The organism is Aeromonas sp. 602396, assembly GCF_049173735.1.
Lineage (GTDB): Bacteria > Pseudomonadota > Gammaproteobacteria > Enterobacterales > Aeromonadaceae > Aeromonas > Aeromonas veronii_A.
The window spans coordinates 1-115,343 of sequence record NZ_JAAKSD010000004.1 but is presented as its reverse complement, the minus strand read 5'-3'; the positions used below and the strand labels follow the sequence as shown (position 1 = coordinate 115,343).

The window sequence follows — 115,343 nt, the reverse complement described above, 5'->3', positions numbered from 1 at the left end:
CGCTCTTTCCGGATGTGGTGCAAGGGCATCATGGCAACAACAATAACGTTTGCCATCAGATTAGCGGCTACCAGCTTAGCCAACTCAACAACGCCAAGATCAACGGTTCCGGCGGTTTGCCTCTCAACTTCTGCTCCATCCAGCCGGATCAGAACAATACGCCGCGCTGCGATGATGGTACTGGCGGCTACATGGTTTGTAGCGTTACTGGCAAAGATATCCGCGGGCTGTCCCTGAGCGGGAATAATGCTTTTCCCGCCATCACCTCCAATTCGACCCAGCTCTGTTCGTTCGGTGCGCAAACGGCTTCCAGTACCTCTTATGGTGCGATGACGGTAGAAAACTGCACTATGACGTTCCCCAGCCGCAGCACCTACCTGATCAAGACGCTGACAGTGCGCAACAACGCGATCCTGGTGCTGGGGGAGGGGGATTACTTCATCGACAAGCTGATTCTGGACAGCGGTACCATCCGTCTCTCAGGCAGTGGCACCACCCGGATTTTCGTCAATCAGGATGTCAAGCTGGTCAATACGGTCAATATCAATGCCAATAATCAGGGCAGTCTCATCTGGGTTAACTATAACGACATGGTGATCGACAACCGCACCACGTTTTATGGTTATCTCTATGCCGATGGGAAGCTCACCATGAACAATAATGCCACCGTCTATGGCAGGGTGACGGCCCGCTATCTGGCCATGGATGCCCAGTCCAGCATCAATGAAGTGGTACTTCCGCCGATGCTGACCTGTTTTGTCGACGGTTTCGAAAGCAGCCAGATCAACCCCGACAGTTGGGTCGTGGCTCAGCGCAACAACAGCACATTGCCATCGGTGCAGAATGGTCGCCTGCGTCTCACCCAGAACGTCACCAACCAGGCCACGTCGGCCACTTTCCAGCGCCTCTTCCCCGGGGCTGGTAACCTGGTGACGGTCGAGTTCGATCAATACGCCTACAAGACTTCCGGCACAAGCGGGGCGGATGGCATGGCGGTGGTGCTCTCGGATGCCACCCTGACGCCACAACCAGGTGCGTTTGGTGGCCCCCTGGGATACGGTTTCAAGACCGGGATCAGTGGTTTTGCGGGCGGCTGGCTTGGTGTCGGGATCGACGAATACGGCAACTACGCCAATGAGGGGGGGTCTTATAATATCGGCTCCCGACCGCAGGCCGTATCTATTCGCGGATCCGGCTCCGGTACCTCCGGTTACCGCTACCTGGCCGGAACCGCCAGCAATCTCAACCCGACCGTCGACAGCGGTACCAACAGCAATCGCCCCCACCGCTATCGCATTACGGTCGACTCTCGCACGGCGGGCAACTCGGTGGCCACCGTCGAACGGGATAGCGGTGACGGGTTTCGTACGCTCGTTGGTCCAATCAACATGACGAGCCAGACCGGCCAAGCGACAGTACCGGGCAACTTCCTGCTGTCATTGACTGGGTCCACCGGGTCGGTGACCAACTTCCACGAGATCGATAACGTGCGGATCTGTGCGCTGCGTTCCAGTCCAGTGGGCACCCAGATCGATCATTTCGAATTCGATCACAGCGGCAATGCGCTGACCTGCAACCCTGAAACCCTGACCATTCGGGCCTGTGCCAATGCCGACTGCAGCCTGTTGGTGACCGAACCCGTGACTGCCACCCTGCAACCCGCAACGAGTAGCAGCGGTGGTTGGGTGGGAGGCAATCAAGTGAGCTTCAGCGGAGGAACCACCACGCTGGCGCTGCGACAGAATACCGCCGGTACGGTGACCGTCGGGGTCAGCGGCTCGACGCCCTCGACCAAACCGTTGAGTACCACCCTGTGCCGGGTTGGCGGTGGCGCCAAGAGTGCGGCTGCCTGTACGCTCACCTTTGCCGACAGCGGATTTATCTTCGACGTGCCCGACACTTACTCGAACCAGCCGCAGACGGTGACCATCAAGGCGGTCAAGAAGAGCGACGTGACCAGGCAGTGCGTGCCGGGGTTTGCCAACCAGAGCAAGAGCGTCAAGTTCTGGGGTAGCTATATCACCCCCACCAGTAACCCCTATAACAGCCAGATGAGCGTCAACAGCAGTACGATTGGTGCCAGTCAGGGCGCTGCAACGCCGCTCTCCCTCGCATTCGATGCTCAGGGGCAGTCGACCATAACGGTTAAGTACCCGGACGCGGGCAAGGTGCAACTGGATGCCCGTTATGATGGTACCGGCAGTGAAGCCGGTCTGGTGATGCTCGGCGCAGATCAGTTTGTAGCGCGTCCGGTGGGCTTGTGCATTACCCCTCCGCAAGGGGCCTGCGCGGCAGGTGACAGCAGTTGCCCGGTATTCAAAAAAGCGGGGGAGACGTTTCAGGTAGATATCAAGGCGATGGCCTGGGAGTCGGCTAATGATGGGGATATCTGCGCAGGAAATCAGACTACGCCCAACTTTGTGCTGAGTGGCATTGGCTTGGGTAGCACCTTGGTGGCACCAAGCCCGGGCTCCAATGCCGTATTGGGTACTTCTACTTACAACCATGTGGCAGCGACCAACAGTGTCAATAGCCTTAGCCAGACTGTGAGCGAGGTGGGAGTGTTCCGGATGACGGTGACGCCGCCAGTCAATGGCTACTTCAATTACACCATCCCATCAGCCCAGAGCCAGCCGGTGGGGCGTTTTATTCCTGCCGACTTCAATCTGGTGAGCGGCGACATAGTGCCGGCTTGCAATGCGTTCTCCTATATGGGGCAACCCTTTGGTGTCATGCTGGATGTGCTAGCTCGTAATACGACGGGTGTACAGACCCGAAACTATACAGGGCCCTTTGCCAAGGGCGAAGCCTATCTCTCGGTTGCCAATGATAAGGATGGGAAATCCCTGTCGAGCCGCTTGCGCAGTCTGCAGCCGCTACCATGGCTCAATGGCCGTGCGGCCTTGACTACTGGTAGCAGCGAGTTTGTGCGCCTCTCTGGCACGCAACCGGATGGTCCCTACAACTCTTTGTTGTTTGGTCTGTATATGAGGGATAACGATGGTGACAGAACGCTGATTGCCAGCCCGAATTTCAATGATGCCGTGGTAGGTAACTGCAGTGGCAGCGGCTGTAATGCCCGTCAGATAGACAGTGTGCCTATGAAAGCCTATTTTGGCCGCCTGCAGGCTGGCACGGCGGCGGGCTTGGCCTCGGCGCCGCTGGCCATTCCACTGCAGACGCAATATTACGAAGCGGGCAACTGGCTGCAAAACAAGGAAGATCAATGTACCCAGCTCTCTTTGGCCAATCAGGGGTTCACTTTCCTCAACCCGAGTCACACCTTTGATGGGGCCAGCCGTGACCTGGAGCTGGGGGCGGGTCGCAAGATAAAGCTGGGGTTGGGCAGTTCGGCACCGGGTGGGGAGGCTGCACTGGCGAAAGACGGGGAGATCCTGTTCCACTTTGCCAAGCCGGACATCTCGGTGCGCATCCCCTACAAGGTCGAATTGGCAAAACAGCCGTCGCAGCCCCTCTGGTTGTCTGACCCAACGAGTGCCAATGACGGCAACCTGCAAGGTGAGGCCATTTTCGGCTCCAGCCGGGGTAATGACAGAATTATTTATCGGCGCGAAGTATTGCACTGAATGATGTGAAAGGAGGAATGGCTCAACAGCATCCCCCTAAATCCTTGTTTATTAGTGTTTGCAAGCGTGTGCGAGTGAGTGATGACTCGCATTTTTGTCGCGCCTGATTGATTGGCGACAGTTTGAGCGCTTGCCCATTGGGGTGGGCATTGGTAAAGTTAGCCGGTTTTCTGCACCTCCAAATTCTTAGGATTTCCCGTAGCCATGTTCAAAAAGCTCAGAGGCGTCTTTTCCAACGATCTGTCGATCGATTTGGGAACTGCCAACACCCTGATCTATGTAAAAGATCAAGGGATCGTCCTTAACGAACCCTCAGTTGTCGCCATTCGCCAAGAGCGCGGGAACGCCAAATCGGTCGCTGCTGTCGGTCATGCCGCTAAGCAGATGCTGGGCCGAACCCCGGGCAACATTTCCGCAATCCGCCCGATGAAAGATGGCGTGATCGCCGATTTCTACGTGACCGAGAAGATGCTGCAGCACTTCATCAAGCAGGTTCACGACAACAACTATTTCCGCCCCAGCCCGCGCGTGCTGGTGTGTGTACCGTGCGGTTCAACCCAGGTTGAGCGTCGCGCCATCAAGGAATCCGCACTGGGTGCCGGTGCCCGTGAGGTCTACCTGATCGACGAGCCTATGGCCGCTGCCATCGGTGCCGGCCTGCCGGTCTCCGAAGCGACCGGTTCCATGGTCGTGGATATCGGTGGTGGTACCACTGAAGTGGCCATCATCTCCCTGAACGGTGTGGTCTACTCCCAGTCTGTCCGTATCGGTGGCGACAAGTTTGACGAAGCGATCATCAGCTACGTCCGTCGCAACTACGGCAGCCTGATCGGTGAAGCTACTGCCGAGCGCATCAAGCACGAGATCGGCTCCGCCTACCCGGGCGAAGAGGTGCGCGAGATTGAAGTACGTGGTCGCAACCTGGCTGAAGGTGTGCCGCGCAGCTTTACCCTCAACTCCAACGAGATCCTGGAAGCGCTGCAAGAGCCGCTGTCCGGTATCGTGGCTGCCGTGATGGTTGCGCTGGAACAGTCTCCGCCGGAACTGGCATCCGACATCTCCGAGCGCGGCATGGTGCTAACCGGTGGTGGTGCGCTGCTGAAAGATATCGACCGTCTGCTGATGGAAGAGACCGGCATTCCTGTCGTCGTGGCCGAAGATCCCCTCACCTGTGTGGCCCGTGGCGGCGGCAAGGCGCTGGAGCTGATCGATATGCACGGTGGCGATCTGTTCCACTACGAATAAGACCCAAAGCCGGCCAGCGTGCCGGCTCTTTTTTGACGACCCATGAAACCCATTTTTGGTAGAGGCCCTTCGCTTCAGTTACGGTTGTTTCTCGCCGTCATCATCTCCATCGCTGCCATCGTCGCGGATTCCCGCTTCGGTGTGTTTACCCATGTCCGCGTCTACCTCAGTTCGTTAGTCAGTCCCCTGCAATACATGGCCAATGCGCCCGGTACCCTGCTCGACACCATGTCGACCCAGGTGCAGACCCGTGCCGATCTCATCGAGCAGACCAAGCAGCAGGAGCAACAGCTGTTTACCCTGCGCTCTCGCCTGCTCAAGATGGATCATCTGGAGCACGAGAACCAGCGTCTGCGCGAGCTGCTGGGTTCACCGGTGCACAAAGAGTCCCGCAAGATGGTGGCTGAGCTGCTGTCGGTGGATTCCGACCCCTTCAGCCATCAGGTGCTGATCAACAAGGGGGCGCTGGATGGCGTCTATAACGGTCAGGCGGTGATCAACGATCAGGGGGTGATTGGTCAGGTGCTCCACGTGGGCTCCACCACCAGTCGCGTGCTGCTGATCACCGACTCCAGCCACGGTATTCCGGTGCGGGTGCTGCGCAACGACTTGCGCGCCATCGCCTCCGGCAGTGGCGAGCTCGACAAGCTGGAGCTGCGCAACCTGCCGCGCAACACCGATATTCAGGTGGGGGATCTGCTCGTCACCTCGGGTCTGGGTGGCCGTTTCCCGGAAGGTTATCCGGTGGCGACCGTGACCCGATCCGAATATGTGGAGGGCAAGCCCTTCGCCCAGGTCGAGGCCAAGCCGCTGGTAGAGCTGGATCGGCTGCGTTATCTGCTGCTGCTGTGGACCGACAAGAAACCCGAAGTACATGATGATGAGAATGGCGAACGGGTGGCAACGGCTGCCTCCGCCGCTGGAGCCACTCGCTGATGCTAGAACCCGCCAGCGGCAGGATCTGGATCTGGATCTCGATCCTGCTGGCCTTGAGCCTGTCGATCCTGCCGCTTCCTTTCGAATTTGACCCCTTCCGTCCGGACTGGCTGGCCATGGTGCTCATTTACTGGGCACTGGCCTTGCCGCACCGGGCCAATGTCGGCACCGCCTGGGTGGCCGGCCTGCTGCTGGATGTGCTGCTTGGCAGCACCCTCGGCGTGCGGGCGATGGCGATGGCCATCACTACCTATCTGGCCGCCTTCCAGTTCCAGAAGATCCGCAACTTTTCCCTCTGGCAACAGGCCCTGATCATCGGTGGGCTGTCGCTGGTGGGCAAGCTGACGGTGTTCTGGGCCGAGCACCTGTTCAGCCGGGCCAGCCTCAACTTCGCCTACTTTTGGTCGATGTTGACGACGATGCTAATATGGCCCTGGGTATTTCTGGTGCTGCGCAAGGTGCGGCGCCGCTTCAATATCAGGTAAATATGAGCAAAAACAACGAACTGCAACTCTATCTCGCCTCGGGTTCTCCCCGTCGTCGCGAACTGCTGACCCAGCTTGGCTATCGTTTTGATGTGCTGAAACTGGATGTACCGGAGCAACGGGAAGAGGGGGAGAAGCCGCAAGATTATGTCTGTCGTCTCGCTCGCGACAAGGCGATGGCGGGTGTGGCGTGTGCGCCGACAGCGTTGCCGGTGCTGGGGGCCGACACCATAGTGGTGCTGGGGGATAGGGTGCTGGAAAAACCGTCCGATCTGCTCGATGCCAAGGATATGCTGGAGGTGCTCTCCGGCAAGGTGCATCAGGTGATGACCGCGGTGGCGCTGGCCAGCCCCGAGCGTTGTGACGTGCGACTGGTCACCACCAACGTGGCGTTTCGCAAGCTGGACGAGGCCGAGATCGAGGCTTACTGGCAAACCGGCGAGCCCTGTGACAAGGCCGGGGCCTACGGCATTCAGGGTATTGCCGGCAAGTTTGTCAGCCGTATCGAAGGGAGCTACAGCGCCGTGGTCGGCCTGCCGCTGCTGGAGACGGATCTATTGATCAAGCAGCATCTGGAACAACACAAGTAATTTTCCGTCAGCTGTGCTCTGCTGCGTTCTTCCTTGCGCGCGTTGTACCGGATTGGCTGTATAAGAATTCAAAACTGGAACAGGCAAGGTTAGTTATGTCGGTAGAACTGCTGGTTAACGTTACCCCCTCCGAAACCCGGGTCGCTCTGGTCGAAAACGGTCTGCTGCAGGAAGTGCATGTAGAGCGTCAGGCCAAACGCGGCATTGTCGGCAACATCTACAAAGGCAAGATAAGCCGGGTGCTCCCTGGCATGCAGGCAGCCTTCGTCGATATCGGCATGGACAAGGCGGCCTTTTTGCACGCCTCCGATATTGTGCCCCATACCGAGTGTGTGGCGGTGAAGGAGAAGGAGCAGTTCCAGGTCGGCAATATCGCCGAGCTGGTGCGTCAGGGGCAGGACATCATGGTGCAGGTGGTGAAAGACCCGCTGGGTACCAAGGGTGCCCGTCTCACTACCGATATCACCTTGCCTTCCCGCTATCTGGTCTTTATGCCGGGCAGCGCTCACGTCGGCGTTTCCCAGCGAATCGAGTCCGAAGCGGAGCGGGAGCGCCTCAAGCGCACCGTAGCTGGCTATGTGGATGAGCTGGGTGGCTACATCATCCGTACCGCCGCTGAAGGGGTGGGGGAGCAGGAGCTGGAGCAGGATGCCGCCTTCCTCAAGCGGCTGTGGCGCAAGATCCTCGAGCGCAAGCAGAAGTATCCCCCCTGCAAGATCCTCTACGAGGATCCCAGTCTGGCCTTTCGGGTGGTGCGCGATTTCGTCGGTGCAGAACTCGACAAGATCCGCGTCGACTCGCGCCAGAGCTTCGATCAGCTCAAGCGCTTCACCGAAGAGTACGTGCCTGAGCTGGCCAGCAAGCTGGAGTACTATCCCGGCGAGTCGCCCATCTTCGATCTCTATGACGTGGAGAACGAGATCCAGCGGGCGCTGGAGCGCAAGGTGGAGCTGAAATCCGGCGGCTACCTCATCATCGACCAGACCGAAGCCATGACCACGGTGGATATCAACACCGGCGCCTTTGTCGGCCACCGCAATCTGGAAGAGACCATCTTCAATACCAACGTCGAGGCGACGGCGGCCATCGCCCGTCATCTGCGCCTGCGCAATCTCGGCGGCATCATCATCATCGACTTCATCGACATGCAGTCGGAAGATCACCGCCGCCGGGTGCTGCACAGTCTGGAGCAGGCGCTGTCCAAGGACCGCGCCAAGACCAACGTCAACGGCTTCTCCCAGCTGGGTCTGGTAGAGATGACCCGCAAGCGCACCCGCGAGAGTCTGGAGCATGTGCTCTGCTCCGAGTGCCCCGAGTGCAAAGGGCGCGGCCGGGTCAAGACGGTGGAGTCGGTCTGCTTCGAGATCCTGCGGGAGATCATCCGGGTCAATCGTGCCTACGATGCGGATCAGTTCACCGTCTACGCAGCCCCTGCCGTGGCCGACTACCTCCATGGCGAGGAGTCCCACAGTCTGGCGGAGCTGGAAGTGTTTATCGGCAAACAGGTGCGGGTAGTGAGCGAACCCCTCTGTGGTCAGGAGCAGTTCGACGTGGTGATGATGTAATTGGTCTATCGCTGGCTGAGTCGGGGCTGGTTGGCCCTGGGGGTTCTGTTCGTACTGCTGGCCATGCTGGTCACCCTGGTACGGGTCGGAGGCCCTTTGCTGAATCAGTACCGGGAGAGCCTTATCAACTCTCTGCTCGGCGATTCGCAAATCAAGGTCAGCGTCGATCAGATTGGGCTGAGCTGGACACAGTCTGGCCCGGCCCTCGAGCTGCAACAGCTCGCCGTCGCCCCCGACTCCAAGCGCTATACCATCAAGCTCGGCAAGGCCTGGGTGCATCTAGACTTCTGGCGCACCCTCAACCAGCTCAAGCCGGTCTTTGGCGAGCTGATCCTGAGCGATGGCGATATCACTCTCGACTTCAGCCAACCGGCTGACGACAGCCCCTCCGGCGATCCCCAGCAGGGTGCCCTGCTGCGCTTTCTGCTGACCCAGCTCTCCACCTTCGATGTGCACGATACACGCCTCAGTGTCACTACTGCGCTCGGTGACATGCGGGCGCTCGATATCGCCCATCTGCGCTGGCAGAACAGGGGCAAGCGCCATCAGGGGGTCGGCAAGGCCTATCTCATCAACGGGGTGGGCGAGAGCACCCTCGATCTGATACTCGATGTAGATACGCCGCAAGATCGACTCGATCGCCTCAAGGGGCAGCTCTATCTGGGGGCCCGCCAGCTCGATATCACCCCGACCCTGGCCAGGATCCATGCTGGTGAACCCAGGGTTACCGGTCAGCTCGACTTCCAGCTCTGGAGCGAGTTTGACAGCGGCAAGCTGGGCAATACCCTGCTGGCGTTTGGCAACAACTACCTGATCTGGAAGGATCCCAAGAAAGGGGAGATGCACCGCTTCGGCCTCGATGGCGGCAAGATCCAGCTGCGCCGTGAGGGCACCGACTGGCAACTGGCCAGCCATAACGTCACCTTCAAGCTGGACGGCAAACCCTGGTTGCAGAGCCGCTTGCAGCTGGAGCGGGTCGGGGATCGGGTGCAGGGCTATCTGCCCAGCATAGAGTTCGACAAGATCACCCAGATCAGTCAGCTGGTCTCGGCGCTCTACCCCACACTCTGCGAGACCCTGCGCCAGACCAATCCGCAGGGGGCGGTGCAGGATCTGACGCTGCTGACCAATGCCGACTGGCAGGATCTCTCCTTCAGTGGCCGCTTCAGCAAGGTGCGCCTCAAGGCCTGGCAAGATATACCCGGAATGCAGGATCTCAACGGCGAGTTCTGGCTTACCCCGACCGGTGGTAGCGCCAGACTGGCGCTGGCGAACGACAAGGTGGATCCCGCCCGTCACTTCAAGATGCCGATCCCGGTCGACAACTTCTCGGCCCGCCTCGACTGGTGGCGCGAGGAACAGGGCTGGGTGCTCTACGGTCAGGATATCGCGCTGGATAACCCGGATCTGACCCTGGCCAGCCGTTTCCGCCTCGATCTGTTCGAGCACCCTTTCCTCGCCCTGACCGGTCGCATCGATGTGAAGAATGCGGGCCATGCGGATCGCTACTTCCCGCTGCAGGCGATGGACAAGGGGCTGGTGGATTACCTGAGCGGCGCCATCAAGGGGGGCAAGGCCAAGGGGGCCGACCTGCTCTGGTATGGGGAGTTTCGGGATTTCCCCTACGACAACGGCAAGGGCATCTTCCAGGTGGCGGTGCCGCTGGAGCAGGCCACCTACGAGTTCTTCCCCGGTTGGCAACCGCTTACCGACCTGCAGATCGATCTCTTGTTCCAGAATGCCGGTCTCGATATGCGCAGCCGATCCACCAAACTCGGCAAGGCGAGCTCCGACTCGGTGCATGCCTGGATCCCGGATCTCTCCCCCGGCGCCCACCTCTATGTGGATGCCAAGGTGCAGGGGGAGGGCAAGGCCATCAGCGACTACCTGCAGGACTCCCCGCTGGGCAGTTCGGTAGGTCAGGCGCTGCGAGAGATCGAGATCCGCGGCCCGATGGCCGGTTCGGTCAAGCTCGATATTCCTCTCGATGGCGAGAGCGAGGTGAAGGCGAGCGGTGATGCCACCTTCAGCAACAACAAGGTGCGGGTCGCCAGTCTGGACCTGCCGCTGGAGAAGGTGCAGGGGCGCCTCGAATATGACAACGAACAGACCCGCTTCAGCAACCTCAAGGCGAGCCTGTGGAACCAGCCGCTGACCCTCGACTATCAGGGGCGCCAGCATCCGGATCACTATCAGGTCGACCTCGATTTCAAGGGGCAGTGGGATAGCCGCCGCCAGCCCGCCGCCATCTCTTCATTCGGCATTCTCAACGGCCGCAGTAACTGGGGTGGCAAGCTCGGGCTGACCTTGCCCGAGAGCAAGCCATTCAGCTTCCAGCTGGCGCTCGACTCCAACCTGCAGGGGATGGGGCTGGATCTGCCGCTGCCGCTGGCCAAGAGCAGTGCCAGCCGGCTGCCGCTCAAGGTGATCGCCCGTGGCCGGGATGGCAGCGCCGACATTCGTGCCGTACTGGGGGCTGATGTGGATATGCAGACCCGACTGGTCTACGGCGAAGGGGTACCTTATCTCAGCCGGGTGCGAGTTGATGTGGGCCAGCCGGGCGCCCGGGTAATGCGCGATGCCCCCATGCTGCTCGCCATCAACCAGCAGGAGGCCGATGTGGGCGGCTGGCTGGCGCGACTCAAGCAGTGGTTGCCAGCGCAGAACCAGACCGGCAATGCGGTGGTCGGCCCCGCCTTCCTGCCGCAGGAGTGGTGGGTGGATGGACAGCTGGCTCGCGCCTATATCGGCAGTGCCACCCTCAAGGCGGCGCGTTTCACCGTGGGGCCGACCAATCAGGCGACCGAAGTGATGATCGACAGCCCCGACGTGATGGGGGTGATCCGCCTGCCTGCAGTAGCCAATCGCCCGGTGGATGCCAAGTTTGCCCGCATCTACTGGTCCGGCAAGAGTTCGGATCTCAGTCCGGACCCCGATGCCAGGCAGGATAACGCCATCATGGCCTCCATCCCCTGGCTGACATTCAGCTGCGTCGATTGCCGCTTTGGCGCATTGCCGCTCGGCGAAGTGAAAGGGGAGCTGGTGCCCGGCGCCAACAAGGTGACCCTCAAGGGACTGGATATGCGGCTGGCAGGTAGTCAGCTCACCGGCAGCGTCGACTGGTTGGCCGATGGCAACCAGATGGAGACCCGCGCCCGTGGCAAGCTGACCAGCAACAACAGCGAGCTGCTGCTCAAGCGGCTCGGCTACACCTCGCCCATCGGCGATGCCCCCGGCTCCCTCGCTTTTGATCTGAACTGGCAGGATGTGCCCTATCGCCCGAGCCTGCCGACTCTGGGGGGCAGTGCCAACTATCAGCTGGAGGGCGGCACCCTGCGGGAGGTCAACGACAAGGGGGCGCGACTGCTCTCCCTGCTCAGCCTCGATTCCCTGCTGCGCAAACTGCGCCTCGATTTTCGCGATGTGTTCGACAAGGGCTTCTACTTCGAATCCATGTCCGCCTCTGCCACCATCAAGCAGGGGCAGGTCAGCAACGATGATTTCTATATGAAGGGGGCGGCAGGCAACCTGCGCGGCGAGGGGATCGCCGATCTGGTGCGCTGGCGGCTCGACTACGAGCTGAGTTTCTCCCCCAATCTGGGGGGCACCCTGCCGGTGGTGGCGGCTTTCTCCATCACGCCGGTCACGGGTCTCTATGTGCTGGCCCTCTCCAAACTGCTGGAGCCGGTGGTGGATGTGGTGACCCGCATCGATTTTCGCATCTCGGGCCCGCTCGACGCACCCAAGCTGATCGAGGCGGGGCGCGATCGCGCGCGCATCAAGCTCAACCAGCAGCAGAAAGAGGCGGTTGACGCCGTTGCCCCCAGCCTGCCGACCCAAGAGGTGACCCCTTTCCTGCTGAGCCCCAAACACGCGGGGCCCGCTCAGCGCTGAACGAGCGGCCCGGCACCATCACAAGGAGTGAGCCATGATCCGACATATCCTGCTGATCGCCTTCAAACCGGGCACCCAGTTTGCCCAGATAGATGCGGTGCGTAACGCTTTTCTCGCCATTCCCCATCAGGTCAGCGGCGTGATCGCTGTGGAGTGGGGTCGGGATGACAGCCCGGAGGGGCGAGCCGAGGGGTTTACCCACAGCGTGCTGATGACCTTCGCCGACGAAGCGGCCCGCCAGCGCTATCTGCCCCATCCGGATCACGATGCCCTCAAGGCCATCTTCCGCCCGGTGCTGGAGCGCATCATAGTGCTGGATTACACCCTGCAGGCGGGGGATGCTGTCACCGTCTGATGGCTCAAGCGACAAGGAGAACGTCATGTGGTTAGCCGCAATACAGCTGGTATCTGGCCGTCACTGGCAGGATAACCGGGAGCAGATCGCCGCCGAACTGGCGGCCTTGCCCAAAGAGCGGCCGCTGCTGGTGCTGCTGCCGGAAAACTTTGCCCTGTTTGGCGAACGGCAGGGTTATCTGGATGGGGCCGAGGCCATAGGTGAGGGCCCGATCCAGCAGCAACTGGCTGAATGGGCCCGCGATTATGGCATCTGGCTGGTGGCCGGGGCTATGCCGACAAGAATGCCGACCACCATCGCCGATTCCGACCATATCCACACCAGCTCGCTGGTGTTTGACCCCAGCGGTGAGCTCAGGGGCCACTACCACAAGATCCACCTGTTCGACGTGGATGTGGCGGACAATCACGGTCGCTACCGTGAGTCGGAGACATTCAGCCCCGGCGAGTGGCCTGTGGTGGTGGACTCTCCCTTTGGTCCCCTCGGCCTCTCGATCTGTTATGATCTGCGCTTTCCCGAGCTCTACCGCCAGTTGGCCCGTGCCGGTGCCCGCGTGCTGCTGGTGCCTGCCGCCTTTACCGCCGTGACCGGCGAGGCGCACTGGGAGCCGCTGCTGCGGGCCCGCGCCATCGAAAACCAGTGCTACGTAGTCGCTGCCAATCAGGGCGGCACTCACGATACGGGGCGCCAGACCTGGGGCCACAGCATGGTGATCGACCCCTGGGGTCGAGTGCTGGCGAGCAAAGAGTCCGGGGGCGGCACAGTGCTGGCGAAGATGGAGCCCGGGCTTATCGACGAATTGAAACGCACCATGCCAGTGCTGCAACACGCCCGTTTGCTCTGATGGTGTGGTGAAAAATTGAAACGCAGCCGTTTGCCCGTGCTGGAGCATGCCCGTTTGTTGTGATGGTGTGGCTTGTTGCCAACCCGTCGGCAAGACGATTTAAAACAGCTCGTTACGAGAGTGGAGAAGAAGATTGAGTCTATTGAGCCAGGTTAGTGCCTCCCTGTTGGCCCCGAACGACCTCGACGAAGGGCGCCTGCAGCAGTTGCTCGGCAGCCTGATGAGCCATCAGGTCGAGTTCGGCGATCTCTATTTCCAGCGCAGCTGGCACGAGTCCTGGATGCTGGAAGATGGCATCGTCAAGGATGGCAGCTACAACATCGATCAGGGTGTCGGGGTGCGCGCCGTCAGCGGCGAGAAGACCGGCTTCGCCTACTCGGACGAGCTGAGCCTGCTGGCGCTGCAACAGTCGGTGACTGCTGCTCGTGGCATCGCCGCTGCCGGTGCTCACGGCAAGGTGAAGGCGTGGGCCAGAACCTCCGCAAACCTGCTCTATCCGGCCATGGATCCGCTGCAGACCCTCGACAAGCACCAGAAGATTGCCCTGCTGGAGCAGATGGACAAGTTCGCCAGAAGTCTGGATCCCGCCATCAATCAGGTGATGGCCTCCATCAGCGGCGTTTACGAAGAGGTGCTGGTGGCCGCCACCGATGGCACCCTGGCCGCGGATGTGCGCCCGCTGGTGCGTCTGTCGGTGACCGTGATCGCCGAGAAGGGTGAGCGCCGCGAGCGTGGCAGTGCCGGTGGCGGCGGGCGCTTTGGTTACGACTGGTTCCTCGAACTGGACGGGCTGGAGAGCCGCGCCTTTGGTTATGTGCGTGAAGCGGTGCGTCAGGCACTGGTCAATCTGGAGGCCATCGACGCGCCAGCCGGTACCATGCCAGTGGTGTTGGGCTCCGGCTGGCCTGGCGTGCTGCTGCACGAGGCGGTGGGTCATGGTCTGGAGGGGGATTTCAACCGCAAGGGATCTTCCGCGTTTGCCGGCCGCATCGGCGAGCAGGTGGCTTCCAAACACTGTACCATCGTCGATGACGGCACCCTGCCGGGTCGACGCGGCTCCGTCTCCATCGATGACGAGGGGACACCGGGTGGCTACAACGTGCTGATCGAGAATGGCATTCTCAAGGGTTACCTGCAGGACAAGCAGAATGCCCGTTTGATGGGCGTGCCGCTCACCGGCAACGGGCGCCGCGAATCCTACGCCGCCATGCCGATGCCGCGCATGACCAACACCTATATGCTGGCGGGTCAGTATGATCCGGCCGAGATCATCGCCTCGGTGAAGAAGGGGATCTATGCCCCCAACTTCGGCGGCGGTCAGGTGGACATCACCTCCGGCAAGTTTGTCTTCTCCGCCTCCGAGGCTTATCTCATCGAGGATGGCAAGATCACTGCCCCCATCAAGGGCGCGACCCTGATCGGCAACGGCCCCGAGGCGATGAGCCAGGTCTCCATGGTGGGTAGCGACCTTGCGCTGGATCGCGGGGTTGGCATCTGCGGCAAGGAGGGGCAGAGCGTGCCAGTCGGTGTCGGCCAGCCCACCCTCAAGCTGGATCAGCTCACCGTGGGTGGCACCCAGTAAGCCTCGACGCAGAACAAGAACAGAGAGAAACCATGCTTACCCTGTCGAAAATATCCAATATCCGGAGCCAGCTCTCTCCCAGCGAGCTCAAGATTGCCGATTACATCCTCTCCTGCCCGGAGCAGGTGACTCGCTTCTCCTCCCAGGAGCTGGCCCAGCAGGCGGAGGTGAGCCAGTCGAGCATAGTGAAGTTCACCCAGAAGATCGGGTTCAAGGGCTTCACCGCCTTCAAGCTGGCGGTTAGCGAGGATCTGGGGCGCAAGCATGCCATCAAGACCGACAATGTCGGTGATCTCTACAATGGCATCGGGCGGGACGATGATCTGGAGACCATGGCCAAGAAGCTGGCGCAGGAGAAGATCAACTCCATCGTCGAGACCACTCAGGCCCTCGACAGTGCTCTGCTGAAGCAGGTACTCGATACCATAGATGGCGCCGGGCGGGTACAGCTGGTGGGGATTGGCGGTTCGGCACTGACTGCCAAGGATCTCTGGTACAAGTTGCTCAAGATCGGCGTAACTACCCTGTTTGCCCAGGATAGCCATGTGCAGATCTCCATCGCCCAGACCCTGGGGCCGGGTGATGTACAGCTGGTCATCTCCTATTCTGGCGCCAGCCGTGATGTGCTGGCGGCGGCCGAGCTGGCCAAGCGCAATGGTGCCACCCTGATTGCCGTGACTTCGTTCCGGCAAACCCAGTTGCGCCAGATGGCCGACATGGTGCTGGATACGGTGGCGGAGGAGAACGAGTTGCGTATCTCTTCCATCTCCTCACGTACCGCCCAGAACACCATTACCGACATCCTGTTCCTCGGCCTGGTGCAGCGCAGAGACGAGCGAGCCTGGGCACTGATTGACGGTACCCGGGATGCCATCGACCGACTCAACAAGGAGTGAGGTCGGCTCTGCCTCTGCATCATCCGTACAACAAAAAACCACCTGAACAGGTGGTTTTTTGTTGTCTGCTAGAGGTCAAGGGCCCAGCGGATAAAGGCTTTACGCCGCTTGGCATCGGCCGCCAGATAGAGTTCCCGCAGGGTGGCATCCGCCTGCTCCGGCGTAAGTGCAGAAGCTGTATGAGCGGCAGTTGCGGCTTGTGTTGCGAAAATGGGGGCCGAGCTCACTGTTGGCGTATGGCTCGCCAGCAGGGCCTGGTAATCGGTGCCCAGTCCATCCCGGCTGCGTGGCAGGGCTTGTAGTGTCAGCGGCTGTGAGGTGCCCTTGTCGTCACTCAGCCGCAGGGCCGGGCTGGCGGCAAACCGGCGGATAACCGAGGGGCTGGTCAGCACCGGGGTGGTCAATTGCAGCGTCCCTTGTGCTGGTGCTGTAGGGTGACCAGCAGAGGAGCAGAGGTCACGCGTCCCGGGCTCTCGTTGGTGGATCGAGGGTCACTTGGGCTGTCAAAGCGGACCAGCAGTCGGGACTCTCCCGCCGGGAGCTCAATGGTCCGGGTGAAGGCCGAGGGTTTGCCCTGTGGCGAGGCGAGCAGGGTGAGGGTATCGGCCAGCTCCAGTCGGGCGGCCGTGGCCGGTACGCTGAGCAGCAGGGCAAACAGGGGGGATAGTAGTAGGGGAGAGAGCAGGGAGGATCGTGCCATCATAAGACTCCATGAAGGAGCCGGCCCGCAGGCCGGCAACCAGATCAGAATTCGTAGCGCAGGCCGAGGTGGTAGAAGCTCTCGCTGTTGCTGCTGCCACCAAAGCTGGTGATGGTGCTACCAGCCAGACCATCTTCACCATTGCGGATCACATAGGCGCTGTAGAGGGAAGATCGCGGGGTGAGCTTGTATTGCAGCTCCAGCGTAGTATCGCGCAGTGCCATCTGATCGCCACCCTCGTTGACGAGGTGACGATAGCCTGCGCGGGCCGCCCACTTCTGGTTGATGTCATACACAGCGGTCAGTTCCCACACCTTGTCTTCACTGTCAGCACGGCCGTCGCGATAGGTCACCTGATCCTTGCTATAGAGGGCACCCAACATCAGAGGGCCGAGATAGTAGCGGGTACCAATCCCGGCGAAGCGATACTCATCGGCATTGGGATCGACCTTGCTGCCACTGCTCTGGGCGGCTTTGGTCTGCTGATACGCCACGACCGGAGCCAGTTTACCGGCATTGCCCAGATCGAAGATGTAGCGCAGGGCGCCGTTGTAGCCGTAATCAAGATCCGAGGTGCCGTTACCAAGGATGTAGGCGAGCGAGAGATCCAGATTGCCGAGGGTGTTCTGGTACTGCAGGGTGCCATCCTGACGGAACACCTGCACGGCGGTGGAGTCCACCTTGCTGGCCTGACGAGCCATGGAGACATCAGAGGCCGCAAACACATCGCCAATATCAGTGAACATGATGAGGCCGGAAGAGACGCGCCCGCCGGTCACCTTGCCCCACTGGCCACCGTCGATCCCGGCCCAGACGTAACGGGCAGTGAGGTCGCTGCTGTTCTTCTGCACGTTGTTGGCGTATTCGGCTGCATTGACCTGATATTGCGCCATGCCGATCACTGCGACATCGTCATTGATGGTCTGACGGGCGGTAAAGCCGATACGGCCATCGAAGTCACCCTGATCATTGCCGCTCTTCTTGTCGGAAATATTGAAGCCAAGACGACCGTAGAGGTCGACGTTGGAGCCATCGTCAGCCTGATAGATGACGGCCGCATGAGCGGAACCTGTGCCGAGCAGCGCGGGAAGAATCAGAGCAAGCATGGATTTTTTCATTTTTTATCGTTCCTGTACGGGCTCTGTGCCAGAGCCGGGATGAGTTTGGCCATGACCCCGATTGCTCGGGGCCAGACCTTGGCTAGAAATCCGGAGGAGGGATTAACTCAGATCGACGTTCTTGCAGCCGAACATCAGGGTGAAGAGGTAGCCGCCGAGGTAGGCGACGGCGAGGCCGACCGCATAGACCATCATGCCGGGGAAGATCCCCTGGGCGGAGGTCATCAGCGGCAGGGCGACGATACCGGATGGGCCAAAGACGGTGTTGAGGCCGACCGGCAGACCCATCCAGGAGATCAGGCCAACCACGAATCCCCCCAGCGAACCACCGCAACAGGCGGTGATGAAGGGTTTGACCCGCGGCAGGGTGACGCCGTAGATGAGCGGCTCACCGACCCCCAGAATGCCTGGAATGATGGTGCCCTTCACCTGAGTGCGCAGTAGGGAATCCTTGCCTGCCCGGCTGTAGAGCGCCAGCGCAGCGCCTACCTGTCCGGCACCGGCCAGCGCTAGGATAGGAAACAGGGAGTTGAAGCCCTGGGCATCCATCAGCGCAAAGTAGACGGGAACGAACCCCTGGTGGATGCCAAACATCACCGAGATGAGGAACAGGCCAGCCAGAATAGCGGTACCGAACGGGTTGCCATTGAGGTTGATGAAGAGCCAGGACATGCCGTTATAGAGCTGCACGCCGAGGGGCATGATCAGGATAAAGGTGACGGCTCCCATGATCAGCAGGGTGATGCAGGAAGTGAGGATCATATCCAGACTGTCCGGCATGTAGCGGCGAACCTGGCGCTCAACCGAAGCGCCTATGATGCAGGCGATCAGCACGCCGATGATGTTGCCGCGGGGATCGATCTGATGGCCGAAGAAGTCGGTGATACCGGAGTAGATGCCGCTGCTGGCCTGAGGGTCATAACCCATGACAAACAGAGAGGCGATGATGGCACCGTTGACGCCGGAGCCACCAAACGCCTTCTGGGCGTTGTAGCCGATCAGGATGCTGAGGAAGCTGAACAATCCCTTGCTGAAGAGCTTCATGTAGCCGACGAATTCGGCCAGCATGCCCCCTGTCTGCTGTCCTTCCAGCAACAGGGTCTGTTCGATAAGGGTGGCACAGCCGAGCAGCAGACCCGCAGCGATAAAACCGGGGATCAGCGGAGTGAAAATGGTGGCAAACTTGGCCAGGAAGCGGTGTGCCGCACTGCTCTGTTTCTGCTTCAGCGCCTGTTTGTTGGCGGCGGCGATGTCGCCAAGATCCGATGATTGCGGGCGGGGGGCGGTCAGTGTTCCCGCGTCTGCATTCAGCATGCCATTCATCATCTCGCAGGCAGTCTGGGCCTTGCCGGGGCCAAGCACTATCTGGAACTGATTGTCGCTTTCAATCACCCCCATCACCCCGGCAATCCGTTTGATAGTATCGCGGTCGGCATGCAGGCTGTCCGCCAGGCTCAGCCGCAAGCGGGTCATGCAGTGGCCACAGTTGGTGATGTTATCCCGGCCGCCGATGGCCTGGATGATCTGGCCAATCATGGTGTCAGTTATTTTTGCCATAAAGAACCCGGTCAGTCTGATGTGAGGGGGCGGATGCCCCGCTTATGTTGTTATCCTGTCGCCATTGCTGGCGCGGCCAATGTGCGGTCGGCCGATTCATCTGTGCATTTGCTGATAAAGCCGCCGCTGCTTTTCAGCCGCTCTCGTGCTTCGCTGGCGGAGATATTGGCCAGGATCATTACGATGGCGGTCTTGCAATGGTTATCTGCGGCGGCAAGAGCCTGCTCGGCCGTGCCACGGTCACATTCGGTTGCTTCCATGACGATGCGCTTCTGGCGCTCCACCAGTTTGGCGTTGGTCGCCTCCACATCCACCATCAGATTGCCGTAGACCTTGCCGGTGCGGATCATGGCGCCGGTCGAGAGCATATTGAGGATCAGCTTCTGGGCGGTGCCCGCTTTCATGCGGGAGGAGCCGGTCACAATCTCGGGGCCGACCACGGCGACCATGCTGATGTCGGCCGCTTTCGCGAGCGGACTGCCCGGGTTGCAGCTGATGCTGCACACTGTGGCACCCAGGCTCCTGGCATATTGCATGGCGCCCAGCACATAGGGGGTTCGACCGCTGGCTGCGATACCCACCAGCACGTCATTGGCACTGAAGTGGATGCTTTTAAGATCGTTGGCACCGAGTTCTGCATCGTCTTCGGCATTCTCCACTGCCTGCAAGATGGCCTTGTGGCCCCCCGCAATCAGACCGATGACCAGTTCTGCAGAGACCCCGTAGGTGGGGGGACATTCGCTGGCGTCCAGAATGCCGAGGCGCCCGGAGGTGCCAGCCCCGATGTAGATCAGGCGGCCGCCTTTGCCAAATGCGGCTGCAATAGCATCGACCGCCTTGGCGATCTCGGGCAGCAGTTGGCCTACAGCCACTGCAACGTGTTGATCTTCTTGATTGATGATCCGCAGCATATCCAGCGTCGGGAGCTGATCGATCTCGATGCTGGCTGGATTGCGGGTTTCAGTAATCATGCTTGATAGGTCAATGGTCATCGTTTCCTCTACTTCAGGTCGTCGCCATTCCCGGCGTAAATCATTCTTTTCGATGCGGGTCATCATGCTCGATTTTTGATTTTCATTATGAGACCAGTGTCGCATAATTAATTATTCTAATTATTTTCTTTTTAAAGGAGGTAAAATTCCATCAGAGGAGCATAGAGAGAAGAGGGGGTGACAGGGGGATTGACTAGCCTGCTTGATGGACATGCAACAAAAAGCCCCGGTCAGTAGGCCGGGGCTTGCAGAATCATCGGTGTTAATTGACCGAGATGGCGCGGGCGTTGATGAAGTAACGGGCTTTACCCTGTTTGTCGATCTGGATTTTGGCGAGCAGCCTCTCTTGCTGCCTGTGTTCCCACAGTTGTTCTATGTTGGCAAGAGCTGGATTGGCTATGCCGAGCACATTCAGGTATTCGTGAAACAGGCTATGACTGCCGATTTCGGTCAGCATCTTGGTCATATGGGCACTCTTCTGGAACAAGGGGGGCAGATACAAGATAGCCATGTCGAGCTGAATGAGTGCTGTACAAAAAACAAGCAGAGCTTCTGGCAACAGCAGAGATAATGCGGGTCAGCGAGTGCGGGATCGCAGACAACAAAAAGCCCCGTTCGGTGGAGCGGGGCTGGCTGGTTATTCGGTATCAGTTGATGGATATTGCGCGAGCATCGATGAAGTAACGGGCATTGCCCTGTTTGTCGATCTGGATTTTGGCGACCAGCTGCTCCCGCTTTTTATATTCCCAGTGTTGCTCAATCTTGGCGAGGGATGGGCTCGCAATCCCAACCACGTTCAGGTACTCGTGAAACAGGCTATGGCTCCCTATTTCGGTCAGTATCTTCTCCATCTGCATACTCTCCTGAAGTTGAGTGGGTATTCATCAACAAACCTATCAGCGTCCGTCTGAATAAAGTCTGTATAAAAAACAAACTAACCCATTTTTGTGTCAATAACATGATCAGGAACAAGATCAGTGCAGATCGTCAGGGACTTTTTGATACCGTTTTCAATCAGAGCTGGCGGGCTTTTGCGGCAACTGATCAAACGTGCCGGAAGCCTGCGGTAGCGCCGGTGCGGTTTGCACGGCCTGGCCGCCGTGGAAGACCGGATCCTGTGCCACTTCCTTGATGCCGTTGATGCAAAACTGCATACCCATGCAGACCAGCAGGAAGCCCATGATGCGTGTCATGGCATCGATGCCGGTGGCGCCAAGGATCTTGCAGACCGGATCCGCCAGCTTCAATACTCCCCAGCTGATCAGGCTCATCAGGGCAAACGCAGTGACCATGGCGCCATAGATGGTGAGGCGGTTGTACTCGTCAGGCAGCTCGGCAATCTGGGCTGCCCCGCTTATCACCAGCGCCATGGTGCCCGGCCCGCACATGCTGGGCATGGTGAGTGGTACGAAGGCAATGCTCTGGTTGATATCGACCCCGCTCTGCTGGCTGGGGGCGGGGAACAGCATGCGAAAGCCGATAAAGCCGATGATGAGCCCCCCGGCCAGGCGCAAACCCGGAATGGAGATACCGAACAGATCCAGAATCGAGGATCCGATAAAGAAAGTGATGCAGAGGGTGCAGAACAGATAGATGGCCGCCATATTGACCTGACGTCGCACATGTTCGCGCGACATCCCCTTGCTCAGCCCCAGCAGCAGGGTGGCCGTGGTAGGCGGATTGACCATGGGCAGCAACGCCAGCAAAGCGAGAAATACGACCTGAAAGAACATGTTGAGCCTCGGATAGCAGGGATGAATGGGAATACCTTGATCCAGGTGGTCACCTGACTCAAGAGGGAGGCTATCTTATGCTGGCGAAACTGAACATAAGCAGTACAAAAAAGCCCCGGCAGATACCGGGGCTTGATGTTCGGTTCAGGCCGCTTGCGGCGCTTGCTGTTGCCGGATGGCCCGTTGCTGGAACCAGAGCCAGAGGCCGATGGCGAAACCCAGCACCGACAGGCTTACCACATAGTGGGAGGGGGCCAGCATGTCGCTCTTCATCCAGAGGGTCACCGCCATCGGGGTGAGGCCGCCGAAGATGGCGTAGGCCACGTTGTAGGAGAACGACAGACCTGAGAAGCGCACCACCGGCGGGAAGGCGTTGACCATCACGTAAGGCACGGCGCCGACAATCCCGACCGCAAAGCCTGCCAGCATGTAGAGCGGCACCAGCTGGCTCGTACCGGCCGCCAGACCGTGATAGAAGGCGTAGCTGGAGCCTGCCAGCAGCAGGGAGCCGAACATGAAGGTGAGACCGCTGCCCAGCAGGTCGATCAGTCGGCCATAGACGATGCAGCCGAGGGTCAGGGCAATGATCGCCAGCGAGTTGGCGGTCAGGGCGTCAGCCGGGCTGATGCCATAGACCTTCTGCAGATAGGTGGGGGTCATCAGGATCACCACCACGATACCGGCGGAGAGCAGCCAGGTGAGCAGCATGGAGACCACCACGCTGCTCTTGTGGTTGCGCAGTACCGACTTGAGGGGGAGTTCGTCAGCCAGGGTCTTGTTGGCCTTCATCTCGGCGAAGACCGGGGTCTCGTGCAACCAGCGACGCAGGTACATGGCGACGATGCCGAAGATACCGCCCAGCAGGAAGGGCACTCGCCAGCCCCAGTCACTCACTTCGGCCGGGGTCAGGCTCTTGTTGACCGCAGTGGCGATGAGGGAGCCGAGCAGGATGCCGGCCGTCAATCCCGCCGTGAGCGTGCCGCAGGCGACCCCGACCCGACGGGCAGGAACGTGCTCGGCGACAAACACCCAGGCGCCCGGCACTTCACCGCCGATGGCGGCGCCTTGCAGGATCCGCAGTCCCAGCAGGGCGATGGGGGCGCCGATGCCGAGCACTGCATAGGTGGGTAGCAGACCGATCAACAGGGTCGGCAGCGCCATCATGATGATGCTGAGGGTGAACATCCGCTTGCGACCGATGAGATCGCCAAAGTGGGCCATAATGATGCCGCCGAGCGGGCGGGCCAGATAACCGGCGGCGAAGATGCCGAAGGTCTGGAACTGGCGCAACCACTCGGGAATATCTGCCGGGAAGAACAGCTCGCCGATGACCACGGCGAAAAAGACGAAGATGATGAAGTCGTAAAACTCCAGCGCACCGCCGAGGGCAGCCAGACTCAGGGTTTTGTAATCCTGTCGATTGAGGGGGCGGGCGTGATCGTGTTGTTGTGTGGTCGTGGTCATATCCGTATGTTTCCCATCGGTTTTTTTAGTTATTGTCACCCCGTGCAAGGGGCATATACAGGTGATCGAGAGTATGCTGCCTGCCTCTTGTGTGTAAATCGCGCAATTCGCAACACTGTCTTGCATCTTTTTGGGGCAATCCGAATGCCCCGCTGGCGGAGGAATGATGGAAAAGAAACGGGTACTGCTCTCCTGGAGCAGCGGCAAGGATTGCGCATGGGCTCTGCATCAGTTGCGGCAGGATCCCGCCATCGAGGTGGTGGGGCTGTTTACCACCCTCAATCAGGCATTCGAGCGGGTGGCGATGCACGGGGTGCGCAAGCAGCTGTTGACCGAACAGGCCGCCTGCGTCGGGCTGCCCCTCATCACCATCGATCTGCCCTGGCCCTGCAGCAACGAGGATTACGCCCGCATCATGACCGGCTTTATCGCCGATGTGGTGGCACAGGGGATCCGCCATATGGCCTTTGGCGACTTGTTCCTTGAGGATGTGCGCGCCTACCGTGAAAAGCTGCTGGCAGGCACCGGCATCGAACCACTGTTCCCGCTGTGGGGCAGCAATACCCGTGAACTGGCGTCGCAGATGGTGGCCGCTGGGTTGAAGGCGCGGATCAGTGCTCTCGACCCGAACAAGTTGGATGCCAGCCTGGGTGGCCACGATTTTGACGAGGCACTGCTGGCGGCGCAGCCGGCGGGGGTCGATCCGTGCGGCGAGAACGGCGAGTTTCACACTCTGGCCTATGATGGCCCCATGTTTCTGCGCCCGCTGGCGATCTGCACGGGGAAGACGGTGGAGCGCGATGGTTTCATCTTCACTGACTTGTTGCCTGCTGATTCCAGCACCTAGTCGAGTTTGGCCTCCTGATCGCTCTTGTCGTCGTTGTAGCGCAGCGCGATCTCGTGAAATTGCACGTGGATGTGAGCGAAGGCATCCGTGATGTCGGGATCAAAATGGTTGCCCCTTCCCGCCAAAATGATGGGCACCACCTCTGCATGGGTCATGGCTGCCTTGTAACACCGCTTGCTGATCAAGGCATCGTACACATCTGCTAGCGCCATCAGTCGGGCCGAGAGGGGAATCTCATCTCCTATCAGACCGTAGGGGTAGCCGGTGCCATCCCACTTCTCGTGGTGGTAGCAGGCGATCTCCTTGGCCAGTCTCAGAAATTCCACCTCTACCCCCAGTGCCTCCTCGGCGTGGACTATGGCCTCCTTGCCAAGGGTGGAGTGGTGTTTCATCTGGGCGAACTCATCTTCATCGAGTTTGCCAGGTTTGAGCAGGATCCGGTCCGGTACGCCGACTTTGCCGATATCGTGCAGGGGGGCCGACTTGAACAGCAGCTCTATTGTCTTGGGGGTCAGCTCGGCACGAAAGCGAGGGTGCTCGCAGAGAGTTTCCGCCAATAGCTTCACATAATGCTGGGTGCGCAGAATGTGGTTGCCGGTCTCGTTGTCCCGGGTTTCGGCCAGAGAGGCGAGGGAGTGGATGGTGATGTTCTGGATCAGCTCGTTTTCTCGGGTGCGTCGTTCCACCTCCTGCTCCAGATAGGCATTTTGGTCATGTAGCAGATCCCGTGCCGCCTTCAGCTCAAGGTGGTTTCTGACGCGGGCCAGCACGATGGCGGGGGAGATCGGCTTGTGAATATAGTCCACGGCGCCGAGAGCCAGTCCATGTGCCTCGGCGCTCTCCTCTACCTTGGCAGTCAGAAAAATCACCGGAATATGCCGTGCCTGCGGCATCTCCTGCAGTGCCTGCATCACCTGATAACCATCCATCCCGGGCATCACGACATCAAGCAGGATCAAATCTACCCGGGAGTCTGATGACAGTATCTCCAGTGCCCGCTGGCCACTGATGGCGACCTTGACCCGGTATTGTGGGCTGAGCAAGGCGCTGAGCAATGAGAGGTTTTCAGGGGTGTCATCGACCACCAGCAGGGTGGGCTTGGTATCGGGATCCAGCAGGTTGAGCATGGTGGTGCCCTCACTCTTGGTTGAACAGATCGGGCCTGAGGGCCCGGACTCGTTGCAGATGTGCAAGTGCATCCGTAAAACGGAAGCCGGTAATGGCGTCAGCTATCCTGGATGCCGTCTCTCCCAGCACTCTCGTCAGCTGCTGCTGATGCTGCTGGAACAGGGTCAGAGCTCCGGCATCATCTTCCGCCAGCAGCCGGATCAGCTGCGCCAGCAGGGGCGCCAGGTCGACTTGTTCTTGCTCCGGCAGGTCGGCTGTGGTCTGGGTGGGTAGCAGGGCCTGTAGGCCATCGCTCAGTTGCTGCTGCATCTGCAGCCCCTGTTCCGCCAGTGGAAGCAGGCTGGTGGTGTCATCCCCCCGGGAGAGTGCACTCTCCAGCCTGGCCGAGATACCCCGCAGTGGTTCGGCGCCCAGAGTGGCGGTAATCCCCTTGAGGGTATGGGCCTGACGATGGGCCTCCTCCCGGTCGTTCTTCTGCAGGGCGGCGATCAGGCTCTGCATGGGCCGGGTGCCCTGTTGGGCAAATCGTTGCAGCAGATCCTGATACCACCCCCAGTTGTACATCAGCCGTTGCAGGGCGGCTTCGGCATTGAGTCCGAGCGCTCTTAACTGAGGCTGCAATGGCTGGTGCTGTGGTGAAGGTGCGCTCTTGGGTATTGCATCGGTTTCAACGCTGAAGGCAGGGGCCCAGCACTGCAGTGCGGCATAAAGCTTGTCGGGGTCGATGGGCTTGGCGATGTGGTCATCCATACCGGCCGCCAGACAGCGTTCCCGGTCACCGGCCATGACATTGGCCGTCATGGCGAGGATCGGAGTGTGGTGCCCTTCGCTCTCTTGCTGGCGCAACTGACGGGTGGCAGTCAGTCCATCCATCACCGGCATCTGCATGTCCATCAGGATCAGGTCGTATGGTTGTTGCGCAGCCATTTCCAGAGCAATGGCACCATTGGCAGCAATGCTGACGTCGATGCCCGCCGCTCGCAGCAGTTCCATGGCCACCTGCTGATTCAGCTCGTTGTCTTCTGCCAGCAGTATACGGAGTCCCTCGAAGCGATAGTTGTGGGTAGGCTGGGTGGGCTTCAAGGCAGTCGCCGTGGTTTGCTGGCCGAACAGCCCAATGATGGTATCAAACAACACAGAGGCACAGACTGGTTTGACCAGCACCCTATCAAAGCCGGCGGCCTCTGCTTCGCGAAAAATCTCTTCCCGCCCATAACCTGTCACCATGACCCGATAAAGCCGCTTGCCAAGGCCGCGGGCGATGAGGCGGCGCCCCGTCTCTATGCCATCCAGCCCGGGCATGTGCCAATCCAGCAGCACCACCTCGTAGGCGTTACCTTCCTGCTCGGCACAGGCGATCATCTGCAGCCCTTGCTGACCCGATTCGGCGGTGTCGACCACGAAACTCATGCTGCGCAGCAGGGCAGCCAGTATGGTGCGGGCGCTGGCACTGTCGTCGACCACCAGTATGCGGCGGCCACGCAGATCCAGACTTGGCAGATAGCGTGAGCGGTATCTGCCGCGGCCGAGTCGGGCAGTAAACCAGAAAGTGCTTCCCTTGCCCGGTTCGCTCTGCACGCCGACCTCCCCTCCCATCAGTGCCGCCAGTTCGCGGGAGATGGCGAGCCCGAGGCCGGTGCCGCCGTATTTGCGGGTGGTGGAGCTGTCCGCCTGCTGGAAAGACTGGAACAGCCGTTGCTGCTGCTCCTGGCTCATGCCGATCCCCGTGTCCTGCACCGAGCAGTGCAACAGCACCTCTTGCGGTCGTTTCTCCAGACAAGTGACCTTGACCAGTATCTCCCCCTGCTCGGTGAATTTGACTGCGTTGTTGGCGTAGTTGATCAGGATCTGGCCGAGCCGCAGGGGATCGCCATAGAGCAGGGTGTCTAGCTGGTGATCGACCTCGAACAGCAGTTCTATGCCTTTGGCTTCGGCCTTCTCGCCCACCAGGGTTGCCAGATTTTCCAGCACATGGTCGAGATCGAACTCGATCTGCTCCAGATCCAGCTTGCCCGCCTCGATCTTGGAGAAGTCGAGGATATCGTTGATGATGCCGAGCAGGTGATGGGCCGAGCGCTGGATCTTGCCCAGATAATCAGCCTGCTGCGAGTCGAGGCGTGTTTGCAGGGCGAGGTGGGCCATACCCAGAATGGCGTTCATCGGGGTGCGGATTTCATGGCTCATGTTGGCGAGAAAATCGCTTTTGGCCCGGGTTGCGCTTTCTGCCAGCTCATAGGCCTGCTCCAGCTCCTGATTCTTGGTCTGCATCACGGCGAACAGCTCATCCCGGGTCGGTTCAGCGAACTGCTGCTGCATCTGCAACAGCAGAGCGTCATCGGGCCAGTGTGGCAGGTGGCATACCAGAGCGATGGCGGTGTCAGCATGAGGAACCAGCCGGATGCTGCCATGGGTTGCACCGGGTGCGTTGTGCTGCAGTGGCTCGTCGGCCGAGAGGGAGACCCACAGCTCCCGCGTATTGCTCTCCAGCCAAAGCTGGAGTTGCAGCGAGTCGATGGTTGCCGTCAGCTGGCGCACCAGCTCCGAGGTGGTACCCGCCAGCGGCGCCACGAAGGTGGGGCTCTTGTCGATGCAGGTGAGCACCCGGATCACCTTGCGTCTGGCGGTGAGGGCTGCCGTCGGGCCAGAGAGCCTGATATCACCGATCAGCTGCCGCATCTAGCGCTCCTTCTCTGGTTGTACCCGCAGCACAATACAGCTCGCATCGTCGGTGCTGCGCCCACTATGGTCTATGACTTGACGGGCCAGAATGACGGGATCAGCCCCCAGATCCAGTGCGCCGTCACGCAGGTTGAGTGACTCGCTGATGCCATCCGAATAGAGCATCAGCACATCCCCCGGCTTGATGGGCTGCCGTTGCAGCAAGGGGGTGGGGAAGCGCTCCCCCAGCACCCCATCACGGGAGATACCGCGCCAGAGGTCATGGCCGCGCAGACAGATGCGGGTGTTGCCGATGCCGGCGTAGCTCAGTTCACCCCGTTCACTGTTGACCAGGGCTATGCCAGCGGCCGCTCCCCGGGTACCGATGCAGTGTTGGTGCAACAGCTGCAGCAGAGGTGCCGGCTCCTGTTCAGGGGTGTTTTGCAGCGCCTCTTGCAGTATCAGTGCCAGCTTGTTGGCCGAGGAGCCGTGGCCGCTGACATCGATCAGTACCAGCAAGACGCCGTCGGATGTGGGCCGGATAAAGACCAGATCGCCGGAGACCTTTTCCGGATAACAGGGTCTGTTTTCGCTAGCCCAGACCAGTGTCAGACCTGCCTGCCCCCATTGTTGGGTGGGCGTGATGAGACGTGGGACCGAGGGTACAGAACCCAGCCATTTGCGCGCCTGCACCAGGGTGCCCCCTTCCGGCGGTGTGCTGATGGTGAGCTCTGACATCATGCGCCGCACGCCGGGCAGTCCCAGTCCCAGGGTGCCGGAAGTGCTGTAGTGATCCTGCAGGGCCTGATAGACATCCGATATGCCGGGCCCTTTGTCACGGGCGATGATGTCGATGCAGGATCTCCCCTTCGGGTGATGGAGCATCAGGGTGATCTCCCCCTGCCCGGCGTATTTCAGGATATTGCTGCCAAGTTCGGAGACCACGGTGGAGAGTATGGCGCGATCCACGTCGGATAGGTTGGCGATAAATGGGAGCCGACGAACCGACATCACAGCCAGGTGCAGATCGATATCGTGGCGTAGCGGATAGCTGGCCTCCCGGGTCGCATGCTCTTGTATCATGGCGGTTTATTCCTCGCCCTGGAGGCGGCTGACATGGGCAAAAGCGTCGTCCATGTCGATGAAGCAGCGCAGTGGCCCGGGCTGTGCCTCGGCTAGCGCCAGAAATGCGGCGATCCCGGCATTGAGCCCTACCAGCAGGCAGGTGGCACCCAACAGACGGCACACCTCGGCAAGTTTGCAAACCTGTCTGAATTCATGGTGATCCAGTAGCATGACGCCGGAGAAGTCGAGCAAGACTGCATGGTGACGCCCGTGTACCAGTCGCTGGGAGAGGGCCTGCATCAGCATCTGCATGCCGTCGTCTCCGAGATCGGGGCGCATGCTGACTACTATGCAGTCGGCCATATCGGCGATGCCAAGATCGTTGTTGAGCTGCATGGTCATTGCCGCGACCTAGAGGGCTGAGCCAACCCGTTTGAGCGCTATTTCGAAGGCGTCTCTCAGGGTCGCTGTGGTACGGACGTCACCGACCGACACCCCCAGCTCCACCATGGTACGGGCAATGGCGGGGGAGACTCCCGAGATGATGGCTTCACAGCCCATAAACTGGGTCGCCTTGGTGATCTTGATCAGCCGGTTGGCGACGCCAGTGTCCACGGTGGCGACTCCGGCAATATCCAGCACAAAGACCCGGGCGCGGGTTTCGGCAATCTTGGTGAGCGACTTGTTCATCACGTCGGCAGTGCGCATGGAGTCGATGATCCCAACCAGTGGCAGCAGCAGGATCCCGTCCCAGATAGGGGTGACAGGGGTCGACATCTCTTGCAGAGACTTGTGCAGCTCCTCGCGCACTCTGGCGGCCTCTTCCGCTTCCACCATCGCCTGTTTGAGCTGGCGGTGCTGCTCCACCTGCGCCGTGATGTCGGTGGCAAACTTGACGATTTTACTGGGCTTGCCGTTCAGATCCAGCACGGGGTTGTAGGAGCCCTGGATCCATACCTCCTGTCCCTGCTTGTTCAGGCGGCAGAATTCGCCAGCCAGAAACTCGCCCCGGCGCAGCGTGTCCCAGAAGGCGAGGTAATCCGCCGACTGGGCGTAGTCTGGGTCAACCAGCAGCCTGTGGTGTTGCCCTTTCAGCTCTTCCAGCTGGTAACCCACTATGTCGAGAAAGCGTGGATTGGCATCCAGTATGGTGCCCTCCAGCGAAAACTCGACCTTGCCCATGACCCGGCTCAGCGCATTGAGCTGGCCCTCGAAGCTGGCCGTGAGCTGCTTCTGCCCGGTCAGATCCATGGCGTACAGAGTCATACGAGATAGTTGTCCATTGTCATCCAGAACCGGGCTGCAGGCTCCACGGATCCAGACATCCCGTCCCGGCTTGTCCAGCAGGTGAAGCTCGTCCTCCTGCGAGGAGCCGCTGCGCAGTGCGGCCTGAAAGGTGTCATGTGTGGCGGATTGCACCTGGTCCGGGGAGAGCAGCATGCCGTAGTGCTTGCCGGAGAGCTCATCTAGCGTGTAGCCCATGAGGCTCAGAAATCGCGGGTTGGCATCAAGGATCTGCCCCTCTGGCGAGAGTTCGAGCCGTACCAGCACCTGATCGAGGGTGTCTATCCCGGCATGATGAGTGGAAGGGGCCGAACCTGTGGTATTGGAAGAGGAAGTGTGCGCGTCCATGGCATCTCCAGAGAGAGTCGTTGATTTTGATATCAATAGCGGGTGTTAAGCAGTTATAGCCCACTCTGGCTCTTCCAGCCGATATCTAGGGTCAAAAGAGGCTTGTCATATCCTGGTTGGTGGAGGCTTATCCCAGGCGGATAAAATGGGGGGCTAGCCACCAAGACCAAGACCGAGACCGTGAGCCAGATCCTGCAGCAGACCATGAATATTCCGGCCGACCAGCTCAATCCGGTGATCTTCGCCGGTGGCCAGCGGGGCAGAACACCAAGGTGCAGTGGCTCAAGGATAAGCAGATGACGCTCTTCTACGGTGATATCAAGGCGGCGCAGGAGGTCGGCATTCGCGGCATTCGGCTGCTGCGGGCCGCCAACTCCAGCTATCGACCACTGCCGTTGGCAGGGGCGCTGGGGGAAGAGGTGGTCATCAACTCCCAGTTCTGATCCGGAGCGGATCCATACAACAAGGGCGGGGCCATTGGCGCCCGCCCTTCTGTTTTTAAGGAGTCATGCAAAGGCGTAGCGCCTTGGTCAGCTCCGGTTATCAGTCAGCCCACGGCATCTCGGGCAGGCTGTCGAGGAATTCGCCGTAGCGGGTCAGATTGAAGGGGCCCTGATCGGCCTCCATCGCCATCAGCTCGGCCCCTAGGGCGCAGGCGATATATTGCAACGCCTCTTCCCGCGGGGTGCCCTTCATCACCAGCCGCATCAGGGTCGCCTTCACATGGGGAGGGTGACCATCGTTGAGCTGGTTCTCCACCATCTCCAGCAGCGTCTCTTCGTCAAAAAATTCCTGAGTGTCGTTCATGGGATATCCGCAACAGTGAATGTGGCGGCCAGTATAGCCTGAATGTGACTAACACCTTGAATGGCCAGCGAATAAACAATCCGATGAGGAGGCCATTTGTTACCCATAATTAGGAAGAGTTTGCCAAGGCAAACAGGTTGGAACACAGATAACATGGATGGACACGCCTATGCCCACGATAGATTCCCTGCTGGCTGAGCCCAAGCTACTGCCCCAGATCCCGGAAGTGATGCGCGATTTGATCCAGACCTTCAATGAAAAGGATCCGGATCTGCTGAAGATCAGCAAGTTGATCAACAAGGACCCTGTCATCTCCGCCAAGTTGCTGCGGCTGGCCAACTCGGCCAAATTCGGCAGCAGTCGTCAGATCGGCACCGTCAATGAAGCCGCGGTGCGGCTTGGACTGGCGATGGTGCGCAACATGGTGCTGGCCTGCGGGCTCACCGAATCGGTCAAGGCCGTGCCCGGCATTGATCTCAAACATTTCTGGGGCTGCGTCTTCAACGTGGCTGAACTGGCCCGCCGTCTGGCGGTGAAGAAAGGGATGAAGGGAGATGAGGTTTTTACCTGCGCTCTGCTGCACGATCTTGGCCGGCTGGTGATGCACGTGGGGCTGCCTGAAAACACTGTCCACCACATTCACGATCTGGAGCTGCACAAGGGGCGGGCCAAGGCAGAAGAGCTGGTGGTTGGCTTCAACTATGCCCAGGTCGGGGCGGCCATGGCTCGTTACTGGAAGTTTCCCGATACCATCAGCAATGCGGTGGAGTATCACTACAATCCCATGCTGGCCAAGGTATTTTCCGCCGAGGCCGGGTTGATCCATCTGGCCATTGTGCTGGCGGCCCAGTCCGATGTGGGGGAAGAGGCGCCCCCTGAGTGGCCCCACAAGGTGGCAGATGCGTTGGGGCTGAGCTGGGCCGATTGCGCTGCCCAGTTCACTGCGTTGCGCGAGCAGGGCAACGGCTATGCCGGACTGCTGGCCGCCTGAGCCCGTTTCTCCCATCTCGTCAGGGGTCGCACTGCGACCCCTTTTGTATGAGTGATGGTGCCACAGGCTTGCCAGTCCGGGAGTGACGGGGCACTCTTTGCCCTTCACTTTCCGTTTGAGAGCCCTTGCCATGATTGCCTCCTCCCGCCTGATCCTGCGCGAAATGATTGCCACCGACGCCCCCTTCATCCTTGAGCTGCTCAATGACGGTGACTTCTATCGCTACATCGGTGATCGGGGCATTCGCACCCTCGAACAGGCGCAGGAGTATATCCAGCAGGGGCCGGCAGTCAGCTATGCCCGCTATGGTCACGGGCTCTATCTGGTGGAGCGCAAGGATGACGGTGCCAGCCTCGGTATCTGCGGTCTGATCAAGCGCGATACCCTGGAGCAGGTCGATATCGGTTACGCCTTCCTGCCGCAATATCGTGGCCAGGGCTACGCCATTGAAGCGGCGCAGGCCGCCCTTGCCGATGGCAAAAGCCGGTTGGGGATCGGGCAGGTAGTTGCCATCGTCACTCCGGGCAACGAGCGATCCATCGGCCTGCTGGCCAAGCTGGGGCTGGTGCACAGTCGACTGGTCAAATTGAGCGAAGATGCCGATGAGTGCCTGCTGCTCGAATCCGGGGTAACGGAGTAACGTTCCGGCTGTCTGCGAGCCGGTCGATGCCAGGAGAAGGGAGTCCCACTTTCGGGAACAAGTGTCCCGTTTCCTAAGATCTTGTCAGCCAGCCCATCAAAAATGAGTTTTTGGGAGTCTCTGTTCCGTAAGCGAGACGCACCTGACGGGACCAGCCCTGCATAGTAGGCACACTGGTTTCACCGTCATTGGAGCAATGGACATGAGAACTCCCAATATCACCTTTATCGGCGCAGGCTCTACCATCTTTGTGAAGAACATCCTGGGCGATGTGTTTCACAAACCGGCCCTGAAAAATGCCAACATCTCCCTGATGGACATAGATCCACAGCGGCTTGAAGAGTCCCAGATTGTGGTGCGCAAGCTGATGGATTCCAGCGGTGCCAAGGGGCTGCTCAGTTGCCATACCGAGCTGAAACCTGCGCTGGCAGGGGCCAACTTTGTCATCGTTGCTTTCCAGATCGGCGGTTACGAGCCCTGTACCGTGACCGATTTCGAGGTGTGCAAACGCCACGGTCTCGAACAGACCATTGCCGATACGCTTGGGCCCGGCGGCATCATGCGGGCACTGCGCACCATCCCTAATCTTTGGCGGGTGTGCGAGGTAATGAGCGAGGTGTGCCCCGACGCCACCATGCTCAACTACGTCAACCCGATGGCGATGAACACCTGGGCCATGTATCAACAGTTCCCTCATATCAAGCAGGTGGGACTGTGCCACTCGGTGCAGGGAACGGCGCACGAGTTGGCCCGTGATCTCGGCATCGATCCGGCGACCTTGCGTTATCGCTGTGCCGGTATCAACCACATGGCCTTCTATTTGACCCTTGAGCATCAGCTGGAGAGCGGCGAATTCGTCAATCTCTATCCCGAGCTGCTGGCTGCCTATGAAGCGGGGACTGCCCCCAAACCCGGCCTGCACCACAACCAGCGTTGCCAGAATCTGGTGCGCTACGAGCTGTTCAAGAAGTTTGGCTACTTTGTTACCGAATCTTCCGAGCACTTTGCCGAGTACACCCCCTACTTCATCAAGCCGGGACGCCCCGATCTCATCGAGCGCTACAAGGTGCCGCTCGACGAGTATCCCAAGCGCTGCGTCGAGCAGATTGCCCGCTGGCAGGATGACCTCACTGCCTATCGTCAGGCCGAACGGGTCGAGGTGCCCGAATCGAACGAGTATGCGAGCGTCATCATCAACTCCCTCTGGAGCGGTGAGCCCAGCGTCATTTATGGCAACGTCAGAAACGACGGCCTCATTACCAACCTGCCGGATGGCTGCTGCGTGGAGGTGCCCTGTCTGGTGGATGCCAACGGCATTCAGCCCACCGCCATCGGTCGGCTGCCAACCCATCTGGCCGCCCTGATGAGCACCAACATCAACGTGCAGGCGCTAGTCACCGAAGCGATCACCGAGCGCAAGCGGGAAAGCATCTACCATGCAGCCCTGCTCGACCCCCACACCGCAGCAGTGCTTGGCATGGACGAGATCTACGCCCTGATCGACGAACTGATTGAAGCCCACCGCGGCTGGTTGCCGGAGTGGATTCACGGCTGAGCAAGAGCCCCCTGCGGGGGGGCTTAACCCCCAAGGAGATAAACCATGAGCGTCTCGCTGAAAACCAAGTTGAGCTATGGCTTCGGGGCCTTCGGCAAGGATTTTGCCATCGGCATCGTCTACATGTACCTGATGTTCTACTACACGGATGTGGTGGGGGTGTCGGCTGCCTTCGTCGGCACCATCTTTCTGATTGCCAGGATTTGGGATGCGGTCAATGACCCCATCATGGGGTGGATTGTCGACAATACCCGTAGCCGTTGGGGCAAGTTCAAACCCTGGATACTGATCGGTACAGTGGTCAACTCCATCGCCCTGGTGATGGTGTTCAGTGCCCACTATTTCGAAGGGACGGCCCTGCTCGTCTATGTGGCCATCACCTACATCCTGTGGGGCATGACCTATACCCTGATGGATATACCCTTCTGGTCGCTGGTGCCAACGTTGACCATCGACAAGCACGAGCGCGAGGCACTGGTTCCCTATCCCCGCTTCTTTGCCAGTCTCTCCTGGCTTATTACCGGTGCCATCGGCCTCAAGGTAGTGGACTATTTTGGCCAGGGGGACAAGGCCCACGGTTTTCTGATGTTCACCTTCATCCTGGTCGCCTTCTTTCTTGTCTCGACCCTGGTCACCCTGCGCAATGTTAAGGAGCGCTACAGCTCGGCCGCGACCCCCACTGTCAGTCAGCAGCGCACCACCATCATGGATTCGGTCAAGCTTATTTTCCGCAACGATCAGCTCACCAGCGTGCTGTTTATGGCGCTCTGCTACAACGTGGCGAACAACACCATCACCGCCTTCGCCATCTACTACTTTACCTATGTGATTGGTCAGGAGTCCCTCTTTCCCAGCTTCATGATGTACGGGGGCATCGCCAACCTGATCACCCTGATGATCTTCCCGCGGCTGGCCCGCTTCATCTCGCGGCGGGTGCTCTGGGCGTTGGCCTCACTCTGCCCCATAACGAGCTGCCTGATGCTGATGTATATCGGTTTCATTGCTCCCCAGAATGTCGCGCTGATCATCCTCTCCGGCATCCTGCTCCACATAGGTACCGCCCTGTTCTGGGTGCTACAGGTGATCATGGTCGCCGACACGGTCGACTATGGCGAGTACAAGCTTGGCACCCGCAACGAGAGCATCGCTTACTCGGTGCAGACCATGGTGGTCAAGGCTGGCTCGGCCTTCGCCGGCTTCTTCATCGGTGTCATGTTGACTCTGGTCGGTTATGTCCCCAATGCGGTGCAGAGTGCCGAAACCCTCTTCGGCATGCAGGCCATCATGGTGGTGCTGCCGGCCATCTTCTTTGCCCTGACCCTGTTTGTTTACTTCCGCTTCTACAAGCTCAACGGCCACTACCAGAGCAAGGTGGTAGATCATCTGATGTGCAAATATGAATCCGAAAGTATCGAGGCCAAGCAGGCGCAGGCGGCGGCCAGCTGATCTCTTTCACCTATAACGCCGACCTTGGGGTCGGCGTTCATCATCAAAGGAGTTGAACATGGGATATCCAATGAGTCGCCGGGCTCGTCTCTCATGCGCCATGATGGCGGCAGGCATCGCTACCCTCTGTGCGCAGCCGGCGGTCGCCGCCGGAGTGGAGGCAGCATCGCAACCGGCCGTGCATCTCAGCTCTTCCAGCACCGAACTGGCGGAAGGATTCAACTGGGCGGCCGCCAAAACGGCGCAGTTCATCATGACCGGCCAGCGTGGCGTCACCAACAAGGACGAGTACCACCCGGAGGGGGATGGCACCGGCCTGCATGACTACATCCCCTCATACTGGGCCGGCTATTACGATCGCACGGCCTTTTACGGACGCGACTTTGCCCATCAGGTTGCCGGTGCCGAGATTGCTGGCTGGCGCGCCGAGAACTTTTCGATGTTCAAGGTGTTTGCTCGCAATGCCACCGACGCGCGCAAGTGGTATACCCTCTGGGCCTTCAACTTTGATGGCTCTCCCCACACCATCGACTACAAGGACGACAGCTGGTTCGTGCGCGAGGTGCCCGCCCAGTTCGAGTTGGTGGAGAAGGCTTACCACGCCTACCTCTGGAGCGGCGATCGCCGCTATATCGAGGATCCCGAGCTGTGGTCCTTTTACGGCAAGGTGCTGACCGACTTCATCGCGCTGCATGATGAGCAGCACCCCAACGGGATCGCCGAGGGCAAGGGAGGTATTTTCCAGGGATCCTGCACCTACAACGAGCGGGCTGAGCACCCGATAGAGGCAGCCGATGCCATCGGCTCCCAGTATCAGGCGACGCTGGCTTATGCCGCTATGCTGCAGGCTCGCGGTGAAAAGCGGGCGGCGCAAGTCTGGCAGCGCAAGGCGGTGCTGCTGAAGCGCTACTTCAACGAGGAGTGGAGCCGGGTTGCCGGGGATGAGCAGGGCCACTATGCCCGCATCCTCGACAGCAATCTCAGCAAGCGCAACGATTTTGGCAAGGAGAACAGCTGGTTTATTCCGATGAAGCGGCTATCAGAGCCGGGGCCGCGCAATGACCGCTATCTCGACTTTATCAGCGAGATGGTGGGCGAGGGGATCGGCTCGACACCACAGGCACCCGCCAACATCGAGGCCTACACCTATCTGCCGGATACCTATTTCCCCTATCAGCGCAACGAGGAGGCGTGGCGCTGGATGCGCTACATTCTGGCCAAGCGAAATCTCCCCCATGAGCGGCCTAGTCAGGGCACCAATGGCGACTATCCGGAGATCTCCTTTACGCTGGTGTCGCAGACCGTGGAGGGGATGATGGGGGTTGAGCCGGATGCGGCCGCGCACCGGGTGGCAACCCTGCCCCGATTGCCCGCTTTCATCGACTGGGTAGCCATCGAGCAACTGCCGGTCGGGGCCCACCGGTTGTCACTGCGCCATGAGGGCGTTACCGCCAGCAAGTTGGGCAACACGGGGCCGCGCGCGCTGTTCTGGGAGGCCCGCTTCCCGGGCAACCACGGATTCCTGCTGGTGGATGGCAAGCTGCGCAAGGCGCGTATGCAGCGCCTCAACGGAGTCACTGTGAGTGCGGTCGAGGTGACTGTGCCGCCGGGTGGACGAGTGAATGTATCGGTACCGTCCCGCTAAGCGGGGAGAGATTGAGTCAGGGGGGCGTGAGCCCCTTTTTTATTTGGGAATTTACTGCGAAGAGTTGGCCCGTTCCCGACTCAGTTGGCGGTAGCGACTCGGTGTCAGCCCCAGATAACGCTGGAAGGTCTCATAGAAGCGGCTGCTGGAGTTGAAACCTGCCGTCAGTGCGACATCGAGGATGGTGCGGTCGGTATCGCTGAGCAGGGCTCTGGCATGGTTGATCCGCATCGCGGTGACGTACTGCTTGATGCTCATCTGCATCACCTTCTGAAACAGCCCCATGGCGTAGTTGGGGTGCAACCCAACATGATCGGCCAGCTCCCTGGTGGTGAGCGGGGCATCATGGTGGGCGGCAATGTATTCGAGCATCTGCTGCACATGGAACTGGGAGTGTTTCGAGGCACCCGTCGTCGTCCCCTGATTGCTGTGGTTGGCGAGCAGGCGGCTCCAGCCATCCAGCCCTAGGCGCCGCAACATCAGGCAGATCTCGTCGGCAACCAGTTGCTGACGGCCAGGGTCATCCATCCGGCTCTCCGTGACCCAGCGGGTCAGTTCAAACTCGCTCACCAGCATGGCTGATCGCGACTGCAGTACGCCGCCATGGGTGACCTGATTCAGCAGCTCCCGATTGATGGGCCAGGAGAGAAACAGATGGATCGGTATATTGATGAGGCCCATTTGCGAGCAGTGGCCGATACGGGTCAGCTGATGGGGAATGGCCGCCCAGAACAACCCTGCATGCCCTGCCGCCAGGGTAAAGGATTGGCCATTCATGGTGTACTCCACATCGCCATCGAACGGGATGTTGACTTCCACCTGGCCATGCCAGTGGTAACCGGCCATCTCGTGGGGAGCCCGCAGTTCCACATCGATCGCCTCATAAACGGAGTAGAGCGAGAGGGGGCTGCTTAGCCCCTCATCGGTCTCGTGCACGCTGGAAAAGTAGGGGCGTTCAAGCTTCGTCATCATGCAGGCATCGTTATCAGGTGGATTGAAGAGACCCTGTTTGTATCACCATTCCGAGTCTCTGCCTGTGGCGGTCGTTCCGTTATTGCATCTTGTGGTGCACCAGAGCGGGAAACTGCCGGTGAACTCACAGTTGGGGTATGCAGGAGACAGCGGGGTTGCATGCTCTACCCCTGTTGTCCCCTGCTCTGCGATGTCATCTGGACACCAGCCGCTCCAGTCCGGTGAGTGCTTGTTCCAGATAGCTGCGCGGGCAGCCCAGATTGAGGCGAATAAAGCCCTGCCCCCCTTTGCCAAAGCCGATCCCCATCGACGGGACAACTCTCGCCTCTTCGATAAGCCGCTGTTTCAGCTCATCGTCATCCAGCTCCAGCTGGCGGCAATCGATCCAGGCCAGATAGGTGGCATCGGCCTCCATCAGTTGCAGACGGGGCAACCGGGTTGCCAGCTGCTCGGCAAACCAGTGGCGATTGTCTGTCAGATAGGCGAGCAGCCCGTTTAGCCATGCCTCGCCGTGCTGATAGGCCGCAGTGGCAGCCTCCATGGAGAGCGCATTGAATACATCCAGACCATGGGCATCGAGACGCTGTTTGAAGCGCTGGCGCAGCGCAGGATCCGGGATGATGAAGTTGGAGATGCGCAGCGAGGAGAGACCGAAGCTCTTGCTGGCAGAGGTCGCTACCACCATGTTGGGCAGCAAATGGGGCGGCAGGGAGAGCACCGAGGTATGCCGATGGCCAGCCAGTTGCAGATCGGCCCAGATCTCGTCTGATACCAGCGTCACGCCGTGCTGCTGGCACAGGGTCGCCAGTTCATAGAGCTCGGTGAACGTCCAGCTCCTGCCGGTCGGGTTGTGGGGATTGCAGAGGATCATCATGGCGGGGCGCTCCACCATGAAGAGACGTGCCAGCTGCGGCAGATCCATCTCGTAGCGATTCCCTTTTCGCAGCAACGGGTTATCTAGCAGTCGTCGCTCGTTCAGCGCGATGATCTTGGCAAAGGAACCATAACAGGGGCCCTGGACAACAATCCCTTCTCCGGGTTGTGTCAGCATTTGCAGTAGCAGCGAGATGCCGGGGATCACCCCCTCGACGGAGTGGATCCACTCCCGTTCTATGGTGATCTGATGGCGCCGGGCAAACCACTGTTGTATGGCGCTGAAGTAGTCATCCCGTCGCTCGCTGTATCCGAATACGCCGTGGGCGACCCGCCGTTGCAGTGCCTGCTGCACGGTTGGTGGACAGGCAAAGTCGAAATCGGATACCCACATGGGTAGCAGATCGCTGCCGTCGATGCCAAGGTACTGGGGCATACAGTCCCACTTGATGGAGTTGGTATTGTGGCGATCAATCACTTGGTCAAAGTTGTGCTCCGGCATCTTATCGCTCCTCCGCCACTGTCATGGTCCGCGGCTCCCCTGTCACCTCTTTCCGGTCTGCATGGGCGATGCCAATACCGGTAAAGCCGTAGCCCAGGGCAAAGAAAAGGGCGGCATAGCACTGGATGGCCCAGGGGAGGTAATCGAGCGTCGGGATGCCAAGGGTGCCCGCCATATAGACACCAGCAGCCGTCCAGGGGATCAGGGGCTCAATCACGGTGCCCGCATCCTCTATGGTGCGGGAGAGGTTCTTGGTATCCAGCCCCATGCGACGGTAGGCGTCCTGAAACAGCTCGCCCGGGATGAGCAGGGCCAGCTTGCCGTCACTGGTGGCACCGGTGACCAGCAGGGTGGTGGCAATGGTCGAGGCGATCAATTGGCCAGTGGAGTGAATAAGGGTCAGCAGGCGATTGATGATGAGGTCGAGCGCCCCCGTCAGGGTCAGTACACCGGCAAAGGAGAAGGCGCAGAAGACCAGTAGAATGGTGCTCATCATCGAGAACATGCCACCGCGATTGAGTAGGCGGGGGATATCGGGGAGCAGCTGGCTGACGTCATGACCCAGCGGGGTGAACATGGTGAGGTTGAAGCCGTCGATCAGGGCATTGAAACCGGACTGTAGCGGCAATCCCTGCAACGTAATCCCGAGGATAATGGCGATGGCGCTGGCCAGCAGCATCAAGGGAATAGTGGGCTTCTTGGCGATCGCCCCCCACAGCACAATCAGCGGGGGCAGCAGCAGGAGAGGATTGAAGTGGTAGAGCTGCTCCAGTGTGGACAGGATGGTGATGACCTTCTCCGGTGTGGCCACCTCTTCACCGATGACTGAAAAACCGGCGACGAAGAAGACGCCGGCAGCCAGCAGGAAGCTGGGCAGCGTGGTCCAGAGCAGGTGCTGGATATGGGCGTAGAGGGTGGTATCGGCCACAATGGCGGCGAAGTTGGTCGAATCGGAGAGAGGGGAGATCTTGTCGCCGAAATAGGCGCCTGACACCACCGCCCCGGCTGCCGCTGCCAGCGAAACATCCAGACCGTGCGCAACCCCCATCAGGGCTACCCCGACGGTGCCCGCTGATCCCCAGGAGGTACCGGTACAGACCGAGACCAGACTGGTGATGAAGAAGGCCGCAATGAGAATGTATTGCGGGCTGATCAGCTTGAGCCCCCAATAGACCATGTAAGGGATGGTGCCGCTGAACATCCAGCTGCCAATCAATCCACCCACACAGACCAGGATCAGAATGACCGGCATCGCCTTGGCCAGCTTCTGGGCGATGGACTGGATGATCTCGTCCCAGCTATATCCCTGCCAGCAGGCGAGCAGTGCTGTGAAGATGGCGGACAGCAGGAGCAGTGGCTCAATGCGCAATCCCATCAGAACATAGCCAACGATCAGGAGCCCCAGCATCACCAGAATGGGTAATGTGGCAAGCCCCAGGGTCAGGGTCTTTCTCTCTTGTTTCATCACAGTTGATCCATCGCTTCAGAACATGGCGCCATTGTGGGGCGAGCAGCCTGGTGGAAATGTGAGCCTTGCACGCCAGCCATGTAACCGGTTACATGGTGTTCTGGAACGTGATCATGGTCGCAGAAGGGGAGGTTGCGTCAGGGGCATAACCGACTCGCGAATGACCAGTGCAGGGGTGAACTCATGGATCTCCGGGCCCGGGTCCTGCTGTTGCAGTCGGGTGATGGCCAGCTCGGCAGCCCGTTTGGCCATGGTCTCAATGGGGTAGTGCAGAGTGGTCAGTGTCGGGTAGAGGTAGCGGGCCAGCATGATGTCATCGAACCCGATAATCGACAGGTCTTCAGGGATCCGTCGCCCGCATTTTCTCAGGTGCGACATCATGCCTGCCGCCATCACATCGTTGAAAGTGAGCACGGCGGTTACCTCGGGGCACTCAGCAAGCAAGCGCGCCGCCGCCTGTTCGCCCCCCTCCTCGGTAAAGGGCTGGCTGATAACCCACTGTGGTTTGAGTGCCAGATGATAGTGAGCCATTCCTTGCTCATATCCCTCCAGGCGGAGCTGCCGATCGGCGATGGGCAAATCACAGGTGATGAAGCCGATCCGGCGATGACCTTGAGCCACCAGATGGTCGACGGCGGCTCGGGTGCCTGCCCGGTTGTCCAGCCAGACACTGCGGTGAGCCAGCTCGGGCAGATAGCGATTGATGGGAATGAGTGCTGGCATGTGTGAGGCGTAACGGAGCAGCAGTTCGTCAGAGAGGCGAGTGGTATGGGCAACGATGGCTTCGCAGCCCTGATTGATCAGAAACTCGAGCCCATACTGCTCCTGCTCGCTTTGATGGGACCCGCTACAGACCATCAACCGAAAGCCGTGCTGCCGGCTGATGGCTTCTACTCCGCGGGCCAGTCTGGCAAAGAAGGGATCGGCCAGATTGCCGGTCAACAGGCCGAGCATATTGCCGCTGCGTTTTGCCAGAGCCACTGCCGCCATGTCGCGTCGATAGTCGAGCGCACGCATTGCTTTCTCTACCCGTTCCCTGGTCGCCGGTTCAACATGGGCAGAGTTATTGATCACTCTTGAGACGGTTGCCGTCGAGACCTTGGCGAGGGTTGCGACCTGTCTGATGGTGGCCATCTGATTGCCTTGTTCATACTCCGGAGATAAGGGGCTCTCTTATAACGACAACTCGGTATGTCAGCTACCTCTTGCGGTTCGCTTTACTGCGATTTGTGATCGGAGTGGCACATTGGTGGTTTGCAAGGCGAATGAGATAAAGAGGCTAAGGGAAGGAGCAGAGACGATGCGGGGTGTACTATCACCAGATGATGGCGGAGGGGGATAAGCAAAGAGGCCGCCGTGAGTTGCGGCCTGTCTGCATCGGGCGCTGCCGGAGGGCAGGCAGGATCAGTTGAGGTCTTCGATGGAAGACTCGCCGCATTCATATAAGTGTTTGATTATTATATTTTTAATTGTTTTGGTTAAGTGTTTTTTATTTTTTTACCCCACACTAAACCCCGCTCAGTCAAAATTCTCTCTGCTGGTGGCCGGCATAGAGCGTTTGGCCAGTGAGCCGTTTCCTCTCCTCTGGTGGTGATAACTCAGCCAGCGGAATGGGCTGTGTTGTCGTTTTCACTGCGTCATGGACGTGAGGTGGCAGGGATTATTTCATCTATCAGTTCGGTTGGGTCGAGATCCCGTTAGCCGCTGCAGCAGGTTGTCTGTCAAGGTTGCTCTGGCAGCCTTCCAATCAGCGATGTTGCGAGGCCTCATCTCGCATAGGTGGAAAAAGCGTGCCTCATGACGATCTGTGCGGCTCCCTTATGCTCATTGAGCTATTGGCTGCCAATGATGTAGAGCGCTACGCCAGGAGTCATTACATATGCTCATGTACACCAACCTGAAACCTGTGGTCTGTGATAAACCTTGCTCACCCAATATCTGGCAAATGTACGAATGGTATTGGCCGAAATTATTTATAATTATTTGTAATTTAAAAATATAAGCAGTTGGTGATCACAATAATGAATATGTCTCGATTTTTTTATTTTTCATGAAATCTATTTTCGGTAGGGTTTTATAGCAATCAACAAACCGAGAGACGTAAATAATGAAAAACACGACCTTGGCAATTGCCATTTCAATGGCGCTGTCTGTCCCCGCCATTGCCGGCACAGTGTCAGAACATGAAGCCGATAATCGCAATGGATATATCCAGTTGCAGCCTTCCGAAAATAATGAACAACTCCTGACAGATGCAGTCAATGCAGAGATTATCAATTTTCCTGACAAGAATATGGAAGCCGCGGTCAAATCTGCGTTGGGTATTGCTGAGGCAGATCCTGTGACGACTCAGGATATGCTGGCGCTGGATAGTCTCAATGCTGTCGGTAAACATATCGAGAACCTGACCGGGTTACAGTTTGCCACCAATCTTGTTTCACTGGATGTGACGGACAACGATATCAGTGATATTTCCGCAATCAGTGAACTGCCGCTCTCCACGCTGAAAATAGCGGCCAACCGTCTCGCTGATATCCATCAACTTGGCAGAATATCTACGCTGACCATGCTGGATATCTCGGGAAATGGGATTGATTCACTGAGCCCGATTGCGGATCTGATGAATCTGACCACCTTGTCCGTCAGCGATAACCCGATAGATGACCTATCCCCGCTGGGAAAGATGAGCAAGCTCAAGCAGCTTGAGGTGGCATCAGCCAAGATCTCCACCCTGGAGTTTATGCCTGCGACCCTGGTTGGTCTGAATATTTCGAATAACAAGATGGCGGATTGGTCCGGCATGGCCAACCTGTCTGCTTTGCAGAAGCTGGATGTGTCGGGGTGTCGCCTGGATGACCTCGAGAAGATAGTGCATGGGCCGCGCTATCTGGCGAAGCTGACTGCCGATGACAACTACATCAGCAACACTCGGCCGCTGGCCTATCTGCACGACAACACCAGTGTGTCATTGAAGAATCAACATGTGGTGATGGCGGATACGGTGCAGGGGAAATGGCTCAAGATCGTTTTGCGCACTCCGCAAGACGAGGTACCAGAGATTGTCTGGGCGACGCCCGGCAGCTATGACGAGACGAACAACCTGCTGGTATGGGAAGGGGCAGGCCAGAATTCACTGACATGGTCCTACGAGAGCAGCAACAAGAAGGTGATTGCCAGCGGTAGCGTTGTGCAGCAGGTATTCCAGCCTTAATATGCGGCTGGCTTTTATGGCACTACCTCCATGACTCCCGGCAGGTAGTGCCATTTTTTTTAACTAAATGAGGAAGAGAGAGACCATCCCGGACAGGGTATGGAAAACAAAATTGACGTGAATCAAGCAGATATGATTCATCTTTAATGTTCATTCAGATTTGCATCTTGATCAGATAAAATCACGGTCGCGAGCCCCCCTCTGGATGGGGGCTTTGTTGTTATGGATGCTCTTATCTCTATGTTTTTAAGGGTATTTTTATGAAATTAATCGTAATTTAACCGCGTGAGCTTTCAGTGCTAACATTTTCGCTCCATTTAATTGCCAAAAGGTAGCGAAATGTTTCGTAAAAGGGCTGATGTGGATGTTCTTTTCCCTAAGCCAACTGAATCATCGGGATGGAAGCCGAAGAAAAACTATGAGCTGGACTACATAAATATACCTATAAAGTACATAAAAACGCTGGTGTATATACTGGTAGTCATAGTTGCTGTATTGGACATATATTTTGCTTTTGAGATCTATTTCGAATATAGCGGTTGGCTGGTATGTAAAGGGGTGGCTAATGAATCCTGCTTTTTGGGGTGGTAGTCACATTCAAGTTTGCTGATTGATGAGCATCATGCTGGAAATAAATTATCACATTGGTGATGACATCACCTTTATTCCATCGCGTTATTGTCTGGTCAAAGAAAGGGGAGATGCTACCCGCGAAGTACATTTAAGCCAGAAAGAGTGCCAACTGCTGGAGTTTTTCTGTGAACACCCCCAGCAGGTGATGTCCAGAGAGGAGTTTATCTCTGCATTGTGGAACAACAGTGAAAGCAGCGACGCGGGTCTGAATAAAAATATCCTGATGATCCGGCGCAAGCTGGAGTCCCTGGGGGTGATGGACTCTATCCGTACCGTGCCCAGAGTGGGTTACATGATGGATCTGACCATCCTGAAAGAGGAGCTGATCATTGACGACGCCCCCGACACTGTCACCCATGATGCGCTGGTCGGAGAGCTGGTTGATGAAACGGACACAGGCCGCGATCTGTTTGACGAGCCCCCCTTGCTGCAACCCGCATGGCACCGCAGCAGGGTTATCCGCAAGCGTGGCATCATGGTCTCGTTGCTGCTTGGTCTGCTTGTTCTGGCTGGCTGGTTTCTGCTGGCGGAAGAAGAGAGCCTGCCCTATCTGACCAAAAAGATAACCACCCGGCACGGCATCATCTATCGCGTGGATGGGGCCAATCCGCCGATTTCCAGCGCCACTCTGGAGATGATTGACAAGGCTTCTGCGCAGTCGGCGGAGAGCGAATACCGGATGATGATTGCCGACCACCTGATATCGCTGGTCTCTTATGAAGGCGATCGGCCCCTGTGGGAGAAGGTCTATTTCGTTCAGCATGATGCGTCGCTGGAGCCTCAGCTAAGGTGCATCGCACAGCATCTCTCTGTGCCCCCCTTCCGTGATTTTCCGGCACCCATGGGGGAGGGGTATTACAACAACGTCAATTTCTATGCGCCTTGTGATGGGACAGAACATCCCGTATTGGCGATGCAGGTCAGACACAAGGGGTATGGTGCGCCGATCCACGAATTCGTGCAGGAGGTCTCGTTGGTGACGCCAGCCGGTGAGGAGATGGCAGAGCTGACGCTCCTCAAAACCCGTGATGGCAGGCTGACGGAGATCAACGGCCGCTATCCCGATTACGTCATGAAAGCCCATCTGCAGAGTGTGCACGTCAAGGCGCTGGAGTCGGAGCTGCTGACCCCCTATCGGGCGGCTGTCATGAGCATTATGACCAGCGAAGAGGAGCACTTGCGTTACACCCTGGAGGCGCAAAAAGTGCTGCATGCCTCCACCGTGCATGGCGGTTTTCTGATGCTGTCGCGCAGGGCGCCAGAATAAGCGCTCTGCCCGGATGCCCCTGCGGGCTCTCGGCAAGGGATCCGCCGTCACTTATCCCACCAAGGCTGGCTTGTGCCAGCCTTTTCTTTATTCTGCCCTTGCCGCGCCACCAGCTTTTGCCTTGATGCCCCCTCTCCTCGCCACCGCCCTGAACCCCTTGGTTAAGTGAAGTGCCGGCCGGCTCGCTGGTTGCTGGACTCTATGCTGCAACACAATGGCCCTGAGGCCGGTCGTGGCCTGGCGGTAGGGAGGGGAGCAGGAGCGGGATAAAGGGTCAAACAGGGATGGGCCTCAGGCTCTGGGGATGATGCGGGAGCAAGTGTGCCCGGATCGTGCCGTGCAGATTGTCTCAGCTCGGCGGCGCGAAAGGGGAATTCACTCGGCCGTGAGGAGCTGCGCACCGCCGCCGCTGAAGATACCGGACGCCCCCGGATAGGGGGGGGCTGACGCCGAGCGTGAATGGATGGACCCCTTCGGCGGAGCGCACCTCGGTCGGCAGAGGCCGGCCATCCGGGTGGTGGTATGGTGACGGTTCCCGACCCGATGTCGCGGGTGTGCGCATACCGGGCCAGGGTGGCGACGGGGCCTATGCGTGTGGCACGGGATAGCGGGTAATGGCAGAGGGGAACAGGCGAACGGCGCCGGCAGAACAGGGAGGGGTAGCCACAGCCATCGGTTGGAGTTGGAGGGCGTTCCGGGTCAGAGCCCAGCGGATAAGGCCCAATGGCAAGGCAATTCCGTTTGCCTTGGTTGCGGAGTCAGGTTATCTGCGGAGGATTACTGGTAGGTCATGATAAAGTCGGCGGAGGCATCGAATTCACCCGGCACCGCCTTGCCACCTTGAGCCACGGTACTGATCACCTTGGCACCAAACTTCAGGTGGTTGTCGCCATTGACCAGGCTGGCCACCTTGGTCGGAGTGCCGAGCACGATCTCTTCCCCATTTTGCTTGTTGACCAGGGAGATGGCGCCGCCGGAGCCGCCGCCGTTAAGGGCCAGGCTCTTCTTGGCGGTGTCGGCCGGGATGCCGTTGAAGGTGACGGTGGCGTCGCTGGCGGTGGCGAAGTCACAGGCTTCCAGGTGGATCTCGAACGGGCGCAGCGGAGTGGAGCCCTGCTTGTTCAGCAGTGAATTGGCGATCTCCCCCATCTGGATGGTCTGGTCCACGCTCTCCGGGGCGATGGAGCAGGGGGCGTCGATAATGGCGCCGATAAACTTGATGGTGCCGTGACCCTGATCCACGGGCGGTGTTTCGGTTGGTGGGGTCTCTTCGGCAAAGGCGGCACCTGTGCTCAGGGCGAGGGAGAGGGCGAGCGCCGACAGTCCCCAGCGGGCGGAATTTATGGGTTTCATATTGTTTACCTTGTTTCGTTTCGTTGAGAGTATGCATAACGACAGCGAGCCGGTTGAGTCAGGAGAAAGGGAGCCCTATGTTGGCGCAAACCGACTCACCTGGTGCTGTCGACCAAGGCATGCTACCCCCTGTCGTCGCCCGCTCCCAGTTATGAAAAATTTCTTTGAAATCCTTTTTATTTCAATGCGTTGTTCTCTTTTTGGGTTGTGGCGAGGGCGGCGCAGCCTGTTGCGCCCGGTCAGCCTGGAGGGGTGCACAACGGGGGAATCCGATCTAGCACTACTGGCAGAGGGCACTAGCCACGGCCCACATGCCGTTTGGTCTGGTCGCCACCTGTGCGGGTCGCCCCTTCGGTGCTCGAGGGTGGTGAGTTCCGGGCACCAGGCACCGTAAACTGAGTTGGTACCGGTCAGCTAGTTGTACGGTAGTAGATAGGGCGAGTCAGCGTACATCCCGCGGGAGGCGGGGTTTCAGCGATTGTATGGTCCCGGTCGAGCGTACCCTACGTGGGTAGCGCAGCAGCGAGGAGACGGAAGGGGAGGGAGGTTGAGACAGCTAGGAGGGAGGTTGAGACAGCTAGCGGGCGGGGGGCGGTTGGGTCGCCGATCTCGACCGCCACCGTTTGCCCCCGGCGGCCATTGCCATTGGCAGGACGCCTTTGCGAGCAGCGTTGGTTTTGCGTTCCAACTTCGCAAGCGGTCTCGTTTGCTTAAAGCGAGTGGCCCGAGCCACGGTCACTGCGAAACTTATGGGACGGTGGACCCAGGAGGGGTCTCACGATCCATTAACCATGTATAGCCTCACCACCCGGGTGGGTGAGGCTACCCTGCCCCCAGTAGTAACCCCTAACACTGTGTTGCCCGGCAGGCCAGGCTGGCAGCACGGTAAGCCCATGCGCGTGGACCCACCGCGCCCCCATCGCCCCGGGCCTAGGGGTCTCGGTGCTATTCAGGAGCGAGTTCCAGCACACCCGTCGCCCTAAAATCCCCCGTTGCGCCCTGTGCTAACTTCGGGCGCAGGTCCAAAGTTAGGGTGCGGGCGCCGGGACTGGTATCTCGGACTCTGGCGGGCAGGTCATCCCCCCCGATCTTGATCCCCACGGACACACCCGCGCGGGCGTCCTCCACGCTCGACCCACCGCCTTGGAGACTCACTTGATAGGTCGGGGGTAAGCCTTGGCATGAATACAGTAGCTGGGCTGCAGTTGGGTCCGCTCCGGGCTTCACAACCCCCAGGTCTATGGACACCGCCGGCTGAACAAACCAGCACGAACCGCTCGCCTGTGGGATCCTAAAGCACCCCCCAAGGGAAGGGGGCTTTCCTGCGGCTGGGTCCCATTTGTTTGTAGGCTGGTCATTGCCTAGCAGTAGGCCTATACATTCGAACCCATGGTCGGCGGTCGCGCAGGCCCCGGTGTGTGTCTGCAGGAGGGTGACCGACTGCCCGGACGCAGGTGTTTCCGTCCCGAAAATGTATTGGTTGACGGCCGCTACTCGCTGTGCAAATGAGGTTTTATCGATGTCCTTATTGGCAACGTACGAGAAGGTGTGGTCGTTATTGTCGTGCAGATGGGAGTAGAGGATGTATTTGTACTGTTCCAATACGCCCGCCTCTGCGTCGGAGTACGAGTCTGCTATGAACCTGACGTTGGCCACCCAGTGGGAGCAGGTATTGTCTGTGATAGTGGTGCCAGCCGGCCTTGGTAGGATCCAGTCGGCGGTGGCTCGGGGAGTGAATGCTGCAGATATGCACGCCACTAGCGGAGGGAGTAGGAAGCGGAGGCAGGAATGCGTTCGATTTTTCATTGGTTGTCCCCTCGGGGTTTGGTGTCGGGCGAAAGGGGCGGGGTAGCCCCCCGCAGCGGGGGGGGGCATCGGCCGGGCGCACTGCCCACAGCCCCCGCCACCTCATAAAATACCCCCGCACCCTGCGCTGGCACTCGGCTTCCGGGTTGCCGGCACGCAGGGTCTGCTCATAAAGCCGCAGGGACTTGGTTCGATAACGTTGCAGGGCGTTGGGGGCGATGCCGACCCGTCCCTGCGTGGTATACCAGCCCCCCAGCCAGTCGATGCCGCGATCCAGGCGGCCAATCCAGGTCTTGGCGGGGTGCTGGCTAAAGCCGTCGGCGGCCAGATAGCCATTGAGACGGCGCACGGCATCGCGCAGGCGCCAGCGGGTGCGGGCCAGCACGATAAAGTCGTCCATATAGCGGGCGTAATAGAGGTATTGGCGCATCAGCTCGCGGCAGACGGGGCAGGGCAGCGGTGCCACCAGCCGGCTGAGCACCCGAGCCCGGTCGATATGCTGGTAGTAGCCGCGAATATCGGTGCGCAGCACAAAAGGGTGGCTGCCCCCGGCCCCTTGCAAAAAGTCGTGCAGCCGGCGACGGGAGGCCACTACCCCCATGCCGCGACCATGTTCGCAGGCAGGGTGCCAGGGGAGCCGTGGGGCGACCCGCAGCGCCACCCATTTCAGCACCAGCGCATCTTCTGCCGACCAGATGGCGTGGCCCCCCAGCAGCTGCATGGGGCTGAGCCGATAGTGTCCCGCCATCACCCGGGCAAACAGGGTGGCCGAGCGCGCTGGCCAGTGAAAGCGCAGGTGCCAGATATCGGCGTTGGCCGGGTAGTGGCGCCGCCGCTGGCAGAGCCACTGATAGGCCAGTTGCCAGGCCTGTGCCGGTGCGAGTTCGGGATAGCGGTTATTCATAGGTCAGCTTGAGGGTCGACTGGGCGCTGAAGGTGCCGGGGGTGAGCTTTTTCTCCCCCGATTTCAGCAGCGCGACGTAGACCCCGAAATCGAGCTGGTTCTTGCCGGTTTGCAGGGTCTGCTTGCTGCTGGCCTGACCCAGCGGCAGATCTTTGGGGCTATCCTTGCCCTGGACTATGCCGAGGGCGATGCCGGCGGCGGCGCTGCCCTTGGCCAGGCTCAGCAGGTTCTTGTCCTCGCTGGAGGCGGTGCCGCTGAAGGTGACCTTGACCCCCTTGGCCACCGAGGGATCGCACTCTTCCAGGTGCAGCACAAACCCCTTGGGTTTGGAGCGTTTGTCCCGCAGCAGATCCTTGTTGACCACGGTACCCAGATCCAGGCTGATGTTCGCATCCGCCGGGGGGATGGTGCAGGGCACCGAGACCAGGGTGCCGGTGATGGTCAGCTGCACCGAGTCGTAGCCGTCAGCCCAGGCGCGGGCCGGCAGCAGCCCCAGCCAGGCGAGGCAGAGCAGGGCCGGCAGGCCGCGGGCCTTGTGGATCATGGGGTTCATCGTTACCTCCTTCAGGCCGCTTTGTCGGCGCTGGTCAGGCTGCAGTGCTGATCGGTGCAGCGAAAGTGGAGCGGGCGGCGCCCGCCGAAGTCATCGACATAGGTGAGGGTCGGCGTGTTGCCGAGCCGGGCGACCCCGAGATTGAGCTCACCCTGGCCGAACGGGGCCAGCATCAGGGGGGTAAAGTCGGCCTGCCCTTCGTCATCGGCCTTGCTGGCGGCATCGACCAGGGTAATGAAGTAGGGGGTGGGGTTCTCTACCTGGTAGTGCCCCTGGGCCGGGGTCAGCTTGAGCTGCTGCTGCCAGGGGGCGACATGGGCTTCCGGCTCTACCACCAGCGACTGCGGCCGGTAGAAGAACTTGATGCGGGTCTGCAGCGCCAGCTGCAGGGAGTTGGGTTTGTCGCTGCGCGGCGGGATCTCCCGCAGGTTGAAGTAGAACAGGCTCTCCCGATCCTGGGGCAGCAGGTGGCTCGCCTGGGTGGCCTGCACCTTCAGCATGCTGTCGGCGCCCGGCTCCAGCCGCTGCACCGGGGGCAGCACCACGAAGGGGCTTGAAATCTTGCGGCCCATGGCATCTTCCACCCAGGCCTGGGCCAGATAGGGCAGCTCCTTGTTGTGGTTGCGGATGTTGAGGCTCTGGGACTTGCTATCGCCGGTGTAGATCACCCGGGTGCGATCCAGGGCCACGGCGGCCTGAGTGGGCAGGGCGGCCACCAGGGCGAAGGCCAGCAGGGCGTGTTGCATCAGTTTCATCGTCGGATCTCGTGTTGGTCAGTAAAACGGGTCTCAGTGACAGCTCAGGGTGGGCAGCTCGTCCTCTGCCGGCAGCGGGTTTGGCAGCACTGCCTGGCAGTGGGCATGATCGCCCCAGCGGATGAAGATCGGCTCGCCGGCGTGCAGCCCCGCCAGATAGGCCATGCCGTCGTCGCTCAGCATCCCCAGTCGCAACTGCTGTCGGTTCTCCACCACCGCGGCGAAGGGGGGCGTCTTGCCGCTCTGGAGCCGGAAGGCGAGCAGCCGCTTGCCCCCCGCCAGCACATCGAAGTGCTGGTAGCCGATGGCCCCTTCGGTGAGGGTGCGGCTGGCCACGGGGGAGCCGATGGGTTCGACCTCGTCGCCGAGCCGATCCACATCTATGCTGGTGCGCTGCCGGTAGTAGCTGGTGAGATCGGCCACCACCGCCTTGCCGTGGCGATCCGTGGTGGTGACGGGGCCGCCGGCATGGATCGGCACCCCTTCGGCGCCATCGGCATCCACCAGCAGGCGACTGCCCCCCATCATGCCGACCCGGTGCAGGGCGGTGCCCTGCGCGGTGGCGGTGATGCCCCCCTGCACGGAGAGGCCCGCACTCAGGTTTTTGCCGCCGTTCTGCTCGCTGGCATTGACCGACAGCTGCGCCTTGTCGGCGGTATGGGAGTAGAAGCCGCTCAGGCTCTCCCCACGGGGCGAGGTGCTGGCCGAGAGGGAGTAGTTGTTGCGCTCGTCCAGGGTGTTGTAGTAGTTGGCGCTGTGAGTCAGGGTGTCGTTTTGCGACGAGAGGCTGTAACCGAGGTGACTGCCCCCGCCGAGCGGCACCGAGAGGGAGAGGTACATACCGGTATCGGCGTTCTCCCACTGGGTTTGGCGGTAGGCGTTCACCGTCAGCCCCAGGCCGCGCCAATCCTTCACATCGAACTGGTGGGAGAGGGCCAGGCTGATGCGTTCACTGTCCGGCTTCAGCCAGTAGGACTGGTGGGTGTAGTCGAAGTAGGCGCCGATATTCTGGTTGCGAAACTGCTTGCTCAGAATGACCGAGTACATCTCTTTCGAGCCCCCCTGGTAGTAGGCCTGGCTCTCGTCTTTGGCGCTCAGGTAGTCGCTCATGGTCATGAAGTCGCGCTCCGAGAAGCGGTAACCGGCAAACGCCACCTGGCTGTCGTATTTGTCGAAGCTCTTGGAGTAGTTGACCCGATAGGAGCCACCGTGCTTGATGCCCTTCTCGGGCAATTCGGCCCGCGACTCCGTCATGTCGAACGAGATGGCACCAAATTGCAGCAGGTCCCGGCCCGTACCCACAGTTAGCGCGGCATAGCCGTCGCTCACCAGGGCGCCGCCGAAGAGGGACCAGCCATTGTTGACCCCCCAGGAGGCTTCACCGCTGACAAACAGCGGCCCTTCCAGGCTGTGGTCGAGGTTGGAGGGCTTGCCGCTGGCAAATTTGTAGCGTACCGAGCCCGGGCGCGACAGATAGGGGATGGCAGCGGTATTGACCTTGAAGGTTTGCAAGGAGCCATCCTGTTCCTCTACCCGCACGTCCAGCTCGCCGCTGGTGGCCGAGTTGAGATCCTGGATTCGGAAGGGGCCGGCAGCGACCTGGGTCTCGTAGAGAACGCGTCCCCCCTGGCTGATGACCACCTTGGCGTTGGTTTTGGCGATACCGACCACTTCGGGGGCATAGCCACGCAGGTTGGGGGGGAGCATGTTGTCATCCGAGGCTAGCGTGAGCCCGGTGAAGCGGAACGAGTCGAAGATGGAGTTGCCAAGATCCAGCTCTCCCACCATCAGCTTCTCCTCGCGGGACGGGAGCGGGCGATAGGCGTAGACCCGGGTCACGTCGGCAGAGTGTTGCTGGTGGGTCTCTTTCACCTGTTTCGGATGGGTGGGATCCTGCGGTTCATCCTGATCCTGCTGGTCCTCATCCTGAGGTGGTTTCTGGGTATGCCAGCCACGATTGCTCTGATATTGCGCCTGCCAGTCGGCCCGCACGCGCCAGGCACCATAGTTGGCCCCCAGCACGCCGTAGGCACTGGCGTTGGTATTATTCTCCCACTGCTCGGAACTGGTTGCATGTTGCAGGTTGATGCCGTAATCGAGCATAAAACCGTTGATGCCGTTATCCCAGCGGCTGATGGGTTCCCAGTTGTCGTCGATATATTCCAGGTTGGTTTGCGGAATTGAGATGGTGAGGGTGTAACTGCTGATATCCGGACGCAGCGTGCTCCCTTCCAGCACATCGAGATTGATGCACTGCATGTCGGTATTGGCCTGCAATACTTTTTGCAGGGCGCTCTCCTTGAGGCCGAACTCTTCCAGCAGTGTTTTCGGAATACAACTTATCGACGCGCCATCAGCATCACTTTTCACCGTGATTTCGCGCTCGCCCAGTGAACGATCGTTGATATTTACCTGCATGCTATATTGGCCGGGAACGATATAGCCGACGTGAGTGAATTGTTCGAAGTCGATATTTTCGCGATCGGCTACATCCAGCAAATCGGTATTGAAATCGATGCCGCCGGCAGGGGCGGCCTGAATGGCAAAGGCACCAAGCAAGTTGATTATCAATATTGCAATGCGTTGTTTCATATCAATATCGTCACTGTCTGTAAGGGGCCTGGGCTGAACTGCCTGCCACATGGTTGTGATGATCGACAACCTGTCTAAAAAAAACTGCGCTGACGCCGGGTCAGGCGCGATTTTTTATATTCAGAGGGATGAAATGAGAAACTGGCACCACCTGGTTTCCTGGCCGCAAATATCGCCCGGCACAATGATTCCCCCGATTGGCCAGCACATGGTATCGAGCTGGAACCCTCTTTGACCAGTTACAGATAATTCCGGTTTTATCCGTTAATAATCAATGTTTTGAGCTTTACTTTCATCAGGTCTTGGGTCGCCTGAAATCGGGTCTGGCAGGCCATTGCTGGTGGTTTTTAGAACAGTCAGGCAAAGCGTGACGCAGATAATGGGTGGGGAGCCCAGGTTGATATCGCCGGAAAAAGGGCGGAGGGATTATTGGGAGTGAGCAGATCGCGCTGATAGACCATGAGTGATTAACGATAAGCGACACTGAAATATCATGGGGAGATATAGCAGGGCTGATATTGGAAATAGGTGGGCATCCCTGCCCGATATAGCTTCCTTGATATCATCACGCTTGTACTGACTTGATCCCGGTCAGTCGTACTTCTACCCGACGGTCCGGTGCCAGGCATTGAATGCGTTTTGCTTTGGATTTGATGCCATCGCACTGAGTGCCGGTGAGCGAGTCATCTGCGCCACGTCCCTCAACCCGGATTTTGCTGGCCGGCAGCCCCTGGGAGACCAGGAAATCAGCCACAGCCCGGGCGCGGGCCTCGGAGAGGCGCTGGTTCACCTTGGCCGAGCCGATGCGGTCGGTATAGCCGATCACGATGGCTTCACCTTCTTTGGGGCGGGCGTTGGCCAGGTCCTGGTATAGCTTGTCCAGGGTCTGCAAGCCCTCTTCCTTCAGGTCTGCCTTGCCAAAGGCAAACAGCACGTCAGAGCTCAGTTCGAAGGTCTTGTCGACCATGACGGGTTCCGGCGCCGGAATGGGGCGCTCTACCGCGACCGGCTCGACATAGCTGGAGCGGAAGGGGTGGTAGACCAGCTCCAGCGTGGTCATGTTCTGGTTGGGTTTGGTGCTGGTGTGGTAGTCACTGCTGTGCAGGTCTGCCACATCAGTGATGTAACGCCAGCGGGCCTGCAGATCCAGCGCATCGGTCAGTTGATAGGTCAGGCCGGCGCCAAACAGGGAGGAGACCTTGGTATCCTTGGTGCCCAGCCCGTCGGTGTGGGCCCAGTAACCACCTGCCTCACCGAACAGACTAAGGTCACCAGCCAGGGGAACACGGCCGATCAGGGAGAGGGTTCCCCCCTGATTTTCGAAGCGGTTGCCATCGGTGTTGCCACGCCCGGCGTAGATGTAGCCCAGTTCGGCCCCCAGATAGTCGTTAAGGTTGTAACCCGCAAAGGCGTTGGTAGCGGCGGCATCTTCGGTGCCGTTTTCGACACCGCCAATCTTGTTCAGACCCTGAAAGTGGGTGAAGCCGGCACCGGCACCGAAATAGAGATCAGCCGAGTCACCGTTTTCGGTGGCATTGGCAGAACCGGTACCAAGACCCAGCATCAGACAGCTCACGACAAGGGCAAGCTTCTTTTGTCCAAATAACATAGATGACATCCTCATATTTTAATTTCTCGTTTTATTGCTATTGCTTTGTTGCAAGCAAATGCCGACGATCAACGCATCGCTCATAATTCACATTGAATCAGAACGGTGCAGATTTGATAATCGCGGGGTGAAACAGTAGCCTGTGAGGTGGAGGAGTCAAATTATTTAAAATTAATATTTGTTATTTCTAAATAACGACAGGGTGATGGCCGTTCCGGTTCGATAAATCATGGTTAATGGCTGAGTTTAAAGGTAATTTTTCATAATTGGAGAGTGTCTTTCATTCTTTATATGATCAACGCTCGATCATTGGACAAATAGAGGTTGATTGTATGAAAAAAATATCAGGCTTGCGTTTGGTCACTGCCTTGACTGTGGCAATGGTATCTGGAGGGTATGCTGCACTTGCCTGTGCAGACGATGATGGCGGTTGGAGTGATTTGGGTCCATCCAGTCCAGCTGCGTCTTCTCCTCAGGATCAGGGTCATGGCACCATCAAGTTTGTGGGTGCCATTATCGATGCCCCCTGCTCCATTGCGCCCGAGAGTGTGGATCAGACAGTACAGATGGGGGAGATCGCCAACTCGCTGCTGAAAAAGCAGGGTTCAACTCCGCTGCGGCCGTTCGAAATCCACCTGGAAGCCTGTGATTTTGCCACCGCAGCCAGTGCGACAGTGACCTTCTCCGGGATTCCATCCGACGATACCAAGCATGCGCTGGCATTGAACGGTGGGGGGTCTGGTGGTGCGATTGCTCTGGTCAACAAGCAGTCAGGGGAAGAGATTGTGTTGGGTACGCCAACCAAGGTGTCCAGTCTGGTCAATGGTGATAACCACCTCAAATTTGGCGCCAAGGTCGTGAGCACGGTGGCTGCAGATGGTAGCAACCCACCCGTCCCGGGTGAGTTCGATGCCGCGGCAGACTTTGTCATGAGCTATCAGTAAGTCATGATCCTGAGCGGGCTGCCCAATTGGGCAGCCCGCTCACCCCTCCCAGGGGCCATACCAGGCATCGCTCAGTGGTGCTAGCCGATGGCCAGTCACCCATGGCTGTACGGTCAACCAGTTGGCAATTGCTTCCCGATCTTGAGAGGTCAATGAGTCGTTAGCTGCTTGGCACAGGTAACCGCTGAGCTCAGTGTCGGCTCCCCCCCGCCAAAGCAGCAACCCCGCCAAAGCTCCAACCTTGTAGTTCGATATAGTCCAGCCATCGATCCAGTGCCTCTTCGAAGTCGACTTGCGCTCGATCTATGGTAAAGGTCAGGTGTAAACCCAACTCCTGAAATTCATCGAGATGCAGTTTTTTGCGCAAGCGGCGGGAGCGTTTTTTATTCAGTTCTGAGGGTTGAAATGTCATGTTGAACCTCTGAATCGTGTTGGTGACCCATCAGTTGGGGTGAGACCTCCGAGGTGGTGCCAGCATAGGCCGTCGAAGCACACATTCGGTCCAGGTCGCGTCTTGCCACCATGCCCAGGATTTAGGCCGTTGAAGGGATAAGGTCTGATAGTTCGTGGAATTAAGAGGGATTGCAGGACTCATGCTCACAAACTAGTGCAGCTCGATCCACCATGCCAAGCAACAGAAAGGTCAAGCGCCTCTCTTGACTCTCCCAAATATATCGACTCAGTCACCAGCGCACAACGCACAGGCCTCCGTGTACCTGATGTCTGTGTCGCTGCCTGCAATGGCTGCAGCGATGATTGTAAACGCCAAGCGAGCCCTGTCAGTACCCAGCCACCAGCAAGTCTAAGGTTTACGCACTGATGACGGAGGATCACTTTACCTCTGGTCTGCATGTTCAGTAAGTTGCGATGATCACTTTCAATATTAGTATATTACTGATTTTATTTAAGTTTATTGTTTTTGGTAATTTTTTACATGTGTATTTAGACTTTGCGTTTCTGGTAAACGATCCCTGCCATTGATGGGCATCCTAGGGGGGGGACCAAATACCTATGGTGCTTTTTATCTATTAGATGTGATGGCTTTTCGTATGTAACGCCGTGCTGTCGAGGGATTCAGATTGTTTTCCCTCGCATACTGGGCAATGGTGATATCTCGATGTTTCGACTGCAGAGCGTAGCGTCTACAGTGGGTCTCCCACTTTTCACTCATGGACCGTCGCTTCAGTTCCAGTCTTGCTGTCTTATGATGCAGCTTATGCGTTTTTATATAGGCCTCTACCGACAGGCCGTTTTCAGCCTGCTCAGATTGGTATTGTTGACGATGACGTTCCCAGAAGCGTCGCCTTAGCTCCGCACTGCCCAGATCCCGAAACTTTACATAGACGAGTCTCAAATCAAGTTTGTATAGCTCTGCGTAGAACTTGATGCTGATACCTTGAAGCAGCACCAGATTGGCAAAGTTCTCCTGATGATTACGCCAGAACACCTTGCGTTCATAGAACCCCATTTCGCTCGGTTTCCTAATGCGGGTTGGGATTCTCGGAGCATAAATTCGGCTTTTCATCGTTCATTGCTTCCTGATACTGCGACTGATTTGGTAGTCCTTGACCGCTGGTGGCCGCTTTCCCTTGTCTTTGGTTTTGGCCAAATAGCTTAAGCGGTAGACAAGCAATCTATGTTCATCCAGGCGATCACGGTGGACGAAGTAAAAGGGATTCATCGGTAGGGCTAGGTAGCCATATGTCCATTCTGCTTTGGCTAACCGGTAGACATTGTCAGAGTGCTTGACCTTTTGTCCGTCCAAAAACAGGGCCAAGTGGTAGTGTTGGGCTGCGGATTTGGCTTTCTCTCTGACCCAGATGTAACCGTGATAACAGGGGCCGTAGTGCTGGATCAGTGTTGATTTGAACTGTCTGCAGAAACGACTGATGGGTTGATTGTTGTCTGTGCCCTGTTGCATTTTAAGCTCCAGGCGGATGGCAAGTAACTTGCTGGTCTTGCTAAAGAATCTTTCCAGTAATCGGAAGATGCCATCCATGATGTCCCGCCTGATACGTATGTTGTTCATGACCGCCCAAGCATGGTCTTGATACTCATAGTTCAGGGGAAGAGTCAAAGAAGAATCGTGATGAATACCGGGCATATATTATCAATATCCTGAAGCAGTGATGGCGGCTGGGTGCAGTTAACCCCCCGCCGATCGTGGACGGGGTGCTTTGCAAGCAGAGACTAGGCCTTGGAGAAAATCGGGGATGATGTGCCAGTTTGTTACATTCGGTGCCAAATAAAGGAGGCTGCAGCCTCCATTTATTCTTTAATCCACAGTTAACAGCGCTTCAATTTGCTGCCTTGTCCACCCCATGATCCGTCCGTTGCTATGTTTGAGTGGCGCCGGGAGCTTGGCCAAAGCGAGCCACCGGTAGATCGTCGTCCTGGAGCACCCCAGCACTCGCTGCAGATCTTTGTGTTTGAGAATGGGTTGTAGCGTTCCGCTATCTGCCGCCGCCAACGAACGATAGCTGAAGGGTGATTTGGCCATCATTTGTTCTCCATCAATTCTGCGAGCCATTGTTGGTATACCGACTCTGGCCAGCCGACTGTTTTGCCATGGATCTTGATGGGTTCGGGAAAAACCCCGTCACGAACCCATGCCCACAGAGTGCGGCGATTGCGTCCGACAAGGTCACAAACTGTTGTAATGGAAAGTATTTTTTGAGAATTCATGGTTCACCTCGTCTCATTGGATTTGATTAGTGCATCTTCCCGGAATTATTTTGAGATGTGAGGTGAGTAAAGGCTAAATCACGGTGAGTTAGGTTAACTCACCGTGATGGTCGTTAATTTAACCAATCTCGGATGGTGTTTTTGTCGACATTGGCCAACTGGCTCTGTATTTGATCTCGTGGCCTTGAGCACATCAGCGTTTGAATCGCTTCTGCAATCGCGGTATTCGACCACTCTTCAAACGGCCTGTTAGCCAGAAAGAGAAAGCCTGCCGAGGTGTGCGCACACCGTTTGATAAGCTGCTTGACCAACTCCTTATCAGGACACTGTAGAGCGTGACGCAGCTCGATGACCAGTTGGTGATAGTGAGAGGATGTGAAGGTATCCCGATCAACGGCGATGGTTGCCAGCACGTCATCATGCTCCACCAGCAATTCCGTCAGGAAGATGAGCATTGCATGTTTTTTGGGGGAATATCTGGGGTGTTTGTTGAGGGCTGTAATCCCCGAACGAGATGAATGCCGGGCCGTGTTGCTGAATAGTTGCTTCACGCTCTCATGAGTCAACCACAAGTGCTCGGGAAATACACGGCAATCTGGCACCTCGGGGTTTTTGGCAGAGGTAACTGGCACAATGGAGACCTGAAAGCCATCAATGGGATTGTTGAGGGTGAGCAGATAACCGTGTGTCACAAAGAAGGAGCGGAACTCCACCATCCCGTGAGTTTCCAACTGCTTGGCAAAGCTGTGGCCCACAGTCCAGAGTCCGGAAGCCTTGGCCATCAAGGTTAATGGATAGGTAACCCCGCCGTAACTGAAGCGGTAGAACATGGGGACGCCACCAAACAGTTTGCTTGGACGCACATCATTAAAGTGGAGTCGTGCCAGCCCAAATTCACCCTGAGTGATCTTCAGCGTCGCATTGACCAACCGGTCCTGAGCTCCCATCTGCTTGTCGAAGGCATCATTTGGCTGTGCTGGGTCCAGGTTGCGTACGATGACGGCACATTCTGACTCTTCTAGCATCAAATAGAGCGTGGTCTTCTGATTGGCTGCCCAATGGATTATGTCTTCTACCTTGCAACCCAGTTCGCTGGCTGCCTTGGTAATCTTGAGGTAGTCGGTGTCCGGTAAATTGCATCTCTTCATAGTTATTGATGTCGCCATGCAGCCTTATTTAAGTGGATGATATTGCTGCTGGCCGTGGAGTTCCAGATTATTGACTGCCATAACTCGAGGGTGGCTTTTTGTTCTGATAGCCGGTGGTCGTGAATATAATGACTCATGACTCCCTTTAGACTATGGCCGGCAATGATTTCGATCACATGTGGGGCGATCCCAGCAGTTGTGAGATGGGTTGCAAGAGAGCGTCGTAAATCGTGGAAGGTCCAGAAAGGGCTATGTCCAAGTCTTACTGACAACTTGTGGCCGTAGGTCGCCACCGTGCTCACTTTCTTGAGCTGGCCGAGAAGATAGGGCGTTTTGTTCTTTTTTGCGGTTGCGATAAGTTCGGCGAGCATCGGTTTGAGTCGCTCAGGTATGGCGCGGACAATTTTGTGGTCCGTTTTTGAATGTTCGATAGGAACGGTCCATATCCCTGCGGCTAGATCCCACTCTGTTATATGGGATTCCCGCACTTCACGTGTTCTTGCTCCGAAAGATAGTAGCAAGAGAGATAGTGCACGATAGTAGGTGTTGGAGGAGGGGCTTTGGATCCATTCCATCAGAGCGTGGATTTCTGCAAGACTCAGAACGCGATCCCTTTTTCCACCCCGTTTACCTACATCTGCAATAGTCAGGTCATTGAGTACATTCGAGACGGCATAGCATCGAACACGGCAATACTTCAGCGCCTGTTTGGAGATCTGGAAGAGCATGCCAGCGGTAACAGGTACCTGCTTGTTGCATTCATCAAAAGCCACCAGCCAGTGTCTGGTCTCACAATCGATGAGTGGGAGATAGCCTATCTTGGGAAAGATCCATTTTTGGAATTGTTGCCGGATCTTTGGGGCATTCTTTCTGTTTTTAGCTGCGTAGTTATCCAGCCAATAACAAATCGCATCTTCTACCGTGACTGGTTTCAGTCGTTCTTCTTTGGCCAGTTTGAGCATCAACGCTGGATTGTGGCCGGCCGCTAGCCATCCTTTACATTGCTCGGTTTTCCTGCGGGCTTCTTCAATATCGATCCCTGCGCTGTTGTTGGTGAACTTCCCCAAGGTCACTTCCAGATTTTTCCCATTAAAGCGATAGCGGAAAACAAAGCTGACTGACCCGCTTGGATGCCAGAAGGCATTCAGTCCATCGCCGCGATCCACTTTACGGATGGGCTTCTTGCCGCCGTGGGGGGTGCCAAGCATTTTCCTGAGTGCAGTGACCACTAATGCCATTTTATACCCCCACAAAACCCCATAAAAAACCCCACATATGTATCCCTAACTGGTATCACCTCCCATCACCTGATGGGACATGAATTCTCAGTGGGCCTTATATATCATGGGGCTTTTGTAGGCAAGGCGGGTTTTAATTGGACGTAACGAAACGTCAGTTGAGTTCTTCGATGGAGAACTCGCCAGCGATACCATCACAGGAGATGGCGAAACCGCCGCTGAAGCGGGTGCTGAACTGGATCAGAAACGCATCATTGTCGTGCTCTTGCACAGGCAGGTTGATGGGCTTGCTGCGACGCAGGGGCTTGTGTGTTTGTACTGCTTTCATCATGGTATTTCTCTATATAAATTAGGTGTTTGCTCCTTGTATTGGCAAATGTCAGGTCAATGGGCGCGGTCGATTGGGTGAACGACAAGCGCGCAGGAATACCCAGCCCGGTTAAAGGGCGTCTGCACTTTCAAGGAATATGCTGATGCATAAATCAAATTGGGTGGGCAGATCGGGTCTGCACCGTGAGAGCCGGGCAACGCAGGCAGACAGCCTGACGGTTCTCAAGGCGAGTAAATCAGAAGAAGGTTATGCGGGTACTGGCAGGATTCATCGTGAGGTGAAGCATTGCAGGATAAACATAAACAGGGCTGATTAACTAGCCGGCGCGCATTCTCTCCTCGAAATGAATAAAAAGCAAACAATAATTTGCCAATGTTGAAGTCAGTACGCTTTTCCTCTGTGTAATCAAGGTGCTATCAGCAGCAAATATTCGCATCTATCCGCCATAAAAAGAGGGCTCCCGACGGGAGCCCTCTCTCATTCTGCAACCAGCACAGTGGGCCGACTCAGTAGTCGCCACAGGCCTTCTTGGCGGCCGTGATCATCGGGGTGATGGTCATGCCTTGCACCACGATGGAGAACATCACCACCGAGTAGGTCATCACCAGGATGACCTCCCGCAGGTCGACGCCATGTTCCGGGATCATCATGACGCCGGAGGGGAGTGCCAGTGCCATCGCCATCGCCAGACCACCGCGCAGGCCACCCCAGGTGAGGATCCGCACCGAGAAGGTGTTGTAATTGCGGAATCGGCGGAAAGCCACATAGGGCAGCGACACGCTGATAAAGCGGGCGCCCAGGCAGAGCGGCACCGCAATGACCAGCAGGATCCAGTCACGCCAGGCGAGATCCAGCAGTACCAGCGCCAGACCGATCAGCAGGAACAGCAGGGCGTTGAGGAACTGGTCCATCAACTCCCAGAAGTGATCCAGGTGATGGCTGCTCTGCTCGGAGAAGCCGGAGTGACGGGTCCAGTTGCCGATCATGATGCCGGTGACCACCATGGCCAGTGCGCCAGAGACGCCGATCATGTTGGCAAAGGCAAAACCGGCGGTCGGGATGCAGAGGGTCAGCAGCAGCTCCAATGAACCGTCATCGGTGGCGCTGATCATCACGTGGGCTATAAGACCCAGCACGGCGCCGAACAGGATGCCGCCGAGGGCTTCGTGCAGGAACAGACCGGCCACGCTACCGAAGGTGGGCTCGACACCGCCAAAGGCGACGGCAAACACGGTAGCGAAGATGACGAGGCCAACACCATCGTTGAACAGGGATTCCCCTTCGATCTGGATGGCGATCTGGGGCGGCGCTTTCATCTTCTTGACGATGGCCAGTACGGCAATCGGGTCAGTGGGGGAGATCAGCGCGCCGAACAGCATGCAGTAGACCAGCGGCAACTCCCAGCCCAGCAGCTTGGCGATAAACCAGAAGCCGTAGCCGATGAGGAAGGTGGAGAGCAGGGTGGCAATGATGGCCAGAATGGTGATCTCCCACTTCTGGCTACGCAGCGCCTTGAGGTTGATGCCGAGGCCACCGGCGAACAGCAGGAAGCCCAGAATCCCCTTCAGCAGGAAGTTCTGGAAGTCGATGCTCTCCATGGTCTTGACGGCAAGAGGTTCCAGATTGAACCAACCCAGTTTGCCAAACAGCACCAGCAGTGCGGAGATCAGCATGGAGCCCGCAGTGATGGCGATGGTGGTCTGGATCTTCACAACATACTGGTTGGCAAAGGCGATAAAAATCGCCAACGCTGCCAGAAAACAGAGTGTGTAGTAGACGCTCATAGTTATTTTTTTCTCGTTGGTAGACAGCAAGCACGTATCCCTATGCAGGACGGGCATAGGTTACTCTCGGGCCCTATGTTACTCATTACCCATAAATGAGTATATGGTGGCACATTTGGACTGATAGACGGCTAGATTTCCATTTTATTTGTTTGCTGTTAGGATGCTGTTTACGCAGTTGCATGGATGTAAGAGGAACACGCGGTGTCGAACGTAATGTCGAGCAGAGAGCCGAGCAAGCAGTCGGACGTAACAAAGAAGCTGGAAGCCTGCCTCAGGGAGCGGATCCTGATCATCGACGGGGCCATGGGCACCATGATCCAGGGATACAAGCTGGGGGAGGCAGATTATCGGGGTGAGCGGTTTGCCGACTGGCATACCGACATCAAGGGCAACAACGATCTGCTGGTGCTGACCCGTCCGGCGGTGATCCGCGAGATCCACGAGCAGTATTGCGCTGCCGGGGCCGACATTCTCGAGACCAACACCTTCAACGCCACTCGCATCGCCATGGCCGATTACGAGATGGAAGAATTCTCGGCCGAGATCAACCGTGAAGCCGCCCGTCTGGCCCGCGCCGTGGCCGACGAGTGGACGGCAAAAGATCCCGCCAAGCCGCGTTTCGTGGCAGGGGTGTTGGGCCCCACCAACCGTACCGCCTCCATCTCGCCGGATGTGAACGATCCCGGCAAGCGTAACGTCACCTATGACCAGCTGGTGGCCGCCTACACCGAATCGACCCATGCCCTGATCGAGGGCGGCGCTGACATCATCCTGATCGAAACCATCTTCGATACCCTCAACGCCAAGGCCGCCGCCTTCGCGGTGGAAGGGGTGTTCGAGGCGCTGGGCTACAGCCTGCCGGTGATGATCTCCGGCACCATTACCGATGCCTCCGGCCGAACCCTCTCCGGCCAGACCACCGAAGCCTTCTACCACTCGCTGCGTCACGTCAAACCGGTGTCGTTCGGCCTCAACTGTGCGTTGGGGCCGGACGAGCTTCGCCAGTATGTGGAGGAGCTGTCTCGCATCAGCGAATCCTGCGTCAGCGCCCACCCCAACGCCGGTCTGCCCAATGCGTTCGGCGAGTACGACCTCGATGCCGTCGAGATGGCGGAGCATATCCGCGAGTGGGCCCAAAGCGGCTTTCTCAACCTGGTCGGTGGCTGTTGCGGCACCACCCCGACCCATATCCGCGCCATGGCCGACGCCGTGGCGGGCATCAAGCCGCGTGTGCTGCCCGAGCTGGCGGTGGCCTGCCGCCTGTCAGGTCTCGAGCCCCTTATCATCACCCCCGAGTCCATGTTCGTGAACGTGGGTGAGCGCACCAACGTTACCGGTTCGGCCAAGTTCAAGCGGCTGATCAAGGAGGGGCTCTACGACGAGGCGCTCGATGTTGCCAAGCAGCAGGTAGAGAACGGCGCCCAGATCATCGACATCAATATGGACGAGGGGATGCTGGACGCCGAAGCGGCCATGGTGCGCTTCCTCAACCTCATCGCCGGTGAGCCGGATATCGCCCGGGTGCCGGTGATGATCGACTCCTCCAAGTGGGAGGTGCTGGAGGCGGGCCTCAAGTGCGTGCAGGGCAAGCCGGTGGTCAATTCCATCTCCATGAAAGAGGGGGAGGAGAAGTTCATTCAGCAGGCGAAACTGCTGCGCCGCTACGGCGCCGCCGTCATCGTGATGGCGTTCGATGAGGCGGGGCAGGCCGACACCCGCGCCCGCAAGTTCGAGATCTGCCAGCGTGCCTACCGGATCCTGGTGGATCAGGTCGGTTTCCCGCCGGAAGACATTATCTTCGATCCCAACATCTTCGCGGTGGCGACCGGCATCGACGAACACAACAACTACGCGGTGGACTTCATCGAGGCGGTGAAGGACATCAAGACGCACCTGCCCCACGCCATGATCTCCGGCGGCGTCTCCAACGTCTCGTTTTCGTTTCGTGGCAACGAGCCGGTGCGCGAAGCCATTCACGCCGTCTTCCTCTACCACGCCATCAAGAACGGCATGGACATGGGGATCGTCAACGCCGGTCAGCTCGCCATCTATGAAGACATTCCGGCGGAGCTGAAAGAGAAGGTCGAGGCGGTGGTGCTCAACCTCAATGACAACGCCACCGAGGAGCTGCTGGCCATCGCCGAGAAGTATCGCGGTGCCGGTGCCCAGGCCGAGGATCCGCGGGATCAGGAGTGGCGCAGCTGGCCGGTGGGCAAGCGGCTGGAGCACGCGCTGGTCAAGGGGATCACCGACTTTATCGAAGAGGATACCGAAGAGGCGCGCGCTGGCGCCGAGAAGCCGCTGCACGTCATCGAAGGGCCGTTGATGGATGGTATGAACGTGGTCGGCGACCTGTTCGGCGCGGGCAAGATGTTCCTGCCGCAGGTGGTGAAATCGGCGCGGGTGATGAAGCGGGCGGTGGCCTATCTGCAACCCTATATCGAGGCAGAAAAGTCGGGTGGCTCCAGCAACGGCAAAATCGTGCTGGCGACCGTGAAGGGGGATGTGCACGACATCGGCAAGAACATCGTCGGGGTAGTGCTGCAGTGCAACAACTTCGAGATTGTCGACCTCGGGGTCATGGTCTCCTGCGAGACCATTCTCAAGACTGCGCGGGAGGTCGGCGCCGATATCATCGGGTTGTCGGGTCTCATCACCCCGTCGCTGGACGAGATGGTGCACGTGGCCAAGGAGATGGAGCGTCAGGGCTTCAAGCTGCCGCTCTTGATCGGCGGTGCCACCACCTCCAAGGCCCACACTGCGGTGAAGATCGAGCAGAACTACTCGGAGCCTGTGGTCTATGTCTCCAACGCCTCCCGCGCGGTGGGGGTGGCCCAGAGCCTGCTCAGCCCGGATCTCAAGGAGGCGTTTGTCGCCCGCATCGACAAGGAGTACGAGATCGCCCGGGATCAGCATGCCCGCAAGCAGCCGCGCTCCCGCCCGGTCAGTCTGGCCCATGCCCGTGCCAACCGGCATCAGCTGGATTGGGTTGGCTACCAGCCACCCAAGCCCCGCGAGCTCGGGGTGCAGAAGTTCGAAGATGTGGCCATTTCGGTACTGCGCCCCTACATCGACTGGACGCCGTTCTTCCTCAGCTGGGAGCTGGCGGGCAAGTATCCACGCATCCTTGAGGACGAGATCATTGGCGAGGAGGCGACCAGGTTGTTTGCCGATGCCAACGCCATGCTGGATCAGCTGGAAAAGGATCAGAGCGTGCGCTGCGCCGGGGTGATCGGTCTGTTCCCCGCCAACGCGGTAGGGGACAGCATCGAGGTCTACAGCGACGAATCGCGCACCGAGGTCATCAAGGTGCTGCACCACCTGCGCCAGCAGAGCGAGAAGCAGGGCTTCCCCAACTACTGTCTGGCGGACTATGTGGCGCCGAAAGAGAGCGGCAAGCCCGACTGGATCGGCGCCTTCGCGGTGACCGGCGGCATCGGTGAGGAGGCCATCGCCAAGGCCTACAAGGCGCAGCACGATGACTACAACGCCATCCTTATTCAGGCGGTGTGCGACCGTCTGGCCGAAGCCTTTGCCGAGTATCTGCACGAGCAGGTGCGAAAGGTTCATTGGGGTTATGCTCCCGACGAGGCCCTCAGCAACGAGGAGCTGATCCGCGAAAACTATCAGGGCATCCGCCCGGCCCCCGGTTATCCGGCCTGCCCGGAGCACACCGAGAAGGGGAGCATCTGGGAACTGCTGGAGGTGGAGCAGGCTATCGGCATGCAGCTGACCGAATCCTACGCCATGTGGCCGGGGGCGGCGGTGTCGGGCTGGTACTTCTCCCACCCCGAGAGCAAATACTTCGCGGTGGCGCAGATCCAGCAAGATCAGGTGGAAGATTACGCCGCCCGCAAGGGGATGACGCTGGCCGAGGCCGAGCGCTGGCTGGGGCCCAACCTGAACTGACTCCCGCGTGACATCGGTTGATCTTTAACGAGAAACGGCGGCATCCTTGCTCGGGTTGAACAATCTGCGCAGAGCCGCCGTTTAACCTGTTGGTCACAGTGATGTGGTAGCGTGCGGTTTGGTGTGGTTTGTCTTGTTGTCAGGATAAACAATTGGCGTTGTCTTGGCGCTGTGGCACCTTATACTCTCCCGCCCCATCCTGCCCAGGCACAGCCTTCTAGCGGAATTGTCATGAAGATCGCCATTTTATCCCGTGAGCCGAAAAACTACTCCACCCGCCGTCTGGTCGAGGTGGCACAGGCGCGCGGTCATCAGGTAGAGGTGCTCGACACCCTGCGCTGCTATATGAATATCGCTTCCCACAACCCTTCCATTCACTACGAGGGTGGGGAGCTGGGAAGTTATGACGCCGTGATCCCGCGGATCGGGGCCAGCATTACCGCCTACGGCACCGCCGTGCTGCGTCAGTTCGAGATGATGAACACCATGGCCCTCAACAGCTCGGTGGCCATCAGCCGTTCCCGCGACAAGCTGCGGGCGATGCAGCTGCTCTCCCGCCACGGTATCGGCCTGCCCATCACCGGCTATGCCCACAGCACCCACGACGTGCCCGACCTCATCACCATGGTGGGCGGGGCGCCGCTGGTGGTGAAACTGCTGGAGGGAACCCAGGGGATTGGCGTGGTGCTCTGCGAGACCCAGAAGGCCGCCGAGAGCGTGATCGAGGCCTTTATCCAGACCAACAACAACATTCTGGTGCAGGAGTATATCCGCGAGGCCAATGGCGCCGATATCCGCTGTCTGGTGGTCAACGGCAAGGTGGTTGCCGCCATGCGCCGCCAGGCCCAGCCGGGGGAGTTTCGCTCCAACCTGCACCGTGGCGGCACCGCCGAGGCGATCAAGATCACTCCGGAAGAGCGAGCCACCGCGGTGCAGGCCGCCAAGATCATGGGGCTGGATGTAGCGGGGGTCGATATCCTGCGCAGCGCCCGTGGCCCGCTGGTGCTGGAGGTCAACTCCTCCCCCGGCCTGCAAGGGGTGGAAGCCGCCTCCGGCAAGGATGTGGCCGGCAAGATCATCGAGTTCCTCGAACTCAAGGCGAGCCGCAAGAATAAACCGGCGGAGTGAGCCTAACGCTTGCATCCATCAGATAGAAACAGGGCGCCCTCGGGCGCCTTGTTGCTATCTGGCTGGTGGGTTGGCGGTGCCACTGCGCCCTCACCCTAACCCTCTCCCAAAGGGAGAGGGAACTGTTCGGCAGTGATCATCGCCAGCCTTGCGCTGAATACGCCATCCTCGAGCCGGGTGTCGATCTGCCAGCCCAGCTTCTCGCAGATGCGCTGAATGATGGTGAGGCCACAGCCGTAGCCGAGGATCTGATCCGGCGCCGCCGCCGTCGGGTTGCTGATGGTGAGCACCGGGCCACACAGCTCGATGTCGATATGTCCCTCGGCATAGCTCAGGGCATTTTTCAGCAGGTTGCCGAGGGCGATGGCGAGCAGGGAGAGGGGGGCGTTTACTTCGCTGCTCTCGTCCAGGTTCAGCCGGATATCGAGGGCCTCCCGCTGCAACAGCGGAGCGAGGCGGGCCAGCTCCTGACGGATCAGCGGGGTGACCTGTTGCAGCGGTCGCTCCACTGCCTCCTTGCGGCCCAGCAGCAGGAAGGTCTCGGTGAGCAGCGCCATCTCGTCGGCGGCGGCGCGGATGCGGGTGGTGGCGCGGGCGGCCGGTGCGGGCAAGTCCGTCACCTTGCCGAGCAGGGCCGCCGAGCCCTGGATCACCATGTTGGGGGTGCGCAGCTCGTGGCTGGCGAAACGGCTGAACTCCTGCTCGCGGGCGAACACTGCGCTCACCTCCTGTTTGCCGGCCAGCAGCGCCAGCTCGATATCCCGCAGCTCCTGCCAGGGGGCGTCGGGCTCGAAATCAGCCTGATCCGGGGTGAGGTGGGCGACCCTCTGTTGCAGCCGTTGCAGCGGCCCTGTGATATGGCGTACCAGCCAGATGCCGAAGCCGAGGCAGGCGAGCAGCAGCGCCAGCCCGATCAGCCGGGTCGCCAGATGCAGCTTGTCTTCGTAGGGGTCGAGGTAGTCATCGGCGTCGTCGTTGAACACCAGATAGAGCAGTCCCTCGCCGGAGGGGTGACGGGCCACCAGAAAGTGTTTGTCCTCCTTGCCCAGCTGATGTTCGAAAAAGCCGGGGGTCTGGTAGGGCTTCAGCCATTTCGGCAGGCGGCCCGCCTCGGTCCAGTAGCTGGAGAACTGTCTGGGGCTCGGGGCTGCGGCGGCCGGGCCGAGTCGCAGCCAGTCATCGCTGTAGCGGGTCACTTCGGCTTCCAGCCAGTGGCGCAGGCTCAGCTCTTCCATCTTGTCCTCGGCCACCAGCATCAGGCCGGAGAGCAGGATCAGCAGCACCACCCCGGCGCCGCCGAGTGCCATGATCAGGCGGCGGCGCAGGCTCGGCAGGCTCATGCGCTCACCAGTCGGTAGCCCTGGCCGTGCAGGGTCTCCAGCATGGGAGTGGGGAAGGGTTTGTCGAGCGCGTTGCGCAGGGCGTAGATATGGCTGCGCAGGGCATCGGAGTCGGGCTCCTCATCCCCCCAGACGGTGTCGAGCACCTCCTGACGGCTGACGATGGCGGGGGCGCGGCGGGCCAGCAGGGCGAGGATCCGGAACGGGATCTTGCCGAGCTTGAGGGGCTCACCGGCGCGGGTGGCGCGGCCGCTGGCGACATCGACCGTCAGATCGCCAAAGCTGATGGCCCCCACATCGCCGCGCGGGCCGCGCAGGCTGAGGGCTTGCAGCCGCACCTCCAGCTCCTCCATGGCGAACGGCTTGACCAGATAGTCATCCCCTCCCGCCTTGAAGCCTGCCAGCTTGTCCTCCAGGCTGTCGCGGGCGGTGAGAAACAGCACGGGAGTGGCAATCCCCTGCTCGCGCAGGCGCGCCACTGTGCTGAGCCCATCGAGGCGTGGCATCATCACGTCCATGATGATGACGTCAAAACGCTGCTCCTCCAGCAGTTGCAGCGCCGCCTGACCGTGATAGGCACAATCGAGGCGGTGACCGGCCAGCTCCAGATAATCCATGATGGTTTCCGCCACCTGAGGATTGTCTTCCACTACCAAAATCTTCATGCTTTGCTCTCCTGGTTGGCGAGCGTTTCACGCTCTTTTCACACCGGATTCGGCATCCTGTTTGCCAGTGTAACCCCGAGGATCCCTGATGAAGAAGTCTCTCTGCGCCCTCCTGCTGTTGATCTTGTTGCCACTTGGCACCGCACAGGCGACCGAATTCAAACTGACCGGCCGCACCACCTGGCAGCTTGGCCAGTTGATGGTCAACGGCATGCCGTTCGTGATCGACGACCAGACCCGCTTCAAGGATTGGCTCAACGAGGATGATCTCGGCGGTACCTGGGTCGAGATGAAGGGGGTGGTGGAGAACGGCGTGCGCTATGTGCGCAAGGTCGAAGCCCTCGACGAAGATGACAAGGACGAGATGGATCTGGAGGGGCCGGTGGAAGGGGGGCGGATCTGGGGCTACACCACTTCGGATAACAGTCTGGCGCCGTTTGAAGGGCGCTGGCTTGAGCTGGAGTGCAAGTTTGACGGCATGCGCCTGAGCCGCTGCCGCGAGGATGACTGATCCGATCTCTGCGTTCCGATTAGAAATGCTCCCGAATGAAGCCCATGCTTGTCCAGCATGGGCTTTTTGTTCAGGGACGAACGAAGATGGAACAATCGAGAAAGTGGTGTGCATGGATGCTGGGTGTACCGCTCTGGGCGGCGCAGGCGGGAGCCAACGAATTGTGGCTGGTGGAGCTGGAGCACAGCGACGGCATCCGCCTGCAATTTCAGGGGGCCGAGGTGGAGCAGGGCAGTGCCGCTGTTTGGCGGCAGGGGGATATTTGGCCGCAGCCACTCAAACCCGGCGACCAGCTCGCCCTGCTGGTGGCTAATGGCGTTGCCACCCGGATTGAGCTGTTGGCCGCCAGAGCCCCGCTGGCCAATCAGCCCTGGCTGCGGGCGCAAGATCGCCTGCAATCCTTCGATGACCGGCAGCTCACGCTGGCCACCCTGGGCACTGTGCGACTCAATCCGCAGGTGCGCTGGGTCAACGGCTCGGCCGCCGATCTGCATGCCGGGAGCGAGCTGGTATTGATCCGTTCGGCGGATGGAATATTGCAGGGAATTGAAGTGATCAATCCGGAAGAGTAATTCAGCATCTTCTTATTTAATATGGTTTCACCATATTGTGGCAGCCATTAAATAATGACTGTCACAATATTTATGATTTATTCCTCAATAAAGTCATCGCTCTAATTATTTTCCTGTATCACCATTATTTTGTTTGTCATGGATGTTTTTTGGTGGTTTATTTTATTTGTGTCAGGTTTTGTCGGAGTCCATCCCTGTCAAATGAAAAAGGATATTTCTACACAATAACAATTATCGCATGTCTGAAAGAGGGATAAATGATGAATAGAATAATTACCGCCAATCTGGCGTTTTTTGCGTCTTCATTGATGCTCGCTCAGGTGCAGGCGGCTGAACCTGTCTACCCTGATCAGGTCAAGTGGGCGGGTCTTGGCACGGGCGTCTGTGCCAGTGGTTACCGTCCTCTGACCCGCGATGAAGCCATGAGTATCAAGGGTAATCTGGTCAGCCGCATGGGGCAGTGGCAGATCACCGGGCTGGCGGATCGCTGGGTGATTATGGGGCCGGGATATAATGGCGAAATCAAACAGGGCACTGCCGGAGAAACCTGGTGTTATCCCAACTCACCGGTTTCCGGAGAAATACCGACACTCTCTGACTGGAATATTCCAGCGGGTGATGAGGTCGATGTGCAATGGCGGCTTGTCCATGATAATGATTATTTTATCAAGCCAGTCAGTTATCTCGCCCATTATTTGGGATACGCCTGGGTGGGTGGGAATCATAGCCCTTATGTCGGGGAAGATATGGATGTTACCCGGGTTGGTGATGGCTGGTTGATAAAGGGAAATAATGACGGCGGCTGCTCCGGATATCGTTGCGGGGAGAAGAGTTCCATCAAGGTAAGCAACTTCTCATATACCCTGGAACCCGACTCCTTCAGCCATGGTCAGGTCACCGAGAGCGGCAAGCAGCTGGTCAAGACCATCACGGCCAATGCGACCAACTACACCGACCTGCCCCAGCAGGTGGTGGTGACCCTGAAGTACGACAAGGCCACCAACTGGTCGAAGACCGACACCTACAGTCTGAGCGAGAAGGTGACCACCAAGAACAAGTTCCAGTGGCCGCTGGTGGGTGAGACCGAGCTTGCCATCGAGATTGCGGCGAGCCAGAGCTGGGCTTCCCAACACGGGGGCTCGACCACCGAGACCGTCTCGGTTGAAGCGCGCCCCACGGTGCCGCCTCACTCCAGCCTGCCGGTGCGGGTTGCCCTCTACAAGTCCAACATCTCCTACCCCTACGAGTTCAAGGCCGAGGTCAATTATGACCTGACCATGAAGGGCTTCCTGCGTTGGGGCGGCAATGCCTGGTATACCCATCCGGAGAATCGTCCGACCTGGGAGCACACCTTTGCCGTCGGCCCGTTCCGCGACAAGGCGAGCAGCATCCGCTATCAGTGGGACAAGCGTTATATCCCGGGTGAAGTGAAGTGGTGGGACTGGAACTGGACCATCAGCGAGTATGGTTTGTCGACCATGCAGAATAACCTGGGTCGTGTGCTGCGCCCGATCCGTTCGGCAGTGACCGGTGACTTCTATGCCGAGAGCCAGTTTGCCGGCGATATCGAAATCGGTCAGCCCCAGACCCGTTCCGCGAAGGCTGCCCAGCTGCGCAGTGCCTCTGCCGATGAGGTGGCGCTTACCGGTGTGGATCTGGACAGCGAGGCCCTTGCCAACGAAGGGTTTGGCAATGTATCCCTGACCATAGTGCCGGTTCAATAACCTCCCTCTCAGGCCCCTTTCATAGGGGCCTGTTTCTGTTCTGCGCAAGACGCTGTACTTGCCCTGCGCCCCTCGATTTTCCCTCTTTTTGTCCTCCTGTACCTGAATGATCACAGCGGGAAGCTATGGCTTGCCAAGGTGATGCCAACGCAGGTTTGACCTCTGTTTGGGGTGGCCCCGTGAGCGAGGCATCGTTCACTCATTTGTCGAAAGAGGCGTGTTGGCCAGATTGTTAACGGCTTGTGCTTTAAATTTTCCCCCTTATACTGGCGCCATCTTGTCGGAGTGCTGACCGTCGAACGACGCGAAGCTGAGACCGTTAATTCGGGATCCGTGGAACCTGATCAGGTTAAAACCTGCGAAGGGAACAAGGGTAACTTGCGGGTTACCGCGCCGGAGGAGGAACAAGCCTCTTCCGCTCATCGAAGGGGTAACCCTGATGGGTCAGGGCGCACAGGAGGGAGTCTGTCCCGTCCGGTTGTCCAGCACGTGGGGCGCCTTGCCCACAGCGTGCAGAGAGCGGGAAGCGGCAGAACAGCAGCGCGGAGATCTATCCCGCGCGCACTCCCTCCCGAGATAAACACCCCGCCGCAAGTTCATCTTCTCCTCGAACTCCAGACAAGCAAACACCCATAACTTCAACCAGTTAATGTGAGTTTTGCTATGTCTACTTCTGTATCTGATACCGCCAAATCCAGCCGCCGCGAGCAGCGCTCCAGCGCTCAGGCCTTTATCGACAGCCTCAAAGGGATGGCTCATCCCAACTCCCGTCGCATTTTTATCGAAGGCTCCCGCCCCGATATTCGTGTCCCGCTGCGGGAGATCCAGCTGGCCGACACCTTCGTCGGCGGCACCAAAGAAGACCCCCGGTTCGAGCCCAACGAGCCGGTGCCGGTCTATGACACCTCGGGCCGTTACGGGGAGGAGGGGGTCGCCATCGACGTGCGCCGCGGCCTGCCGCGCCTGCGGGAAAACTGGGTGCTGGAGCGCGATGACACCGACGAACTGCCGGGGCTCAGCTCCACCTTCACTCAGGAGCGGCTGGCCGACGAGGGGCTGGATCATCTGCGCTTCGAGCATCTGCCGAAACCGCGCCGTGCCAAGCTGGGTCGCCGGGTCACCCAGCTCCACTACGCCCGTGCCGGCATCGTCACCCCCGAGATGGAATTTATCGCCATTCGCGAGAACATGGGGCGCGAGCGGGTGCGCTCCGAGCTCCTGCGCACCCAGCATCCGGGCCGCGATTTCGGTGCCCGTCTGCCCCAGAACATCACCCCTGAATTCGTGCGCGATGAGGTGGCCGCCGGCCGCGCCATCATCCCCAGCAACATCAACCACCCGGAAGCGGAGCCGATGATCATCGGCCGCAATTTTCTGGTGAAGATCAACGCCAACATCGGCAACTCGGCGGTCACCTCCAGCATCGAAGAGGAGGTAGAGAAGCTGGTCTGGTCCACCCGCTGGGGCGCCGACACCGTGATGGATCTCTCCACCGGTCGCTATATCCACGAGACCCGCGAGTGGATCCTGCGCAACAGCCCGGTGCCCATCGGCACCGTGCCCATCTATCAGGCGCTGGAGAAGACCAACGGCATCGCCGAAGAGCTCACCTGGGAGCTGTTCCGCGACACCCTGCTGGAGCAGGCCGAGCAGGGGGTGGACTACTTCACCATCCACGCCGGCGTCTTGCTGCGCTTTGTGCCGATGACCGCCAAGCGCCTCACCGGTATCGTGTCGCGCGGCGGCAGCATCATGGCCAAGTGGTGCCTCTCCCACCACAAGGAGAACTTCCTCTACCAGCACTTCCGCGAAATCTGCGAGATCTGCGCCGCCTATGACGTGGCCCTGTCCCTTGGTGACGGTCTGCGCCCGGGCTCCGTCTATGACGCCAACGATGAGGCCCAGTTCGCCGAGCTGCGCACTCTGGGCGAGCTGACCAAGATCGCGTGGGAATACGACGTGCAAGTGATGATCGAGGGGCCGGGTCATGTGCCGATGCACATGATCGAGCGCAACATGACCGAGCAACTGGAGCACTGCCACGAGGCGCCTTTCTATACGCTCGGCCCGCTCACCACCGATATCGCACCGGGTTACGATCACTTCACCTCCGGCATTGGCGCCGCGCTGATCGGCTGGTACGGCTGCGCCATGCTCTGCTACGTCACCCCCAAGGAGCATCTGGGGCTGCCCAACAAGGAGGATGTGAAGCAGGGGCTGATTACCTACAAGATCGCCGCCCACGCCGCCGATCTGGCCAAGGGGCATCCGGGTGCCCAGATCCGCGACAACGCCATGTCCAAGGCGCGTTTCGAGTTCCGCTGGGAGGATCAGTTCAACTTGGCGCTGGATCCCGACACCGCCCGTGCCTACCACGACGAGACCCTGCCGCAGGAGTCCGGCAAGGTGGCCCACTTCTGCTCCATGTGCGGGCCCAAGTTCTGCTCCATGAAGATCACTCAGGATGTGCGTGACTACGCAGCAAAGCTGGAGGCTGTGGAGATCAAGCTGGTCGGCATGGATGGCCAGCAGGAGCAGGTAGTGGCTCAGGTGGAGAGCGGCATGGCCCGCATGGCCGAGACCTTCAAGGAGACTGGCGGCGAGATCTACCATCAGGCGGCGGCACTGAAACAGGCCGCAGGGGAGGAGGCGTGAGCAGCGCAAGCGGGGCTGTCAGCCCCGCCGATCTGCCGCCTGTGACGGACTCCCGCCCAGTTGTCTGGACCATCGCCGGTTCCGACTCCGGCGGCGGTGCCGGCATTCAGGCCGACTTGCACACATTGCACGACCTCGGCGTGCACGGCTGCTCGGTCATCTCCGCCATCACCGCCCAGAACTCGGTGGCGGTGAAGATGGTCGACCCCGTACTGATGCAGACCTTCACCGCCCAGATCGACGCACTCGGCGTCGATCTGCCGCCTGCCGCCATCAAGATCGGCCTGCTGCCAACCCGGCTTCACGTCGAGGTGCTGGCCCGCCGACTGGCTGCCATCGAGGCCCCCTTCGTGGTCTACGATCCGGTGGCCATCGCCAGCACCGGCACCCCGATGGCGGAGCCCAATATGCTGGAGGCGGTGCGCGAACAGCTGCTGCCACGTCTGTCACTCATCACCCCCAACGGCCCCGAGCTGGAAGCCCTGACCGGCTTGCCGGTCAGCAGCCCCGAGCTGGTGCGCCTCGCCGCCCGCCGTCTGCGCGAACTGGGCGCCCGTGCCGTGCTGGTCAAGGGGGGTCATCTGGAGTGGAGCGGCGATCTCTGCCTCGACTACTACCAGGATGAGACCCGCGAATTCTGGCTCGCCGCACCGCGCCTGAATACCCGCCACGGCCACGGCACCGGCTGCTGCTACGCCAGCGCCATAGCCGCCGTGGTGGCGCAGGATTATCCGGTGGAGGACGCCATCACCCTGGCGCGTGCCTACCTGCAACAGGGCTTGGCTGCAGCGCAGGGAGTGGGCGCAGGCCCCGGCCCCATCGCCCATCTCGGTTGGCCGAGCAGTCTTGCCCACTTCCCCCGCGCCGTGTTGGCGGGCTCAATGCTCGATCGCCGCTTCGGACTTTATGAGACAAGTAGCGCCCGCCTGCCGGATGGCCCCTTCGCGCCGACCGAACACAACCTCGGCCTCTATCCGGTGGTGGATTCGGTCAAGTGGCTGCGCCGCCTGCTGGGGTCAGGGGTCAAGACCATCCAGCTGCGGATCAAGAATCTGCCTGCCGCAGAGGTGGCACCGGCCATTCGCGATGCTGTGGCGCTTGGTCGCCGCCATGGGGCGCGGCTCTTTATCAACGACTACTGGCAACAGGCCATCGAGGCGGGCGCCTGGGGCGTGCATCTGGGGCAGGAGGATATGGAGACGGCGGATCTCGCCGCCATTCAGGCGGCCGGGCTGCGCCTTGGCATCTCCACCCACGGCTACTTCGAGCTGATGCGGGCGCGCGAGCTGGCCCCCTCCTATATGGCGTTGGGTCATATCTTCCCGACCAACACCAAGGCGATGCCTTCGCGCCCGCAGGGGCTGGTGCGGCTGCATCGCTACCGCGCCCTGATGGCGGAGTGGCCGACGGTGGCCATCGGCGGCATCAGCGAGGATCGGGTGGCGGCGGTCAAGGCAAGCGGGGTCGGAAGTATTGCGCTGGTCTCGGCCATCACGGCCAGCGACGACTGGCAGGGGGCGACCGAGCGGCTGCTCGCGGCCGTGGGAGCGGGGGATGAGCCACGCTCGGCCACCGTTATACGGGAGGCAGAACATGCGCTCTGATGCCGCTTCTCTTAGTGACAAAGAGTATCTGAGATATGGCCGCCAGCTGATGCTGGCGGAAGTGGGGGAGGCGGGGCAGGCGCGGCTGAAAGATAAGTCCGTGCTGCTCGTCGGCTTGGGCGGGCTCGGCTCGCCGCTCGCCCTCTATCTGGCCGGGGCCGGGGTGGGCACCTTGTGGCTGGCCGATGGCGATACGGTCGATTCCAGCAATCTGCCGCGCCAGATCCTGTTCGATAGCGAGGCGGTGAACCACTCCAAGGCGGAGCTGGCCCGCGAGCGGTTGGTTGCCCACAACCCGCTGGTGGAGCTGATTGCCATCAACCAGCGGCTCGATGCCGCCAGCCTGCCGGAGTTTGTGGCCGAGGTAGATCTGGTGATCGACTGCTGCGACAACCTCGCCACCCGCCAGGCCATCAACGCCGCCTGCGTGGAGCAGGGCAAGCCCTGGATCTCCGCCGCGGCGGTGGGTTGGCAGGGGCAGTTGATGGTGCGAACAGGTACGGATCATGCCTGCTACGCCTGCCTCTACCCGCTGGATACCAAGCTCTCCCAGAGCTGCGAGACCAGCGGCGTCACCGGCCCGTTGGTCGGGGTGATGGGCTCTTTGCAGGCGCTGGAGGCGCTGAAACTGCTGCTCGGGATGGCAAGCCCGGTCGCTGGTACATTGCGCCGTTTCGATGCGTTGACCCATCAGTGGCAGACCCTCACGCTGGCCCCCGATCCCGATTGCCCGGTCTGCGGGCAGCGCCAATGCGCGACACACGATAAGGAGATCACCCCATGACCTTGACCATCCGACTCAACGATAAAGCCCAGCAGCTGGCGGCAGGGCAGAGCGTGGCCGACCTGCTGGCCGCGCAGGGGGTCAGTCCCCAAGGAGTAGCGGTGGCCCTCAACGGCGCCGTGCTGCCCCGTGGCCGCTGGGCCGAGACCCGTCTCAATGACGGGGATGAACTTCACCTCTTCACCGCCATAGCGGGAGGCTGACCCATGATGCTTGCGATCCCATCTTCGAGTGCTCTGCCTTGCGGTGGAACCTCATCTCTTCTTATCGCAGTGGCCGGAGGCTGACATGCTGACAATTGCCGATCACACCTTCTCATCGCGCCTCTTTACCGGCACCGGCAAGTTTGCCCGCCCGGATCTGATGGCCGCCGCCATCGAGGCGAGTGGCTCCCAACTGGTCACCATGGCCATCAAGCGGCTCGAACCGGGAAAGGCCCACGACGATATCCTGAGCCCCTTGCTGCAACTCGGGGTCAAGCTGCTGCCCAACACCTCCGGCGCCAAGACCGCCGCCGAGGCGGTATTTGCCGCCCATCTCGCCCGGGAGGCGCTGGGGACGAACTGGCTGAAGCTGGAGATCCACCCCGATCCGCGCTATCTGCTGCCCGATCCCATCGAGACGCTGAAAGCCGCCGAGCAGCTGGTGAAAGAGGGCTTTGTGGTGCTGCCCTACTGTGGCGCCGACCCTGTACTCTGCAAGCGGCTGGAAGAGGTGGGCTGTGCCGCCGTGATGCCGCTGGGTGCGCCCATCGGTTCCAATCAGGGGCTGGTGACCCGGGAGTTTCTCTCCATCATCGTCGAGCAGGCCAATGTGCCTGTGGTGGTGGATGCGGGGATCGGTGCGCCGAGCCACGCCGCCGCCGCCTTTGAGCTGGGCGCCGATGCCGTGCTGGTCAACACCGCCATCGCGGTGAGCGGCGACCCGGTCGCCATGGGCCGCGCCTTTGCACTGGCCTGCACCGCAGGTCGCAGCGCCTATGAAGCCGGTCTCGGTGCGCGCGCCCTGCAGGCCCAAGCCTCCAGCCCGCTGACCGATTTTCTGGGGGCGTTATGAGTCATGAAACAGGGGCGACCATGAACATCTCCCCCTTGCCCCAAGGGCAGCCAGAGGTTTGCCCCCCTCTCCCTCTGGGAGAGGGGCTGGGGGTGAGGGCTAAGGAGCCTTCCTTTCTCGACCGCTGGTACGAACTTGATTGGGACGATATCGGCATGCAGATCCGCGCCAAAACTGCCGCCGATGTGGCTCGCGCCCTGAGTGCCCCCCGCCGTACCCTGGCCGATTTTATGGCGTTGATCTCCCCTGCCGCCGAGGCGTATCTGCCGCAGATGGCAGCCGAGGCCGAGCGGCTGACCCGCCAGCGCTTTGGCAACACCATCGGCTTCTATGTGCCGCTCTATCTGTCGAACCTCTGCGCCAACGACTGCACCTACTGCGGCTTCTCCATGAGCAACCGCCTCAAGCGCAAGACCTTGAATGCAGAGGAAATAGAGCGCGAATGTCTGGCCATCAAGGCGCGCGGCTTTGACAGCGTGCTGCTGGTGACCGGCGAGCACGAGCACAAGGTGGGGCTCGCCTATTTTCGCGAGGTGATGCCCATCATCCGCCGCCACTTCAGCACGGTAGGGATGGAGGTGCAGCCCCTCTCGCAGGCCGAATATGCCGAACTGAAGAGCCTCGGCCTCGACGCCGTTATGGTCTATCAGGAGACCTACCACGCCCCCACCTACGCCCGCCACCACCTGCGCGGCAACAAGCGGGATATCGCATGGCGCCTTGCCACGCCGGATCGGCTGGGCCGCGCCGGTATCGACAAAATCGGCTTGGGGGCGCTGATCGGTCTCTCCTCGGACTGGCGCGCCGACAGCTACTTTGTCGCCGAGCATCTGAGCTGGCTTGAGCGTCACCACTGGCAGAGCCGCTATTCCCTCTCCTTCCCGCGCCTGCGCCCCTGCACCGGTGGGCTGGAGCCTGCCGTGGTCATGTCGGATCGCCAGCTGGCCCAGCTTATCTGCGCCTGGCGCCTCTTCTCGCCCACGCTGGACTTGTCCCTCTCGACCCGGGAATCGCCGGCGTTTCGCAACGGCGCGGTGCGCCTTGGCATCACCCAGATGTCGGCCGAGTCGCGCACCCAACCGGGTGGCTATGCCGAGGGGGATAAAGAGGAGCTGGAGCAGTTCGCCATCCACGACGATCGCCCGGTCGGTGAAGTCGCCGCCGCTGTGCGGCAGGCGGGGTTGCAGCCGGTGTTTAAGGACTGGGAACCGTTTTTGGGGAGATAGAGGGTGATTTCACTTTGCCATACGCAGATCGGGGAGTGTGATGCCGAAACTCAATAGCTATTCGCGGTAAACGTTGGGCTTCGCAAGCTCAGCCGCAACCTACATCTGTGGTAGGTTGGCGCTGAGCGTAGCGAAGCCCAACAACATACGAGATGCTTGCTGCTGTTGTTTATGAGTTGCCAGCTGTTCTAATCAGATAAATTGGTTTCTTCATGCAATAAACGAGGTGCAATGAGAAATGAGGAACGTGAAAGCTATTAACCATCAGTAGAATATCTAGACTTATCATAAATATGCCATACAATACTCATAAGTTGGCAATTTTGGCATATATCATGATCAGACAGATTACCATAACTAACTTTCGCTCTATACGTAAAGAGACAATATCAACGGAAGAAATTACCACTCTGGTGGGTAAAAATGACGCAGGAAAATCAAATCTTCTTAGAGCATTGAATTTATTTTTTAATGGTAAGACTGATGCCGATGCTGACTATAATTTTCAATCTGATTTTAATATTAATGCTATTGTGCAGCAAAGGAAAGCGAAGGAAATTAAAGTCGAGTTAGTTCTTAAACTTCCGCGAAGTTATCGCAAGCCAGAGCAACCTGACACCGTATATTGGAGTAAAACATGGCGTGCGGATGGTTTTCACGCTGAAGTGCAACAGCACTGTGAAATTAAAAGTGGCGTCGTAGTAAACAAAAAGAATTTTCCTAAAAGGAGTAAAATACCTAGCCTGTTGAAAAGTATTAACTACATATATATACCAGCAATTAAGGATGCTAATTTTTTTCGAGACCTGCAAGGTAAGTTATACGATGTGCTAGCTATTTCATCTGAACAAGGATTGCACGCTTCAGCGAATAGTTTTGAGCAAGAGATCAATGAGCATATCAGTGAGTTGATGGGGGAGATTGATACTGTCTTCGCTAGTAGCAATAATGAAATTAAACTCCCTCAAAATTTAAGAAATATCTTTGGCGCCCTTGAGTTTAAAGCCGACAATATACCTTTAAGCCGCAGAGGTGATGGGATAAAAATCAGGCATATCCCCATGATGCTTTCATTTATTGCTCTGAAACAGCAAAGCATTGGCGCAAAAATAACTATCCGGCCTCAGATCTGGGGATTTGAAGAACCTGAAAATAATGTTGAATTCTCAACGTGCTTTGAACTTAATAACCAGTTAGTTGAGGCGGCGAAGAAGCATACGCAGATATTTATAACAACACACTCACCTGCTATATACTCACTTTCGTTTAATTCTTCATTGCCATCGGGCCTAAAGAGTATTAGCTATTATGTTGATAAAAAGGGACATGATACTAAGCTACAATCATGTAGTGAGTATGATCTTCACGGTAATACAGGATTTCTAAATCTTGTAACACCGTTAATTGAAGAGCATCGGAAAGTATGGCAAGAGAGAGAAGATGAATATAAGAGCACATTAGGTACTTTGTCATCTCAGTTGGCAGTATCTTCCAAGCCAAGATTATTTCTTGAGGGTGTTAGTGATCGTGTTGTAATTAATAGGGTTCTGCAGTATTTAAACAGGGCAGATGAAGTTTTTATTGATGTTCCAGATAATGCTTATAATAGTGCGAATGCTGCTAGTGATAGAGCTAAGGCATTTTATTTGCTTCAGAAACATGAGAAAGCAAAAATTTTAGGGCTTCTCCTTCTGGATGATGATGCAGCTGGTAAAGATGCAAAAACTCAATTAACAGAATTTTTTAAGGGACAACAATCACCCGTTAGTGCTGCAACCTATCCTCCACATGAAGCTCCTAAGCAACTTAAGGCTAAAGGTTATGTGTGGAGAGTGGAATTGGAACACCTCTATCCAGAGTGTATTTGGAGTTATGCATTAGAACAATCTTGGCTTGAAGAAATTCTTGATGAAGAGCAAAAGTTTACTGATGGTAAGCGCAAAGAGCTATTTAATAGTGGCATAAGCCCAATTACATATAAGGCTGATTTGTCAGGTTACCAGAGATTTATCGTTGATTATGCTTTCACACATCAAGGTAAGCGACATGTAAGTCAATACATTAAGAACATGAGTGATGATGAATTACTTTCAAAAGGTATTGTTGCGGCTTTCGAACCGGTGATTGAAATAATTGTTAAGAAGCTAAAGCTTTCACCTATTTCATTAGAAAGAACAACCGCTGAGAACTCAGAGCCGCCTCTTATCCTCACGAAAGCATAGCGGATGAATCATCTAGCTAGATGACAGAATATTTATTATTTCGTCCGTAACGTAGAGGATTACCGGATATAAGAGGTGACGGAGGGTGTGATTGCCTATCACCGTTCACCTCGGATAACGCTATATAATCTTCCTTACTACAGAAGTCAGCTGGAATAAGAGCATAGATATGAGCATCAAGAGGCTGGCCATGAAGAAAGATACGGTTCCTTGCCCGGCATTCAAAGGCGGCCCCTGCAGCGATGGCAACCGCTTCGCTGGCGTTGTTGCCAACCCCCATCACGATCTCCAGTCGAAATAGTCCCAACTGCTGAAAGCCAAAGTCACGGAGCAGGGCGACCGCTGGTTGATACCTGCGCCACCCAACAGCTGGCCGGTGGTGGCGCAGAAAATGCCCATATCAAAGGCGCGTCCCGCCGCACAATCCTGCTCGCAGCTGGCAAACCACGCCAGCGCGCTCTCCCGGGTAAATGAAGGGGAGCACCAGCTTATCCATTTGCCGACCGTTTCGATGGATTCATGGGCTGCGCGGACAAACTCGTCGGCATCGGCCGGTTCGAACGGGCGGATCACGATATTGGCATTGGCAAGGCGCGGGAGTGCCATCACTTGTCCTGCTTTTTCAGAAAGTAACTGATATGACCCGGCGGCATATCGGGCAGCTGGCCAAAGACTTCGTAACCCTGCTTCTGGTAGAAGGGGAGGGCCTGAAAACTGGTGGTTTCCAGATGGTAGTTGCTGATGCCCTTGCTTTGGGCGTACTGCTCCATGGCGCCGAGCAGGCGGCCGCCCCAGCCGTCGCGACGGATGCTTTCATCGATCCAGAGCCAGTCGACGTGCAGCCAGCCCCACTTGATGTCGGCGATGATGCCGCCGTGTACCTTGCCCTCTTTATCCTTGATAAAGCTGGCGATCCGCTCGCGCCGAAGTTCGTACAGTTGAGGGCCTGCCTGGCTTACGTTGTAGCCCGTCAGGCCAATGCGCAGCGCTTCAACATCATCGTCCTGAGGCGGTTGGGGTGGGGTGAGTTGCATAGTGCTTCCTGCTTGAGTGTGATGATCTCTGTCGGGTTGCGGCGTGTTGTGCGCCGGGCTTACCGCTGCGTTACTGTTGATGTTTTACCGACACTACCCTAACGGAATCGGGTGGAGCCGTGCCAGCTTTTTCGTGGGCCCAGGTTCGCCAGTCTCTGTCGCCCTGTGGTGGTGGGCGTATCGACCCCGCCGGGGTTTGTCCCTAGCATAAGGAGGATGCGGGGCAGGGGCTCCGCCATGCGGGCATGTGTTGATGCCCGTTTACGGACTTCTGGCGGAGAGAAAAGATGAAGCTGCGTTCCTTGTTGATGGTGGGGGCCCTGCTGCTGGGCGGTTGTGCGGTCAATCCCTACGGTGGTACTCAGGCTCCTGTCAGTGAACCCGATCAGCCAGTGAGCCAGCCGGACAAGCCGGTGACCAAACCGGATAGCGGGGACGTTCAGCCCAAGCCGGTGGCGCCGACAGGACTGGCGCAGGCCATGGCCGATCTCTTTGTGCAGGCCCCCGAGGTGCGGGAACTGGCGCAAACCGGTCAGCCGGTGCTGCTGCTCACCCCGCCCCAGAACGGCACCGGCGAGCCGGTGGACACCCGCGCCATGGCGGCGGCCATGAGCAAGCTCATCCAGAGCAAGAGCGGTTTTCACTTTGTCGACCAAGGGCAGGTGGCAGCCATCACCGGCCAGCTTGAGTATCAGCAGGGCAGGATGAACCCGGCCTCCCTTGTGCGGCTTGGCCGTCAGACCGGCGCCGGCTACATGCTCTACGGGGATCTGGTGACAGAGGGGAGCCGTTATCGGTTGTCGATGACCCTGATGGAGCTGCGCAGCGGCGAGCTGATCTGGAGCGGTAGTCGCTCCGCCAGCCACTGAGCGGTCTGCGACCAATCAAAAAGAGGGTTGAGTGCCTGTGCGCTCAACCCTCTTCTCATTTCTGGCCCTATGCCTGATGGGGCTTGTCTCTAGCGGATTGCCGCTTCCAGCGCGGCTATCTCGCCGCCGCTGATAAGCGGCAGGTTACGGCTGATCTGCTCCACCGGCCAGTCCCACCAGGCGATGGCGTTGAGACGGGCTATGGTGTCGTCGTCGAAGCGGTAGCGGATCATCCTGGCGGGATTGCCGCCGACCACGGCGTAGGCGGGCACGTCACCGGTGACCACGGAGCGGGCGGCGATAATGGCGCCGTTGCCGACTTTTACTCCCGGCATGATCAGGGCGTCATAGCCAATCCAGACATCGTTGCCGATGACGGTATCCCCCTTGTAGGGGAGGCTGCCCGGGGCGGGGGCGGCATGCTCCCAGCCGTTGCCGAAGATAAAGAAGGGGTAGGTGGAGAAGCCGGAGGTCTGGTGGTTGGCGCCGTTCATGATGAACTTCACCCCGCGGGCGATGGCGCAGAACTTGCCGATGATGAGCTTGTCGCCGATGAAGGGAAAGTGGTAGAGAACGTTGCGCTCGAAGCCCGCCGAATCCTCCGGGTCGTCGTAATAGGTGTAGTCACCCACCTCGATATTGGGCCCCTTGATGGTGTTCTTGATAAAACACACCTGGGGGAAGCCATTCATGGGGTGGGGATTGGCGGGATCGGGTCCGTGCATCCGGGCTCCTTGGGTTGGCCGGGCTAGAGCGCCGGGAAGTAGCAGGCGCTCATGTCGATGGGGTGATCGGGGCAGCCTGGCAGATAGAATTGCCAGCCCGCATCGGAGAAGGCGCGCAGTTCGGTCTCGACAAACTTGATGGCGAGGCTCAGGGCCTGCAGGCTGTCGATGCCGTAGATAAAGGTTTTGTCGCTCAGCCCCGCCAGCTTCACCTTGCAGCGCCAGTCACCGCTGGCGGACTTGGGATCCGGCTCGGGGGCCTTGATGGCGATCTTGAGGGTGAGCTGTTCCCCTTCGGTACTGATAGCGTCGAAGCGGGCGGTAACGATGGCGTTTTTCATCTGGCGATTCCTTTTCCGTGGTACAGCCCCTGCGGTTGCGGGGGGGCTGGCGTTCCTGATGGCTGATGAGGTGAAAACTGGACTCGTGACGGCCAGCGTAAATGAACTTGTGAGTTGAAACAATGAGATATCATTGAGCGAGGGAGGGGCCATCCGCCACTGCGAACGGTCGCAAGTCAGAGCGGCGGTGGGCGCAGGCAATCCTTGCTGGCCGAGACGTCTGCATGCTGCTAGATGTAAAGGATTGTTGGCTATGACGGCAGATTTTTCTCCGTTGCCGATGAGGGCGAGTGAGTCCTTTTAAGGCAGAATATCTCCCCCCTGTTTGACCCTAACGTACAGGAGTCTCCGTGGCGCTTTCGGTAACCCAGCTTTATGAAGTGATGGCTCAACTGCCAGATCCCATCTTCATCCTCAGTGAAGATGGTTATTACGTGGAATATATCGGCGGCATGGAGCAGCAATCCTATCACGATGGCAATCCGCTGGCGGGCAAGCAACTGGCCGATGTGCTGCCACCCGAGATGGCCATGTGGGTCAAGGCACAGGTTGCCGAGTCACTGGCGAGCGGTCAGGTGCGGGTGGTGGAGTATGAGCTATCAGCAGCCGAGGTGGGGGGGATCAATGCCGCCGTCGGGCCGCAGGGGGTACAACGCTTCGAGGGCAAGATTGCCCCGCTGCCCTCCCTCTATGACGGCAAGCGGGCGGTGGCCTGGGTGACTCGCAATATTACCCGCCAGTACGAGTTGCAGCAGCGACTGCAGCGCCAGAGCGAGACCGATCAGCTGACCGGTCTCTACAACCGCCGCTTCTTCTTCGAGCACTGCCAGCCGCTGCGGACAGGGGAGGCGCCCTGTGGCCTTATCATGCTCGACATCGATCACTTCAAGCAGATCAACGATCACTACGGCCATCAGCAGGGAGATCGGGCCTTGCAGCGATTCAGTGGCTGCATCGATGCCCTGTTGCGGGCGGACGATCTCTTTGTGCGCAGCGGCGGCGAGGAGTTTCTTATCCTGTTGCCACGGATCGATGAGGCCGGTTTGCTGCAGATGGCGGAGCAGATCCGTGCTGCTGTCGAAGCATTGCCTGCCGATCCGGTCGCCATCACGGTCAGTCTGGGCACAACCCTGGTGCAGCCGGAGGAGGAGATCAATCAGGCGCTGGCCCGGGCCGACGAGTGGCTCTATCAGGCCAAGCGGGCAGGGCGCAACCGGGTGGCACACTGCCCGGCACGCTGAGCTGATTGGTCCTGTTATTGGCAGACATCACCTTTCCTTTTGCCATAAATAAATTGGCTGACATCACTGTCAATTAGTCGAAAAGTTGGCCGTATTATTTCACTGATATTCCACAGCTTAAGGTGTTAATATTATCGGCCTGATCGCTGGTCTTATTTGTGTTGTTGGGCAACAGGATGAGGTTTTATCGGTATGTTATCAAAAGGGTTTGGATCTGGTTCTGGATGACGAATGTGACACATTTCATTGTCTTTTGAAACAATCCGATTCAAACGGTCATGAATTATTAACCTTGACCAGGTTGGCGATTTCAACGATGGTAGCGTGGCAGCTCCGTTTCCCTCCGGTGGCCCTGTTGGCTACTGGCGGCGTTGTTCTTTCACGAACAGGGCGATCTGCCATGACATATCGCCAGCCTGTTATTCGGGCCAATAAAAATAATGATGACAGACTAATAAGGTATATATTGCAATGAGTGTTTCTATTGCTGAAAAGAGTCACCCTGTTTCAAAATTGAAATGGGAGAAAAGCGATTCGGTATGGACCATGGGCTTATATGCCACTGCTGTTGGTGCCGGTACGTTATTTCTCCCTATTACTGTCGGCAGTAATTCCCCGGTTATTTTGCTGTTTATATTATTGCTGGCTTTTCCGCTTTCTTATTATTCCCACCGGGCATTGAGCCGCTTTGTGCTCTCCAGTTCCCATAAGGAGGGGGATATCACCCATGTGGTGGAGGAGCACTTCGGTGCCAGGGCGGGCAAGCTGCTGATGCTGGTCTATCTGATGGCCTTCTACCCCATCATTCTGGTTTACAGCATCTCCATCACCAATGCGATCCAGAGCTTCGTGGTACATCAGCTGGGGGATGCCGCGCTTCCCCGCGGCTTGCTGGTGCTGGGGGTGATGCTGGGTCTGCATCTGATCCTGCTGGCCGGCAAACAGATCGTGGTGTCGGCCATCAGCGTGCTGGCTCTGCCGATGGTCGCCTTTCTGATTGGCCTCTCCATCTATCTGCTGCCCCAGTGGAGCCTCTCCTATTTCACAGAGAGTCAGGCAGTGGAGTGGCGTGACCCGGCGTTCTGGAAATCCCTCTGGCTGATCGTGCCGGTGATGGTGTTCTCTTTCAGCCATGCGCCCATTATCTCCTCCTTCAGCGCGGCGCAGAAAAAGCGCTGTCAGGAGAGTGCCGACCTGCGTGCCAAGCGGATCATCAAGTGCAGCAGCATGCTGATTTGCGGCAGCGTGCTCTTCTTCGTGGTGAGCTGCGTGATGAGCCTGAGTCAGGCCGAGATGGCGCTGGCCCGCACCGACAATATCTCCGTGCTGTCGGCGCTGGCGAACAAGTTTTCCAATCCGCTGATCGCCTATGTGGGGCCGCTTATCGCCATTCTGGCCATGTCCAAATCCTTCCTCGGCACCTCCATGGGGGTTAGCGAGGGGACGGTGAGCATGGTGAGCGGTGCCTGTCAGGGGCTGGGGCTCTCTCTCAAGGAGTCGACCATCGCCCGGGTGTCGTCGGTGATCCTGTTTATGGTGACCGCCCTCATCACCTATCTGAACCCCAATGTGCTCGACATCATCGAGCGCGTCAGTGGCCCGCTGATCGCGGTGATCCTGTTTCTGCTGCCGGCCTGCTCCATCTATCGCTTACCCGCACTCAAGCGTTATCGCGGGCCGAGTACCCTTTTTGTGTTGGTGATGGGGCTGCTTGCCATCTCGGCCCTTATCTACGATCTGCTTTGACCGGGCAGTATCCCGCACAAATCCAAAAGGGCGACCATCTGGTCGCCCTTTTTCTGTGCATCGGGGTTAGCCGAGCAGGCCGGTGGCGCTCTGGCCCGCCATCAGCAAGCCGATGGCCAGCACGCTGAACCAGACCAGGGTCGCACTTACCAGCAGATAGCCGCTGGCAACGAACAGACCGTCCCGCTGCAACATGCCGGTGCAGAGCAACAGGATGGCCCAGGCGGGCATGGCATTGGTGAAGGGGATGGCGCCCAGGGGTAGCATCAGCAGCAGGGCGGCCAGCATGATCAGCAGACCGTTGCAGCGGTTGACCGTGCTGCTGCCGGTCAGCACCAGCAGGCGCGGGCGGATAACGCGATCGACACGGGCCAGCAGATCTGCCCCCTTGTGCAGGGTCGGCTTGAGCTGGTCGGCGGCGAAGCGGCGTTCCATCAGGATGGCGGGCAGCCAGGGCACCCGGTTGAGGGTGATGCCGATGCCGATAAAGAGGATCAGCAGACCAAACGGGGTGCTGACCCCGGGAATGGAGACCGGTAGCAGGAAGGGGACGGTGAGCAGCACGCAAAACAGCAGCATGCCCTGCTCGCCCACCAGCTCCAGCATCTGGCGCAGGCTGATATGGCTCTCGTCGATGGCATGCGCGGTGGCCCGCAGGGTATCCGCGAGGGTTGTTTTGGGGTCGTTGAGTTGCGCGGCAACCATTCCCTGATGTCCTTCTGAGTGGTGATAACGGGCTCCGATGACCCGATTTGGCGCCAGCATACGTGGCAGAGGTTAACCGTCGATGAATGGTGGCGGGGCGCATAACGGCGCCAGTGGGGTGGTGCGGCAGAGGGTCAGGCGAGAAGGAAATCCCGCGATGAAAGTGATCCGGTACAGCCGCCATTTAGGATGGGCGCAGGATGCCTCTGGTATGCTTTCTGCACAATCACACAGGGAGCAGGGGACGATGATGAAGAGAGCCGGGATAGCGATGATGGGGCTGTGGCTGCCACTGGGGCAGGCCTGGAGTAGCGAGGCTGCGACCACATCTGGTTGGCAGGTGACGCCGTTTTTCGGCTACAGCTCAGCCATCGACTTCGAGAAGGGTGACGAGGTGGTGCAGCCGGTGCCGCTTTCTGCATCGCTTGATTCACTGCAGGGGCAGAGTTCCGGCAGCTGGGGTCTCTTTATCAGCAAGGAGGTGGATGATCCGGGCATGATTGAGCTGCTCTACAACCATCAGTCCACCACCCTTTCTCCCGATCAGCCAGACCGCCTGACGGTGGACATCCTGCACTTTGCCGGTGCGCTGACCCTCTCTGACAACCTGATGGCGCCCTACATCGGCGCCGGGATCGGGGTGACCCGATTTGCCGCCTACGACAGCGAGGTGACCCCTTCCATGTCGCTGGCGCTCGGGGTGCAACCGCGCCTCGCCGAGCATCTGGCGCTGCGGGCCGAGGTGCGCGGTTATGGTTCGCTGGTCAACGACAACAATCAGTTTCTCTGCAACCCGGAGCAGTGCGTGTTCAAGGTGCGCGGGGAGCTGGTAACCCAGTGGCAGGCTAATATCGGTCTTACCTTCCGCTTTTAGGCGAGGGGATTTCTCCCATAAAACAGGGGCCATTGGGCCCCTGCTTCAGCAGCAATGTTCCGCCGTGATCGGCAATCAACCTGCAGATCTTCATGCCTCCTTGTTAGTCGGTGTCGCCCATACCGCGCAGTTTCTGCCCGCCTCCTTGGCGCCATAAAGCGCCTGATCCACCCGTTTGAACAGCGAGACTGCCGGTTCCTTGGGCTCGCGGATCCCCACTCCCAGACTGACCGTCATGGTATGGGTCGGGTCGGGGGCTATGGTGCGGGTCGCAGTGAGCAGGGTGTTGGCCAGTTGCTGTAGCTCGGCTTCGTGGGCGACGGGCAGCAGCAGGGCAAACTCTTCACCCCCGACACGGGCCGCCAGCGCACCGGGCGGGCAGTGCTGTTGCAACAGCTCGCCAAACTGCTGCAACACCCGATCCCCGATATCGTGGCCGTAGTTGTCATTGATCAGCTTGAAGTGATCCAGATCCAGCAGGATGAGGGCGTGGCAAATCCCCTGCTCCAGAAACAGCTGCTGATGAAAGTAGCGCCGGTTTGGCAGCTTGGTCAGATCGTCAAACAGCGCCTGCTCTCTGAGCCGGGTATTGATATGAAAGAGGTGGTGCATGGTGCTCAGGATGCCGATGCTGCTGAGCAGGATGCCGCTGGAGCGCAGCAGATCCTCGGCATAGATGGCGAGCCAGAGCGGCTGCGCCACCAGCTCATCCATGATGTCGGCGGTGGCCCCCATGATCCACAGCATCAGACCGCAGGAGAGCATGCGGTAGGTGTGGGTGGGCAGGTGGGCGCACTGCACCACCCAGAACAGGAACAGCATGGTGAGCCAGTTGATCACCTCGAAGCCAAAGCTGACGGCGTAAAAGCGCTCGTAGGGGAAGTGGGGCAGCAGCAACAGATGAAGGGTCATGATGGCCAGCATCAATCCCCCCAGCAACAAGATGTGGGAACGATGCTCCCGATCGAGCTGATGGTAGTGGGAGAGGCTGATATCGAGACGATCAAACTGCATGGTGTTCCTCGGATTGGGCCCGCCATCAGGTTGCAAACAAGGCGCTGCGTAATGGTATGCCGTAGTCGGATAACAGAAACGGCTGGTCTGCCAGTGTAAACGAGTTGGCCCACAGCGCGCGATATCGAGGGCTTCAGCTTGTGGGCTGGTTCAGGATTTGCGCATTTGTGGTGCGCCGGCCATGCCCTGCCCTGTGACAGGGCGGTTCAGTACCGGTTAGCGCAGAGCGTGCGCCATTTTGGTGCGTTAGCGATGGCTGAGATAGTTAATTTAATGATTTTTAAGGATTTAAAATTATGGCCCACTTTATGCTTTTTACATGTCAGACGGTCTCTTGCGCTCATCGGCGGCAGACGCAGTGATGAGGAAGTGGCAAGAGGCATCCCCGTGCCGGGCGCGGGTGTGATTCTGGCGGGTTGCAGCAACACCTTGCGGTTCGCCACAGATTCAATCAGGGAAACGGAGCCGGTCTTGTACCGGTACGACAGGGAAGGAGAGTGCTCTATGGTCAAAAAATGGATGATGGCGGGTCTGACGATGTTGCCTGCCTTGCTGGTTACCCCAAGTTGGGCCGAAGAGGTCGCTCAGGTACAGGCGGCGGTGGCACCGGTTGCCGCCATGACAATCAACAAGGGTGACAACACCTGGATGCTGCTCTCGGCGGCCCTGGTGATCCTGATGTCTATCCCCGGTCTGGCCCTCTTCTACGGTGGTCTGGTGCGGGCCAAGAATATGCTGAGCGTGCTGATGCAGGTCTTTACCCTGTTCTGCCTTATCTGCGTGCTCTGGGTAATTTACGGTTATTCACTGGCCTTTACCGAGGGGGGCAATTTCTACGGCTCCTTCAGCAAGGTGCTGCTCAAGGGGGTGACCCCTGACTCCATCGCCGCCACCTTCAGCAAGGGTGTCGGGATCAGCGAGCTGATCTATGTGGTGTTCCAGGGGGCCTTTGCCGCCATCACCTGCGGCCTTATCGTGGGGGCGTTTGCCGAGCGCATCAAGTTTGCCGCCGTGCTGCTCTTCTCGGTGATCTGGTTCACCTTCGCCTATATCCCGCTGGCTCATATGGTGTGGTATTGGGCGGGTCCGGATGCCTATACCAGCGCCGAAGCCGCAGCAACCGCGACCGCAACTGCCGGGTATCTGTTCCAGCATGGTGCGCTGGACTTTGCTGGCGGCACCGTGGTGCACATCAACGCCGCCGTGGCGGGTCTGGTGGGGGCCTATCTGGTGGGCAAGCGTCTGGGCTACGGTCGTGATCCCATGACCCCCCACAGCCTGACCATGACCATGATCGGCGCCTCCCTGCTCTGGTTCGGCTGGTTCGGTTTCAACGCGGGCTCCGCGCTGGAAGCCAACGGGGTGGCTGCGCTCGCCTTTATCAACACCTGGGTGGCACCGGCTGCGGCAGCTCTGTCATGGACGTTGGCCGAGTGGGTGATGAAGGGGCGTCCCTCCCTGCTGGGTGCGGCGTCCGGAGCGGTGTCCGGTCTGGTGATGATCACCCCGGCGGCCGGGTTTGTCGGTGTCGGTGGCGCGCTGGTGATGGGTCTTGTCAGTGGTGTGGCCGGTCTGTGGGGCGTCCACGGTCTCAAGCGTCTGCTGGGGGCCGATGACAGCCTGGATGTCTTCGGTCTGCACGGGGTGTGCGGCATTCTCGGCGCCCTGCTGACCGGCGTCTTTGCCAGCCCGGATCTGGGCGGCACCGGGGTGTGGGACTATGTCACCAATCAGGTTGCCGATGGCTACTCCATTCTGACTCAGGTGAAGATCCAGGCCATCGGGGTCGGTGTCACCCTGTTCTGGTCCGGTGCCGTGGCGGCGATTGCCTTCAAGGCGGTCGACATGCTGGTGGGTCTGCGGGTGAACGGCGATGCCGAGCGGGAAGGGCTGGATGTCACCTCCCACGGCGAGAAGGCTTACAGCATGTAATCCCGAATGCCAGACAACAAAAAACCGCCGGAACCGGCGGTTTTTTTATGACTCTAAAGCTGCAAAGCCTGAGTTCACACGCTTAATTCACGACGGCCACGTTGATGCTGCCATTGCCCTGGGTCATGCGTACCCGCGCGCCCGGCACGAAGGTGGGGCTGGCTTTTTGTACCACCACGATGGCTTCGCCGTTCTCTTTCTTGATCTCCAGCTCGACCCCGTCGACCTGGTTGAGTTTGTCGCCAGCGGCCTTGCCGGCTGCCGCGCCTGCAATGGCACCACCTGCTGTGGCGATATCACGGCCGGTGCCGCCGCCTATGGTGCTGCCTAGCAGGCCGCCGACCACGGCGCCGCCAATAGTGCCGAGCAGGGAGTTTTCATCAGCCTGGATCTTCACCGGGCGGGTGGAGATGATGGTGCCATAGCTTACGGTTTGTACCTGTTTGGCACGGTCTTTGGTGTAGACATCGCCAGAGTAGACATCGCTGTTGGCGCAACCGGTGACGGTAGTGGCGGCCAGCAGGGCAATAAGGGTCATACGTTTCAACATGATGGGCCTCCAAGGCTGAATAGAATTCAAACAATCAGTTTGATGAATTGAACTTTACTCCAAGCAAGCGGGACATGAAATCGGCAAAATGTAACCAATTATGCGTTCTGTAACCGGTTTTATCCTTGAATCGCAGCTGTACCGGAGAGGGTTTTAACCAGCACAAGCCGATCCTCGCCGGGGCCGAAGTAGTCGGCGACCTCTTCAACCAGTTGATAGCCAAGACGGTAGTAGAGGCGCTGGGCCGGATTGGCCGGATCGACCGTGAGCCGCAGTTCGCTGATCTGCAGCGCCTGCTGGTTGGCCTCCATTTGGCGCATCATTCGCTCGGCCAGACCAAAACCGCGAGCCTCGGGCAGCACCGCCAGCGAGAGTACCCAGCCTTGCGACAGCTCCTGACCGAATCCCCCCAGCACATAACCCACCAGCTGCCCCTCGTATTCGGCCACCAGCAATAACTCGGGCCATAAATCCATCGCCTGACGGAAGAAGAAGGCGGGATAGACATCTTCACCAAAGACTTTGGCATCGATCTGCCAGATGGCGTGCATGTCATTGTGGGTAGCGGTGCGTAGCAGGGGCGGGTTGTGGTGCATCAGGACTCCATTGGCAGCAAACGGATCGGCAACGCCGCTGACCTTGGGGTCAACGGCAGAAAAGGAGTCATAGGGTAGTGGTCATCCCCTGCCGGATGCAAGGGATTGGCGGTTATGGCGGCAGGGGGCGGCTCTGGGGCAGTTTGGGAGCCTTGCGCAAGCCGTCGAGCAGATGGCGGAGGGTGAGCCAGGGGTGGCGCAGCAACATGCGCGGGCCGCTCCACTTCATCACCTGCTGGATCTGTTTGCGCATCGCCGGTGCGTAGCAGTGGATATTGCAGTTGGCGCAGGTGGGTTTGTGGCCGTGGCCATAACGGCAGCGACGCAGGCGCTGATGGGCGAAATCCCGCAACTGGCGACAGTGGCGGCAATGGGGATCCTGATGATGGTGCTGGCAGTAGAGGCGGATCATGGCGCTGACCGTCTGCTGCTCGCGCATGAGTCTGGGATGGTCACTCGCCTTTTTGCTGGCTGCGGCGTGTGAGCCCTGGGCTGGGCTGGGCTGGCATGATGACTTTTCATGGCCGCCATTCTCCTGACCTGCTCGCTTTGGGTGTTGATACAGGTCAAAAGGGGGGATAAAAAACAGGGCCCGCAGGCCCTGTGTCATCAGATGAGGCTGGTTGCCTGCTCCAGCCAGGCGAGATCTTCGCCCTCGAGCAGCGGGCTCAGGCGGCGGAACACCTCGACATGGTATTCGTTGATCCAGCGGAATTCGGCCGGGCTCAGCAGGCTGCGGTCGATCAGGCGGGTATCGAACGGCACGTAGGTCAGGCGCTCGAAGCCCAGCATCGGTAGCTCGCCAACCTGTTCCAGCTCGGTCACCACCACCAGGTTTTCGCAGCGGATGCCGAAGCCATCTTCGCGGTAGTAACCCGGCTCGTTGGAGAGCACCATGCCCGGTTGCAGGGCGACCATGCTCCCTTTCGGCGCGATGCGCTGGGGCCCTTCGTGGACACTCAGGAAGTGGCCGACGCCGTGGCCGGTGCCGTGGTCATAGTTGTAACCGGCTTGCCACAGCGGCATGCGGGCCAGCACGTCGAGCTGAATACCGGCGGTGCCACGGGGAAAGCGGGCTTGATCCAGCGCGATATGGCCCTGCAGCACCCGGGTAAACATCGCTTTCTGCTCGTCGCTCACCTCACCCACCTTGATGGTGCGGGTGATGTCGGTGGTGCCATCCATATACTGGGCGCCGGAGTCCAGCAGATAAAGGCTGTCCTGACCAAACGCACGCGGGGTGCCGTTGGTGTGGTGGTAGTGGCACATGGCGGCGTTGGGGCCGAGCGCGGAGATGGTATCGAAGCTCGGCTCGACGTAGTGCTCCTGCTCGCGGCGGAACGCTTCCACCTGATCGGCCAGGGTGCCTTCATCCACCCCCTTGAACTCGCCGGAGGCGACCAGCCGATCCAGCCAGGCAAGGAAGCGGGTCATGGCCACGCCATCACGCAGGTGAGCGGCACGCATACCGGTCAGCTCGATCTCGTTTTTGCACGCTTTCGGCAGCATGGTGGGGTCTTGCCCTGCCACCAGAATGGCACCCGCCTCTTCCATGACGAGCTGGGTCCAGGCGTTGGCGCTGTCCGGATCGGCCAGCACCTTCTGCTGATCTTCACCGATGCGCTGCAACACGTCGCCCAGCTTGTCGATGGGGTAGACGGAGACATCCTGCCCCACGTGTTGGGTGAAGGCGAAGCAGTCAATCTTGTCGGTATCGACGAAGAAATCCATGCTGGTGTTGGCGTAGAGCACCGCAAAGCCCAGCACCACCGGCAGCCGGTCGATGTCGCGGCCACGCAGGTTGAGCAGCCAGTTGATGGGCTCGGCCTGGGTCAGCAGCACGGCATCCAGCCCGCGCTTGCGCAGGTCGGCCGCCAGCTGTTCACGTTTGGACTGGCTGGACTGGCCCGCCAGCTCCTCGCTGTAGAGGATGACCGGGCTCTTGGTCGGCTCCGGGCGATCGCTCCAGTTCAGGTCGATAGGGTTCTGCTCGACGCGGATCAGCTCGATACCGCGGTCGGCCAGCACGGCCTTGGCATTCTTGTACCAGGTCAGGCTGTGCAGACGGGCATCGAAGCCAACCCGGGAGCCTGACGGCAGCTGCTCGGCCAGCCACTGTACATGGGGATTTTCAATGAGGTGGAGGAATTCGAACAGTTCGGCGGGAGTTTGCATCCGCGCCTGCACCGTATAGCGACCATCGACAAAGAGGGCTGCCCGCTGGGCCATGATGATGGCGACGCCGGCAGAGCCGTTGAAACCGGTGAGCCAGTCAAGCCGCTCGGCATAGGCGGGGATGTACTCGCCGAGGTGCTCATCATCGTGGGGGACGATAAAGGCGTCCAACTCCTGCATGGCCAGCTCGGCCCTGACTTGGGCGACGCGGGTTTCAATTATCTCGAAATTATTCATGTCGTTAGTGCCAGATGGTTGCTATATGAGTGTTCAGTTTTTATGGCCGCTGGCCAGGATCCGCTTGATCGACTGACCTGCCGCTTCGATATGCTGCCTGAGCAGCACCACCGCCTCGTGCTTGCGCCGGGCGCGGCACAGTTCCAGCAATTGGGCGTGTTCACGCTCCGCCTTGTCCACGCCGTCGCTGGCAAACAGCAGCTCGAAGCGGACATAGCGGTCACAGCTCAGATTGATCTGGGCGATCAGTTCAAGTGCCTGGGGGCGACCAGCTGCCTGATAGAGGGTGGCGTGAAAGCTGTGGTTCAACTCGGCCCAATGTTCGATCTGGGTGCCTGACTCCAGGGCGTGATCAAACTGGGCGAGGATCGCCTCCGCTTGCGCGAAGGTGGCTTCCGTCATCTTGTCGACGGCGTGAAACAGGGTATCGGCTTCCAGCAGCGCTCGCAAATAAAAGAGCTCTTCAATGGCCGAGGCGTCCAGCATGGTGACCACGGCGCCGCGATGGGCTTCGAACTTCACCAGCCCCTGCGCCTCCAGCTGCATCAGGGCTTCCCGCACCGGAATGCGGCTCACCGCCAGCTCTTTGGCAATGGCGTCCTGACGCAAGGGGGCGCCGGCGGGGAACTCCCCACGGAGGATCCGGCCACGGAGGTTTTCCATCACCATCTGGGTTCGGGTCTTGTAGGGTGGGGTCATGGTCGGGTCACGATTGGGCGTTACAAAATTGTATATTGTATAAAGTTTGGCTGAATCTACCCCGTCAGGGCTGGCAAGGCAAGGTTTAGGGGGCTGTTGCTGCGTGGTTGGCGGCGTTCGGGGCTCCACAAAAACAAAAATGCCGGTCAGCGTGGCTGACCGGCATGATGTCACTGATACGAAGCGAGCCTGTTACAGCTGCGGACCTGCAGCAACCAGACGCTTGCCCTCTTCATTGTCGGTGAAGCGCTCGAAGTTCTTGATGAAACGCCCTGCCAGATCGACGGCCTTGGCATCCCACTCGGCCTTGTTGGCGTAAGTGTCGCGCGGGTCGAGGATCGCCGGGTTCACATCGTGCAGCGCGGTCGGGATCTCCAGATTGAAGATCGGCAGCACCTTGGTCTCGGCTTTCTCGATGGAGCCATCCAGGATGGCGTCGATGATGGCGCGGGTATCCTTGATGGAGATGCGCTTGCCGGTGCCATTCCAGCCGGTGTTGACCAGATAGGCTTCTGCACCTGCCGCTTCCATCCGTTTCACCAGCTCCTGGCCGTACTTGGTCGGATGCAGGGAGAGGAAGGCTGCGCCGAAGCAGGAGGAGAAGGTCGGGGTCGGCTCTGTGATGCCGCGCTCGGTACCGGCCAGTTTGGCGGTGAAGCCAGACAGGAAGTGGTACTTGGTCTGCTCCTTGGTCAGTTTGGAGACCGGGGGCAGCACGCCGAAGGCGTCGGCAGTCAGGAAGATCACCTTGGTGGCGTGACCAGCCTTGGAGACCGGCTTGACGATGTTGTCGATGTGATAGATGGGGTAGGAGACGCGGGTGTTCTCGGTACGGGAGCCATCATCGAAGTCGATGGTGCCATCGGCAGCAACGGTCACGTTCTCCAGCAGCGCATCGCGACGGATAGCGTGGTAGATGTCCGGCTCGGCCTCTTCGGAGAGCTTGATGGTCTTGGCGTAGCAGCCCCCTTCGAAGTTGAACACGCCGTGGTCATCCCAGCCGTGCTCGTCATCGCCGATCAGCTGACGCTTGGGATCGGTGGAGAGGGTGGTCTTGCCGGTGCCGGAGAGGCCGAAGAAGATGGCGACGTCGCCGTCCTGACCCACGTTGGCGGAGCAGTGCATGGAGGCAATGCCGCGCAGGGGCAGGAAGTAGTTCATCATGGAGAACATGCCCTTCTTCATCTCGCCACCGTACCAGGTGCCACCGATGAGCTGCATCTTCTCGGTCATGTTGAAGGCAACAAAGTTCTCGGAGTTGAGACCCTGCTCCTTCCAGTTCGGGTTGGTGCACTTGGCACCGTTCATCACCACGAAGTCAGGCTTGAAGGTTTTCAGCTCTTCATCACTCGGGCGGATGAACATGTTTTTCACGAAGTGTGCCTGCCAGGCCACCTCGGTGATGATGCGCACGGCCAGGCGGGTATCCGGGTTGGCACCGCAGAAACCGTCGACTACAAACAGGCGCTTGCCGGAGAGCTGTTTGGTGACCAGCCCTTTCAGATGTGACCACACTTCCGGGGTAATCGCTTTGTTATCGTTTTTACCCTGGTCAGACCACCATACAGTATCCTGGGTAGTGGCATCTTTGACGATATATTTATCTTTCGGGGAGCGACCGGTGAAGATACCGGTGTTGACGTTGACTGCGCCCAGCTCGGTCACCACACCGCGCTCGAACCCTTCCAGGTCAGGGCGAGTCTCTTCAGCGAAAAGCTGCTCGTAAGAGGGGTTGCGAACGATTTCCTGGCTGTTTTTGATGCCGTACTGGTCCAGTCCTAATTGTTGGGCCAGGGTGGGTTCTGCCACGATTGTCATTGTATTCTCCTGGGTTCAGAGGTTGGTAGGGTTCTATCTGACGTTCATCCTATCACTTAGGTGGTAGAGTTTAGCGATCGCCATCAAACTTTATAAAATAGGGTATTTTTTTGTTATTAAAGTTAAAGGCGGGTTTTGCCCGCCTTTAATTAGTGTAACTTGTTTGCATCATTGCCGGGAGCCCTGCTGAACAGGGTTTCGACATCGATCCCATTAAATTGGTACTGGGCGCCGCAATAATCACAGTGCATGTCGATCTTGCCGAGCTCCTGCACCATATCCATCACCTCTTCCTTTTCTATCTGCAGCAGGGCCCCTTCGCAGCGCTCGCGGGAGCAGGTGCAGCGGAACTCGACCGCCTGCGGATCGAACACCCGCACCTTGTCCTGATGGTAGAGACGGTAGAGGATCTCTTCGGCTTCCAGACCAAACAGCTCTTCATCCTTGATGGTGCTGGTGAGCTGGGTCAGGTGCTCGAAGTCGTCGCTGTGATCCTCGCTCTGGGCGGGCAGCTCCTGCAGCATGATGCCGGCGGCGCGGGGTTTCCCTTCATGGTAACCGGTACGGATCCACAGCTTGGTCGCCAGCTGTTCGGACTGGGCGAAGTAGTGCTCCAGACAGCCAGCCAGGGTGTCGGCGTCCAGCGCGATGATGCCCTGATAGCGTTCGCCCTGTTTCGGCGTGATGGTGATGACCAGTTGGCCGTTGCCGATCAGGCTCTGCAGTTTGTCGTCGCTCGGCAGCTCGCCCTCATAGCGTGCCACGCCGCGCAACTGCTGGTTGTTGTCACCGTTGATCACGGCCAGACGCACCGGGCCATCGCCCTGCAGCTGTACGGTGATGGAGCCTTCAAACTTGAGGGTAGCGGTCAGCAGGCTGGTGGCGACCAGCAGCTCGCCCAGCAGCTTTTGCACCTGCACCGGGTAGTTCTGGGCTTCCACCACGTGGCGGTAGGTGTGATCCAGCTGGACCAGCTCGCCACGTACTTCGTACTCTTCAAACAGATAGCGATACAGCAGATCTTGGTTGCTCATCATATATTCCTGAGTTCTTCGGTGAGGTAAATCGGACGCAGTGACCGCCTGTGGCCGTCACTGCGCTATCAAATCGGGGTCGGTCAGTACTGCTTGACCTTGAGCAGCTGACGCCGCTCCTGCTTGTCGGGGCGGCGCTCGGGGCTTGGGGCAAACTGGCTGTTGAAACGGCGTGCCTCGCTGTTTTCAGCCCGTTTTTTCAAGCTTTCGGCGGTCTCTTCATAGAGCTGCTGGGCGAGCGGTGCCGATTTGCGCTGATCGCTCAAGGCCAGCACCCGCACTTCCCGCTCATCCTGCCCCTGCCAGAAGCGGATCAGCGCACCCACTTCCACCTGTTTGCCCGGTTTGCTGCGCTGACCATTGTAGTGCACCTTGCCGCCGTCAATCTGATCCCGCGCCAGCGAGCGGGTCTTGTAGAAACGGGCCGCCCACAACCACTTGTCGAGACGAACCTCAAGGGCGCTTTCCGGATGATTGGCCATGAACAGGCTCCATAACGGGGAAAAGAGGCGGTCGATTATACCAGAGCCCGGGGGCGGGATAGAAACCGGGCAACCGCCGTGCGGGGCACAAACCATGTCAAGGTGATGCAACATATGGGCAGTTTGCTGATTAACAAGGGAATGGCGCTGGTTTATCGGGTATTCATGGGGCAGGGAGGGCCTTCATACCGCGCATATAACACTGCCGCCCCTGTTGGGGGCGGCAGCGCTCACATCCATCGATCATGTCAGAGTCAGAAGTGATCGTGCTGATCCGGCTTCTTCTGGTCGTGGGGGCCTTCGCTGTGGGCGATGGCGGTGCGGATGAGATCAACCCCGGCGCGGATAATCAGCACCCCCATGTTGACCAGCTTGACGCATACCCACATGAAGGTGATGAGCAGGATCAGCTTGAGTACGGTCTGGAAGGCCTCCAGGAAGTTCTGCTCCAGCTGGGCGGTGAGGCCGTTGGCGCTGGTCATCAGCCAGGTGTAGACCTCGCGCACGAACGGGATACGGCTTGGCATCTCCAGCACATCCAGTGCGGCAGGGAGCGCCTGGAAGATGACGATGCTGCCGAACAGGATCAGGATGACACCGATAGCGATGCCGAGGAAAAAGCCGAACTGTCTCATGGAGGGCTCCAGCAGTTGCTGCATGAAATTGAAGATAGCCGCCAATAGTAGGGAGTGCCCTCGCTCATCGCAATCTTCCCGGTGTGGCCATCATGGCCGGTTCAGCGCTGAACAGGCCGCCAGCATTGCCCAACTATCTGATTTCTGGGAGGCTTGTCGCCATTGTGCATAGGGAAAGCAAATTGATGTCGAGAACCCTCTTTTTACTCTTGCTGGCGCTGTTTGCCGCTCTGCCAGCCCTGAGTGCCGAACCGGCTGGCCCTACGGCAGCCGCCTGCGCCATCCGCCATCAGAATCAACTGCTGCTGGTGCAGGATCGCATCTCCTCCCGCTACAGCCTGAGCGGCGGTTACATAGATGGCGACGAGCGCCCCGAGCAGGCGGCGCTGCGCGAGCTGTATGAAGAGACCGGACTGCGCGGGGAAATCGTCGCGGATCTTGGCCGCTGGCAGAAAGCGCAGCTCTTTGCCTGCCGCACCCTTGAGCCTACCGTCGCCCAGCAAGGCACCGCATTTGTCTCCATCCTGAAGGCCCCCAATCTGGGGGGCGAGCTCCTCAACGCCCGCTTGATCGCGGTGGACAAGTTGCCCCGCGAGCAGCGCCGCTTCCCGGATCAGCTCGACTGGCTGCAATCTCGACTGGATAAGGTGCCCGAGAGCGAGGTGCACTGGCAGGCCGATTTTGTGGCGCAGGGCAATGCGCAGCATCAGGTTGAGATCCCGCTGATGCTGCGCCTGCAGCAGTGGCTGGGGCCCGATGTCTGGTGGCTGTCGGTCAGCAATCTGTTTGGTTCAGGCGGCTTTCAGCTTGCCCTGATACCTTTGCTGCTCCCGCTGCTGGGGTGGCCGCGGCTGCGTCAGCTGCTCTTTGCCATGCTCTGGCTCGGGCTGCTGGTGCAGGTGAGCAAGGAGGGGATCGGCTGGCCGCGTCCCTTCCATCTGCAACCGCTGCTGGCAACCCAGAGCGCCCAGGGCTTTGGCATGCCGAGCGGCCATACCGCCTCGGCCCTGCTGTTCTGGGGCGCGCTGCTTGGCTGGCTCTGGCCGACCCACCGCTGGCGGGCGCTCTCGCTGGCCCTGTTGCTGGCGCTTACCACCGGTCTGGCGCGGGTCTGGCTCGGGGTGCACTTTATCTCCGATGTGGCGGCGGGGCTGCTGATTGGCGCCTTGCTGCTGGCCGCTCGCCCCTGCTGGCGTGCCGACAGGTATTCGGCGGCTTGGCTGCTGCTGATTGCATCTGCACTGGCGCTCGGGGGGCTGACCCAATCGGCCCATCTGGCCGGTATCGGGCTGGTAGCGCTGGGCCTCTGGCTCGGGGGAAAGGCTGCGCTCGTTCGTGCTGGTTATCCCCCGCTGCTTACAGGGGGCGTCGTGCTGGCGGGCGGCTTGCTGATCGGTGCCGGCCTGTGGCTGTTGCCGCTGCTGACCAGTAGCTCGTTGATCATACTGCTCGGACAGTTTGTGCTCTTTTTCGGGCTGGGGCTCTGGTTGAGCGTCGGTCTCTGGTGGATACTCTCTCTCTTGAAACAAGACTCACGACCCAGGGGCGGACGCCCTGCAAGGGGAACTCTATGAATATGAAAAAAGTGGATTTGGCCAAGATAACCCTGGGGGTGCTGTTTCTCAGCCTCCTGATCATCTCCTGCTTTATGGTGCTGCGCCCCTTCCTGCCCGCACTGGTGTGGGCCACCATGATCACCATCGCTACCTGGCCACTGATGTTGATGGTGCAGCGGTTGCTGTGGGGCAAGCGTGCGCTGGCCGCTCTCTTTATGAGCCTGGTGCTATTGCTGATGTTTGTCATTCCGCTCTTTATGACACTGGCCAATGTGGCGGAGAAAGCCCCCATGCTGATCGAACTGGGGACCAATATCAGCCAGTCGCCTCCGCCCGAGCTGCTCTGGTTGCAGCAGATCCCGCTGGTGGGCGGCAAGCTCTATGACTTCTGGCAGCAGATTCTGGCGAGCGGTGGTCAGGTGCTGTTTGCCAAGCTGGCGCCCTACTTCGGTCAGACGGCGCGCTGGCTGGCTGCTCAGGCCGGTAATCTGGGCATGCTGCTGGTCCACTTCCTGCTGACGGTCGGTATCTGTGGTCTGCTCTATCACTCCGGTGAAGTGGTGGCGACCGGCATTCGCCGCTTTGCCCACCGGCTGGCCGGGGATCGCGGTGACAATGCGACCGTGCTGGCTTCCCAGGCGATCCGTGCCGTGGCCATGGGGGTGGTGGTCACTGCGCTGGTGCAATCCTCGGTGGCCGGGGTGGGGCTGTGGATCGCTGGCATCCCCTACACCATGGTTCTGGTGGTGGTAATGTTCCTGCTCATCGTCGCCCAGATAGGTCCCTTTCCGGTGCTGATCTCCTGTGTCGGTTATCTCTACTGGAGCGGTGATACTACCTGGGGCACCTTCCTGCTGGTCTGGTCGCTGATCGCCGGCACCATGGACAACTTCCTGCGTCCCTTCCTGATCAAACGCGGTGCCAATCTGCCCCTCATTCTCATTCTGGTGGGGGTTATCGGCGGCCTGCTGGCGATGGGGATCATCGGTCTGTTTATCGGCCCCGTGGTGCTGGCTGTGGCTTATACCTTGCTGGATGCCTGGATCAAGGAGGGTGACCACCAGTCAGAGGCGACCCATATCGCGGCAGCGCCCAGTATAGATTGACGGTTCTATAAAAAGACGATGCAAAGAGCCGCCCGATGGGCGGCTCTTTTGTTGATGATGACAGCGTCAGGCCAGTTGTTTCATACCTGAGCCGCAGCGGTTGTTCACAGCATCTGCTTGAGGCGATAGAGCAGGTCGAGGGCCTGACGGGGGGTGAGCTCGTCGGGGCGCAGCGCTTCCAGCTCTTCCACCACCGGATGAGGCTGCGGGGCGAGGGCCACCGGTGCCGGGCGGCTTTCACCGGCGGCGACCGGAGTGGCGCTCTCCAGCTCATGCAGCTTGTGGCGGGCCTGCTGGATCACCGATTTCGGCACCCCGGCCAGCGCCGCCACTTGCAGACCGTAGGAGCGGCTGGCCGCCCCTTCCTGCACCGCGTGCATAAAGGCGATGGTGTCGCCGTGCTCCACCGCATCGAGGTGGACGTTGGCCAGCCCTTCCATCAGCTCCGGCAAGCGGGTCAGCTCGAAGTAGTGGGTGGCAAACAGGGTGTAGGCGCCAATCTTGCTCGCCAGCTGTTCGGCACAGGCCCACGCCAGCGAGAGGCCGTCGTAGGTGCTGGTGCCGCGGCCAATTTCGTCCATCAGCACCAGACTGCGGGCGGTGGCGTTGTTGAGGATGTTGGCGGTCTCGGTCATCTCCACCATAAAGGTGGAGCGGCCGGAGGCGAGATCGTCCGATGCCCCGATGCGGGTGAAGATGCGGTCGATGGGGCCGATGCGGGCGCTGTCGGCGGGGACGAAGGCGCCGATATGGGCCAGCAGCACGATCAGCGCGGTCTGGCGCATATAGGTGGATTTACCGCCCATGTTGGGACCCGTGATGATCAGCATCCGCCGCTCCCGCTCCAGCCGGATAGGGTTGGCGATAAAGGGATCTGTCATCACCTGCTCAACCACCGGATGGCGGCCCGCTTCGATCAGGATCTGATCCTCATCGATGAGGGTCGGGCAGCGGTAGTCGAGGGTCTCGGCCCGCTCGGCCAGGTTGGCCAGCACGTCCAGCTCCGCCAGTGCGGCGGCAGAATCCTGCAGATCGCCCAGATGCGGCAGCAGGGCATCGAGCAGCTCTTCGTAGAGCCGTTTCTCCAGCGCCAGCGCCTGGGACTGGGCGGTGAGTACCTTGTCCTCGTATTTCTTCAGCTCATCGATGATGTAGCGTTCGTTGTTCTTGAGGGTCTGGCGGCGGATGTAGTGGGCCGGCACCAGATGGCTGTTGGCGCGGCTCACCTCGATATAGAAGCCGTGCACCTTGTTGTAACCCACCTTGAGGGTGTTGATGCCGGTCAGCAGTTTTTCCCGCTCTTCGATGCGGGCGAGGCTGGCGGTGGCGCCGTTGGCGAGATCCCGTAGCTCGTCCAGCTCCTGATTGAAGCCATCACGGATAACGCCGCCATCGCGGATCAGCACCGGCGGCACCTCCATCACCGCGCGCTCCAGCAGGTCGAGCAGCTCGGGGAAGGTGCTGGCCCGCTCGGCCAGTTGTTGCACCGCTTCGTGCTCGTTGTCCGCCAGCAGGCGCTGCAACTCGGGTAACTGGGCGAAGGCCTGACGCAGGCGGGTGAGGTCGCGCGGGCGGGCCGAGCGCAGGGCGAGACGGGCCAGCACCCGCTCCACATCACCCACCTGACGCAGCAGGTTGCCCAACTCGTCGTAGAGGTTCTGCTCGATGAGCGTATGGATGGTGCTCTGGCGACCTTTCAGGATCACCCGATCGCGGATCGGCTGGTGGATCCAGCGCTTGAGCAGGCGGCTGCCCATGGGGGTGGCGGTGCGATCCAGCACCTCGGCCAGGGTATTTTCGTAGCCACCGGCCAGATTCTGGGTCAGCTCCAGATTGCGGCGGGTGGCGGCATCCATGATGACCGCGTGATCCGGCTGCTCCAGGCGCACGCTGCGGATGTGGGGCAGGGCGGTGCGCTGGGTGTCCTTTACGTACTGCATCAGACAACCAGCGGCGCACAGGGCGGTCTCGCTCTTGTCGACGCCAAATCCCACCAGATCCTGGGTGCCGAACTGCTGGCAGAGCAGTTTGCGGGCGGTGCCCAGCTCAAACTCCCACTCCGGGCGGCGACGCAGGCCGCGGCGACCCTCTATATGGTGCAGGAACTCGAACGATTCCGGGTAGAGCAGTTCGGCCGGATTGGTGCGCTGCAGCTCTGCCAGCAAGGTCTCTTCTTTCTCGAACTGGTTGATGAAGAAGCGGCCGGAGCCGATGTCCATGGTGCCGTAACCGAAGCGGCGGCCATCGTGATAGACGGCGGCGATCAGGTTGTCCTGTCGCTCGCTGAGCAAAGCCTCGTCGGAGACGGTACCCGGGGTGATGATGCGAATGACCTTGCGCTCCACAGGCCCCTTGCTGGTGGCGGGATCCCCCACCTGTTCGCAGATGGCGGCCGACTCGCCGAGCTGCACCAATTTGGCCAGATACCCTTCGATAGCGTGATAGGGCACCCCCGCCATCGGGATGGGGCTGCCCGCCGACTGGCCGCGCTTGGTCAGGGAGATGTCGAGCAGCTGAGAGGCCTTGCGGGCATCGTCATAGAACAGCTCGTAGAAGTCGCCCATCCGGTAGAACAGCAGGATCTCCGGGTTCTCGGCCTTGAGGCCAAGGTACTGCTGCATCATGGGCGTGTGGGCGCTCAGATTGGCGCCGGGAGCGGAGCTTGTGGCGCCGCTGGCTTGGTGTTGTGCGGTCATGTTCTGTTCCAGAAGGGGCCTCTGCGGGCCGGTGTCTGCGGTGATGAGCCTTGAGCTTGATGGCGCCATTCTACACATAAGCGCCGCGGCGGGGGAGCGGGTGTTCCGGGCGCGGTTGTTCTGCACTATTGAAGGCATGGCTCCGGTGCGGTACCTCACATTGCGGCAGGCAAGGGCGGTCTGCCGTGGTTGCGGGCGGCGCTAGCGGGATCGCATAATGTGCCTCTTGAGCGGATCAGAAGGAGTCGTGATGAAACTGGATGCAGAGATAGAGCACCTTGCCATCGAGCTGGGACGGGCCCTCGGTCAACGGGGCTGGCTGGCGGCGACCGCCGAATCCTGTACCGGCGGTGGGGTGGCTACGGCCATCACCGACATCGCGGGTAGCTCCGGCTGGTTCGATCGCGGATTTGTCACCTACACCAACGAGGCCAAACAGCAGATGTTGGGGGTGAGCAGCGAGAGCCTTGAGCGGCACGGCGCGGTGAGCGAGGCGGTGGTGCTGGAGATGGCCCGCGGCGCGCTGGCGCACTCGTCTGCCTCCATCAGCGTTGCCATCAGCGGCATCGCCGGCCCCGGCGGCGCCACCGAAGGCAAGCCGGTCGGCACCGTCTGGTTCGCCTGGGCCGACCGCAATGGTCGTCACCACTCCCTGCTGGCCCGCTTCGACGGAGATCGCCGACAGGTACGCCAGCAGGCGGTGAGACAGGCCTTGTCGGGTCTGTTGGCCCTGCTCAGATAAATTGGGCTTGATACTGTATGAATAGACAGTATACTTAGCCCAACTTCACTTCTTACTCACGATTTCCAGCGGAGATTGGCATGGATCAGAACAAACAGAAGGCACTGGCGGCTGCGCTGGGTCAGATTGAAAAGCAGTTCGGCAAAGGTTCCATCATGCGTCTGGGCGACAGCAAGACCATGGATATCGAAGCCATCTCTACCGGTTCCCTCTCGCTGGACGTGGCTCTGGGGATCGGCGGTCTGCCGTGTGGCCGTATCGTCGAAATCTACGGCCCGGAATCTTCCGGTAAAACCACCCTTACCCTGCAGGTGATCGCGGAAGCCCAGAAGAAAGGCAAAACCTGTGCCTTCGTCGATGCGGAACACGCCCTCGACCCTATCTATGCTGCCAAGCTGGGCGTCAACGTCGACGACCTGCTGATCTCTCAGCCGGATACCGGTGAACAGGCGCTGGAGATCTGCGACATGCTGGTTCGCTCCAACGCGGTTGACGTCATCATCGTCGACTCCGTGGCGGCCCTGACCCCGAAAGCGGAAATCGAAGGGGAGATGGGGGATTCCCACGTTGGCCTGCAGGCCCGTTTGATGTCCCAGGCACTGCGCAAGCTGACTGCCAACATCAAGAACGCCAACTGCCTGTGCATCTTCATCAACCAGATCCGGATGAAGATCGGCGTCATGTTCGGTAGCCCGGAGACCACTACCGGTGGTAACGCGCTCAAGTTCTACGCCTCCGTGCGTCTGGATATCCGTCGTATCGGCGCCATCAAGGAAGGCGACGAAGTGGTCGGTAACGAGACCCGCGTCAAAGTGGTCAAGAACAAGGTGGCCCCGCCCTTCAAGCAGGCTGAATTCCAGATCTTCTACGGCGCCGGTATCTCCAAAGAGGGCGAGCTGGTGGATCTCGGTGTCAAGCACAAGCTGATCGACAAGGCCGGTGCCTGGTACAGCTACAACGGTGAGAAGATCGGTCAGGGCAAGGCCAACGTCATGAAGCTGTTCGCCGAGAACAAGGTGATGGCTGGTGAAGTGGAGGCTCGTCTGCGCGAGCTGCTGCTCTCCGGTGCCGTACCTGTCGATGACAAGGCTGCACCGGTTGAGGCAGAAGAGTTCGATGCCGAAAGCGAACAAGAGTTCGAATAAGGAACAAAGGAAGGCCGGGTAGATACCCGGCCTTGTTATTTATGATGGTTGATGAATCCGTTACCGAACCGGTCGAGCCTGCCGAACCGACCTTTGCAGAGCAGCTTACCGCCGCCCGCGCCTTTGCCATGCGCAGCCTGGCCCGCCGCGAGAGTGCCGAGTCAGAGCTGGCCAACCGGCTGCGCCAGCAGGGCTTCAATGAAGAGGTGATCGAGGCGGTGGTCGACCACTGCCGCGGTTACAACTGGGTCAATGACGAGCGTTACGGCGGTATGGCAGTACGGGCCGGTGCCGCCAAGGGGCATGGCCCCATCAAGATCCGCTTCGATCTGCGCCGCAAGGGACTCGACGATATGCAGATTGATGCCGCATTCGATCAGCCGGAGCTGGACTGGTTCGAACTGGCGTTTGCCCTGCTCGAACGGCGCGCCCGGGTGGCCGATCTGGCGGATTTCAAGCTGCGGATGAAGTGGCTCAAATATCTGCTGGGGCGCGGTTTTACCCAGGATCAGGCACGTTACGCTATCTCTGCCCTGCAGGAGCGGGAGGAGTAACGCCACTGCGTGGCAACAGTCGTCTTACCTCTCCTTGTGGCAGGTTTTTCCTGCCGGCTCAGTAGGTTGCGAGCGCAATTCCGAAAAAACCGTCTTTTGTTCATCTCATCCCTCTTTGTGCGCGGCTTTTTTGCCTCTCGACGGTGGAAAAAGCCACTGTGAGCAGTGGCGCTCTTTTCTGGCCCGTTTATGTGCGCTTTTTCGCCCGTGGCGGCCCTGTCCGTTTTACTTTACCCCGCAGAAAACTTACATTAATGCGGTTAAAAGTCCGTATTCGAATCAAGCAGGATTTTCCATGTATATGTCCACGTCAGAGATTCGCGCTGCGTTTCTCGAGTATTTCCGTTCCCAGGGGCACCAGGTTGTCTCCTCCAGCTCGCTGGTACCGCATAACGACCCGACCCTGTTGTTTACCAACGCGGGTATGAACCAGTTCAAGGATGTGTTCCTTGGCGCAGACAAGCGTGCCTACAATCGCGCGACGACTTCCCAGCGTTGCGTGCGTGCCGGTGGTAAGCACAACGATCTGGAAAACGTCGGCTATACCGCTCGTCACCACACCTTCTTCGAAATGCTGGGCAACTTCAGCTTCGGCGACTACTTCAAACAGGATGCCATCAAGTTTGCATGGGGTTTCCTGACCGAGGTGCTGCAGCTGCCGAAAGAGCGCCTGCTGGTGACCGTCTACGCGACTGACGATGAAGCTTTCGACATCTGGGAAAAAGAGGTCGGTGTGCCGGCCGATCGCATCGTACGCATCGGTGACAACAAGGGCGCGCCGTATGCCTCCGACAACTTCTGGGCGATGGGCGATACCGGTCCGTGCGGTCCCTGCACCGAGATCTTCTACGACCACGGCGATCACATCTGGGGTGGCCGTCCCGGCTCACCGGAAGAGGATGGCGACCGTTTCATCGAGATCTGGAACGTGGTGTTCATGCAGTTCAACCGTCAGGCTGACGGCACCATGGAGCCGCTGCCCCGTCCGTCCGTGGATACCGGCATGGGTCTGGAGCGTATCTCCGCCATCATGCAGGGTGTGCACTCCAACTATGAAATCGACATCTTCCAGGCGCTGATCAAGAAAGCGGCCGAGATTGTCGGCACCACCGATCTGAGCAACCAGTCCCTGCGCGTCATCGCTGACCACATCCGCTCCTGCGCCTTCCTGGTGGCAGATGGCGTGATGCCGTCCAACGAAGGTCGTGGCTATGTGTTGCGTCGCATCATCCGCCGCGCCGTGCGTCACGGTCGCAAGCTGGGCGCTACCGATGTCTTCTTCTACAAACTGGCTGCCGAGCTGGCGGTGCAGATGAAAGACGTCGCTGCCGAGCTGATCGCCCAGCTGCCGCTGGTCGAGCGAGTGCTGCGCATCGAAGAGGAGCAGTTCGTCCGCACCCTGGATCGCGGTCTGCTGCTGCTGGAAGATGCTCTGGACAACCTGGGCGATGCCAAGGTTATTCCGGGCGAAGTGGTCTTCAAGCTCTACGACACTTACGGCTTCCCGGCCGACCTGACTGCCGACGTGGTGCGCGAGCGCGAGATCGGCATCGACGAAGAGGGCTTCAAGGCCGAGATGGAGAAGCAGCGTGCTCGTGCCAAAGAGGCCTCCAGCTTCGGCGTGAACTACAACGAGATGCTCAAGCTCGACTTCGAGACCCCCTTCACCGGTTACAAGACCCTGACCGAGCGCACTCGCGTGGTCGGTATCTACAAGGGTGTGGAAGAGGTGAGCGGTCTCATCGCTGGTGACGAAGCGGTCATCGTGCTGGAAGAGACCCCCTTCTACGCCGAGTCCGGCGGCCAGATTGGCGACAGCGGTACCCTGAAAGTAGACGACGGTATCTTTGCCGTGACCGACACTCTGAAAGCGGGTAAGGCGATCATCCACAAGGGCTACATGGAGCTGGGGACCCTGGAGAAGGACGCCGAAGTGGAAGCCGTGGTTGACGCTGACCGTCGTCAGGCCATCGCCCTGAACCACTCCGTAACTCACCTGCTGCACGCTGCCCTGCGTCAGGCACTGGGCGAGCATGTCACCCAGAAAGGTTCTCTGGTTGGAGCCGAGCGCATGCGTTTCGACTTCTCCCACTTCGAGGGGCTGACCATGGCGACCATTCGCCGGGTCGAGGAGCTGGTCAACAACCAGATCCGCGCCAACCACGAAATCACCACCCAGCTGATGGATCTGGAAGCGGCCAAGTCCGCCGGTGCCATGGCGCTGTTTGGTGAAAAATATGAAGACGACGTGCGCGTGGTGCGCATGGGCGACTACTCCACCGAGCTGTGCGGCGGTACTCACGCCAAGCGCACCGGTGATATCGGCTTCTTCAAGATCATCGCTGAGAGCGGTATCGCTGCTGGCGTGCGCCGTATCGAAGCAGTGACCGGCAAAGCGGCCATCGACTTCATGCATCAGGTTGGCGAGCAGATCGAAGAGGCTGCTGCACTGGTGAAAGGTGACCAGTTCTGCATCGCCGACAAGGTTCGCCAGGTGCTGGACAAGGCCAAGATGATGGAGCGCGAGCTGGAGCAGCTCAAGGCCAAGCTGGCTGCTCAGGCCGGTAACGACCTGCTGGGTCAGGTGATCGAGATCAACGGTCAGAAGGTGCTGGTTGCAGCGCTGGAAGGGGCCGATCCGAAATCCCTGCGCGGCATGCTGGACGAGCTGAAGAACCAGATGAAGTCCGGTGTCGTGCTGCTGGCAACCTGTGCTGACGGCAAGGTCAACCTGATCGCCGGTGTCACCAACGACCTGACCGGCAAGGTCAAGGCCGGTGAGCTGGTCAATCTGGTTGCCCAGCAGGTGGGTGGCAAGGGCGGTGGCCGTCCGGACATGGCACAGGCGGGTGGTACCCAGCCTGAGGCGGTGCCGGCAGCGCTGCAATCCGTTCACTCCTGGCTGGAAGAGCGCCTGTAATCGGGCGAGGTGATCTGTGGCACTCTATGTACAGAAGTACGGCGGCACCTCGGTCGGCACACTGGAGCGGATCGAGGCGGTAGCTGAGCGGGTCGAGCAGACCCGCGCCCAGGGACACGACGTGGTGGTGGTTGTCTCCGCCATGTCGGGCGAAACCAACCGGTTGCTGGGCATGGCCCAGCAGCTGGATCCTGATGCCAACCGGCGGGAGATGGATGTACTGGTCTCCACCGGTGAGCAGGTCACCATAGCGCTGCTGGCCATCGCGTTGAACAAACGCGGTTGTCCTGCGGTCTCAATGACCGGTGATCAGGTACGGATTCACACCGATTCCGCCTATGGCAAGGCGCGCATCACCCACATCGACACCGAGCTGGTTCAGGCCGAACTGGCTGCGGGCAAGGTGGTGGTGATCGCCGGTTTCCAGGGCCGTGACGAGCATAACGCCATCACAACCTTGGGCCGCGGCGGTTCGGATACCACGGCGGTTGCCGTGGCGGCGGCCATCAAGGCCGATGAGTGCCAGATCTTTACCGATGTGGATGGGGTATACACCACGGATCCGCGCATCGAGCCCAAGGCGCGTCGTCTCGACACCATCACCTTCGAGGAGATGCTGGAGATGGCCAGTCTCGGCGCCAAGGTGTTGCAGATCCGCTCGGTGGAGTTTGCGGGCAAGTACCGCGTCCCGCTGCGGGTGCTGTCGAGCTTTATCGATGGAGAGGGAACCTTAATCACATATGGAGGTGATAGGATGGAAGCTCCCTTGGTATCCGGGATCGCTTTTAACCGCAACGAGGCCAGCCTGACCATTCTGGGCGTGCCGGACCGACCAACCGTTGCCGCGCAGATCCTGAATCCGATCAGCGACGCCAACATTGATGTCGACATGATTGTGCAGAACACCCTGGGAGATGGCACCGCCGACTTCACCTTCACGGTGAATCGTGACGACTATCGCCGTGCCCGGGCACTGCTGGAGGAGACCGCCACTGAGCTGGGAGCCTCCTGCGTGCAGGGGAATGGCGAGATTGCCAAGGTCTCCATTGTCGGTGTCGGCATGTGGAACCATCCCGGTGTTGCGCGCACCATGTTCAAGGTATTGGGCGAGGAGGGGATCAACATGCAGTTGATTTCTACCTCTGAAATCAAAATCTCGGTGGTGATTGACGAGAAGTATCTGGAGCTGGCGGTGCGGGCCCTGCACGCCGCTTTTGGATTGGATCAAGCGCCCCAAGAGCAGCCTTTGGGCTAACAATCGCTGATTGATTTAGTTTCAACCATTTACCATATCGGTATCTTTGTAAGATAATGTCGCATATCGATATAAAAACAAAACAGGATACAGGAGCAAGCGAATGCTTATTTTGACTCGTCGTGTAGGGGAAACCCTGATGATTGGTGATGAAGTGACTGTCACCGTACTGGGCGTTAAAGGTAACCAGGTCCGTATCGGTGTTAACGCGCCGAAAGAGGTCTCCGTACACCGCGAAGAGATCTACCAGCGCATCCAGGCCGAGAAAGTTCCGGGCCAACCGGGCTTCTAAGCCACTTTCATGGCTGTGACAAGGCGACACCTCATGTGTCGCCTTTTGTTTTTCCGGCCCCCTGAAATTGCCCTGCAGGGCGCGAAACTGCGGGATAAGTGCCGATATTGTTTGAATATTCCACGCTTTGACCAAATGCTGAGCGAACGCACTTTTTTCTCCAAAAAAGTGTTTGACTAAAAATCCCTGTGAAGTATTATCAGCCCCGCAAACGGAGAGGTGGCCGAGAGGCTGAAGGCGCTCCCCTGCTAAGGGAGTATGCGGCTTATACCCGCATCGGGGGTTCGAATCCCCCCTTCTCCGCCATTTGCGCCCGTAGCTCAGCTGGATAGAGTACCTGGCTACGAACCAGGTGGTCAGAGGTTCGAATCCTCTCGGGCGCACCA

The 115,343-nt window shown here is 59.2% G+C and carries 94 protein-coding genes, 2 tRNA genes, 3 pseudogenes and 1 riboswitch (1 of these 100 running past the window's edge); of the genes and pseudogenes, 48 read left to right on the top strand and 51 right to left on the bottom strand.

Translation table 11 applies throughout. From position 1 onward, the window contains the following. The 11 genes from G5229_RS07370 to G5229_RS07320 all read left to right on the top strand — a co-directional run. Positions 1-3,587, top strand: the 3' portion of a protein-coding gene (locus G5229_RS07370; RefSeq protein ID WP_421208884.1) for a DUF6701 domain-containing protein. Its footprint begins 70 nt before the window's first position; only the last 3,587 of its 3,657 coding nucleotides appear in the window; its start codon lies off the left edge, out of view; it ends in the stop codon at positions 3,585-3,587. Positions 3,588-3,791: 204 nt separating this feature from the next. Then, complete coding sequence (locus G5229_RS07365; protein WP_005340051.1) at positions 3,792-4,832, top strand: rod shape-determining protein; 1,041 nt, start codon at positions 3,792-3,794, stop codon at positions 4,830-4,832. Between the two features lie 42 nt (positions 4,833-4,874). Continuing rightward, positions 4,875-5,768 carry a rod shape-determining protein MreC gene (mreC, locus tag G5229_RS07360; RefSeq protein ID WP_005342907.1) on the top strand — a complete coding sequence of 298 codons (894 nt, stop codon included), beginning with the start codon at positions 4,875-4,877 and terminating at the stop codon, positions 5,766-5,768. Beyond that, entirely contained in the window at positions 5,768-6,253 is a 486-nt protein-coding gene (mreD, locus tag G5229_RS07355; protein ID WP_270905491.1) for a rod shape-determining protein MreD, read from the top strand. The genes mreC and mreD overlap by 1 nt, the downstream gene beginning before the upstream one ends. Positions 6,254-6,255: 2 nt before the next feature. After that, a complete protein-coding gene (locus G5229_RS07350) occupies positions 6,256-6,843 on the top strand; it encodes a Maf family protein (protein WP_421208883.1) in 588 nt (195 codons plus the stop codon). 95 nt (positions 6,844-6,938) lie between these two features. After that, entirely contained in the window at positions 6,939-8,408 is a 1,470-nt protein-coding gene (gene rng / locus G5229_RS07345; protein ID WP_005340056.1) for a ribonuclease G, read from the top strand. Then, entirely contained in the window at positions 8,409-12,302 is a 3,894-nt protein-coding gene (locus G5229_RS07340; protein ID WP_421208882.1) for a YhdP family protein, read from the top strand. A 34-nt stretch (positions 12,303-12,336) separates the two neighbouring features. Then, positions 12,337-12,657, top strand: a complete 321-nt coding sequence (locus G5229_RS07335; protein ID WP_421208881.1) for a Dabb family protein — start codon at positions 12,337-12,339, stop codon at positions 12,655-12,657. A 25-nt stretch (positions 12,658-12,682) separates the two neighbouring features. Continuing rightward, on the top strand, positions 12,683-13,501 hold the full coding sequence (locus tag G5229_RS07330; protein WP_421208880.1) for a carbon-nitrogen hydrolase family protein: 819 nt from the start codon (positions 12,683-12,685) through the stop codon (positions 13,499-13,501). A gap of 133 nt (positions 13,502-13,634) precedes the next feature. Then, positions 13,635-15,083, top strand: coding sequence for a metalloprotease TldD (gene tldD / locus G5229_RS07325; RefSeq protein ID WP_421208879.1), 1,449 nt, complete (start codon positions 13,635-13,637; stop codon positions 15,081-15,083). A gap of 32 nt (positions 15,084-15,115) precedes the next feature. Further along, positions 15,116-15,979: an SIS domain-containing protein gene (locus G5229_RS07320; protein ID WP_005342915.1), complete on the top strand. Its 864-nt coding sequence runs from the start codon at positions 15,116-15,118 to the stop codon at positions 15,977-15,979. A gap of 68 nt (positions 15,980-16,047) precedes the next feature. Here the strand turns inward: G5229_RS07320 and G5229_RS07315 are convergent. From G5229_RS07315 to G5229_RS07280, 8 genes and pseudogenes are all read right to left on the bottom strand, one after another. After that, positions 16,048-16,679, bottom strand: a pseudogene (locus tag G5229_RS07315) (DUF2057 family protein). 44 nt (positions 16,680-16,723) lie between these two features. Next, entirely contained in the window at positions 16,724-17,797 is a 1,074-nt protein-coding gene (locus G5229_RS07310) for a porin (RefSeq protein WP_421208878.1), read from the bottom strand. A 102-nt stretch (positions 17,798-17,899) separates the two neighbouring features. Further along, a complete protein-coding gene (gene murP, locus G5229_RS07305) occupies positions 17,900-19,354 on the bottom strand; it encodes a PTS N-acetylmuramic acid transporter subunit IIBC (protein ID WP_213387940.1) in 1,455 nt (484 codons plus the stop codon). Positions 19,355-19,404: 50 nt separating this feature from the next. Continuing rightward, the gene (murQ, locus tag G5229_RS07300; RefSeq protein WP_421208877.1) at positions 19,405-20,346 is read right to left on the bottom strand and encodes an N-acetylmuramic acid 6-phosphate etherase; all 942 of its coding nucleotides are present in this window, start codon (positions 20,344-20,346) and stop codon (positions 19,405-19,407) included. 262 nt (positions 20,347-20,608) lie between these two features. Continuing rightward, the gene (locus G5229_RS07295; protein ID WP_421208941.1) at positions 20,609-20,812 is read right to left on the bottom strand and encodes a hypothetical protein; all 204 of its coding nucleotides are present in this window, start codon (positions 20,810-20,812) and stop codon (positions 20,609-20,611) included. A gap of 181 nt (positions 20,813-20,993) precedes the next feature. Further along, the gene (locus G5229_RS07290) at positions 20,994-21,197 is read right to left on the bottom strand and encodes a hypothetical protein (protein ID WP_216952760.1); all 204 of its coding nucleotides are present in this window, start codon (positions 21,195-21,197) and stop codon (positions 20,994-20,996) included. A gap of 159 nt (positions 21,198-21,356) precedes the next feature. Continuing rightward, the gene (locus tag G5229_RS07285; RefSeq protein ID WP_337073128.1) at positions 21,357-22,079 is read right to left on the bottom strand and encodes a MarC family NAAT transporter; all 723 of its coding nucleotides are present in this window, start codon (positions 22,077-22,079) and stop codon (positions 21,357-21,359) included. 144 nt (positions 22,080-22,223) lie between these two features. Next, complete coding sequence (locus G5229_RS07280; protein WP_151287144.1) at positions 22,224-23,543, bottom strand: MFS transporter; 1,320 nt, start codon at positions 23,541-23,543, stop codon at positions 22,224-22,226. A 166-nt stretch (positions 23,544-23,709) separates the two neighbouring features. Here G5229_RS07280 and G5229_RS07275 point away from each other — a divergent pair, with 166 nt between their 5' ends. Then, positions 23,710-24,390 (top strand): ATP-binding protein, encoded by a 681-nt coding sequence (locus tag G5229_RS07275; protein WP_421208940.1) that lies wholly within the window; start codon positions 23,710-23,712, stop codon positions 24,388-24,390. Here G5229_RS07275 and G5229_RS07270 read toward each other — a convergent pair. From G5229_RS07270 to G5229_RS07250, 5 genes are read right to left on the bottom strand one after another with little or no spacing between them, the layout of a single operon-like run. Continuing rightward, the gene (locus G5229_RS07270) at positions 24,387-25,589 is read right to left on the bottom strand and encodes an HD-GYP domain-containing protein (RefSeq protein ID WP_216952761.1); all 1,203 of its coding nucleotides are present in this window, start codon (positions 25,587-25,589) and stop codon (positions 24,387-24,389) included. The genes G5229_RS07275 and G5229_RS07270 overlap by 4 nt on opposite strands. Beyond that, positions 25,528-28,194 (bottom strand): response regulator, encoded by a 2,667-nt coding sequence (locus G5229_RS07265; RefSeq protein WP_421172675.1) that lies wholly within the window; start codon positions 28,192-28,194, stop codon positions 25,528-25,530. The genes G5229_RS07270 and G5229_RS07265 overlap by 62 nt, the downstream gene beginning before the upstream one ends. Then, the gene (locus G5229_RS07260; protein WP_421208876.1) at positions 28,195-29,259 is read right to left on the bottom strand and encodes a SpoIIE family protein phosphatase; all 1,065 of its coding nucleotides are present in this window, start codon (positions 29,257-29,259) and stop codon (positions 28,195-28,197) included. A gap of 6 nt (positions 29,260-29,265) precedes the next feature. After that, positions 29,266-29,637, bottom strand: coding sequence for an anti-anti-sigma factor (locus G5229_RS07255; protein WP_216954502.1), 372 nt, complete (start codon positions 29,635-29,637; stop codon positions 29,266-29,268). Positions 29,638-29,652: 15 nt separating this feature from the next. After that, the gene (locus tag G5229_RS07250) at positions 29,653-30,873 is read right to left on the bottom strand and encodes a PAS domain-containing protein (RefSeq protein ID WP_421208875.1); all 1,221 of its coding nucleotides are present in this window, start codon (positions 30,871-30,873) and stop codon (positions 29,653-29,655) included. A gap of 296 nt (positions 30,874-31,169) precedes the next feature. Between G5229_RS07250 and G5229_RS07245 the strand changes: the two genes are divergently transcribed. After that, positions 31,170-31,316, top strand: a complete 147-nt coding sequence (locus G5229_RS07245) for a hypothetical protein (protein WP_302055900.1) — start codon at positions 31,170-31,172, stop codon at positions 31,314-31,316. Positions 31,317-31,416: 100 nt separating this feature from the next. Here the strand turns inward: G5229_RS07245 and G5229_RS07240 are convergent, their stop codons facing one another. Continuing rightward, positions 31,417-31,680: a hypothetical protein gene (locus tag G5229_RS07240; RefSeq protein ID WP_042658108.1), complete on the bottom strand. Its 264-nt coding sequence runs from the start codon at positions 31,678-31,680 to the stop codon at positions 31,417-31,419. 169 nt (positions 31,681-31,849) lie between these two features. On the opposite strand from G5229_RS07240, the gene G5229_RS07235 reads away from it, so the two are divergent. The 5 genes from G5229_RS07235 (at position 31,850) to G5229_RS07215 (ending at position 37,957) form a co-directional block, all read left to right on the top strand. Beyond that, a complete protein-coding gene (locus G5229_RS07235) occupies positions 31,850-32,671 on the top strand; it encodes an HDOD domain-containing protein (protein ID WP_201937502.1) in 822 nt (273 codons plus the stop codon). Positions 32,672-32,801: 130 nt separating this feature from the next. Then, positions 32,802-33,311 (top strand): GNAT family N-acetyltransferase, encoded by a 510-nt coding sequence (locus tag G5229_RS07230; protein ID WP_421172677.1) that lies wholly within the window; start codon positions 32,802-32,804, stop codon positions 33,309-33,311. A gap of 202 nt (positions 33,312-33,513) precedes the next feature. Beyond that, positions 33,514-34,866, top strand: coding sequence for an alpha-glucosidase/alpha-galactosidase (locus G5229_RS07225; RefSeq protein ID WP_421172679.1), 1,353 nt, complete (start codon positions 33,514-33,516; stop codon positions 34,864-34,866). Between the two features lie 45 nt (positions 34,867-34,911). Next, positions 34,912-36,312: a melibiose:sodium transporter MelB gene (gene melB / locus G5229_RS07220; RefSeq protein ID WP_216952768.1), complete on the top strand. Its 1,401-nt coding sequence runs from the start codon at positions 34,912-34,914 to the stop codon at positions 36,310-36,312. Positions 36,313-36,370: 58 nt separating this feature from the next. Next, a complete protein-coding gene (locus tag G5229_RS07215) occupies positions 36,371-37,957 on the top strand; it encodes a hypothetical protein (RefSeq protein ID WP_421208874.1) in 1,587 nt (528 codons plus the stop codon). Between the two features lie 51 nt (positions 37,958-38,008). Here the strand turns inward: G5229_RS07215 and melR are convergent, their stop codons facing one another. The 4 genes from melR to G5229_RS07195 all read right to left on the bottom strand — a co-directional run bounded on the left by melR (position 38,009) and on the right by G5229_RS07195 (position 42,906). After that, complete coding sequence (gene melR / locus G5229_RS07210; protein WP_421172683.1) at positions 38,009-38,929, bottom strand: transcriptional regulator MelR; 921 nt, start codon at positions 38,927-38,929, stop codon at positions 38,009-38,011. A gap of 193 nt (positions 38,930-39,122) precedes the next feature. Next, positions 39,123-40,304: a MalY/PatB family protein gene (locus G5229_RS07205; RefSeq protein WP_421172684.1), complete on the bottom strand. Its 1,182-nt coding sequence runs from the start codon at positions 40,302-40,304 to the stop codon at positions 39,123-39,125. Between the two features lies 1 nt (position 40,305). Further along, the gene (nhaC, locus tag G5229_RS07200; RefSeq protein WP_421172685.1) at positions 40,306-41,769 is read right to left on the bottom strand and encodes a Na+/H+ antiporter NhaC; all 1,464 of its coding nucleotides are present in this window, start codon (positions 41,767-41,769) and stop codon (positions 40,306-40,308) included. A 114-nt stretch (positions 41,770-41,883) separates the two neighbouring features. Next, entirely contained in the window at positions 41,884-42,906 is a 1,023-nt protein-coding gene (locus tag G5229_RS07195; RefSeq protein ID WP_216952773.1) for a LacI family DNA-binding transcriptional regulator, read from the bottom strand. Between the two features lie 973 nt (positions 42,907-43,879). Here G5229_RS07195 and G5229_RS07190 point away from each other — a divergent pair. After that, positions 43,880-44,983 (top strand): leucine-rich repeat domain-containing protein, encoded by a 1,104-nt coding sequence (locus tag G5229_RS07190; RefSeq protein WP_421205575.1) that lies wholly within the window; start codon positions 43,880-43,882, stop codon positions 44,981-44,983. 622 nt (positions 44,984-45,605) lie between these two features. Continuing rightward, entirely contained in the window at positions 45,606-46,883 is a 1,278-nt protein-coding gene (locus G5229_RS07185) for a winged helix-turn-helix domain-containing protein (protein WP_421208873.1), read from the top strand. Positions 46,884-47,660: 777 nt separating this feature from the next. Here G5229_RS07185 and G5229_RS07180 read toward each other — a convergent pair. The 6 genes from G5229_RS07180 to G5229_RS07155 form a co-directional block, all read right to left on the bottom strand. Continuing rightward, entirely contained in the window at positions 47,661-48,236 is a 576-nt protein-coding gene (locus G5229_RS07180) for a fimbrial protein (protein ID WP_421208872.1), read from the bottom strand. A gap of 1,555 nt (positions 48,237-49,791) precedes the next feature. Further along, the gene (locus G5229_RS07175; protein WP_421208871.1) at positions 49,792-50,946 is read right to left on the bottom strand and encodes a hypothetical protein; all 1,155 of its coding nucleotides are present in this window, start codon (positions 50,944-50,946) and stop codon (positions 49,792-49,794) included. Next, complete coding sequence (locus tag G5229_RS07170) at positions 50,939-51,499, bottom strand: fimbrial protein (protein WP_279462974.1); 561 nt, start codon at positions 51,497-51,499, stop codon at positions 50,939-50,941. Before G5229_RS07170 ends, G5229_RS07175 begins: the two co-directional genes overlap by 8 nt. Positions 51,500-51,510: 11 nt before the next feature. Continuing rightward, positions 51,511-52,254 carry a fimbria/pilus periplasmic chaperone gene (locus G5229_RS07165; RefSeq protein ID WP_421208870.1) on the bottom strand — a complete coding sequence of 248 codons (744 nt, stop codon included), beginning with the start codon at positions 52,252-52,254 and terminating at the stop codon, positions 51,511-51,513. Between the two features lie 33 nt (positions 52,255-52,287). Next, a complete protein-coding gene (locus G5229_RS07160; protein WP_421208869.1) occupies positions 52,288-54,846 on the bottom strand; it encodes a fimbria/pilus outer membrane usher protein in 2,559 nt (852 codons plus the stop codon). 565 nt (positions 54,847-55,411) lie between these two features. Beyond that, the gene (locus G5229_RS07155) at positions 55,412-56,455 is read right to left on the bottom strand and encodes an OmpA family protein (protein WP_421208868.1); all 1,044 of its coding nucleotides are present in this window, start codon (positions 56,453-56,455) and stop codon (positions 55,412-55,414) included. A 332-nt stretch (positions 56,456-56,787) separates the two neighbouring features. Here G5229_RS07155 and G5229_RS07150 point away from each other — a divergent pair, with 332 nt between their 5' ends. Continuing rightward, the gene (locus tag G5229_RS07150; protein ID WP_421205561.1) at positions 56,788-57,399 is read left to right on the top strand and encodes a fimbrial protein; all 612 of its coding nucleotides are present in this window, start codon (positions 56,788-56,790) and stop codon (positions 57,397-57,399) included. Positions 57,400-57,438: 39 nt separating this feature from the next. Here G5229_RS07150 and G5229_RS07145 read toward each other — a convergent pair whose 3' ends face one another. The 9 genes from G5229_RS07145 to G5229_RS07105 form a co-directional block, all read right to left on the bottom strand. After that, a complete protein-coding gene (locus tag G5229_RS07145) occupies positions 57,439-57,552 on the bottom strand; it encodes a hypothetical protein (protein ID WP_421208867.1) in 114 nt (37 codons plus the stop codon). Between the two features lie 37 nt (positions 57,553-57,589). Next, positions 57,590-57,811 (bottom strand): 50S ribosome-binding protein YggL, encoded by a 222-nt coding sequence (locus G5229_RS07140; protein ID WP_421208866.1) that lies wholly within the window; start codon positions 57,809-57,811, stop codon positions 57,590-57,592. A 609-nt stretch (positions 57,812-58,420) separates the two neighbouring features. Next, complete coding sequence (locus G5229_RS07135) at positions 58,421-58,924, bottom strand: hypothetical protein (protein ID WP_421208865.1); 504 nt, start codon at positions 58,922-58,924, stop codon at positions 58,421-58,423. A gap of 3 nt (positions 58,925-58,927) precedes the next feature. Further along, positions 58,928-59,398 carry a YagK/YfjJ domain-containing protein gene (locus G5229_RS07130; RefSeq protein WP_421208864.1) on the bottom strand — a complete coding sequence of 157 codons (471 nt, stop codon included), beginning with the start codon at positions 59,396-59,398 and terminating at the stop codon, positions 58,928-58,930. A 500-nt stretch (positions 59,399-59,898) separates the two neighbouring features. Beyond that, a complete protein-coding gene (locus G5229_RS07125; RefSeq protein WP_421208863.1) occupies positions 59,899-60,084 on the bottom strand; it encodes a helix-turn-helix transcriptional regulator in 186 nt (61 codons plus the stop codon). A gap of 113 nt (positions 60,085-60,197) precedes the next feature. Continuing rightward, positions 60,198-61,232, bottom strand: coding sequence for a hypothetical protein (locus G5229_RS07120; RefSeq protein WP_421205553.1), 1,035 nt, complete (start codon positions 61,230-61,232; stop codon positions 60,198-60,200). A 2-nt stretch (positions 61,233-61,234) separates the two neighbouring features. Then, on the bottom strand, positions 61,235-62,470 hold the full coding sequence (locus tag G5229_RS07115) for a tyrosine-type recombinase/integrase (RefSeq protein WP_421208862.1): 1,236 nt from the start codon (positions 62,468-62,470) through the stop codon (positions 61,235-61,237). A gap of 154 nt (positions 62,471-62,624) precedes the next feature. Further along, on the bottom strand, positions 62,625-62,801 hold the full coding sequence (locus G5229_RS07110) for a hypothetical protein (RefSeq protein WP_118854342.1): 177 nt from the start codon (positions 62,799-62,801) through the stop codon (positions 62,625-62,627). Between the two features lie 506 nt (positions 62,802-63,307). Beyond that, positions 63,308-64,585, bottom strand: coding sequence for a cation:proton antiporter (locus tag G5229_RS07105; RefSeq protein WP_019446508.1), 1,278 nt, complete (start codon positions 64,583-64,585; stop codon positions 63,308-63,310). Positions 64,586-64,801: 216 nt separating this feature from the next. Here G5229_RS07105 and metH point away from each other — a divergent pair, with 216 nt between their 5' ends. After that, on the top strand, positions 64,802-68,497 hold the full coding sequence (gene metH, locus G5229_RS07100; RefSeq protein ID WP_421208861.1) for a methionine synthase: 3,696 nt from the start codon (positions 64,802-64,804) through the stop codon (positions 68,495-68,497). A 231-nt stretch (positions 68,498-68,728) separates the two neighbouring features. After that, positions 68,729-69,625, top strand: coding sequence for a 30S ribosomal protein S6--L-glutamate ligase (gene rimK / locus G5229_RS07095; RefSeq protein ID WP_005340088.1), 897 nt, complete (start codon positions 68,729-68,731; stop codon positions 69,623-69,625). Positions 69,626-69,720: 95 nt separating this feature from the next. Here the strand turns inward: rimK and G5229_RS07090 are convergent, their stop codons facing one another. Next, positions 69,721-70,965, bottom strand: coding sequence for a sensor histidine kinase (locus tag G5229_RS07090; RefSeq protein WP_167565606.1), 1,245 nt, complete (start codon positions 70,963-70,965; stop codon positions 69,721-69,723). Next, positions 70,962-71,630: a response regulator transcription factor gene (locus tag G5229_RS07085; RefSeq protein WP_005340090.1), complete on the bottom strand. Its 669-nt coding sequence runs from the start codon at positions 71,628-71,630 to the stop codon at positions 70,962-70,964. The genes G5229_RS07090 and G5229_RS07085 overlap by 4 nt, the downstream gene beginning before the upstream one ends. An 88-nt stretch (positions 71,631-71,718) precedes the next feature. Here G5229_RS07085 and G5229_RS07080 point away from each other — a divergent pair, with 88 nt between their 5' ends. From G5229_RS07080 to G5229_RS07035, 10 genes are all read left to right on the top strand, one after another. Continuing rightward, positions 71,719-72,141 (top strand): hypothetical protein, encoded by a 423-nt coding sequence (locus tag G5229_RS07080; RefSeq protein ID WP_005340092.1) that lies wholly within the window; start codon positions 71,719-71,721, stop codon positions 72,139-72,141. A gap of 86 nt (positions 72,142-72,227) precedes the next feature. After that, a complete protein-coding gene (locus G5229_RS07075) occupies positions 72,228-72,713 on the top strand; it encodes a hypothetical protein (RefSeq protein ID WP_376889940.1) in 486 nt (161 codons plus the stop codon). 260 nt (positions 72,714-72,973) lie between these two features. Next, positions 72,974-74,437 carry an aerolysin AerA gene (gene aerA, locus G5229_RS07070; RefSeq protein WP_421205753.1) on the top strand — a complete coding sequence of 488 codons (1,464 nt, stop codon included), beginning with the start codon at positions 72,974-72,976 and terminating at the stop codon, positions 74,435-74,437. A gap of 271 nt (positions 74,438-74,708) precedes the next feature. After that, positions 74,709-74,821, top strand: a riboswitch (TPP riboswitch). Positions 74,822-75,100: 279 nt separating this feature from the next. Then, positions 75,101-77,092, top strand: coding sequence for a phosphomethylpyrimidine synthase ThiC (gene thiC, locus G5229_RS07065; protein WP_421205548.1), 1,992 nt, complete (start codon positions 75,101-75,103; stop codon positions 77,090-77,092). After that, a complete protein-coding gene (thiE, locus tag G5229_RS07060) occupies positions 77,089-78,696 on the top strand; it encodes a thiamine phosphate synthase (RefSeq protein WP_421208860.1) in 1,608 nt (535 codons plus the stop codon). The genes thiC and thiE overlap by 4 nt, the downstream gene beginning before the upstream one ends. Continuing rightward, positions 78,686-79,480: a HesA/MoeB/ThiF family protein gene (locus tag G5229_RS07055; RefSeq protein ID WP_421208859.1), complete on the top strand. Its 795-nt coding sequence runs from the start codon at positions 78,686-78,688 to the stop codon at positions 79,478-79,480. The genes thiE and G5229_RS07055 overlap by 11 nt, the downstream gene beginning before the upstream one ends. Next, the gene (gene thiS / locus G5229_RS07050; RefSeq protein WP_128815977.1) at positions 79,477-79,683 is read left to right on the top strand and encodes a sulfur carrier protein ThiS; all 207 of its coding nucleotides are present in this window, start codon (positions 79,477-79,479) and stop codon (positions 79,681-79,683) included. The genes G5229_RS07055 and thiS overlap by 4 nt, the downstream gene beginning before the upstream one ends. 85 nt (positions 79,684-79,768) lie before the next feature. Further along, a complete protein-coding gene (locus G5229_RS07045) occupies positions 79,769-80,536 on the top strand; it encodes a thiazole synthase (protein ID WP_005357775.1) in 768 nt (255 codons plus the stop codon). Positions 80,537-80,556: 20 nt separating this feature from the next. After that, positions 80,557-81,762 (top strand): 2-iminoacetate synthase ThiH, encoded by a 1,206-nt coding sequence (thiH, locus tag G5229_RS07040; protein WP_421208939.1) that lies wholly within the window; start codon positions 80,557-80,559, stop codon positions 81,760-81,762. 335 nt (positions 81,763-82,097) lie between these two features. Continuing rightward, positions 82,098-83,984: an ATP-dependent nuclease gene (locus G5229_RS07035; RefSeq protein WP_254203112.1), complete on the top strand. Its 1,887-nt coding sequence runs from the start codon at positions 82,098-82,100 to the stop codon at positions 83,982-83,984. Positions 83,985-84,132: 148 nt separating this feature from the next. On the opposite strand, the pseudogene G5229_RS07030 reads toward G5229_RS07035, so the two are convergent. Further along, positions 84,133-84,590 (bottom strand): annotated as a pseudogene (locus tag G5229_RS07030) (GNAT family N-acetyltransferase); the annotation flags it as partial. Continuing rightward, positions 84,590-85,018: a GNAT family N-acetyltransferase gene (locus G5229_RS07025; protein ID WP_058056327.1), complete on the bottom strand. Its 429-nt coding sequence runs from the start codon at positions 85,016-85,018 to the stop codon at positions 84,590-84,592. The gene G5229_RS07025 and the pseudogene G5229_RS07030, both read right to left, overlap by 1 nt. Before the next feature lie 287 nt (positions 85,019-85,305). Between G5229_RS07025 and G5229_RS07020 the strand changes: the two genes are divergently transcribed. Next, on the top strand, positions 85,306-85,887 hold the full coding sequence (locus tag G5229_RS07020; protein WP_106844168.1) for a penicillin-binding protein activator LpoB: 582 nt from the start codon (positions 85,306-85,308) through the stop codon (positions 85,885-85,887). An 89-nt stretch (positions 85,888-85,976) separates the two neighbouring features. Here G5229_RS07020 and G5229_RS07015 read toward each other — a convergent pair whose 3' ends face one another. Next, entirely contained in the window at positions 85,977-86,612 is a 636-nt protein-coding gene (locus G5229_RS07015; protein WP_106844169.1) for a Vat family streptogramin A O-acetyltransferase, read from the bottom strand. A gap of 23 nt (positions 86,613-86,635) precedes the next feature. Further along, the gene (locus G5229_RS07010) at positions 86,636-86,953 is read right to left on the bottom strand and encodes a DUF6968 family protein (RefSeq protein WP_058056329.1); all 318 of its coding nucleotides are present in this window, start codon (positions 86,951-86,953) and stop codon (positions 86,636-86,638) included. A 350-nt stretch (positions 86,954-87,303) separates the two neighbouring features. Here G5229_RS07010 and G5229_RS07005 point away from each other — a divergent pair, with 350 nt between their 5' ends. Both G5229_RS07005 and G5229_RS07000 read left to right on the top strand, forming a co-directional pair. Next, complete coding sequence (locus tag G5229_RS07005) at positions 87,304-88,194, top strand: sensor domain-containing diguanylate cyclase (RefSeq protein WP_159158084.1); 891 nt, start codon at positions 87,304-87,306, stop codon at positions 88,192-88,194. Positions 88,195-88,665: 471 nt separating this feature from the next. Continuing rightward, the gene (locus G5229_RS07000) at positions 88,666-89,940 is read left to right on the top strand and encodes an amino acid permease (RefSeq protein ID WP_421208858.1); all 1,275 of its coding nucleotides are present in this window, start codon (positions 88,666-88,668) and stop codon (positions 89,938-89,940) included. A 66-nt stretch (positions 89,941-90,006) separates the two neighbouring features. On the opposite strand, the gene G5229_RS06995 is transcribed toward G5229_RS07000, so the two are convergent. Then, on the bottom strand, positions 90,007-90,645 hold the full coding sequence (locus tag G5229_RS06995) for an exopolysaccharide biosynthesis protein (protein ID WP_201298789.1): 639 nt from the start codon (positions 90,643-90,645) through the stop codon (positions 90,007-90,009). A 250-nt stretch (positions 90,646-90,895) separates the two neighbouring features. On the opposite strand from G5229_RS06995, the gene G5229_RS06990 reads away from it, so the two are divergent. Further along, complete coding sequence (locus G5229_RS06990; protein ID WP_421208938.1) at positions 90,896-91,519, top strand: outer membrane beta-barrel protein; 624 nt, start codon at positions 90,896-90,898, stop codon at positions 91,517-91,519. A gap of 90 nt (positions 91,520-91,609) precedes the next feature. Here the strand turns inward: G5229_RS06990 and G5229_RS06985 are convergent, their stop codons facing one another. Then, entirely contained in the window at positions 91,610-92,533 is a 924-nt protein-coding gene (locus tag G5229_RS06985; RefSeq protein ID WP_216952787.1) for a GGDEF domain-containing protein, read from the bottom strand. A 504-nt stretch (positions 92,534-93,037) separates the two neighbouring features. Here G5229_RS06985 and amt point away from each other — a divergent pair. Beyond that, positions 93,038-94,465 (top strand): ammonium transporter, encoded by a 1,428-nt coding sequence (gene amt, locus G5229_RS06980; protein ID WP_266134591.1) that lies wholly within the window; start codon positions 93,038-93,040, stop codon positions 94,463-94,465. An 82-nt stretch (positions 94,466-94,547) separates the two neighbouring features. Here amt and G5229_RS06975 read toward each other — a convergent pair whose 3' ends face one another. The 9 genes and pseudogenes from G5229_RS06975 to G5229_RS06935 form a co-directional block, all read right to left on the bottom strand. Continuing rightward, on the bottom strand, positions 94,548-95,015 hold the full coding sequence (locus G5229_RS06975; protein ID WP_201952827.1) for a glycine zipper 2TM domain-containing protein: 468 nt from the start codon (positions 95,013-95,015) through the stop codon (positions 94,548-94,550). A 119-nt stretch (positions 95,016-95,134) separates the two neighbouring features. Next, entirely contained in the window at positions 95,135-95,611 is a 477-nt protein-coding gene (locus G5229_RS06970) for a GNAT family N-acetyltransferase (RefSeq protein WP_421172700.1), read from the bottom strand. A gap of 112 nt (positions 95,612-95,723) precedes the next feature. Beyond that, positions 95,724-96,133: pseudogene (locus tag G5229_RS06965) on the bottom strand (nitrous oxide-stimulated promoter family protein). A gap of 87 nt (positions 96,134-96,220) precedes the next feature. After that, on the bottom strand, positions 96,221-98,023 hold the full coding sequence (locus G5229_RS06960; protein ID WP_421208857.1) for an aminopeptidase P family protein: 1,803 nt from the start codon (positions 98,021-98,023) through the stop codon (positions 96,221-96,223). A 33-nt stretch (positions 98,024-98,056) separates the two neighbouring features. Then, a complete protein-coding gene (locus G5229_RS06955) occupies positions 98,057-98,722 on the bottom strand; it encodes a GntR family transcriptional regulator (protein WP_005340138.1) in 666 nt (221 codons plus the stop codon). 192 nt (positions 98,723-98,914) lie between these two features. Beyond that, positions 98,915-100,540, bottom strand: coding sequence for a phosphoenolpyruvate carboxykinase (ATP) (gene pckA, locus G5229_RS06950; protein WP_421208856.1), 1,626 nt, complete (start codon positions 100,538-100,540; stop codon positions 98,915-98,917). 149 nt (positions 100,541-100,689) lie between these two features. After that, positions 100,690-101,574, bottom strand: coding sequence for an Hsp33 family molecular chaperone HslO (hslO, locus tag G5229_RS06945; protein ID WP_421208937.1), 885 nt, complete (start codon positions 101,572-101,574; stop codon positions 100,690-100,692). A gap of 83 nt (positions 101,575-101,657) precedes the next feature. After that, positions 101,658-102,056 (bottom strand): ribosome-associated heat shock protein Hsp15, encoded by a 399-nt coding sequence (hslR, locus tag G5229_RS06940; RefSeq protein ID WP_216952790.1) that lies wholly within the window; start codon positions 102,054-102,056, stop codon positions 101,658-101,660. A gap of 254 nt (positions 102,057-102,310) precedes the next feature. Continuing rightward, positions 102,311-102,691 (bottom strand): hypothetical protein, encoded by a 381-nt coding sequence (locus G5229_RS06935; protein WP_005340143.1) that lies wholly within the window; start codon positions 102,689-102,691, stop codon positions 102,311-102,313. Between the two features lie 185 nt (positions 102,692-102,876). On the opposite strand from G5229_RS06935, the gene G5229_RS06930 reads away from it, so the two are divergent. Further along, positions 102,877-104,265: a phosphatase PAP2 family protein gene (locus G5229_RS06930; RefSeq protein WP_421208855.1), complete on the top strand. Its 1,389-nt coding sequence runs from the start codon at positions 102,877-102,879 to the stop codon at positions 104,263-104,265. After that, a complete protein-coding gene (gene ydiK / locus G5229_RS06925; protein WP_216952793.1) occupies positions 104,262-105,353 on the top strand; it encodes an AI-2E family transporter YdiK in 1,092 nt (363 codons plus the stop codon). The genes G5229_RS06930 and ydiK overlap by 4 nt, the downstream gene beginning before the upstream one ends. A gap of 104 nt (positions 105,354-105,457) precedes the next feature. Here ydiK and mutS read toward each other — a convergent pair whose 3' ends face one another. Then, a complete protein-coding gene (mutS, locus tag G5229_RS06920) occupies positions 105,458-108,049 on the bottom strand; it encodes a DNA mismatch repair protein MutS (protein ID WP_421208854.1) in 2,592 nt (863 codons plus the stop codon). 250 nt (positions 108,050-108,299) lie between these two features. Here mutS and pncC point away from each other — a divergent pair, with 250 nt between their 5' ends. The 8 genes from pncC to G5229_RS06880 all read left to right on the top strand — a co-directional run bounded on the left by pncC (position 108,300) and on the right by G5229_RS06880 (position 115,343). Beyond that, positions 108,300-108,791, top strand: a complete 492-nt coding sequence (gene pncC, locus G5229_RS06915) for a nicotinamide-nucleotide amidase (protein ID WP_216949740.1) — start codon at positions 108,300-108,302, stop codon at positions 108,789-108,791. 80 nt (positions 108,792-108,871) lie between these two features. Further along, positions 108,872-109,936 carry a recombinase RecA gene (gene recA / locus G5229_RS06910; RefSeq protein WP_040068994.1) on the top strand — a complete coding sequence of 355 codons (1,065 nt, stop codon included), beginning with the start codon at positions 108,872-108,874 and terminating at the stop codon, positions 109,934-109,936. A 44-nt stretch (positions 109,937-109,980) separates the two neighbouring features. Further along, positions 109,981-110,490: a regulatory protein RecX gene (locus G5229_RS06905; protein ID WP_421208936.1), complete on the top strand. Its 510-nt coding sequence runs from the start codon at positions 109,981-109,983 to the stop codon at positions 110,488-110,490. A gap of 295 nt (positions 110,491-110,785) precedes the next feature. After that, entirely contained in the window at positions 110,786-113,410 is a 2,625-nt protein-coding gene (gene alaS / locus G5229_RS06900) for an alanine--tRNA ligase (protein ID WP_265061649.1), read from the top strand. Between the two features lie 16 nt (positions 113,411-113,426). Beyond that, the gene (locus G5229_RS06895; RefSeq protein WP_111809428.1) at positions 113,427-114,665 is read left to right on the top strand and encodes an aspartate kinase; all 1,239 of its coding nucleotides are present in this window, start codon (positions 113,427-113,429) and stop codon (positions 114,663-114,665) included. A 103-nt stretch (positions 114,666-114,768) separates the two neighbouring features. Then, positions 114,769-114,957 carry a carbon storage regulator CsrA gene (gene csrA, locus G5229_RS06890; protein ID WP_005336053.1) on the top strand — a complete coding sequence of 63 codons (189 nt, stop codon included), beginning with the start codon at positions 114,769-114,771 and terminating at the stop codon, positions 114,955-114,957. A 213-nt stretch (positions 114,958-115,170) separates the two neighbouring features. Further along, positions 115,171-115,263 (top strand) — tRNA-Ser (locus G5229_RS06885). 3 nt (positions 115,264-115,266) lie between these two features. Then, a tRNA-Arg gene (locus tag G5229_RS06880) sits at positions 115,267-115,343 on the top strand.

Bases quoted from the DNA above. Each gene is read 5' to 3' on its own strand.
- G5229_RS06975 (WP_201952827.1), bottom strand. From the start codon at position 95,015: ATGTTGAAACGTATGACCCTTATTGCCCTGCTGGCCGCCACTACCGTC.
- pckA (WP_421208856.1), bottom strand. From the start codon at position 100,540: ATGACAATCGTGGCAGAACCCACCCTGGCCCAACAATTAGGACTGGAC.
- ydiK (WP_216952793.1), top strand. From the start codon at position 104,262: ATGAATATGAAAAAAGTGGATTTGGCCAAGATAACCCTGGGGGTGCTG.
- G5229_RS07255 (WP_216954502.1), bottom strand. From the start codon at position 29,637: ATGCAGCTCAACAACGATCTTGGCATCGCCGATATGGCCGACTGCATA.
- G5229_RS07115 (WP_421208862.1), bottom strand. From the start codon at position 62,470: ATGGCATTAGTGGTCACTGCACTCAGGAAAATGCTTGGCACCCCCCAC.
- G5229_RS07150 (WP_421205561.1), top strand. From the start codon at position 56,788: ATGAAAAAAATATCAGGCTTGCGTTTGGTCACTGCCTTGACTGTGGCA.
- G5229_RS07270 (WP_216952761.1), bottom strand. From the start codon at position 25,589: ATGCACTTGCACATCTGCAACGAGTCCGGGCCCTCAGGCCCGATCTGT.
- rimK (WP_005340088.1), top strand. From the start codon at position 68,729: ATGAAGATCGCCATTTTATCCCGTGAGCCGAAAAACTACTCCACCCGC.
- G5229_RS07155 (WP_421208868.1), bottom strand. From the start codon at position 56,455: ATGTTATTTGGACAAAAGAAGCTTGCCCTTGTCGTGAGCTGTCTGATG.
- G5229_RS07295 (WP_421208941.1), bottom strand. From the start codon at position 20,812: ATGACCAAGATGCTGACCGAAATCGGCAGTCATAGCCTGTTTCACGAA.
- pncC (WP_216949740.1), top strand. From the start codon at position 108,300: ATGAAACTGGATGCAGAGATAGAGCACCTTGCCATCGAGCTGGGACGG.
- G5229_RS07110 (WP_118854342.1), bottom strand. From the start codon at position 62,801: ATGATGAAAGCAGTACAAACACACAAGCCCCTGCGTCGCAGCAAGCCC.
- amt (WP_266134591.1), top strand. From the start codon at position 93,038: ATGGTCAAAAAATGGATGATGGCGGGTCTGACGATGTTGCCTGCCTTG.
- G5229_RS07285 (WP_337073128.1), bottom strand. From the start codon at position 22,079: ATGTTCTTTCAGGTCGTATTTCTCGCTTTGCTGGCGTTGCTGCCCATG.
- G5229_RS07000 (WP_421208858.1), top strand. From the start codon at position 88,666: ATGAGTGTTTCTATTGCTGAAAAGAGTCACCCTGTTTCAAAATTGAAA.
- G5229_RS07025 (WP_058056327.1), bottom strand. From the start codon at position 85,018: ATGCAACTCACCCCACCCCAACCGCCTCAGGACGATGATGTTGAAGCG.
- G5229_RS06995 (WP_201298789.1), bottom strand. From the start codon at position 90,645: ATGGTTGCCGCGCAACTCAACGACCCCAAAACAACCCTCGCGGATACC.
- G5229_RS07020 (WP_106844168.1), top strand. From the start codon at position 85,306: ATGAAGCTGCGTTCCTTGTTGATGGTGGGGGCCCTGCTGCTGGGCGGT.
- G5229_RS07085 (WP_005340090.1), bottom strand. From the start codon at position 71,630: ATGAAGATTTTGGTAGTGGAAGACAATCCTCAGGTGGCGGAAACCATC.
- G5229_RS07250 (WP_421208875.1), bottom strand. From the start codon at position 30,873: ATGGACGCGCACACTTCCTCTTCCAATACCACAGGTTCGGCCCCTTCC.
- G5229_RS07135 (WP_421208865.1), bottom strand. From the start codon at position 58,924: ATGAAAAGCCGAATTTATGCTCCGAGAATCCCAACCCGCATTAGGAAA.
- thiS (WP_128815977.1), top strand. From the start codon at position 79,477: ATGACCTTGACCATCCGACTCAACGATAAAGCCCAGCAGCTGGCGGCA.
- G5229_RS06960 (WP_421208857.1), bottom strand. From the start codon at position 98,023: ATGAATAATTTCGAGATAATTGAAACCCGCGTCGCCCAAGTCAGGGCC.
- G5229_RS07010 (WP_058056329.1), bottom strand. From the start codon at position 86,953: ATGAAAAACGCCATCGTTACCGCCCGCTTCGACGCTATCAGTACCGAA.
- hslR (WP_216952790.1), bottom strand. From the start codon at position 102,056: ATGGCCAATCATCCGGAAAGCGCCCTTGAGGTTCGTCTCGACAAGTGG.
- G5229_RS07185 (WP_421208873.1), top strand. From the start codon at position 45,606: ATGCTGGAAATAAATTATCACATTGGTGATGACATCACCTTTATTCCA.
- alaS (WP_265061649.1), top strand. From the start codon at position 110,786: ATGTATATGTCCACGTCAGAGATTCGCGCTGCGTTTCTCGAGTATTTC.
- G5229_RS07035 (WP_254203112.1), top strand. From the start codon at position 82,098: ATGATCAGACAGATTACCATAACTAACTTTCGCTCTATACGTAAAGAG.
- thiC (WP_421205548.1), top strand. From the start codon at position 75,101: ATGTCTACTTCTGTATCTGATACCGCCAAATCCAGCCGCCGCGAGCAG.
- aerA (WP_421205753.1), top strand. From the start codon at position 72,974: ATGAATAGAATAATTACCGCCAATCTGGCGTTTTTTGCGTCTTCATTG.
- G5229_RS06990 (WP_421208938.1), top strand. From the start codon at position 90,896: ATGAAGAGAGCCGGGATAGCGATGATGGGGCTGTGGCTGCCACTGGGG.
- G5229_RS07310 (WP_421208878.1), bottom strand. From the start codon at position 17,797: ATGAAAAAATCCATGCTTGCTCTGATTCTTCCCGCGCTGCTCGGCACA.
- hslO (WP_421208937.1), bottom strand. From the start codon at position 101,574: ATGAGCAACCAAGATCTGCTGTATCGCTATCTGTTTGAAGAGTACGAA.
- G5229_RS07275 (WP_421208940.1), top strand. From the start codon at position 23,710: ATGGAAAAGAAACGGGTACTGCTCTCCTGGAGCAGCGGCAAGGATTGC.
- recA (WP_040068994.1), top strand. From the start codon at position 108,872: ATGGATCAGAACAAACAGAAGGCACTGGCGGCTGCGCTGGGTCAGATT.
- G5229_RS07265 (WP_421172675.1), bottom strand. From the start codon at position 28,194: ATGCGGCAGCTGATCGGTGATATCAGGCTCTCTGGCCCGACGGCAGCC.
- murP (WP_213387940.1), bottom strand. From the start codon at position 19,354: ATGGCAAAAATAACTGACACCATGATTGGCCAGATCATCCAGGCCATC.
- G5229_RS07160 (WP_421208869.1), bottom strand. From the start codon at position 54,846: ATGAAACAACGCATTGCAATATTGATAATCAACTTGCTTGGTGCCTTT.
- G5229_RS07240 (WP_042658108.1), bottom strand. From the start codon at position 31,680: ATGAACGACACTCAGGAATTTTTTGACGAAGAGACGCTGCTGGAGATG.
- G5229_RS07350 (WP_421208883.1), top strand. From the start codon at position 6,256: ATGAGCAAAAACAACGAACTGCAACTCTATCTCGCCTCGGGTTCTCCC.
- G5229_RS07260 (WP_421208876.1), bottom strand. From the start codon at position 29,259: ATGATACAAGAGCATGCGACCCGGGAGGCCAGCTATCCGCTACGCCAC.
- G5229_RS07215 (WP_421208874.1), top strand. From the start codon at position 36,371: ATGGGATATCCAATGAGTCGCCGGGCTCGTCTCTCATGCGCCATGATG.
- G5229_RS07130 (WP_421208864.1), bottom strand. From the start codon at position 59,398: ATGGATGGCATCTTCCGATTACTGGAAAGATTCTTTAGCAAGACCAGC.
- csrA (WP_005336053.1), top strand. From the start codon at position 114,769: ATGCTTATTTTGACTCGTCGTGTAGGGGAAACCCTGATGATTGGTGAT.
- G5229_RS07330 (WP_421208880.1), top strand. From the start codon at position 12,683: ATGTGGTTAGCCGCAATACAGCTGGTATCTGGCCGTCACTGGCAGGAT.
- G5229_RS07245 (WP_302055900.1), top strand. From the start codon at position 31,170: ATGACGCTCTTCTACGGTGATATCAAGGCGGCGCAGGAGGTCGGCATT.
- mreC (WP_005342907.1), top strand. From the start codon at position 4,875: ATGAAACCCATTTTTGGTAGAGGCCCTTCGCTTCAGTTACGGTTGTTT.
- G5229_RS07190 (WP_421205575.1), top strand. From the start codon at position 43,880: ATGAAAAACACGACCTTGGCAATTGCCATTTCAATGGCGCTGTCTGTC.
- G5229_RS07120 (WP_421205553.1), bottom strand. From the start codon at position 61,232: ATGAAGAGATGCAATTTACCGGACACCGACTACCTCAAGATTACCAAG.
- G5229_RS07140 (WP_421208866.1), bottom strand. From the start codon at position 57,811: ATGACATTTCAACCCTCAGAACTGAATAAAAAACGCTCCCGCCGCTTG.
- G5229_RS07015 (WP_106844169.1), bottom strand. From the start codon at position 86,612: ATGCACGGACCCGATCCCGCCAATCCCCACCCCATGAATGGCTTCCCC.
- G5229_RS07230 (WP_421172677.1), top strand. From the start codon at position 32,802: ATGATTGCCTCCTCCCGCCTGATCCTGCGCGAAATGATTGCCACCGAC.
- G5229_RS07105 (WP_019446508.1), bottom strand. From the start codon at position 64,585: ATGAGCGTCTACTACACACTCTGTTTTCTGGCAGCGTTGGCGATTTTT.
- G5229_RS07165 (WP_421208870.1), bottom strand. From the start codon at position 52,254: ATGAAACTGATGCAACACGCCCTGCTGGCCTTCGCCCTGGTGGCCGCC.
- melR (WP_421172683.1), bottom strand. From the start codon at position 38,929: ATGATGACGAAGCTTGAACGCCCCTACTTTTCCAGCGTGCACGAGACC.
- G5229_RS07335 (WP_421208881.1), top strand. From the start codon at position 12,337: ATGATCCGACATATCCTGCTGATCGCCTTCAAACCGGGCACCCAGTTT.
- G5229_RS07280 (WP_151287144.1), bottom strand. From the start codon at position 23,543: ATGACCACGACCACACAACAACACGATCACGCCCGCCCCCTCAATCGA.
- G5229_RS07235 (WP_201937502.1), top strand. From the start codon at position 31,850: ATGCCCACGATAGATTCCCTGCTGGCTGAGCCCAAGCTACTGCCCCAG.
- G5229_RS07170 (WP_279462974.1), bottom strand. From the start codon at position 51,499: ATGAACCCCATGATCCACAAGGCCCGCGGCCTGCCGGCCCTGCTCTGC.
- G5229_RS07290 (WP_216952760.1), bottom strand. From the start codon at position 21,197: ATGGAGAAGATACTGACCGAAATAGGGAGCCATAGCCTGTTTCACGAG.
- G5229_RS06935 (WP_005340143.1), bottom strand. From the start codon at position 102,691: ATGAGACAGTTCGGCTTTTTCCTCGGCATCGCTATCGGTGTCATCCTG.
- G5229_RS07175 (WP_421208871.1), bottom strand. From the start codon at position 50,946: ATGAATAACCGCTATCCCGAACTCGCACCGGCACAGGCCTGGCAACTG.
- G5229_RS07055 (WP_421208859.1), top strand. From the start codon at position 78,686: ATGCGCTCTGATGCCGCTTCTCTTAGTGACAAAGAGTATCTGAGATAT.
- G5229_RS06905 (WP_421208936.1), top strand. From the start codon at position 109,981: ATGGTTGATGAATCCGTTACCGAACCGGTCGAGCCTGCCGAACCGACC.
- mreD (WP_270905491.1), top strand. From the start codon at position 5,768: ATGCTAGAACCCGCCAGCGGCAGGATCTGGATCTGGATCTCGATCCTG.
- G5229_RS07195 (WP_216952773.1), bottom strand. From the start codon at position 42,906: ATGGCCACCATCAGACAGGTCGCAACCCTCGCCAAGGTCTCGACGGCA.
- rng (WP_005340056.1), top strand. From the start codon at position 6,939: ATGTCGGTAGAACTGCTGGTTAACGTTACCCCCTCCGAAACCCGGGTC.
- G5229_RS07075 (WP_376889940.1), top strand. From the start codon at position 72,228: ATGGAACAATCGAGAAAGTGGTGTGCATGGATGCTGGGTGTACCGCTC.
- G5229_RS06985 (WP_216952787.1), bottom strand. From the start codon at position 92,533: ATGCAGTTTGATCGTCTCGATATCAGCCTCTCCCACTACCATCAGCTC.
- mutS (WP_421208854.1), bottom strand. From the start codon at position 108,049: ATGACCGCACAACACCAAGCCAGCGGCGCCACAAGCTCCGCTCCCGGC.
- G5229_RS07365 (WP_005340051.1), top strand. From the start codon at position 3,792: ATGTTCAAAAAGCTCAGAGGCGTCTTTTCCAACGATCTGTCGATCGAT.
- G5229_RS07225 (WP_421172679.1), top strand. From the start codon at position 33,514: ATGAGAACTCCCAATATCACCTTTATCGGCGCAGGCTCTACCATCTTT.
- G5229_RS07320 (WP_005342915.1), top strand. From the start codon at position 15,116: ATGCTTACCCTGTCGAAAATATCCAATATCCGGAGCCAGCTCTCTCCC.
- G5229_RS07180 (WP_421208872.1), bottom strand. From the start codon at position 48,236: ATGAAACCCATAAATTCCGCCCGCTGGGGACTGTCGGCGCTCGCCCTC.
- melB (WP_216952768.1), top strand. From the start codon at position 34,912: ATGAGCGTCTCGCTGAAAACCAAGTTGAGCTATGGCTTCGGGGCCTTC.
- thiH (WP_421208939.1), top strand. From the start codon at position 80,557: ATGAACATCTCCCCCTTGCCCCAAGGGCAGCCAGAGGTTTGCCCCCCT.
- G5229_RS07080 (WP_005340092.1), top strand. From the start codon at position 71,719: ATGAAGAAGTCTCTCTGCGCCCTCCTGCTGTTGATCTTGTTGCCACTT.
- G5229_RS07045 (WP_005357775.1), top strand. From the start codon at position 79,769: ATGCTGACAATTGCCGATCACACCTTCTCATCGCGCCTCTTTACCGGC.
- G5229_RS06970 (WP_421172700.1), bottom strand. From the start codon at position 95,611: ATGCACCACAACCCGCCCCTGCTACGCACCGCTACCCACAATGACATG.
- G5229_RS06930 (WP_421208855.1), top strand. From the start codon at position 102,877: ATGTCGAGAACCCTCTTTTTACTCTTGCTGGCGCTGTTTGCCGCTCTG.
- G5229_RS06955 (WP_005340138.1), bottom strand. From the start codon at position 98,722: ATGACCCCACCCTACAAGACCCGAACCCAGATGGTGATGGAAAACCTC.
- G5229_RS07125 (WP_421208863.1), bottom strand. From the start codon at position 60,084: ATGAATTCTCAAAAAATACTTTCCATTACAACAGTTTGTGACCTTGTC.
- murQ (WP_421208877.1), bottom strand. From the start codon at position 20,346: ATGACCATTGACCTATCAAGCATGATTACTGAAACCCGCAATCCAGCC.
- nhaC (WP_421172685.1), bottom strand. From the start codon at position 41,769: ATGAAACAAGAGAGAAAGACCCTGACCCTGGGGCTTGCCACATTACCC.
- G5229_RS07205 (WP_421172684.1), bottom strand. From the start codon at position 40,304: ATGCCGGAGCACAACTTTGACCAAGTGATTGATCGCCACAATACCAAC.
- G5229_RS07090 (WP_167565606.1), bottom strand. From the start codon at position 70,965: ATGAGCCTGCCGAGCCTGCGCCGCCGCCTGATCATGGCACTCGGCGGC.
- metH (WP_421208861.1), top strand. From the start codon at position 64,802: ATGTCGAGCAGAGAGCCGAGCAAGCAGTCGGACGTAACAAAGAAGCTG.